Raw genomic sequence first — 115,343 nt, 5'->3', positions numbered from 1 at the left:
CCCAGTCTCGTGGCGAAGTCGGCCTCGACCCGGCCGTCGGAGGGGGTCATGTCGAGCCCGAACCGCGGGGACTTGACCTCGTTCGTCTTCGTGAGGGCCTTGTTCACGACCTCCGGGCCGGACACTCCGGCGAACGGCCCGGTCTCCTTCGGGGAGTCCGTGCCGCAGGCGGCGAGACCGAACAGGGGCATCGCGCAGACGGTGTTGACGGATATACGGGTGATGAGACGCATGGGTGAAGCTCCGGAAGGAGAGGCGCGCGACGCCGGACGGTGAGGAGAGGAAAGCGCCCCCTCGGCAGGGTCGGGTCAATAACAACAGAGGTTGCACAACCCGGGGTCGCCCGGTCGGTGGAGGTGTATACGCTCACCCCACACGTCCGACATCCGCGTCCCAGGAGCAGCACATGCACGGCTACGGCCCGACGCCGCAGCAGCAGACGACACCCCGGCCGTCCCCGGGGACGCTCACGACGGTGCGCGTGATCCTCGTGACGGTGACCGTGCTGAGCTGCGGCCTGCTGGGCTGGGTGGCGATGCTGCGGCTGGCGTTCGTCACCCGCAGGCCGCGCGACTGGGTGCTGCTCGCGGTCGTGATCGCCCTCAACGCCGCGCTGTTCGGCTTCATCATGGACACACCCGACAACCCCGAGGACATGTCGGACGCGGCGGCGCTGTTCATGATGGTCTGGATCGTCGCCCTGCTGGCCGGGGTGATCACCTATTACCTGTACGTGGAGATCCGCCACTACAGCGCCCTCGGCTCCCCGGCCCCGTACACCGCTCCCGGGCACCCCGCGCCACTCCCGTACCAGCAGCACCAGCAGCACCAGCACCAGCGCCGGCAGCAGGGTCAGCACCCGCCGCACCAGCAGCAGAGCCCGCAGCCCAACCCGTACACCGTGCGGACCCCGCCGCCCACGCCCGCCCCCGCGCCCCAGCGCCTCGACCAGGTCCGTGCCGAGCTGGACGAGCTGAGCGACTACCTCCGCAAGGAGGGCGAGGGCCGGTGAGCGGGCGGATCATCGCCGACCGGTACGAACTGGCCACCATCCTCGGCCAGGGCGGCATGGGCCAGGTCTGGACGGCCTACGACCGGCGCCTGGACCGCCGCGTCGCCGTGAAGCTGCTGCGCCCCGACCGGGTCGCCGGGCCCACCGGCAGCGACGCCGCCGACGAGCTGCGCCGCCGGTTCGTCCGCGAGTGCCGGGTCACCGCGCAGGTCGACCACCCCGGCCTGGTCACCGTCCACGACGCGGGCAGCGACGACGACGACCTCTACCTCGTCATGCAGTACGTCGAGGGCTCCGACCTCGCCGACCATCTGGCCGAGAGCAGCCCCTACCCCTGGCCGTGGGCCGTCGCGGTCGCCGCCCAGCTCTGCGCGGTCCTCTGCGCGGTGCACGCGGTGCCGATCGTCCACCGCGACCTCAAGCCCCGGAACGTGATGGTCCGGCCCGACGGCACCGTCACCGTGCTCGACCTCGGCGTCGCCTCCGTGCTCGACACGGACACCACCCGCCTCACGCACACCGGCTCACCCATCGGCTCCCCGGCCTACATGGCCCCCGAGCAGGCGATGGGCGGCGCGGTCGGCCCGTACACCGACCTGTACGCCCTCGGGGTGCTCCTGCACGAACTCCTCAGCGGTGACGTGCCGTTCGCCGGGTCCACCGCGCTCGGCGTCCTGCACCGCCACCTCTACGAGCCCCCGCTCCCGGTCCGCAGGACCCGCCCCGAGGTCCCCGCCGCGCTGGAGGCCCTCGTGCTGAGGCTCCTCGCCAAGGACCCCCAGGGCCGGCCCGCCTCCGCCCAGGAGGTGTACGAGGACCTCGCCCCGCTCCTCCCGAAGCACGGGACCCCTGCCGGCCCGCTCGACCCGACGCGCCCGTTCCTGCGGCCGCACGCCCCCTGGCCGGACCGGGTCGCGACCCCGGCCTCCGTGCCCGCGCCCGCCGCCTTCGCCGCGCCGCCGCCCTCCCTCGGCGCCCCGCCCTCCTTCACCCCGCCCCCGGCGGTCGCACCGGCCCCCGCGCGCCCCGCCCACCTGCCCCGGCAGAGCACCCCGCCGCCCGCCCGGCCGGACGTCGCGCGGGCCGTGGACGAGGTCAAGAAGCTGCTCGGCGAGGGCCGGATCACCCAGGCCGTGGACGTCCTCGGCGCCACGCTCCCGGCCGCCGCCGCCGAGCACGGCGAGCACTCACCGGTCGTCCGCATCCTGCGCAAGCAGTACGCCGCGACCCTCATGGACGACGGGCAGTACCGCCGCGCCCTGCCCGAGCTGCGACGCCTCGCCGAGGACCGCACCGCCGAAGCGGGCCGGGCCGACGCGCAGGCCCTCCAGTTCCGCTACGACGCCGCCCAGTGCCTCGAACAGCTCGGTGAGGCCGGGGCCGCGCTGGTCGAGTACCGCGCGGTCCTCCCGTACTACGAGAACGCCTACGGGCCGATCGCCTCCGACCCCGGCCGCGCCCTCGACATCCGGCACCGCATCGGGCAACTGCTCCTGGCGGTCGGCGACCACACCGCTGGCCGGGCGCAGCTCCAGGCCCTGCTGTACGACGCCGAGCGCACCTACGGGCCGCACCACCCGCTGCCGATGGACCTGCGACGCCTGCTCAGCCACCAGCGGGACGTCCGCGGGGGCTGACGGCGCCCCCGTACCGACCCCACCGCGGCACGTTCCGGAGCACGTTCCGGACCGCTTTCCCGACCGCCTTCGCGACCAATTTGCCGGCCACATCCCCAACTCCTCCCGAATCGTTGGTCGAATCAGTGGCACCGGCCACCTCCACTGCCTAACATCGATCACCGCAAGGCTTTGTGCACTGATGCACAAACTCTCCCCGGGAGGCTCCTTTGCACCGCCGTCGTCGCACCGCGCTCGCCGTCCTCGCCGCGACACTCGTCGCCGCGCCGCTCCTCACGGCCTGCGGCAACCAGTCCCACCCCGGCGCCGCGGCCGTCGTGGGCGGCGAGCGGATCGACGTGTCGACGGTCCAGGACCGCGCCGCCGACGTCCGCAGCGCCCAGGAGAGCTCCCCGGAGGCCGCCCAGCTGGTGAACAAGTCGGGCCAGCTCAACCGCGCCAAGCTGCACGGGCTGATCTTCGGCCGGATCCTCGACCGCGCCGCGGCGGACGCGGGGGTCACGGTCACCCGCAAGGAGATCCAGGAGATGCGGAAGGCCAGCGGCGCCCAGCAGGGCGGCGAGGAGCGGTTCGAGGCGATGATGCTCCAGCAGCGCTGGGTCGCCCCGGACCAGATCGACGCCGACATGCGCCAGGAGGTCCAGCTCCCGAAGCTCGCCGAGGCGCTCGGCGCGGACCTCGGCACACCGGCCGGCCAGCAGGTCGTCGGCGAGGCCCTGACCAAGGCGTCGAAGGCCCTCGACATCGACGTCAACCCGCGCTTCGGCACCTGGGACGACCAGAAGATGCAGCTCGGCAACTACAGCGCGCCCTGGATCACCCAGGTCACCGAGTTCGCACCGAAGGACTCCCCGGCGGGCGCCTGAACGGGCAGGCGCCGGAACCGGCGGGCGCCCGAACCTGCCGGCGCCGGAACCGGCGGGCGCCGGAACCGGCGGGCGCCGGAACCGGCGGGCGCCGGAACCTGCGGGCGCCTGAACGGGCAGGCGCCGGAACCTGCGGGCGCCTGAACGGGCAGGCGCCGGAACCGGCGGGCGCCCGAACCGGCGGGCGCCCGAACCGCCGGACCGGAGGCCCGGGGCCGGAGGTAGGTTCGCAGGGTGAACGCCGAAACCCCCGACGCCTCCGCCCGGACCTCCGCCGACCCCGGCCGCGTCGTCCTGCTCACCGCCAGCCACCGGGTCGCGCCCGGCCTGCTGTCCTGGCCGGCCTGGCAGACGCTGCACGCGGCCGACCGGGTCCTCGTCGCCGGCCCGGACCACCCGCAGCTCCCCTATCTCCGCGAGGCGGGCGTACACGTCGAGCACGCCACGCCCTCGGCCGACGAGCTGGTCGCCGACTGCGCGGGCGGCCGGACCGTCGTCGTCCTGGTCGGAGGTGAGGGCGACACCCGCCTGACGGACGGCCTGGCCCGGCTCGGCGGCTCGGGCCGGGTGGCCATGCCGGACCTGGAACTGCTCCCCGGCTCCTACGACCTGCCCGGGGCCCGCCTGCTGGACCTGGTCCAGGTCATGGACCGCATCCGCCGCGAGTGCCCCTGGACCTCGCGGAAGACGCACCGGGGCCTCGCCAAGTACGCCATCGAGGAGGCGTACGAGCTGGTCGAGGCGATCGAGGACGGCGACCGGGACGAACTGCGCGAGGAACTCGGCGACGTCCTGCTCCAGGTCGTCTTCCACGCGCGGATCGCCGAGGAGGGCCGCCCGGAGGACGGGGAGGAGCCGTTCGCCATCGACGACGTCGCGGGCGGCCTCGTCGAGAAGCTGATCCACCGCCACCCGCACGTCTTCGGCGACGCGAGCGCCGAGACCCCCGAGGACGTCCACGCGCACTGGCTGCGCACCAAGGCGATCGAGAAGCAGCGCACCTCGGTCACCGAAGGCGTTCCCCTCGGCCAGCCCGGCCTGGCCCTCGCCGCGAAGCTCGCGAGCCGCGTCCGTACGGCGGGCCTCGGCGTCCCCCTCCCCACGGGCGACACCATCGGCTACGAGCTCCTGGCCCTCGCCGTCGCCGCCGAGGCGGACGGCACCGACCCGGAGGCCGCCCTGCGCGCCGCCGCCCGCGCCTACCGCGACGCGATCCTGGCGGCGGAGGGCGGGGCGGACGCCGCCGGGAAGCCGCGGGAGGACGCCGGTCCGCCGACCGATACCGTCGAGGAGTGAACGACAGCCCCGCCCCACGCACCCCCGAGCCCTCCGCCTGCCCCCACAGCGCCGCCCCGGGCGAGGCCGTCCCGGCGGCCCCCGCCCCCGAACTCTTCACGTGGGAGTTCGCCACCGACCCCTACCCGGCCTACGCCTGGCTCCGTGAGCACCGCCCGGTGCACCGCACCTCGCTGCCCAGCGGGGTCGAGGCCTGGCTGGTGACGCGGTACGGGGACGCCAAGGAAGCGCTCGCCGACGCGCGGCTCTCCAAGAACCCGGCCAACCACGCCGAGTCGCCGCACGCCAAGGGGAAGACGGGGATCCCGGGGGAGCGCAAGGCGGAGCTGATGACGCATCTGCTCAACATCGACCCGCCGGACCACACCCGGCTGCGCCGGCTCGTGTCCAAGGCGTTCACCCCGCGCCGGGTCGCGGAGTTCGCGCCCCGCGTGCAGGAGCTGACGGACCGGCTCATCGACGACTTCGTGGAGAAGGGGAGCGCCGACCTCATCCACGACTTCGCCTTCCCGCTCCCCATCTACGCCATCTGCGACCTGCTCGGCGTTCCCGAGGAGGACCAGGACGACTTCCGGGACTGGGCGGGCATGATGATCCGGCACGGCGGCGGGCCGCGCGGCGGGGTCGCCCGGTCGGTGAAGAAGATGCGCGGCTACCTGGCCGAACTCATCCACCGCAAGAGGGAGAACCCGGGCGACGACCTGATCTCCGGGCTGATCCGGGCCAGCGACCACGGCGAGCACCTCACGGAGAACGAGGCGGCGGCCATGGCGTTCATCCTGCTGTTCGCCGGGTTCGAGACGACGGTCAACCTCATCGGCAACGGGACCTACGCGCTCCTGCGCCACCCCGAGCAGCGCGCCGGGCTGGAGGCCTCCCTGGCGGCGGGGGAGGACGCGCTGCTCGCCACCGGCATCGAGGAACTGCTCCGGTTCGACGGGCCGGTCGAGATGGCGACCTGGCGGTACGCCACCGAGGCGCTGAACCTGGGCGGCGAGGAGATCGCCGCCGGGGACCCCGTACTGGTGGTGCTGGCGGCGGCCGACCGCGACCCGGAGCGGTTCACGGATCCGGACACCCTGGACCTTGCGCGGCGTGACAATCAGCACCTCGGATACGGGCACGGCATCCACTACTGCCTGGGAGCACCGCTGGCCAGGCTGGAGGGGCAGACCGCGCTGGCAACGCTGTTGAGACGCCTTCCTGACCTGCGACTTGCAGGAGAACCTGGCGATTTGCGCTGGCGTGGCGGGCTCATCATGCGTGGACTGCGCACCCTTCCGGTCGCGTTCGAACCGGGCAGCCGATCCGAAAAAAGTGACGCAGTGTCAACTCTGTGACTTTCACGTGATCTCCGCTGCATCGACTTGTGACACACGTTCGAGTCCCGCTAGGTTCACCGTTCGACGCGTCGGTCGCACCTTGCCCACGCGTCACCTGTGCACCGCGGCAGGCATGGAGTCCGGCACGGAATCCGCTGCGCGCGGCGCTCAGGCCACTCGCTTGTCAGTCGCACGGAAGGCATACCCATGGGCTCCGCGAACGGCAGACACCGCCGCCCTCGTCAGGCACCCGCCATCATCGTCGCCGCAGGCGTGACGGGATCGGCCATCGCCATCCCGCTGCTCGGCGCGGGCGGCGCGCAGGCCGCCGAGGCCACCACCTGGGACCGGGTCGCCGAGTGCGAGAGCGGCGGCATGTGGAGCGCCGATCTCGGCAACGGCTACTACGGAGGGCTCCAGTTCTCGCAGGAGACCTGGTCGGCGTACGGCGGCACGGCGTTCGCGCCCCGCGCCGACCTCGCCAGCCGCTCGCAGCAGATCTCGGTGGCCGAGAAGGTGCTGGACGACCAGGGCCCGAAGGCGTGGCCCAGCTGCGCGGTCATCTCCGGCCTCGCGCTGGACGGCGCCCTGCCGGGCGTCGACCCGGGCACCTCGCCGTCCGCGGACCCGTCCGCCGATCCTTCGGCGGACCCGTCGACCACCCCGACCGACGAAGCGGATGCATCCGGCGAAAAGGGTGAATCCGGCAAGTCCGGAGAAGCCGATGGGTCCGGCACGGGTGAGAAGCGTGACGAGGCGGACAAGGGTGGCGGTGGCGGTGCGGAGAAGAGGGGGGAGCGCCCCGACCCCTCGGTGACGCCGTCCGCCCCCGACGCCTCGGACCCCTCCACGGCCCCCGACGCCCCGGCGGGCGAGGACGGCACGGCGGGCAAGCACCGGGGTGCCCCCGCCCCCGAGGAGGCCGACGCGGGCCGGGCGGACGGCCCCCGCGAATCCGGCCGGCACGCCTCACGCGGTGACGGTGACGCGCGGGGCGGCGGCGCGGCGACCGCCGACGGGTACACGGTGCGGCCCGGCGACAACCTCTGGGCGATCGCCGACGCGCAGGAGATCCCCGGCGGCTGGACCGGCCTGTACGAGGCGAACAAGGGCCTCCTCGGCTCCGACCCGGACCTGATCCTGCCCGGCCAGAACCTGGACCTCGGCCTGGACCGGGATGCGGGCGAGGGCGCGGACAAGGCCGCGCCGGAGGGTGCCGAGACGCCCGCCGAGGCTCCCGCCGCCAACTGATCGAATTCGGGAAAACCCCCCGAAAGTCGAGGCAGTTAAGAGACCTATGTCCACTTTTGCGTAAGTGAGACATGGGTCTCTTTGCTTCAACTGGCGCTTTCCGTCCGGCCGGTCCGGGCGTATCGCCCCCCACCTGCGGAAACGCCCCGTTGACCGCCGCGAGTTCGGGCTGATTGCCCCCTATGTCCATCTTTGAATGTCGGGGTTGCCTGTGTTTACGGTCGGAACCGCTCGCACCGCGGGCCCCGTCGACCGTCACGCCGAATCCTGCCGTCGGTCGAAGGGAACAGACGCGTAAGCGCCGTAGGCAGGAGCGGGGGACCCAGGTAAGCCGCCGGGTCCGGACGCCTCGTCGAACCGACGGGGACGTACGGGACCGGCTCGGGGTGAAGTCGCGAGCAGTACCGCGCGACCGGGCAACTCATCAGCCCGAACCCGACAGCTCACCTCGTAGGCGTCGGTGAGGAGATTCGTTCCATGCTGCTGAACAGCAAGGGCAAGCACCGCCGCCCGTCCAAGGCCACCCGCATCGCCACCCTCGCGGGTGTCACCGGTGCCGCCATCGCCGTCCCGCTGATGGGCGCGACCAACGCTTCCGCCGCCTCCGTCGAGACCTGGGACGCCGTCGCCCAGTGCGAGTCCGGCGGCAACTGGTCCATCAACACCGGCAACGGCTACTACGGCGGACTGCAGTTCTCGCAGTCCAGCTGGGCCGCCGCCGGCGGTACGCAGTACGCCTCCCGCGCCGACCTGGCCTCCAAGGACCAGCAGATCGCCACCGCCGAGAAGCTTCTCGACATGCAGGGCCCGGGCGCCTGGGCCTGCGCCGGCGCCGGCGGCCTCACCAACGACGGTGTGGACCCGGGCGTGAACACCGGCTCCGGCTCCGGCGAGAGCAAGCCCGAGCAGGCGCAGCCCGAGCGCCAGGCCGAGCAGCCCACCACGCGCTCCGAGCAGCGCACCGCTCCGCAGGCCGAGAAGAAGGCCGAGAGCAAGAAGACCGTCACCACCCCGACCGGCGAGAAGGTCCAGAAGGGCGACGGCGAGTACAAGGTCGAGGCCGGCGACACCCTGAGCACCATCGCCAAGGCCGAGGGCGTCAAGGGCGGCTGGAGCAAGCTCTTCGACCTCAACGACGACATCGTCAAGGACGCGGACCTGATCTTCCCGGGTCAGCAGCTCCACCTGAAGTAACCGCCGTCTCTCCTCCCCGGAGGAGAAGCGTCCGGCGGCACTTCTCCTCGCACGGCTTCCCGGCCCGGCGCGCTCATCCCCCCAGCGCGCCGGGCCGGGTTCTTCGTGGGGGCGGAGGCCGGTGGACCCGTATGCGTTCACCTCTTGTTGTTACCGCTCAGTAGATTTCTAGAGTTTTGTCCCGTGATGCAGGCCCTTGGGTCCTTTTTCGTCCCAGGAGGCGGGCGGTCGGCTGGCCGACGCGGCCGGGCCCGATAGGCTCGTGCCGCAAGGCCACAGTGACCCTGCACAACCAGTGTCAGATCCCAGAAGGAGATGCCTCGTGCCGTCCATCGACGTCGTCGTAGCCAGGGAAATCCTCGACTCCCGCGGCAACCCCACGGTCGAGGTCGAGGTTGGCCTCGACGACGGCAGCACGGGTCGTGCTGCCGTTCCGTCCGGCGCCTCCACCGGTGCGTTCGAGGCCATTGAGCTTCGCGACGGTGACCCCAACCGCTACATGGGCAAGGGCGTCGAGAAGGCCGTCCTCGCCGTCATCGAGCAGATCGGCCCGGAGCTCGTCGGGTACGACGCCACCGAGCAGCGCCTCATCGACCAGGCGATGTTCGACCTGGACGCCACCGAGAACAAGGCCTCGCTCGGCGCGAACGCCATCCTCGGCGTCTCGCTCGCCGTCGCGCACGCCGCCTCCGAGGCGTCCGACCTGCCGCTCTTCCGCTACCTCGGCGGCCCGAACGCGCACCTGCTGCCCGTTCCGATGATGAACATCCTGAACGGCGGCTCGCACGCCGACTCCAACGTGGACGTCCAGGAGTTCATGATCGCCCCGATCGGCGCGGAGTCCTTCTCCGAGGCCCTGCGCTGGGGCGCGGAGGTCTACCACACGCTGAAGAAGGTCCTCAAGACCAAGGGCCTGTCCACCGGACTCGGCGACGAGGGCGGCTTCGCCCCGAACCTGGAGTCCAACCGCGCCGCCCTGGACCTCATCGTCGAGGCCATCAAGGAGGCCGGTTACGTCCCGGGCCGCGACATCGCGCTCGCGCTCGACGTCGCCGCGTCCGAGTTCTACAAGGACGGCGTCTACGAGTTCGAGGGCAAGTCCCGCTCGGCCGCCGAGATGACCGAGTACTACGAGGAGCTCGTCTCCGCGTACCCGCTGGTCTCCATCGAGGACCCGCTGTACGAGGACGACTGGGCCGGCTGGAAGGTCATCACCGACCGCATCGGCGCCAAGGTGCAGATCGTCGGCGACGACCTCTTCGTCACCAACCCCGAGCGCCTGGCCCGCGGCATCGAGGAGGGCTCCGCCAACGCCCTGCTCGTGAAGGTCAACCAGATCGGTTCGCTGACCGAGACCCTGGACGCCGTCGAGCTGGCCCAGCGCAACGGCTTCAAGTGCATGATGTCGCACCGCTCCGGCGAGACCGAGGACGTCACCATCGCCGACCTCGCCGTCGCCGTGAACTGCGGCCAGATCAAGACCGGCGCCCCGGCCCGTTCGGACCGCGTCGCCAAGTACAACCAGCTGCTGCGCATCGAGGAGATCCTCGACGACGCCGCGGTGTACGCGGGCCGTTCCGCCTTCCCGCGCTTCAAGGGCTGACCCGTAGCCTCAGGACGGTAGCCTCCGCCCGTCCCCGCACCCGGTCCCGTACCGTGTGCGGGGACGGACGTGTGTAACGGGGAGGCGGGAGACATGGCGGGCAAGGACCGGTTCTCCACCGCGACCAGGCTGCGCCTGCTCGGCGAGCAGACCGCGGCCCGCGTGTACCGGTCCCAGAACCGCCGGCAGGCCCGCCGCTCCCGGCTCACCGGCCGGGCCGCGTTCCTGGCGCTGGTGGTCTGCTCCCTCGTGGTGGCGCTCGCCTACCCGATGCGGCAGTACGTCTCCCAGCGCGACGAGATCGCCGAGCAGGAGCGGCTCTCGCAGCAGGCGGAGCGGCGCACCGAGGAGCTGCGGGACGAGAAGGCGCGGCTCCAGGACGACGCGTACATCATGCGGCTGGCCCGCCAGCACCTCCATTACGTCCTCCCCGGGGAGACCGGCTACACCGTGACCGACCCCGACGCGGCCCAGGACCGTCGCGGCGAGTCGGGCGCGAGCGACCGGCCGTGGCACTCGAACCTCTGGGACGGCGTGGACAGCGCCGACCGGGCCGACCGCGACTGACCGACCCGCACCCACCGCTACGAGACATCCACCCCCACGAGCTTGTGACCTCCACGAGCTTGTGACCTCCACGAGCTTCCGAGCAGAACCAAGGCAGGCATGGAAACGCCCCCTCCGCAGACCGAGTCCACCAAGCCCACCGACGCGGACATCGCCGCGTTCGAGCAGCAGCTCGGCCGCCCGCCGCGCGGTCTGCGCGCCATCGCGCACCGCTGCCCGTGCGGCAACCCGGACGTGGTGGAGACCCAGCCCCGTCTGGAGGACGGCACGCCGTTCCCGACGACGTACTACCTGACCTGCCCCCGGGCGGCCTCGGCGATCGGCACGCTGGAGGCCAACGGGGTCATGAAGGAGATGACGGCCCGTCTGGAGACCGACGCGGAGCTGGCCGACGCCTACCGGGCCGCGCACGAGGACTACATCGCCCGCCGCGACGCCATCGAGGTCCTGGAGGGCTTCCCGAGCGCGGGCGGCATGCCGGACCGGGTGAAGTGCCTGCACGTCCTGGTCGGCCACTCGCTGGCCGCGGGCCCCGGGGTGAACCCGCTGGGCGACGAGGCCATCGCCATGCTGCCCGAGTGGTGGGCCAAGGGCCCCTGCGTCACGCCCTGCGCGCCGCAGGGCGACGGCTGGACGGTGGACGAGGGCGACGGCGGCCACTTCGCCTTCCGCCCCCTGGACGGCCCCGCCGAGGGGCAGGGCGCATGACCCGGGTGGCCGCCGTCGACTGCGGCACGAACTCCATCCGGCTCCTGGTCGCCGACGTGGACCCCGCCACCGGCTCCTTCACCGAGCTGGACCGGCGCATGACGATCGTCCGCCTCGGCCAGGGCGTCGACAGGACCGGCCGGCTCGCCCCCGAGGCGCTGGAGCGGACGTTCGCGGCCTGCCGTGAGTACGCCGCCGCGATCGAGGAACTGGGCGCGGAGCGGATCCGCTTCGTCGCCACCTCCGCCTCCCGCGACGCCGAGAACAGCGCCGACTTCGTGGCCGGGGTCCGGGACATCCTCGGCGTCGAGCCCGAGGTGATCACCGGCGACCAGGAGGCGCAGCTCTCCTTCGACGGGGCCACCAAGGAACTGGCGGGCAGCGACCACCTGGCGAAGCCGTATCTGGTCGTCGACATCGGCGGCGGCTCCACCGAGTTCGTCCTCGGCTCGGACCGGGTGGAGGCGGCCCGGTCCGTGGACATCGGCTGCGTACGGATGACGGAGCGTCATCTGGTCGTGGACGGGACCGTCATGGACCCGCCCAGCCATGAGCGGGCCGCCGCGATCCGCGCCGACGTCGACGCCGCCCTCGACCTCGTCGAGCCGACGGTGCCGCTCCAGGGCGCCGGCACGCTCGTGGGCCTGGCGGGCACCGTCACCACGCTCGCCGGAATCGCGCTGGAACTGCCGGAGTACGACTCCGCGGCCATCCACCACTCCCGGGTCACCCGCGGCCAGGTCCGCGCGATCACCGAGCACCTGCTCCGCTCCACCCACGAGGAGCGCGCCGCGATCCCCGTGATGCACCCGGGCCGGGTCGACGTGATCGGCGCGGGGGCGCTCGTCCTGCTCGCCGTGATGGAGCGGACGGGAGCCCACGAGGTCGTCGTCAGCGAGCACGACATCCTCGACGGCATCGCCTGGAGCGCCGCGTAGCCGGGCGGGCAGCCCTCCGGCTGCCCGCTCAGTCGCATCGCCACCTGCACTGTTGAGCCCCGATCCAGTCCCTCCGGGCCGTTCGGGGGACCCTGCCGGAGACACGCCGCGAGAAACTTCGTGAACTTCTTCACAAGGAATGGGGTCCTGTTGGTCGCAGTTGGGGCCCATCAGGCCGGAACTGGTCGCCCCGGAGGGTGTGCGCGGGGGCCGCGCGCGCGTTCCGGGAGCGTTGCGTCCGTATGAAGAGGACGGGTGGTCCACCCGGTCCGAAGGGTCAAGGGCCAGCTCACAAGCGGTGAACAACGTTTCCCGCGGTGTCGTGGTTCCCTTTCGTGCCCATGACCTGGGTCACGTGGGCGGCGAAGTGTAGCAGAGGGTCGGTCAATCCTTGTGAAGGGGCTCACGAGCACCCCCCTGGGGAGGGGTGGATACTCGATGGCATGAGCACCACGGAGCGTCCCAGGATCCTCGTTGTAGGCGGTGGGTACGTAGGCCTGTACGCAGCTCGTCGCATTCTGAAGAAGATGCGATACGGAGAGGCGACCGTCACGGTCGTCGACCCGCGGTCGTACATGACGTACCAGCCCTTCCTCCCCGAAGCTGCCGCAGGCAGCATCTCGCCTCGGCATGTCGTCGTCCCGCTGCGACGCGTGCTGCCCAAGGCTGAGGTTCTCACCGGTCGGGTCACGACCATCGATCAGGACCGCAAGGTCGCCACGGTCGCGCCGCTCGTCGGCGAGGCCTACGAGCTGCCCTTCGACTACCTGGTCATCGCGATGGGCGCGGTCTCCCGTACCTTCCCGATCCCCGGCCTCGCCGAGCAGGGCATCGGCATGAAGGGCATCGAGGAGTCGATCGGCCTGCGCAACCACGTCCTGGAGCAGCTGGACAAGGCCGACTCCACGACCGACGAGGACGTCCGCCGCAAGGCGCTGACGTTCGTCTTCGTGGGCGGCGGTTTCGCCGGTGCGGAGACCATCGGCGAGGTCGAGGACATGGCCCGCGACGCGGCGAAGTACTACACGAACGTGAAGCGCGAGGACATGCGCTTCATCCTCGTCGACGCCGCCGACAAGATCCTTCCCGAGGTCGGCCCGAAGCTGGGCGCCTACGGCAAGGAGCACCTGGAGAGCCGCGGTGTGGAGATCTACCTCTCCACCTCGATGGACTCCTGTGTCGACGGCCACGTGGTCCTGAAGAACGGCCTGGAGGTCGACTCCAGCACCATCGTGTGGACCGCCGGTGTGAAGCCGAACCCGGCGCTGGCGCGCTTCGGCCTGCCGCTCGGACCCCGCGGTCACGTGGACACCTCGGAGAAGCTCCAGGTGCAGGGCACCGACTACATCTGGGCCGCGGGCGACAACGCCCAGGTGCCGGACATGGTCGGCCGCCGCGCCGGCAACCCGAACGCCTGGTGCCCGCCCAACGCCCAGCACGCGCTGCGTCAGGCGAAGGTCCTCGGCGACAACGTGATCTCCGGTATGCGGGGCTTCCCGCAGAAGGAGTACAGCCACGCCAACAAGGGTGCGGTCGCCGGTCTCGGCCTGCACAAGGGCGTCGCGATGATCGTCATGGGCAAGGTGAAGATCAAGCTCAAGGGCCGTCTCGCCTGGTACATGCACCGCGGCTACCACGGCATGGCCATGCCGACCTGGAACCGCAAGATCCGGATCTTCGCCGACTGGACGCTGGCGATGTTCCTCAAGCGCGAGGTCGTCTCGCTCGGCGCCATGGAGACGCCGCGCGAGGAGTTCTACGAGGCCGCCAAGCCGGCCCCGGCTCCGGCCGCCGCCAAGCCCGAGGGCGAGAAGGCCAAGGCCTCCTGACCGCTCGGTGAAGCGCTCCGCGGGGAGCGCACCGTACGACGCCCGAAGGGGCCGTCCGCCATCCGTGGTGCGGACGGCCCCTTCGGCGTATCCGGACGGGGCCGCGGTCCGGGGCCCCGTGGCGGGGCATGGCCAGATCCCGCCCACATGGGTGGCGCATACACGCGCTTTGCCGATTCGTTGCCCGGTAGCGGGATGACGGAGTGTGCGAGGACAGTTGACGCAGGTGTACCTCGCCACGGCGCCCGGGGCGTCGCGACGGGGTTACGGGCATGTCTGTTCGCTTGGTGATTGTTGTGCTTGTCGGGGAAACACCACGGAGGTGTGCGCCATGGCAGACGCCGCGTCGCGGCTGACCGCTCTTGCCGAAGAGTTGCTCTCGGAACCCCTGCCGGTCCGGATCCGGGCCTGGGACGGCAGCGAATCGGGGCCGCCCGGCGCCCCGGTCCTCGTGATCCGCCACCGCCGCGCCCTGCGCCGGCTCCTGTGGAAGCCCGGCGAACTGGGCCTGGCCCGCGCCTGGGTGGCCGGGGAGATCGACATCGAGGGCGACCTGTACGAAACGCTCGGTCATCTGGCCGGGCTGCTCTGGGACCGCGGCGCCGACGCCAAGGACTCCGTCCACCCGGTCCGCGACCCCAAGGTCCGCGCCTTCGCCCGCGGGCTCCTCGACCTCGCGGGCCCCTGGCCGCCGCCGGCCCCGCCCGCGGAGGAGGTGCGCCGCCGCACCGGACCGCTGCACACCAGACGTCGCGACAAGGAGGCCATCAGCCACCACTACGACGTCGGAAACGACTTCTACGCCCTGGTGCTCGGCCCCTCCATGGTCTACTCCTGCGCCTACTGGCAGGACGGAGGGACCCTGGAGGAGGCCCAGCGCGACAAGCTCGACCTGGTCTGCCGCAAGCTCGGCCTGAAGGAGGGCGACCGGCTGCTGGACGTCGGCTGCGGCTGGGGCGCCATGGCCATCCACGCCGCCCGTGAGTACGGGGCGCAGGTCACCGGCATCACTCTCTCCCAGGAGCAGGCCGCCCACGCCCGCAAGCGCATCGCGGAGGAGGGCCTGACCGACCGCATCGAGATCCGGGTGCAGGACTACCGGGACGTCCTTCCCCGAACTCCCGGTCCCGCTCGAACAGGGGAGACCCCACCCGGCCCGTACGACGCGATCTCCTCGATCGGCATGGCCGAGCACGTCGGATCGGTCCGCTACCGGGAGTACGCGGACGACCTCTACGCCCTCCTGAAGCCCGGCGGCCGCCTCCTGAACCACCAGATCGCCCGCCGCCCCGAGAAGGACGAGGACGCCTACCGCATCGACGCGTTCATCGACGCCTACGTCTTCCCCGACGGCGAACTGGCCCCGCTCGGCCGCACCCTGGCCACCCTGGAGGAGGCCGGCTTCGAGGCCCGGGACGTCGAGACGCTGCGCGAGCACTACGCGCTGACCCTGCGCCGGTGGGTGGCCAACCTGGAGCAGCACTGGGAGCGGGCGGTACGCGCCACCTCCCCGGGCCGGGCCAGGGTCTGGCGGCTGTACATGGCCGCCTCGGCGCTGTCCTTCGAGCGCAACAAGATCGGCGTCAACCAGATCCTCGCGGTGCGCCCGCTGGAGGAAGGCGGCTCCCGGATGCCGCTGCGCGCCCGCACCTGGACGGAGCCCGTCGAGGGCCAGGGCGCCTGACCCGTACGCGTACGGCGACGGGCGAGGGGCCGGCGCCCCGCTTTCCAGCGGGGCGCCGGCCCCTCGTCGTCCCCACGGCCCCCGGGCCCGGACTACTCGGTCTTGATCGCCGTCAGCATGTTGAGCCTCGCGGCGCTGCGGGCGGGCCACAGCGAGGCGAGGACGCCCACCAGGGCGGCGAGGAGCAGGAAGACGCCGAGCCGGTCCCACGGGATGACCAGGGCGTAGCCGGGGATGTCGGCGGACAGGGTCTGGCCGATCGCCCAGCCGAGGAAGACCCCGAGGCCGACCCCGATCACCGCGCCGAAGAGCGAGATGACGACGGCCTCCAGACGGATCATCCGCTTGACGCGGCCCCGGTCGAGGCCGATCGCACGGAGCATGCCGATCTCCTGCTGCCGCTCGAACACCGACATCGCGAGGGTGTTGACGACACCGAGGACCGCGATCAGCAGGGCCATGGCGAGCAGCCCGTACATGATGTTCAGGGCGGTGTTGATGAAGCCGCCGAACATGTCACGGATGTCCTGCCGGTCCATGACGCTCATCGCCGGGTTGTCGCCGAGCGCGTCCACGACCGACTGCTCGTTCGCCTTGCTCGCGCCGCCGTCCGCCTTGATCCAGATCTCCCGGATCTCCGGGCGGGTGGAGGTGCTGTGCTCGTCCGCCAGCTTCTTCGGGATCACGAAGGGTGAGAGGAACTCGTTCTCCTTGTAGAGCGCCCCGACCGTCACCTCGCCCTTCTTGTCGTCCTCGAACTTCACCGGGAGCGTGTCGCCGGTCTTCCAGCCGTTCGACTCGGCGGTCTTGGAACCGACCGCGACCTGGCCGTCCTTGAGCGAGCCGAGCGAGCCGGAGACGGTCGTCAGGGAGAAGACCTTCTCCACGTCGCCGGGGGTGACGGCGGAGGCCGAGTGGTACTCGCCGTCGACCTCGAACCAGGCCGCCTGCTGCGGGGAGAGCGCGGCGACGCCGTCCGCCTTCGACAGGGCCGTCAGCGCGGACTCGTCGAGCGAGTCGCCGCTGGCCATCGAGACCAGGTAGTCGGCCTTGATGTTGTCCGTGGTCATCTTGTCGATGGCCTGGCCGAGCGTGACGCCCAGCACCGAGATGCCGGTGACCAGGGTCAGCCCGATGGCGAGCGCGGAGGCGGTGGCTCCGGTACGCCGCGGGTTGCGGACCGCGTTCTGCGAGGCCAGCTTCCCGGAGACGCCGAACAGCTTCTCCAGCAGCGGCCGGACCAGCGCGATGACCGGGCGCGACAGCAGCGGGATCAGGATGATGACACCGATCAGGGCGAAGAACGCGCCGCCCGCGACCAGCTGCCGGCCGGACGTGCCGCCCGCTCCCGCACCGCCGACGATGCCCGCGGCGCCGATCAGGGCGATCACGCCGCCGATGGAGTTCCGCAGAACCAGGGACTTGGTGGAAGCGGTGGCGTGCACGCTGCTCATCGCGGCCACCGGGGCGATCTTCGCGGCCCGGCGGGCGGGCAGCCAGGCGGCCAGCACGGTGATCAGAACACCCACCGCGAAGGCGGAGAGGACGGCGGTCGGCGAGACGATCAGCGGGCCGGCGGGGATCTTGCCGCCCAGGAGGCCCATCGCGGAGCGCAGACCGGTGGCGAGGCCGAGGCCGAGCGCGAAGCCGATGACGGAGGCGAGCGTCCCGACGACCGCCGCTTCGAGCAGCACCGAGCGCTTGACCTGACGGCGGGTGGCCCCGATGGCCCGCATCAGGGCCAGCTCACGGGTCCGCTGGGCGATCAGCATGGTGAAGGTGTTGGCGATGAGGAAGATGCCGACGAACAGCGCGATGCCCGCGAACGCCAGCAGCATGGTGTTGAGGCTGGACAGTCCGCTCTCGATGTCCTTCGCCTGCTGGTCCGCCAGCGCCTTGCCGGTCTGCGCGGTGGCGTCCTTCGGCAGCAGGGGCTCGATCGCGTCCAGCAGCTTCCGGTCGGAGACGCCGCCCGCGGCGGAGACGGTGGCGTTCTGGAAGACGCCGGGCTTCAGGTAGAGCTTCTGGGCGGTCGCGGTGTCGAACAGCACGAGGCTGCCGCCCGCGTTGACCGCGCCGTCCTCGGTGGTGAAGATCCCCGAGAGGGTGTACTCCTTCACCGGGCCGTTGGTCGCGACCCGCACCGGGTCGCCGACGCGGTACTTGCCCTTGCTCGCGGTGTCCTTGTCGAGTGCGACCGAGCCGTTCTCCGCCGGGCCCGAGCCGTCGGTGAAGACGTAGCTCGCGTCCTTGCCGTCCTTGCCGGGGGCGAAGTTGGCACCGGTGTTGGACCAGCCGTTGCCGATCAGCTTGCCGTCCGGGTCGGCGACCCCGGCGAAGCCGTTGACCCGGCCGGTGGCGGAGGCCACGCCGTCCAGGCCCCGGATCTTCTCCAGGGTGGCGTCGTCGATGCCGGCGGTCTTCTCGTCGTCGCCGGCGAACGTCTCGATGGAGACGGCGACGTTGTCGTAGCTCTTGGCGGACTGCTTGCTGAAGGCGTTGCCGAGGGTGTCGGTGAAGACCAGGGTGCCGGAGACGAACGCTACGCCGAGCATGACGGCGAGCACGGTCATCAGCAGCCTGGCCTTGTGCGCGAGCACATTGCGCAGGGCGGTACGGAACATGTCTGTGTCCTGGGATGGGTTCCGGAAGGGGGGCGGGGACGCGCGATGCCGGCGGCCGGGGTGCGGCGGGGCGCCCGTGTCGGCCGGTGCGGCGGCCGGGCCGGCCGGCCCGGCCGACGGCGTCAGCTCGTGCGGCCCTTCGCGTCGAACGCCTTCATCCGGTCGAGGACCCCGTCGGCGGTCGGGTGCATCATCTGGTCGACGACCGCGCCGTCCGCGAGGAAGATGACCCGGTCCGCGTAGGAGGCGGCGACCGGGTCGTGCGTCACCATCACCACGGTCTGGCCCAGCTCGCGCACCGAGTTGCGCAGGAAGCCGAGGACCTCGGCGCCGGAGCGGGAGTCCAGGTTCCCGGTCGGCTCGTCACCGAAGATGATCTCGGGCTGCGAGGCCAGGGCGCGGGCCACGGCGACGCGCTGCTGCTGACCGCCGGAGAGCTCGGTCGGGCGGTGCTTCAGCCGCTCCGAGAGCCCCACCATGTCGATCACCTTCTGGAGCCACGCGGCGTCCGGCTTACGGCCGGCGATGTCCATCGGCAGGGTGATGTTCTCCAGCGCGGTGAGCGTCGGCAGCAGGTTGAACGCCTGGAAGATGAAGCCGATCTTGTCCCGGCGCAACTGCGTGAGCTGCTTGTCCTTCAGCGTGGACAGCTCGGTCTCGCCGATGCGCACCGAACCGCTGCTGAAGCTGTCGAGCCCGGCGACGCAGTGCATCAGCGTCGACTTGCCGGAGCCCGAGGGGCCCATGATCGCGGTGAACTCGCCCTGCGGGAAGTCCACGGTCACCCGGTCCAGGGCGACGACCTGCGTCTCGCCCTCGCCGTAGACCTTCGACAGCTCCGTGGCGCGGGCAGCCACCGCGGTGGCGCGGTGAACGGTGGGGGTGGTGGTCACAGGGACGCTCCTGGTTCGGGTGATGCGGACGCATGGGCCGTGCTGAGGCGGGCGCTGACGCCATGCCTCGGGGACTTACTCCATCGTTACGTCCCGATCGGCCCCGGTCGTCACTCCCGATGCCCGTTCCCGTGGCCGCCTTGAGTCGCATCGGGGGAGTGGATCCGTCCTCCTCGGGTATGACATCGACCCTGACCGAGCCGAGGCCACCGCTTCACGGTCACCCACGGTGAGCACGCGGTGGGCGGCCGGGGAGCTGCCCCGGCGGTGGGCGCGCCCCGACGGACCGGCGCCGGACCCGGGGCCGGACCCGGGCCGGAGCGGCGCCGGACCCGAGGGTGGCGGATGCCCTGGCGAAGCCTGGCGCGGACCTGGCGCGTTGGGCCGTACGAGTGCGGCGACTTTCCGTCATTCCCGTCCGGGGCGCGGACCGCCCATGATCGGCCGCGGGCGTGCGGTCAGCCCGGCCAGATGTCCTGACGGACCCTCAAGCGGTCAATAAAATAAGACAACATCGCGCCACTGTTCCGCTGATCGAGGGACGCCCCCGGATAGGGTCGGTAGCCAGACGCGGAGCCGCGCGGCACGCCCGGATGGTGGAACGTAGACACGGCGAGCTTAAACCTCGCTGCCCCTCGGGGGCGTGCCGGTTCGAGTCCGGCTCCGGGCACCACGCGCCGCACTGTGCGTGACCCGGACGGCCCAGACCGTGACCGCCTCCCGCTCCTGTGAGCCCGACCACCTGTGTGCCCCATGATCCCCGGCCCGTACGTGATTCCTCCCGGGCCCCGGGGAGCCTCGGCGCACACCGGCGCAAAGATCCTCCCCTGGCACTAGGGTGATTCTTTTGCCTACCCATTACTCTTGTGGCAAGGCCACGCAGTGTGGCCATGGAGGAGTGAGATGAGGAGCAGCAACCCGGTCTTCTCGCGACGGGGGTTCAGCCGCGACAACGGCCACGCGGGCTTCAACGCGACGCCGCAGGCCGGGGCCCCCGCGACGGGCAACCCGTACGCGCAGGGCACCGCCGCCAACCCGTACGCCACCAACCCCTACGCGCAGACGGACATCCAGGGCGCCCCGCAGGCGCCCGCCCGTCCCGACGTGATGACCATCGACGACGTGGTGACGCGTACGGCGATGACGCTCGGCACCGTGATCGTCGCCGCGACCGCCGCCTGGTGGACGCTGCCGGTCGACAAGGAGAACGTCGGCACGGCGATCGGCGTCGCCATCGGCGCCGCGATCATCGGCTTCGTGCTGTCGCTGGTGAACTCGTTCAAGCGCCGGCCCTCGCCGCCGCTGATCCTGACGTACGCGGCGTTCGAGGGTGTCTTCCTCGGCGTCATCAGCAACATCGTCAGTGTCTACTGGGCTCCCGGCGCCGCGATGCAGGCGGTGATCGGCACCATGGCGGTCTTCGCCGGTGTGCTGATCGCCTACCGCACCGGACTGATCCGGGTCACGCGCCGCTTCTACGGCTTCGTGATGGCGGCAGCCATCGGCTTCTCGCTGCTGATGATGGTCAACCTCCTGTTCGCCGTGTTCGGCGGCGGTGACGGCCTCGGCTTCCGCAGCGGTGCGCTCGGCATCATCTTCGGCATCGTGGCCATCGTCATCGGCGCGTGCATCCTCGCCCTGAACTTCAAGCAGGTCGAGGACGGCATCGCGTACGGCGCTCCGCGCGAGGAGTCCTGGCTGGCGGCCTTCGGCCTCACCGTGACCCTGGTGTGGATCTACATCGAGATGCTGCGCCTGGTCGCGATCCTCAGCGGCGACGACTGACCGGCCGCCGAGCACCCGTGACACCCGCGGTACCCGTGACACCGGAACGGCCCGCAGGCATCGTGCCTGCGGGCCGTTCCGCGTTCCGTGCCCCCGCCCGGCGCTGGCAGCCGGGCGGGAGGGCCGCGTAGGGTCGGCCGGGTGCTCGATACGACGCCCCTGATCCTGACCGTGGACCGTTTCGCCGACCGGCTGCGCTCGGCCCCGCAGAGCCGCCTCCAGCGCGGTGCGGCCGCCGAGGCGCTGGCCGCGGCCCGCGAACTCGCCGCCCGGGCCCAGCGTCTGGAGGACCCGGACGCCGAGCCGCGTGAACTGCCGGACGCCGGGATGTTCGCCGTGGGCGACCAGCTCGCCGTCGCCGGGCGGGACCTGGCGGTGGCACTGGAAACGGCCCCGTCCCAGGAGTTGGACGAGGCCGTGCGGTATGTCGGGGAAGCGGCGGCGCGGGCTTTCGCGTGACGCGTGTGAGCGACGCGTGTGAGGGCCCGCGCCCGGGACCGGGGCGGCCCGGGGTGAATCCCGGTCAGAACGAGGCGATGACGCGGTCGGCGAGGATGTACACGTTGTCCTCGCCGCAGGAGAAGGTCAGCGCGTAGGCGCCCGAGACGCCCGAGCCGCCCAGCAGCACCGGCTGCCGGCCCGCCCGCAGGGCGTCGGCGAGGCGCTCGGCGGTCTCGCGGTGACCGGGGGTCATGCAGAGCGTGGTGCCGTCGGCGAAGACGTACACGTCGAGCGTGCCCAGCGGGCCGGGCCGCACGTCGGTCAGCTCGGTCGCGGTGTCGGCCAGCTCCTCCAGCCGGTTCACGGTGCGCTCGTGGTCGGTGACCACGTGAGTCTGTACGGGGATGAAGTCCGGGTGCGAGGGGTGGCGGCGGCGGGCGGCGGCCAGCTCGGGGGAGTCCTCGGGGAACTCCGCGATCTCCGGGAGGTCGGTCGGCTCGCCGCTCTCGTGCTCCGCGAGAGTCCGCTCGGTCAGCTCCGCGAGTTCCTCCATCGCCTCGGCCGCTTCGAGGTCCATCGACTCCAGACCGGCGAAGTCGGCCTGCCGGGGCAGGTAGTACGGGGCGTCGTCGCCGAGACCGGACAGGCCGCCCAGCAGGGACGGGGCGTCGGCGGCGTCACGGGCTTCCTGGGCGGCCCAGAAGGCGCGCGCCTCGGCCAGCTCGCGCTCGCGCTCCTCGGCGAGCGCTTCGGCGACGGCCGTGCGTATCTCCTCGGCGGGAGTGGCCGTACTGCGGCTCTGCGGCGGCACGGAAGCACTGAGGGCGCGGCCGGCGGCCAGCTCCGTGCGCAGCGCGGCCACCTGCCTGCGCAGCCCGTGAGCGGCGTGCAGTGCGGCGGCGCCGACGGCCGTGGCAGCGGCGGTGGTCAGCAACAGGGCAAATGACATGGCGCTCACTGACATACTCCCGGTTTCTATCGATACCCCCGACTTCCTACATCAGCTTGACCTGTACCGGTACGGGCTGTCAGTGCATTACGTCACGAAATGGACAGGTCTTTCGGTCCGATGTTTAGCCCCAAATTGGCCCTGACCTGCGGAAACGACTCTCCCCCGGGACGCAGATCACATCCTGGGGGAGATTCGGTCACGGTCGGAGCTCGGTGAGGTTGGCTCAGCCGCTCGCGCTGGTGGTCGCGCTGGGCTTCGCCTCCGCTGCGGGCAGGTGCCGCACTCGTACCTCGCGCGCCCCCTACCCTCCGCTGCGGCTCAGCTCAGCCGCTCGATCACCATCGCCATGCCCTGGCCGCCGCCCACGCACATCGTCTCCAGGCCCCACTGCTTGTCGTGGAACTGGAGGCTGTTGATCAGCGTGCCGGTGATGCGGGCGCCGGTCATGCCGAAGGGGTGGCCGACGGCGATCGCGCCGCCGTTGACGTTGACCTTGTCCAGCGGCAGGCCGAGGTCCCGGTAGGAGGGGATGACCTGGGCGGCGAACGCCTCGTTGATCTCGGCGAGGTCGATGTCGCCGACGGTCAGGCCGGCCCGCTTCAGCGCCTGCTTGCTGGCCTCGACCGGCCCGTACCCCATGATCTCGGGGGAGAGGCCGGAGACGCCGGTGGAGACGATCCGGGCCAGCGGGGTCAGGCCCAGCTCGCGCGCCTTGGTGTCGGACATGATCACCAGGGCCGCGGCGCCGTCGTTCAGCGGGCAGCAGTTGGCCGCGGTGACCAGGCCGTCGGGGCGGAAGACCGGCTTCAGGCCCTGCACGCCCTCCAGGGTGACGCCCGCGCGCGGGCCGTCGTCCTTGGCGACCACGGTGCCGTCCGGGGTGGTGACCGGGGTGATCTCCCGCTCCCAGAAGCCGTTCTTCAGGGCTTCCTCGGCGAGGTTCTGCGACCGTACGCCGAACTCGTCCATCTCCTGGCGGGTGACGCCCTTGGTCCGGGCCAGGTTCTCCGCCGTCTGACCCATCGAGATGTACGCGTCCGGCACGAGGCCGTCCTCGCGCGGGTCGTGCCAGCTCGCGCCGGACTCCTCGGCGCGGGCGGCAGTGCGGGCCTCGGCGTCGGCGAACAGCGGGTTGTGCGTGTCCGGCAGGCTGTCGGAGTTGCCCTTGGCGAAGCGGGACACCATCTCGACACCGGCCGAGATGAAGACGTCGCCCTCGCCCGCCTTGATCGCGTGCAGCGCCATCCGGCTGGTCTGCAGCGAGGAGGAGCAGTAGCGGGTGACCGTACAGCCGGGAAGGTGGTCCATCCCCATCTGCACGGCGATGATGCGGCCCAGGTTGTTGCCCTGCTCGCCGCCGGGCAGACCGCAGCCCAGCATCAGGTCGTCGATGTCCTTCGGGTCCAGCTCGGGGACCTTGGCCAGGGCGGTCTGGATGATCGTGGCGGTCAGGTCGTCCGCGCGCAGGTCCTTCAGGGACCCCTTGAAGGCGCGGCCGATCGGCGAACGGGCGGCAGAGACGATCACGGCTTCGGGCATCACGCGGCTCCAAGGGGGCTGGAAGGCTGTGTGGACGGACGGAACTCCTCTGGAAGTTACCCGGACGTATCGCCGTGGTCACCCGGCAGGCCGTGTGATGCGGGACTCTTTTCTAAGCGCTTGCTCAGGGTGTCCCGCCGGTGTCCTGCCGGGTGGTGACGGCTCCTACGCGTGCTCCTACGCGTGCCCGTGGGCGGCGTCCGGGTGCGGGTGCGGGGTGGGTTCCGTCGAGGCGGGCAGACGCCGCCGCCGGCGGTGCTTGAGGAGGGCCCAGGGAGCGCGCGCGCCCGTGACCTCCGTACCGGCCTCCCGGGCCGCCTGGGACGCGGCCTTCGCCACCGGGAGGATGTCCTCGCGGCGTGCGCCGTCCAGCCGGTCGGTCTCCGGCCACAGGCCCAGCACCGCGCACAGCGTGGGCAGCACCGCCATGGCCGCCGTGGCGTAGCCCTCGGCGGAGGGGTGGTAGTTGTCCGGGCCGAACAGCTCGCGCGGGTTCGCCGCGAACTCCGGGCCCAGCAGATCGCCCAGCGACACCGTGCGCCCGCCCTGCTCCACCACCCCGATGGTCTGCGCGGCCGCCAGCTGCCGGCTCACCCGCCGGGCCAGCCAGCGCAGCGGCTGGTAGACCGGCTCGATCGTGCCCAGGTCCGGGCAGGTCCCGACGACCACCTCCGCCCCCGCCGTCCGCAGCCTGCGCACCGCCGTCGTCAGACAGCGCACCGACTGGGTCGCGGGCATCCGGTGGGTGACGTCGTTCGCCCCGATCATGATCACGCAGACGTCCGGGACGCGCGCCGGATCCGCCAGCAGCAGCGACACCTGCCGCTCCAGATCGTCCGACCTGGCCCCCGGCAGGGCCACGTTCCGCAGGTCCACCGGCCGCTCGGCCACCGCCGCGAGCCCCGAGGCCAGCAGCGCACCCGGAGTGTGCCCGGCCCGCCGCACCCCCTGGCCCGCGGCCGTCGAGTCGCCGAGCATCCCGAGCCGCATCGCGTCGTTCGGCCCGGCGAACGCCACTCCGTACCGCCCGTCCGCGCTCGGCGGGACCGGGGCCGTCCCCCCGCCCACCTGCCTCTTCGCGAGCTGGACCTCCGCCAGGAACACGCCCACGGCCGCCGCACCGATCAACCCGATGCTGCCACCGCCGTAGGCCGCGCCCGCCGCGATCCGCCGTGCCACCCTTGCTCTCGACACAGTCCGGTCCACCTCCTCCTCGCCGTACAGCCGTACACGTACCTACTTGCCCCGCTCGGGGCTCGGTGTACTCCTACCCGTACGCAGAGAGCGTCCTGTACGCATACTCTGGGCCGGACCATCTCGGAGATCCCGGAGTACACGGTGCAATTCCACGATTCGATGATCAGTCTTGTCGGCAACACCCCGCTGGTGAGGCTGCGCAACGTCACGGCAGGCATCCAGGCGACGGTCCTGGCCAAGGTCGAGTACTTCAACCCCGGCGGGTCGGTGAAGGACCGCATCGCGCTGCGCATGATCGAGGCGGCCGAGCAGAGCGGGGAGCTGAAGCCCGGCGGCACGATCGTCGAGCCGACCAGTGGCAACACGGGCGTCGGGCTCGCCATCGTCGCCCAGCAGAAGGGCTACAAGTGCATCTTCGTCTGCCCGGACAAGGTGTCCACGGACAAGATCAACGTGCTGCGCGCGTACGGCGCGGAGGTCGTCGTCTGCCCCACCGCCGTTGACCCCGAGCACCCGGACTCGTACTACAACGTCTCCGACCGGCTGGTCACCGAGACGCCCGGTGCCTGGAAGCCCGACCAGTACTCCAACCCGAACAACCCGCGCTCGCACTACGAGACCACCGGCCCCGAACTGTGGGAGCAGACGGAGGGGAAGATCACCCACTTCGTCGCGGGCGTCGGCACCGGCGGCACGATCAGCGGCACCGGGCGCTACCTCAAGGAGATCAGCGAGGGCGCGGTCCAGGTCATCGGCGCGGACCCGGAGGGCTCGGTCTACTCCGGCGGCTCCGGGCGGCCGTATCTGGTCGAGGGCGTCGGCGAGGACTTCTGGCCCAGCGCCTACGACCGGAACGTCACCGACGAGATCGTCGCGGTGTCCGACAAGGACTCCTTCCAGATGACGCGGCGGCTCGCCAAGGAGGAGGGGCTGCTCGTCGGCGGCTCCTGCGGCATGGCGGTCGTCGGTGCCCTGGAGGTCGCCAGGCGGCTCGGCCCCGAGGACGTCGTCGTGGTGCTGCTGCCCGACAGCGGGCGCGGCTACCTGAGCAAGATCTTCAACGACGAGTGGATGGCCGACTACGGCTTCCTGGAGAACACCGGCACCTCCGCCAACGTCGGCGCGGTCCTGGACTTCAAGGAGGGCCCGATGCCCTCCCTCGTCCACATGCACCCGGAGGAGACGGTCGGCGACGCCATCGATGTGCTCCGCGAGTACGGCGTCTCCCAGATGCCGATCGTGAAGCCGGGCGCCGGTCACCCGGACGTGATGGCCGCCGAGGTCATCGGATCGGTCGTGGAGCGGCAGCTGCTGGACGCGCTGTTCACCCAGCGCGCCTCGCTGACCGACCCGCTGGAGAAGCACATGTCGGCCCCGCTGCCGCAGGTCGGCTCCGGCGAACCGGTCGAGGACCTGATGGCCGTGCTCAGCGGCACGGACGGCGCCGACGCGGCGATCGTGCTCGTCGAGGGCAAGCCCAAGGGTGTCGTGAGCCGGCAGGACCTGCTGGCGTTCCTCGCCAAGGACGCGGGCACGGCGAAGTCCTGACGCGTCGGTGGAGGGTCCGCTCCGGCCCCTGACGGGCCGGAAGCGGGCCCCGGCCCGGGCGCCTGACGGGCCGGAAGCAGGGCCCCGACGAGGCGCCTGGCGGGCCGGGCGCAGGGCCTGGACGCGAGGCGCCCGACGGGCCGGAAGCAGCCCCGTCGCGGTGCCCGGCGGCCCGGCGGCGGGTCTTCGCGAAAACGGTACGAGCGCGTCACGTCCGCGCAGCACCCGCTTAACACGGCTCCGGCACATTGGTGGGTGTCGGCAGGGAAACCCGCCGGCACCCAGAACGGCGACACCGGACTACGGAGCGGCTCCCGGACCTCCACCGTCGCCCGGACGCGGGCAACCGGCCCTGACCCGGACCGCGTCCCTCGCGGGGACCGCCGTCGTCCCGCCCCCCGGGCGACCGGGGGTGCGGCGGTTCCCGCGACATACCTCGTGCGGGGCCCGGCCCCGATGGTCCCCGGCCCCGATGATCGGGCGGCGCTCAGTCCCGCCAGTCGCTCGGCGCGCGCTCCTCCCGGCGGCGGAACAGGCCGCCGCCCCGCGCCGCCTGGAACGCGTTGACGCCGACGATGCCGAGCCAGGCCACGACCAGACCCTCGATCCCGGCGTTCACGACACCGATCGCGGACAGCGGGACGGCCAGAATCAGCGAGACGATCCCCAGACCGTGCCGCTCCCCGAAGCCGCTCCCCGGCTCCGTCGGACGCACCCCCCGGGCGGCGGACATCTGCTGCTCGGCGAGCTGACGGCGGACCCGGCGGTCGAGCGTGGTGTCGAGGCGCTGCTCGACCTTCTCCAGGAACGAGTCGATGAGCGCGCTCTCGTACTCCGCGCCCAGCTCGCCGCGTGCCTGGAGGGTGGCGGCGAGCTCCTTCTTGAGCTCGTGGTCACGGGCTTCCATGCCGACCACGGTACGGAGCCGGACCACCCCTGCCAGTGGGGCTAGCCCCCCAGTTCCGTGGGGTTAACCCCCCTCCGTCGGCCGCTCCACCCTCGGCCCGCCCCGGCTCCCGCCCCCCTGCATATGGACATACAGCGACCTTCCTGGCTGAATAGAACGGTCGGTGCCGGTCGGGGCGCGACGGATCCAGCAAGGGGACAGGGATGACTGGGAGCAGCCCCGCCGCACGGTTGCAGCGGCTCTTCGAGGGGCACCGGCTCACGCCCACCCAGCGGCGCATCGCGCACTGCATGGTCCGCCGGGCGGCCGACGCGCCGTTCCTCTCCAGCGTCGAGCTGGCCGAGCTGGCCGGGGTCAGCCAGCCCTCCGTCACCCGCTTCGCCGTCGCCCTCGGCTTCGACGGCTATCCGGCGCTGCGCAGGCACCTGCGCGAGGTCGCGCCCGCCGACGCGGAGCAGGAGGAGACGGGGGAGACGTACAACGAGTACCAGCAGGCCGTCCGCGCCGAGATCGAGAACCTCCAGCACCTCTCCGACGTGCTCGCCGACCCCGCGCCCGTCGAACGGGCCGGCCGGCTGCTCGCCGAATCCCGTCCGCTGCCGGTGCTCGGGCTGCGCGCCGCCTCCTCGCAGGCCCGCGGCTTCGGCTACTTCGCCGCCAAGGTGCACCCCGACGTCCGGGTCCTCGACGAGGGCGGCAGCATGCTGCCCGACCGGATCGACTCCGCCCGCCGCGCCGGGGCCACCGCCCTGATGTGCTTCGCGCTGCCGCGCCACCCCAGGGAGAGCGTGGACGCGCTCGCGTACGCCCGGGACCAGGGGCTGACCGTGGTGACGGTCGCCGACTCCGCCTTCGCGCCCGTCGCCAAGCACAGCGACCTGCTGCTCCCGGCGGCGATCGGCTCCGGGCTCTCCTTCGACACCGTCTGCGCGCCGATGCTGCTCGGCCGGGTGCTGCTGGAGGCGATGTGCGACGGACTCCCCGACGCCCAGGCCCGGTTGGAGGAGTTCGACGCCCGGGCGGCGGCGCGCGGCCTGTTCGTGGAGTGAGGGCCCGCCCCCGGCCCTCCGCGGATTCTCAGGCATCGCTCATCTGCGACCGTTAACCTCCGCGCCCAGAAGCGCCGCGACACCGCGGCGCCGCGGAGCGAGAGGGGTACGGACGTGGGGCGCGGAGGGCAGTCGCTGGCGAGGGTGGCCGTGACCGTACGGGCCGGGGCGGCGCCGCTGTGGTGGGCGGGCCTGGTGGCGGCCGCGGCGGGGGCGTTCGCTCCGGGCCTGACCGGGCGTCGGATCGGGCTGCTCGCCGGGGCGGCGCTCTTCCTCGTCACCGCCGCCGTCGTGGCCCTGGCGCGCGGGAAGCGGTACGCGGAACTGTCCCGGAGCGCCTCCCGCGTCGGGCGCGGCGACTTCCTCCAGGACCGGGCCGTGACCGTACGGGTGTGGCGGCGCGGGCGCAGGTGGTGGCTGCTGGGGGCGTTCGTCGTCGCGGTGGCGTCGTCGTTCGCGCTGCCGGGGACCGGTGGGCTGCTGCTCGCCGGCGCGGGTGCGGGGCTGTGGCTGAAGGCCGTGCGCATCGGGCAGCGGGAGCGCCGGGAGGACGTCCTGTACTGGGTGCGCACCGACTGGACCGGGCGCGGAGGCCCGGCGGGCAAGCGGGTCGGGGCGTACCGGACGACTGGTCCGGAGGCGGGGGACGCCGCGCCGGGCGGGGCGCGGCGTCGCCGCCGGTGAGGTCGGACCCGACCCGAGGTCGGACGTGACGCGAGGCCGGTCCTGGCGCGAGGTCCGACCCGGCGTGGTCGGACGTGGCTTCAGGTCGGACCTGGCGCGGTCGGACGTGGCTTGAGGTCGGACCTGCCCTGGCCGGACCAGATCAAAGGTCGGACCTGACTGGAGGCCGGACCGTACCGGGGCCGGACCGTGCCGGGGTCAGATCTAGATCTCCAGTCCCGCCTCGATCTTCTTCAGCTGATGGCGGGCCATCGCCAGGTTCGCCCGGCTCGCGTCCAGCACCAGGTACAGGAACAGGCCGTTGTTGCCACGGGTCTTGAGGAGCCGGATCAGGTGGTACTGGGTGCCGAGCGTGATCAGGATGTCCTCGATCTCGTCCTTGATGCCCAGGTGCTCCATGGTGCGGAGCTTGGCGCGGACCACGTCGGTGTTGCCCGCGGCGGCGACCTCCAGGTTGAAGTCCTTGCCGCCGCCGAGCGTGCCCAGGGCCATCCCGCTCGTGTAGTCGACGAGGGCGACGCCCGTGGCGCCCTCGATCGAGCTCATCGCTTCCTTCAGTGTCGCTTCGGTGTTCGCCATGGAGGCTCGTTTCCTTTCCCTGGCCGGTCGCGGTGACCGGGTCCGTTTCTGTGGTGGCTTCCGTTCGGGCCGGTGCGCGGGCTTCTGCGTGATGGCGTGAGTCCCGGTGGTGGTGACGGTGCGGGTGGGGGGATCGGGCCGCCTACGTGGGGCGTTGCGGCAGGGTGCGGCCGGGCGCGGTGGCGGGGCGCGGGGGTGCGGCGGTGGCGGGGCGCTCCGTGCGTCGCAGCGCGGCGTCGACGAGCTCGCCGATACGGGCGCCCGCGCGGCGGCCCTCCAGATGGAGGCGGCCGACGTTGATGCGGTCCTCGGCCAGCAGGGTCAGGACGGCGGAGGAGCCCGCGGCGTAGGTGGCGACGTAGCCGTTGCCGCCGCGGACCAGCAGTTCGCGGAAGCCGCCCCGGCCGGTGGCGTCGGTCATCCGGACGGAGACGCCGAGTGCTGCCGCGGTGAGGGCGGCGACGCCCTCCGCCTCGACGCCCGGGGTGTCGTGGGCCAGGACCAGCCCGTCGGTGGAGGCGGCGAGCGCCCCGGAGAGCAGCGGGACCCGGGCGCGTAACCGCTGGAGCTCGACGAGGACATCCCGCACTTCGGCCTCGGGCACCATCTGCTGTCTCCTCCCGGCACGCTGTCTGAGCGCGCGTATCACAGGGCCTCCAATGCGTCTCGGAGCCGGCGCAGCAGGGCGATGTCGGGGTCGGCCGTCACCTCGGGGAGCGTGATCCGGCCGGACGCCGACGAGGCCGGCAGGGGCTGGGCGCGGACCGCCTCCACCAGGCCGGCCGCCGCCAGCCGCCGCAGGTCGACCAGGATGTGGAACGCCGAACGGCCCAGCGCCTGCGCGATGTCCGAGGCCGTACGGACCCCGTCGGCCAGCTCCAAGAGCCGGCGCTGCCGGGCCGGGACCGGGGCGTCGGACGGATGCGCCGACGTCCGCAGCAGTGGCGCGCCGTCGCAGGCGGGGTCGGGCCAGATCCGGTCCAGGAACTCCCGTCTGCGCAGCGTCTCGCGCTCCACGGCGGCCACCGGGACCGGCCGCACCGGACCGATCCAGTGCGCCACCCCGTAGCGGAAACGGGCGGGCGTCCCGGTCGGGGCGAGCGCGAAGAACGCGGCGTCGTACAGTGCGCCGAGATGGCACAACTCCAGTGCGCCGCCCGGCACATGACCGCCGTCGACGAGATAGCGGCCGACCCGGCGGTGCGCCCCGGCCTGCGCCACGGCGTCCCACCAGCCCTCGTGCCGCAGGGTGCCGCCCGCGGTGAGCAGGACGTCGATGCCGGGGGTGGCGGGGCTCTCGGCGTGCACCACCTGGCCGTCGGCGAGGTAGAGCGTGCCCCGGTCGCGCATCAGGGCGCCGGTGGCGCGCTCGGCGGCGAGGCGCTGGAGCATCGGGGAGAGCACCGGGAGCCGGTCCGTGCCGGGGGCGTCGGGGTCGGCGGCTATCGCGCTCATGCCAGCACCAGGCGCTCGGCCAGCTCGCCGAGCCGCATCCGGGCGAGCGCGAGATTGCCCTCGGCGCGGTCCAGCCACAGATGCAGGAAGACGCTGCTGTCGAAGTCCGTCTCGACGAACCGGAGCATGTGGTATCCGTCGAGGGTGGTGACGATGACGTCCTCGACGGGGGTGCTCGGCGCCTGTCCGGGATGCTGTGCGCCGCCGTCCGGGGCGAGGTGGGCGAAGGCCGGCTGCTCGGCGGTCATCCGGGCGACCTCCGCCGTCTCGGCGGCGGTCGCCTCGTGGTCGCCGTTGGGGGATTCCCCGATGGTGCCGAGGGCGAGACCGCTCGTCCAGTCGACCACCGAGGCCCCCCGGGCACCGGGCAGCCTCATGACTTCGAGCAGGCACTCGTCGATTCCGGGCATGCGGATCTCCCCTCCCGACGTGGCGTACGGCTGTAACGCAGAGGCTACGCATCGTGCTCACGGCAGGTGGAGGTTCCGGCATTTTCCTTTGGTACATGCGGCCCGCGGTGTAAAGGAGCGGCCGGAACCCGGCGGCGGGCCCCGGGCGCCGACCCGTCAGGCGCCCTGGGCGCCCGACTTCTCGCGGGCCGTCATCACCGCCTTGTTGACCACCCACAGCCCGATCCCGATCAGCAGCAGGACCCCGGCCCGGACGTACACGTCGGAGCCCCGGTCGGCGAGCGGGCTCGCCAGGATCAGCGAGGTGATCGCGCCGAGCACCGGAAGCGCCGTGGGCGTACGGAAGTGGCGGTGGTCCACCCGGTCCTTGCGGAGCACCAGCACGGCGATGTTGACGACGGCGAACACGCAGAGCAGCAGGAACGAGGTGGTGTCGCCGAGCCCCTCGATCTCGCCGGTGGAGACCAGGCCGATGGCCAGGAGGGAGACGAAGACGATCCCGACCCAGGGGGTGCGGCGGCCGGCCAGCACCTTGCCCATCGCGGGCGGCAGGATGCGCTCGTTGGCCATGCCGTAACAGAGCCGCGAGGCCATCATGATGTTGATCAGCGCCGAGTTGGTGACGGCGAACAGGGCGATCAGCGCGAAGAGTTTCGGCGGGAAATCGACGCCCCCGGCCTTCACCACCTCCAGCAGCGGGCCGCTGGAGCCCGCCAGGGTGCGGGAGTCGACCAAGAGCGAGGAGACCAGGGCGACCAGGACGTAGACGGTGCCGGTGATGCCCACCCCGATGAAGATCGCGCGGGGGAAGGCGCGGCCGGGGTTCTTGGTCTCCTCGGCCATGTTCACCGAGTCCTCGAAGCCGACGAAGGCGAAGAAGCCCAGCGCGGTGGCGCCGAGCACCCCGGTGACCAGGGCGTACCCGGTGCCGCCGGTCTCGATCTGGGTCAGCCGGGAGGGGGCGCCGTCGCCGCTGAACACTGCGTACGCGCCGATCGCGAGGATCACCGCGAGTCCGCTGACCTCCACGAGGGTCAGGACGACGTTCGCCTTCACCGACTCGGCGACCCCGCGGAGGTTGATCGCGGCGAGGGCGAGCACGAACAGGATCGCGATCAGGGTCGGCGGCACCGCGTCGGTGAACTCCCCCAGATAGTCGCCGCTGAACGCCCGCGCCGCCGCGCCGGCCGAGGAGAGGCCCGAGCACATGACCATGAAGGCGACGACGAAGGTCAGGAACGGGATCTTGAACGCCTTCTGGGTGTAGAGCGCGGCCCCGGCCGCCTTCGGGTACTTGCCGACGAGTTCCACGTACGAGGCCGCCGTCAGCAGGGCGACGGCGAAACCGATCGCGAACGGCAGCCACAGCGCGCCGCCGACCTTGCCCGCCACGTTCCCGGTGGTCGCGTAGATGCCGGTGCCCAGGATGTCGCCGACGACGAAGAGGATCAGCAGCTTGGTGCCGAGGGCGCGCTTGAGCGGCGGCGATCCTCCGGGATTCTCCTGGGCGCCGTGGCCCCCGGGTTCCGTCGGCGCGGGTGTGCCGGCCGTGCTCATGAATGCCTCCGGTTCGTCCTGCGCGTGGCTGCGGGGCGTCCTGGCAGAACCTGTTCCCGGCCGCGGTGCGAACCGCACCTGTTGACTACGACTATTCAGAGCATCAGGATGTGAATAGATTTTCACCGTCGCGAGGAGGCACCGCCATGTCAGGACCCCGCCCCGTACGGGCACCGCGCGGCAGCGCACTGACCGCCCTGGGATGGCAGCAGGAAGCCGCCCTGCGGATGCTGCAGAACAACCTCGATCCCGAGGTCGCCGAGCACCCCGACAAGCTCGTCGTCTACGGCGGCACCGGGAAGGCCGCCCGCGACTGGCGCTCGTTCGACGCGATGGTCCGCACCCTGCAGACGCTCAAGCAGGACGAGACGATGCTCGTCCAGTCCGGGCGGCCGGTCGGCGTCATGCAGACCCACGAGTGGGCGCCGCGCGTGCTCATCGCCAACTCCAACCTGGTCGGTGACTGGGCCAACTGGGAGGAGTTCCGCCGCCTGGAGGCGCTCGGACTCACCATGTACGGCCAGATGACCGCCGGGTCCTGGATCTACATCGGCACCCAGGGCATCCTCCAGGGCACCTACGAGACCTTCGCCGCCGTCGCCGCGAAGAAGTTCGGCGGGACGCTGGCCGGGACGATCACCCTGACCGCCGGACTCGGCGGCATGGGCGGCGCCCAGCCGCTCGCCGTGACCATGAACGACGGCGTCGCCATCTGTATCGACTGCGACCCGCGCGCCATCGAGCGCCGGATCGAGCACCGCTTCCTGGACGTGCGGGCCGACAACCTGGAGCACGCCCTCCAGCTCGCCGTCGAGGCCCGTGACGCCCGCCGCCCGCTCTCCATCGGCCTCCTCGGCAACGCCGCCGAACTGCTGCCCCGGATGCTCGCCGAGAGCGCGCCCATCGACATCGTCACCGACCAGACCAGCGCCCACGACCCGCTGGCCTACCTGCCGCTCGGCGTCGACTTCGACGACATGGCCGACCTCGCCGCCGACAAGCCCGCCGACTTCACCCGGCGCGCCCGCGAGTCGATGGCCCGCCACGTCGAGGCCATGGTCGGCTTCATGGACGCCGGTGCCGAGGTCTTCGACTACGGCAACTCCATCCGCGGCGAGGCCCAGCTCGCCGGGTACGACCGCGCCTTCGACTTCCCCGGCTTCGTCCCCGCCTACATCCGCCCCCTCTTCTGCGAGGGCAAGGGCCCCTTCCGCTGGGCCGCGCTCTCCGGCGAGGCGTCCGACATCCACAAGACCGACCAGGCGATGCTGGAGCTGTTCCCGGAGAACGAGTCGCTGCACCGCTGGATCAGGATGGCCGGCGAGCGCGTCCACTTCCAGGGCCTGCCCGCCCGCATCTGCTGGCTCGGCTACGGCGAGCGCGACAAGGCCGGCGAGCGCTTCAACGACATGGTCGCGAGCGGCGAACTGGCCGCCCCGCTGGCCATCGGCCGCGACCACCTGGACTGCGGCTCGGTCGCCTCCCCGTACCGCGAGACCGAGGCCATGCTCGACGGCTCCGACGCCATCGCCGACTGGCCGCTGCTCAACGCCATGGTCAACGTCGCCTCCGGCGCCTCCTGGGTCTCCCTCCACCACGGCGGCGGCGTCGGCATGGGCCGCTCCATCCACGCGGGCCAGGTCTCCGTCGCGGACGGCACGAAGCTCGCGGGCGAGAAGATCCGCCGCGTGCTGACGAACGACCCGGGCATGGGCGTCATCCGCCACGTGGACGCCGGCTACGACATCGCCGAGAACGTCGCCGCCGACCAGGGCGTACGCGTCCCCATGACGGAGGGCAACTGATGCCGTCCGGCACACCCGGGACCACCCCCGGCAGGTCCGGGACCACTCCCGGTACGCCCGGGACCACCCCCGGCAGGCCCGGGGGCGAGCCCGTCGCCTCTCCCGGCGCCCGGGAGCGGTGGCGCGCGGGCGACTCCTTCCTCTCGATGTGGCGGGAGCTGGCCCCCGTCGGGCGCCACGCCGACAGCGGCGGCTACCGGCGCTACGCCTGGTCACCGGCGGACCTCGACTGCCGGGCCTGGTTCCGCGCACAGGCCGAGGCGCGCGGTCTCGCGTACGAGACCGACCGGAACGGCAACCAGTGGGCCTGGCTCGGCGACCCCCTGGCCGGGGACGCCGTCGTCACCGGGTCCCACCTGGACTCCGTCCCGGACGGCGGCGCCTTCGACGGCCCGCTCGGCGTGGTGTCCTCCTTCGCCGCGCTCGATGAACTCCACCGCAGGGGAGTGGAGTTCACCCGGCCGCTGGCGATCACCAACTTCGGTGACGAGGAGGGCGCCCGCTTCGGCCTGGCCTGCGTCGGGTCCCGGCTCGCCGCCGGACAGCTCGCCGTCGCCGACGCCCACCGGCTGCGCGACGGGGACGGGACCACCCTGCCCGCCGCCATGGAAGCCGCCGGATACGACCCCGGGACCATCGGACCCGATCCGGAACGCCTCGCCCGGATCGGCGCGTTCGTCGAACTCCACGTCGAGCAGGGCCGCGCCCTCGACCTGACCGGCGACCCCGTCGGCATCGCCTCCGCCATCTGGCCGCACGGCCGCTGGCGGTTCGACTTCCGGGGCGAGGCCAACCACGCGGGCACCACCCGCCTCGCCGACCGCCGCGACCCGATGCTCACGTACGCCGAGACCGTCCTCGCAGCCCGCCGCGAAGCCGAACTGACCGGCGCGCTCGCCACCTTCGGCAAGATCGCGGTCGAGCCCAACGGCGTCAACGCCATCCCCTCCCTCGTCCGCGGCTGGCTCGACTCCCGCGCCGCCGACCAGGCCACCCTGGACGCCGTCGTCACCGGAATCGAGCGGGCCGCCAGGGAGTACGCCGAGCGGGCCGGGATCGACCTCGACGTCGTCCGCGAGTCGTTCACGCCCGTCGTCGCGTTCGAGCACGCCCTGCGCGACGAGCTCGGCAAGATCCTGGAGACGAGCGGCGACACGGGGCGTCCCCTGCCCGTCCTCGGCACCGGCGCGGGCCACGATGCGGGTATTTTGTCCGCCTCGGCGCCCACCGCCATGCTCTTCGTACGCAACCCCACCGGCATCTCGCACTCACCCGCCGAGCACGCCACCGAGGACGACTGCACGGCCGGGGTCGGGGCGCTCGCCGACGTACTGGAAGGTCTCGCGTGCAGCTGACACAGCGGACGACGGGCGCACCCGTCACCGCGACCTACTGGATGGACCACGCCTGGCTCGGCACCCACGTCGAGCCGGGCGTCACCCTGGACGTCGCGGACGGCCGCGTCGCCGGAATCAGGACCGGGGTCGAGACACCGCCTCCCGGCGCGACAGCGCTGCGCGGTCTGACCGTCCCCGGCCTCGCCAACACCCACTCCCACGCCTTCCACCGGGCCCTGCGCGCCACCGTCCAGGTCGGCTCGGGCACCTTCTGGACCTGGCGCGAGCTGATGTACCGGACGGCCTCCCGGCTCACCCCGGACACCTACTTCGACTTGGCCCGCGCCACGTACGCCGAGATGGCCCTGGCCGGGATCACCGCCGTCGGCGAATTCCACTATCTCCACCACGCCCCCGGCGGCACCCCGTACGCCAACCCGAACGCCATGGGCGAAGCGCTGATCGCGGCCGCCGCCGAGGCCGGGATCCGGATCACCCTGCTGGACACCGCCTATCTCGCCGCCGGATTCGGCGAGAAGCCCACCCGGCACCAGCTGCGCTTCTCCGACACCACCGCCGAGGCCTGGGCGGAGCGCGCCTCCCTCCTCAAGGGCGACGACCACACCCTCATCGGCGCGGCCGTCCACTCCGTCCGGGCGGTCCCGGCCGGACAGCTGGCCACCGTCGCGCGGTGGGCGGAGGAGCGGAACGCCCCGCTCCACGTCCACCTCTCCGAGCAGACCGCGGAGAACGACGCCTGCCAGGCCGCCCACGGCCGCACCCCCACCCGGCTGCTGGCCGACCACGGGGTCCTCGGCCCGCGCACCACCGGCATCCACAACACGCACCTGACCGAGGCGGACATCGAGCTGCTCGGCTCCTCGGCCACCGGCACCTGCATGTGCCCCACCACCGAACGCGACCTGGCCGACGGCATCGGCCCCGCCGCCGCCCTCCAGAAGGAGGGCTCGCCGCTCTCGCTGGGCAGCGACAGCCACGCCGTGATCGACCTCTTCGAGGAGGCGCGCGCGATGGAGCTCAACGAGCGGCTGCGCACCCACATCCGGGGCCACTGGACGGCCGCCGCCCTGCTCCGGGCCGCCTCCGCCGACGGGCACGCCGCACTCGGCCGCCCCGACGCGGGCGTGCTGGAGCCGGGAGCGCCCGCCGATCTGACCACCGTCGCCCTGGACTCCGTCAGGACGGCCGGACCGGTGCCCCGACTGGCAGCGGAGACCGCCGTATTCGCCGCCTCCGCCGCTGATGTGCGGCACACGGTCGTGGCAGGCCGGCACATCGTCCGGGACGGCCGTCACACCCGGATCGAGGACGTGCCCCGGGCGCTCGCCGAGGCCGTGGCCGCCCTGCACCACTGACCCCGGACCCGCCCGAGCTCCCGGACAAACCCGAGACCCCGGACCGGATCCCGCCCGAAGCCACGGACCGGACCCCGCCCGCAGAACCGGACCCCCCGGAACGCAAGGAGAACACTCTCCAGATGACGACCACCGCCGTCACCCACATCGCCAGCCTGGTCACCAATGACCCCTCCCTCGGCAACGGGACCCCCCTGGGCCTGATCCAGGACGCGGCCGTCGTCATCGACGGCGACCGCATCGTCTGGACCGGTGAATCCAGCAAAGCACCCGCCACTGACAACGTCCTCGACGCGGCCGGCCGCGCGGTGATCCCGGGCTTCGTCGACTCCCACTCCCACCTGGTCTTCGCGGGCGACCGCACCCAGGAGTTCAACGCCCGCATGTCCGGGCAGCCCTACCGCGCCGGCGGCATCCGCACCACCGTCGCCGCCACCCGTGCCGCCTCCGACGAGGAGCTCTCCGCCAACGTCGCCCGCTACCTCGCCGAGGCCCTGCGCCAGGGCACCACCACCTTCGAGACCAAGTCCGGCTACGGTCTCACCGTCGAGGACGAGGCCCGCGCCCTGCGCGTCGCGGCCCGCCACACCGACGAGGTCACCTACCTCGGCGCCCACATCGTGTCCCCCGACTACGCCGACGACCCCGCCGGGTACGTCGACCTGGTCACCGGGCCGATGCTGGAGGCCTGCGCCCCGCACGCCCGCTGGATCGACGTGTTCTGCGAGCAGGGCGCCTTCGACGGCGACCAGGCCCGCGCCATCCTCACGGCGGGCCGCGCCAAGGGCCTGCACCCCCGGATCCACGCCAACCAGCTGACGTACGGCCCCGGCGTCCAGCTCGCCGTCGAGCTCGACGCGGCCTCGGCCGACCACTGCACCCACCTCACCGACGCGGACGTCGACGCCCTCGGCCAGGGCGACACGGTGGCCACGCTGCTCCCGGGTGCGGAGTTCTCCACCCGCGCCACCTGGCCCGACGCCCGCCGCCTCCTCGACGCGGGGGCCACCGTCGCGCTCTCCACGGACTGCAACCCCGGCTCGTCGTTCACCTCGTCCGTGCCGTTCTGCGTCGCGCTGGCCGTGCGCGACATGGGGATGACCCCGGACGAGGCGATCTGGTCGGCCACCGCGGGCGGGGCCGCCGCTCTGCGCCGTACGGACATCGGACGGATCACCCCCGGCGCCCGCGCCGACCTGGTCCTCCTCGACGCCCCGAGCCACGTCCACCTCGCCTACCGCCCGGGCGTCCCGCTGGTCAGCGCGGTCTGGCGGAGCGGGCAGCGGGTGGTGTGACGGGCGGGTCAGCGGGTCGGAGCCGGGGCCCAGTCGGCCTCCGCCCATTCGTACTCGTCGAAGCCGTCGGGGAGTTTCCCGCACCCCGCGTAGGCGCTGACGACGTACGTTTCCGTCTCCCGGGACCAGTGCCCGTCCACGAGGTCCTCGTTGTCCGGGTTCCGGAAGCGGAAGCCGGGCCTGTCGACGTGGGTCTCGACGCGGGTCCAGCCCTCGCGTTCCAGCCGTGTGCGCGTACGGTGCAGGCCGGACCGGGCCACGTCCTCCGGGACCCCCGTCACCCGCCAGTCGAGGTCGAAACTCCCGACGTCGGGGCGGCCCCGGTCGATATGGGCCACGCTCCGCAGTCCTCGGTAGGAGCAGGCGCCCGTCTCCACGCGGACGGCACCCACCTCGGGTCTGCCGGGCAACGCGGCCTCGTCGTAAGCGCGTTGGGCCAGACCCTTGAGCCGGACGGCGACGCGGTCGGGGTCGGTCCTCGGATACGGCGTCCCGTTCCACAGCCAGGCGAGGGCAGTGACCACCACCACCGCGACGAGCGCCGCGCGGAGGGCGACGAGGGCGCGGGCGGCGCGGGGCCCGGGAGGCAGCGGACGGCGGAGGAGACGCCTACGGGGGGCCGTGCGGTACCAGGGGCGGGGCCGGGGACGGAGCCGGGGCCGGGGCGCGTTCATGATCGAACGCTATGAGCCGACGGTCACCGGACGCCTCCGGTGGCGTACTCAGAGTGGATGAGTAGCCGATCCGGCGCCGGCGCACCCCCCACACGCGGAAGGACCCGCTCCCGGCATCCGGGGCGGGTCCTTCCGCGGTGCAGCTCGAACGTCCCGTGGAGCCCCGTGGCGGGACCCGGTGAGCCCCGTAGCGGGGGCCCGTGGAGTCCCTTGGCGGGACAGTGGGCCGCGTCGGGGTCACTCCTCCAGGGTCAGACCCTTGCGGAGCTTGGCCAGCGTCCTGGAGAGCAGCCGGGACACGTGCATCTGCGAGATGTTCAGCTCCTCGCCGATCTCCGACTGCGTCATGTTGCTGACGAAGCGGAGCGAGAGGATCATCCGGTCCCTGGACGGCAGCGCGGCGATCAGCGGCTTCAGCGACTCCACGTACTCGATGCCTTCGAGACCGTGGTCCTCGTAGCCGATGCGGTCCGCGAGGGCGCCCTCGCTGTCGTCCTCCTCGGGCTTGGCGTCCAGCGAGCTCGCGGTGTACGCGTTGCTCGCGGACATGCCCTCGACGACCTCTTCCGGGGTGATGCCGAGGCGCTCGGCCAGCTCCGCCACGGTGGGCGCGCGGTCCAGCTGCTGGGACAGCTCGTCGCCGGCCTTCGCCAGGTCGAGCCGCAGCTCCTGGAGCCGGCGCGGCACGCGCACGGACCAGCTGGTGTCACGGAAGAAGCGCTTGATCTCGCCGACGATCGTCGGCATCGCGAACGTGGGGAACTCCACGCCGCGGCTCAGCTCGAACCGGTCGATCGCCTTGATCAGGCCGATGGTGCCGACCTGGACGATGTCCTCCATCGGCTCGCTGCGGGAGCGGAACCGGGAGGCGGCGAACTTGACGAGCGCGAGGTTGAGCTCGACGAGGGTGTTGCGGACGTAGCTGTACTCGCGGGTGCCCTCTTCGAGGCACTCCAGCCGCTCGAAGAGCGTCTTCGACAGGGCCCTGGCGTCCAGAGCGCCCACTTCGGCGTAGGGCGGGATCTCGGGAAGTCCTTCGAGTCCCTCGCCGGCCGCGCCGGAGAAGTCTGAGGTGGTGCTGGTGATGCTGGTGCGCGGGCCGGGAACGGCGCTCGCGGCGGGGGAGTCGGAATCGGTCGGTCCCTGAGGACATGCCGACGGCGCGTTGTGGGTACGCGCTTCGTCGAGCCGGGGTGACATGGGGTCTCCTCCATCGTTCTCGGCATATGGCTGCCGATGCCCATACGTGTTCCTGCGGTGAAGCGGCGCCTCCAAAGCCGGTCGTGTTTCGGGTGTTCCTCTACCCATACCCGGTCCTGGCCAGCAGTGACAAGCGCCAATTGCTGCCATATGTCCGGTTTGTTGAGGTCTCCGGCTACCGCGTGGCGAACGAAACGCGTATGTTTAGGCACGTCGGCGGTAGCTATGCATACAGCCGCACAGGCAGTGACGCGCACAGTGACGAACGGCGAAGAGGGACAGGCATGGACCGCGGGACGGTCGGCAGTGCTAACCGGGGTCGACTTCAGGTCGAGGCCCGGACCGAGGGGCGCAGCGAGGTCGTGACGCCGGTGGGTGAGCTCGATCATCACACCGCCGATCTACTGCGCGAGCCCCTGGAGAGCGCGGTCGAGCAGGGGCGGTCACGCCTGGTGGTCGACTGCTCTCGGCTGGATTTCTGCGATTCCACCGGGCTGAACGTCCTGCTCGGCGCCCGCCTCAAGGCGGAGGCGGTCGGCGGAGGGGTTCATCTCGCCGGAATGCTGCCCGTCGTGGCGAGGGTGTTCGAGATCACCGGCGCGGAGGCGGTCTTCACCGTCCACGCCACGCTCGAAGAGGCTCTGGCCACCTGAACCGGCGCGAGCGTGCGACCGTGGACATCCCCGATGTCGGCCGCGTCACGCGATCGTGTGCCTCAAGTGGGTGTTGTTGCGGCACGGCAGGGCAGGAGACACCCCGGCGGCGCCCCGCAAGGGCTCCGGCACATTCGGTAACTGATCATTATCTGTTGAACGGCGACATGGCGACATGGCGAATCGGTGAGGTGAAGCGCTGATGAGCACCACCCGGCAGCATCCGCCGGGCGACCTCGGTCGCGAGCCGGACGGAGCGGGCGCAGCCTCGACCGTCCCGGCCGAGCGGCAGTGGCGCACGCTCTCACTCGGACAGGCCAGCGGCATTGTTCCGACGGCTCGTGATTTCGCCAGGCAGGCGCTGCACGAGTGGGGCTGGCTCCCCGCGTCCACCGCGGACCGCAGGGCCGCCGCCGAGGACGTCCTGCTGGTCGTCTCCGAGCTGGTGACCAACGCCTGCCTGCACGCGGAGGGCCCCGAAGAGCTTCGGATCGGACACACGCCCAAGGTGCTGAGGGTGGAGGTCGTCGACCGGGGGGCCGGTCAGCCCGCACCCCGTACGCCGCACCGCGCCGGCCGGCCCGGTGGGCACGGCATGTTCATCGTGCAGCGCCTCTGCCTGGACTGGGGCGTCCTGCGCACTCCGGACGCGCCCGGCAAGACCGTCTGGGCGGAGCTGGCCGCACCCGCTTAGGGCGTGTCGCGCCGCGCCCCGCCCGCACTCCTCACCCGTACACCCCACCGGTATGCCTCGGGCATGCCTCTTGCCCGCGCCGACCAGGGCGCGTCACCAGCACCGACACGAGTGCGTCACCCGCACCGACAAGAGCGCGCCGGATCGGCGCGCTCTTTGTCTTCCCTCCATCAGGCCCCGGGCGTACCTTGAGCGCCAAATCTGATGTGCCGTCAGTAATGCGCGCCCGTAGGCATCGTGGCGCGCGGCGGCGTCCGGCATGAGGGGAGCACGAGGTGTCGAACCAGAAGCGGACAACTCTCGCGCTGGCGGCTGCGCTGGCGGGCTCGATCGTGGTGGCGGGCGCGCCCGCCGCGCACGCCGAGGTCGTGGACGTCAACTACCAGTGCGTGACGCCCATCGGGCCCAAAGGGGCGGTCTCGCCCATCGACATCAAGGGCGTCAAGAGCGGCGCCGGCTACAAGCTCACCATGTCCTTCCAGAAGGGCGTCTCCTCCAGCCCGGTCGAGCTGGGCAAAGGGGCCATGAACCCGAGCGCCGTGATCGAACTGGGCGGCGCGGAGCAGGGGAAGGTCCAGGTCACCGGACCGGCGAACAGCGAGGCGATTCCGGCCAACACCCCGATCAGGATCAGCGACCTGTCGGGGACGTACACCCCGAAGAAGAGCGGCAAGGTCACCTTCACGGCCGGGGTCCTCACCATCAAGGCCCTCGGTACGACCACCACGTGTACGCCGAAGAACAGCCCCGGTCCCTCCCTCGAACTCGACGTCCAGGGGGCGGGCGGTACATCGGACGGCGGCTCCTCCGACGGCGGTTCCACGGGCGGCGCGTCCACCGGCGGTTCGACCGGCGGCGCCTCGGGAGGCGGTGAGCTGCCGCGTACCGGCCCGCTGGACTCGGCGGCGGCCCTCGGCACGCTCGGCGGCACCGTGCTGCTGAGCGGGGCGGCCGGAGTGCTCTGGCTGACCCGGCGTGGACAGCGCGCCACGGGCTGAGACCGGCACAGCTCGGCGCAGCGACGCCGCCGGAAGGCAGAGGAGCCGCCCATGTCGCCATCCACCCCGCGCCTCCGCCGGGCGCTGCTCGACCTCACGGCGGTGCTCGCCGCGCTGCTGTGCGCGCTCACCCCGCTCCCGGCCGCCGCGGACGGCCCGGCCGACACCGCCGCCCCGGCCGCCGCGGACGGCCCGGCCGACACCGCCGCCCCGGCCGCCGCGAACGGCCCGGCGGGCTGGACGGCCCGGCCCGCCGGCTCGGGCGCCGACCGGGACGCCCGGCCGTACGTCTATCTGGAGGGCACCCCCGGCACGGCGCTCCAGGACCGTCTCGCGGTGACCAACTCCGGCCGAGCCCCGCTGACCGTACGGCTACGGGGCGACGGCCGGGCCGGGGCCTGGATCGGGTTCGCCGCGGACACCGTCACCGTCCCGGCCCGGACCCGCGCCGAGGTGCCGCTCGCCCTCACGGTGCCGCCCGACGCGGTGCCCGGCGACGCTTCCGGAGAGGTCGTGGCCGACGACGGGGACGAGGAGGTCCGCGTCCCGGTCCGGGTCCGGATCGGCGGCCCGACGCTGGCGGCGCTCACCGTCGAGGACGTCGGGATATCCGGCGGGACCATTCGGTACGCCCTGGTCAACCGGGGCAACGCGATGCTGGAGCCCCGGCTCGCGGTGCGCGCCGACGGGATGTTCGGCACGCTGCTGGACCGCCCGGAACGGCCCCTGCCGCTGGAGCTGGCCCCCGGCCGGCGGGTGGAGCGGACCGAACCCTGGCCCGACGCCCCGGCCCTGGACGCGGTCACCGTACGGCTGCGGGTCACCGCCGCGGGGGGCGCCCGGGACGAGGCCGCGGCCTCGGCGACGTACGTGCCGGTGACCCCGGCCGTCGGCGGCGGGCTGCTGCTCCTGGGCGGCCTGGCCCTGCTCGGCTCCGGCGCGTACCGGCGGCGGCGCACGCGGCGGGGCGACCCGGAACCGCCGGGCGCGGAGTCGGCGGACGACAGGCAATCGACCACAGAGAGGAGGCCCTGGGTGAAGGCGGGACTCCTGGTGAAAGCAGGACCCCTGGCGAGGAAGGGGCCCCTGGTGAAGGCGGGATCCCGGGTGACGACGGGACCCTTGGCGGAGACGGGAGCGGAATCGTGAAGCGGCAGACCGGCCTCCGAGCCTCCCGGCGCACCGCGTCGCCCGCCCCCCTCCCGTCGCCCGCCACCCTCCCGTTGCTGGCCGTCCTCCTGGCCTTCCTGGTCCTCCTGCCCGCCCTGTCCGTTCTGACCGCGCCGGGCGCACGTGCGGCCGAGGGCGATCCCACCGTCAGCCTGTCCAAGAAGGAGGCGGGCAAGGGCGGAGAGATCACCGTCAGCGGCAGCGGCTGGCGCGCGGAGGCGTTGCTGATGCTGCTGATCTGCGGTCAGTCCACGCCGGAGCGGGGCGTGATCGGCGGCACCAACGCCTGCGCCAACGCCGACGGCCGCGCCGTCACGACCGACAAGAAGGGCGCCTTCAGCAAGAAGCTGCCGGTCACCGAACCGCCGAAGCCGTGCCCCTGCGTGGTGCACGTCGCCACGGTGACCGGCGAACAGGCGCTGGCCAACGCGGTGTTCACGGTGGCGGGGCATCCCGTCGAGGAGCTGCCGAAGCAGACCGGCGGCGGAAAGCTCGCGGTGCTCGCCACCACACGGCTGGAGGGCGACAGCTCCCTGCTCACCTGGTTCGGGGCCCCGCCCGCCCGCCGGCTCGTCTTCACCGTGGGCAATCTCGGGTCCGCGCCGGTCGAGGACCCGGTCTTCGAGATCGGCACCGCGCACGGCGTCTACGCCCCGCAGTGGGAGGAGCGCCAGTGGCGCGGCACGGTCGCCCCCGGCGCCAAGGCGCAGATCGAACTGCCGGTCGAACTGTCGGCGGGCGCGCACGGCGACTACCAGGTGTCCCTGCGGTACGGGAAGAAGGTGCTGGCCGAACAGCCGTGGGGGGTCGGCCGCCCCTGGGGCGTCACGCTCTTCTGGGTCCTGCTCTGCCTGGTCGTCCCGGCGGCCGTCTTCCGTATCGGCATGGCGGTCGTGGACAGGATCCGGCCGCGCCCCGCCGGCTCGCACCGTACGCCGGCCACGCGACGGAGGCCCCGGCGGCGCCGGCGCGCGGGCACGAGCGCCGGCCAGGACGCGACCACGGCCACGGGCGCGACGACCGGATCGGCCAGGAACGCGACCACGAACGCGGCGACGAACGAGGCCGCGACCACCAGCGCGACCACGGCCGTGCTGCCGTGGTTCACCCCGGATTCCGCACCGTCAGAGAACCGACCCCGACCCACGACGAAGGGACAAGCGTGAGCACGCAACGGAGGATGAGCGCGGCCGGAGTCGCGCTGATGCTCGGCGGCGCGGGCATCCTGATGGCCGCGAGTCCGGCCCAGGCCGCCGAGGTCAGTTACGCGACGGAGTGCGTTCCGCCGCCGATCTCGGGACTGCCCGCGGTGCAGGGCACCACGAAGGTGGAGCTGACCGCACCGGCCGAGGCGAAGGTGGGCGACGAGATCGAGGTCGTCTGGAAGACGGTCGCGGCCGCGTCCAAGAACCCGGACGTGCTGGACCTGGGAGCGGACACGGTCAAGCCGACCGGGACCATCACCCTGGGCGGTGCGGCGAGCGGCGAGCTGAAGCTGGAGGGCCCGCGGCAGAATCCGCCGATCCCCAAGAACAGTCCCATGGTGCTGCCCGACATGAAGGGCACGCTGAAGCTGGAGGCCGCGGGGGAGATCACCCTGACGCCGGGCGCGTACAACATCAACGTGTCCAAGCCGATCTCCACGGACACCAAGTGCGCGCCGAAGGAGGAGGTGGAGGCGGGCGCCACGATCAAGGTCACCGCGGGCGGCGGCTCCACCACGGGCGGCACGACCTCCGGCGGCGCCGACGCCGGAGGCACCACGTCCGGAGGCACCACGTCCGGAGGCACCACGTCCGGCGGGACCACCTCCGGAGGAACCACCTCCGGCGGCACGGACTCCGGCGGCACGACGTCGGGCGGCACGGACACCGGGGGCGCCGCGTCCGGCGGCAGTACCGGCGGCGGGGGCGGGGAGACCGACTTCCCCGGCAAGGAGGTGTCCGTCGCCTACGCCTGCAAGACCCCGATCGGGGACAAGGACGCCACCTCGCCGGTCAGGATCAGCGCCAGGAAGAGCGGCGGCGACTACGACCTGACGGTGGAGTTCAGCAAGCCCGTGATGGACAGCCCGATCGACATCCCGGCGGGCCAGGTGAAGCCGTCCATGGACGTCAGGCTCGGCGGGGCGGACAAGGGCACGGTCAAGGTCGAGGGGCCGGTGAACAAGGAGGTCATCAAGACCGGCGCCCCGATCGAGATCCCCGATCTCACCGGCACGTACAAGCCCGGCGCGAGCGGCAGGACCACGCTCAGCCCCGGCGTCCTGACGGTGATGGCCGCCGGTACGACGACCACCTGCACCCCGCCCGCGGGTGTGGCCGTCTCCCTGGAGCTGGACACCTCCGCCCAGCCGGGCGGTGCGTCCGGAGGCAGCGGGAGCGGCGGTTCGGCGGACTCCGGCGGAGCCGCGGCCTCCGGAGGCGGCACGGACTCCGGCGGCGGCACGGACTCCGGCGGCGGCCTGGCCGCGACCGGGGCCGAGGACGACGGTGCGCTGAGGGCGCTCGGCCTGGTCGCCGGCACGGCGATCCTGCTGGGCGGCGCGGTGTTCACGTTCACCCCGTGGCGGAGGCTGCGCGGCACCCGCTGAGCCGCTCCCTGCACGGAGCGCCGAGGTCGGGACCGGGCAGCCGTCGGGACCACGCAGCCGTCCCGACCGCCGAACCGAACGACAGCGGGTCCGCACGAGGTGATCGTGCGGACCCGCTGTCGTGTGCCGGGCGTGATCGGGGCAGCTACTTGACGTTGCCCATGAGAGCGCGGATCTTGCGACCCGCCACGATGAAGGAGATGCCCGCCGCGACGGCCACGACCGCCTGCAACGTGTAGTACGCGGCATCGCCCAGTGGGGCGTTGAGCTTCGTGGTCCAGCCGTTCAGCGCGTTGCCCGTCGACGTGGCCAGGAACCACAGGCCCATGATCTGGCCCATGAACATCTTCGGCGCCAGCTTCGTGGACAGCGACAGCCCGACCGGGGAGAGGCACATCTCACCCATGGTCTGCGCCAGGTAGACGGCGAGCAGCCAGAAGACGGTGACCTTGCCGGTCTCGCTGTTCGCCGCGGCCGCGCCCGCCAGGCCCATGATGCCGAAGGAGCCGCCTATGAGGAGCATCGCCAGCGCGAACTTCATCGGGGTGCTGGGCTCACGGTTGCGCGTGGCCAGCTTGACCCAGACCGCGGCGAAGATCGGGGCCAGGATGATGACCAGCGCGGGGTTGACCGACTGCAGCCAGGAGGCGGGGAACTCCCAGCCGCCGATGAAACGGTCCGTCTTGTTGTCGGCGAAGATCGTCAGCAGCGAGCCGGACTGGTCGTAGATCATCCAGAAGAGCACGGCCGTGATGAAGAACCACACGTACGCCTTGATCTTCGGCCGGTCCTCCTTGGTGAGCGCCGGGTCCCGGAAGATCGTGACGAAGTAGACGATCGGCACGACGACGCCCAGCACGGCCAGGACGTTGACGATGTGCTCGATGTCGTACGTGCCCAGCGCCAGGTCGATCAGCAGCGCGGCGACGGCGACGCCGGACCAGAGGCCCACCTTGCGCAGCATCCGCGTCCGCTCCTCGGGGGAGGCGGGCTTCGCGGGCAGCTTGCCGATGTCGCCGAGGTGCTTGGAGCCGAGCGCGTACTGGATGACCGCGAAGGTCATGCCGACACCGGCGACACCGAAGCCGAGGTGCCAGCTGATGTTCTCGCCGAGGTAGCCGACCAGCAGCGGAGCGGCGAAGCCACCGAGGTTGATCGCCATGTAGAAGAGGGTGAAACCGGCGTCCCTGCGGGCGCTGGACTGGTCCTCGTAGAGCGCGCCCACCATCGCCGAGATGTTCGGCTTCAGCAGACCCGTACCGACCGCGATCAGCGCGAGGCCGAAGAAGAACGTGATGTCGCTCGGCAGCGCGAGCGCGAAGTGGCCGAGCGCGATGATGATCCCGCCGACCAGCACGGCCTTGCGGGCGCCCCAGAGGCGGTCGGCGACCCAGCCGCCGGGCATCGCGGCCATGTAGACGACGGCGTTGTAGACACCGTAGATGGAGGCGGCGAGCGCCTCCCGGCCCTCCAGGGGGCCGTCGAGCACGGCGGCCACCAAGTACAGGGTGAGGATGGCGCGCATCCCGTAGAAGGAGAAGCGTTCCCACATCTCCGTCATGAACAGGGTGGCCATACCGCGGGGGTGGCCGAAGAAGGTCTTCTCGCCGGAACTGGGCGAGTCCTTCGTCAGGCTGGACGCCATGGTCGATCCTTGCTGGTCGGGACGCGACGCCTCGTGGGCTGTACGCGCCCGGTGGGGGGCAGCCGGCACCGGCGCGGCGTACCCCGTCCCCACACCTGAGGGGGGACGTGCTCCGTGCGGCCGGGCTCCTGACGGAGACCCGGCGGCGGAGCGGGGAAGAACCGCGTCGGGATCCACACCCGTCGCACGTCATCGCGCTCCGGGCCCGGCTCACAGGTCATTCACTCGAAGAGCCGGCGGGAACCGGCCCCGCACACAGAAGGGACCCTTGGCGCTCGTGGCTGCCCAAAGGTCCTTGAGTGGTGCAACAGGCGTTGGGACACCATACGACACGACACAGCGGGATATGAAAGGACTTGAGACATGGATCACAGGTCCTGGTGGAACCACGCTCCCACATTCAAAGGTCCTGGTCCGTTTTGTGGCGCTGACCCGCAGGTGGCGTCGTGGGCCTCACTCCGGGCGTCCTGACCGGACTACCATCAGTCCATGACCCGTGTACTGCTCGCCGAGGACGACGCATCCATCTCGGAGCCACTGGCCCGCGCACTGCGTCGGGAGGGTTACGAGGTCGAGGTCCGCCAGGACGGTCCGACCGCGCTGGACGCCGGACTCCAGGGCGGCATCGACCTGGTCGTCCTCGACCTGGGGCTGCCCGGGATGGACGGTCTCGAAGTCGCCCGCAGGCTCCGGGCCGGCGGGCACACCATCCCGATCCTGGTGCTGACGGCCCGCGCCGACGAGGTCGACACGGTGGTCGGTCTGGACGCGGGCGCCGACGACTACGTCACCAAGCCGTTCCGGCTCGCCGAGCTGCTCGCCCGGGTCCGCGCGCTGCTGCGCCGCGGAGCCTCCGAGCCCGTCGCGCAGCCCGCCACCCACGGGGTCAGGATCGACGTCGAGTCGCACCGGGCCTGGATGGGCGAGGAGGAACTCCAGCTCACGGCAAAGGAGTTCGACCTGCTGCGGGTCCTGGTCAGGGACGCCGGCCGGGTCGTCACCCGCGACCAGCTGATGCGTGAGGTCTGGGACACCACCTGGTGGTCCTCCACCAAGACCCTCGACATGCACATCTCCTGGCTGCGCAAGAAGCTCGGCGACGACGCCGCCAATCCGCGGTACATCGCCACCGTGCGGGGCGTCGGCTTCCGGTTCGAGAAGAGCTGACGTACGAAACCCCCATGCATCCTGAAGACCGCTCCGGTGACCGCTCCGGTGACCGCCCCGCCGCGGGCCGCCACCACCGTCCCGTCGACGTGACGAGGCGGGCATGCGCCGTCGGCTGATCAACTCCACGCTCGCCGTGGTGCTCGTCGTCATCGCCGTCTTCGGCGTCTCGCTGGTGATCGTCGAGACGCGGACCATCAGCGCCAGCGCCCAGGAGAGCGTCGAGTCCGAGGCGCTCCGGCTGATCAGCGTGGTCGACAGCCGCCTGCTGGGCGCGGAGCGGATCAACCCCGGGGTGCTGGCCGAGCAGATCGACCCCAAGCGGTACGCGCTGGTCGAGATCCCCGGCCGCGAGCCCATCGCCGTCGGCGAACGCCCCGTCGGCAGCGTCCTGCGCGCCGTCGAGACCGGGGACCAGGGCGAGAAGGTCACCGTCGAGGAGTCCCGCTCGGCCGTCACCCGCGAGGTCGGGCGCACCCTCCTGATCATCGGCGCTGTGGCGCTGCTGGCGATCGTCTCGGCCGTGCTGCTCGCCGTACGCCAGGCGAACCGGCTCACCTCGCCGCTCACCGACCTCGCCGAGACCGCCGAACGCCTCGGCTCCGGGGACCCCCGCCCGCGCCACAAGCGGTACGGGGTGCCCGAGCTGGACCGGGTCGCCGACGTCCTGGACTCCTCGGCCGAGCGGATCGCCCGGATGCTGACCGCCGAACGCCGGCTCGCCGCCGACGCCTCGCACCAGCTGCGGACCCCGCTGACCGCGCTCTCCATGCGGATCGAGGAGATCTCCGTCACCGACGACCCCGAGACGGTGAAGGAGGAGGCGAACATCGCCCTCACCCAGGTCGAGCGCCTCACCGACGTCGTCCAGCGGCTCCTGACGAACTCCCGCGACCCGCGCACCGGCTCCGCCGTCGTCTTCGACCTCGACGAGATCGTCAAGCAGCAGATCGAGGAGTGGCGCCCCGCCTACCGCAGCGCCGGCCGCGCACTGGTCTGCTCCGGCAAGCACGGGCTGAAGGCCGTCGGCACCCCGGGCGCGGTCGCCCAGGTCCTGGCGGCGCTGATCGAGAACTCCCTCATGCACGGCGGCGGCACCGTCGCCCTGCGCACCCGGGTCACCGGCAACCAGGCGGTCATCGAGGTCACCGACGAGGGCCCCGGCGTCCCCGCCGAACTGGGCGCGCGGATCTTCGAGCGGACCATCAGCGGCCGCAACTCCACCGGCATCGGCCTGGCCGTCGCCCGCGATCTCGCGGAGGCGGACGGCGGCCGGCTGGAGCTGCTCCAGCAGCATCCGGCGGTCTTCGCGCTCTTCCTCAGTCGGGTCCCGCTCGACCGCAAGGCTCCTGAGCGCCCGGTGCGCTGAACAACGACGGGCGCGGCGGGGCGGTTCCCGTACGGGTGTCGCGGACCGGTCGCGGTACGGGTGTCGCCGACCGGTTCCCGTACGGGCGTGGCGGATCAGCTCCGCACGGGTGCCGCGGGCAGTTCCGTACGGGCGTGCCGGATCAGTTCCGTACGGGGTCGGGCGCTACCCGCTCTTCCGGCGTCGGCCCCCGCTGCTCCAGAAACCGTTCCGCGCTCAGCACGGCCTCCTTGGCGGGCAGGGTCTTGAAGACCCAGGTCCGGTAGGACCAGAAGCGGAACAGGGTGGCGACCCCGATGCCGACGATCTTGAAGACATTGCTCTGGACCGGGGTGTTCCAGCCGAAGCCGTACGTCGCCAGGTACAGCACGCCCGTCTCGATCACCGCGCCCGCCGCGCTGAACAGCAGGAAGAGGGCCAGCTCACGGGTCCGGCCGGTCTTGTCGCGGTCCCGGTAGGTCCAGTAGCGGAAGCCCACGTAGTTGAAGAGGATCGCGACGAACGTCGCCACCACGCTCGCCCGGACCACCTGGAGGTCCGTCGTGTGCCGCAGGAGGTTGAAGACCGCGATGTTGACCAGCAGGCCGAAAGCGCCGACCGCGCCGAACTTGGCGACCTCCCGGGCCAGCAGCTCAAGCCGGGTCCGCAGTGCGCCCCGTTCGCTCATGGTGATCGCTGGTCCCGTCCGTCGGAAGGCGTCTGGAAGACGTGTCGACGCAAGCACGTCAACTCCGCCATGCTAACCAGCCCACCCGTGTGACGCCCGTGAGTCCGCAGGGGTCGTGGCCGCACGGCATCCGTAAGGCCGTCCGGGAAGCACCGGCGTGGCGGATATCCTGGAGACGTGACGTTCCCGGTAGTCGGCATGGTCGGCGGCGGTCAGCTCGCCCGCATGACCCACGAGGCGGGTATCCCCCTCGGCCTGAAATTCAAGCTGCTCAGTGACACTCCCCAGGACTCGGCGGCCCAGGTGGTGAGCGAGGTCGTCATCGGCGACTATCGCGACCTGGACACGCTGCGCGCCTTCGCGCGCGGCTGCGACGTGATCACCTTCGATCACGAGCACGTGCCGACCGAGCATCTGCGGGCCCTGGAGGCGGACGGCATCCCCGTGCGCCCCGGCCCCGACGCCCTGGTGCACGCCCAGGACAAGGGGGTGATGCGTGCCAAGCTCCTGGAGATCGGCGCACCCTGCCCCCGCCACCGCATCGTCAGCGACCCGGCCGACGCCGCCGCGTTCGCCGAGGAGGCCGGGGGCTTCCCCGTCATCCTCAAGACCGTGCGCGGCGGCTACGACGGCAAGGGCGTGTGGGTGGTCCGCTCCGAGGCGGACGCCGCCGACCCGTTCCGCGCCGGGGTCCCGGTCCTCGCCGAGGAGAAGGTCGACTTCGTACGGGAGCTGGCGGCGAACATCGTCCGCTCGCCGCACGGCCAGGCCGTCGCCTACCCGGTCGTCGAGTCCATCCAGGTGGACGGCGTCTGCGACACGGTGATCGCCCCCGCCCCCGAGCTGGACGAGACGCTGGCCGGCGAGGCCCAGCGGCTCGCGCTGCGCATCGCCGACGAGCTGGGCGTCGTCGGACACCTCGCGGTGGAGCTGTTCGAGACCCGCGGACCCGACGGGAAGCCCGGCATCCTGGTCAACGAGCTGGCGATGCGCCCGCACAACTCGGGCCACTGGACCATGGACGGCGCGATCACCTCCCAGTTCGCCAACCACGTGCGGGCGGTCCTCGACCTCCCGCTCGGCGACCCGCGCCCGCGCGCGCCCTGGACGGTCATGTGCAACGTCCTGGGCGGCGACTACCCGGACATGTACCAGGCGTATCTGCACTGCATGGCCCGCGACCCGCAGCTCAAGATCCACATGTACGGCAAGGACGTGAAGCCGGGCCGCAAGGTCGGACACGTCAACACCTACGGCGATGACCTGGCGGACGTGCGGGAGCGCGCCCGGCACGCGGCCGACTACCTGCGAGGAACGATCACCGAATGACTTCCCCCGGCACCGGATCCCCCGCCGCCCCTCTCGTCGGCATCGTCATGGGCTCGGACTCCGACTGGCCCGTCATGGAGGCCGCCGCCAAGGCGCTCGACGAGTTCGAGATCCCCTACGAGGTCGACGTCGTCTCCGCCCACCGCATGGCGCGCGAGATGATCGCCTACGGCGACGCGGCCGCGGGCCGGGGCCTCAAGGTGATCGTCGCGGGCGCGGGCGGCGCCGCCGCACTGCCCGGCATGCTGGCCTCGGTCACCCCGCTGCCGGTCATCGGCGTGCCGGTGCCGCTGAAGTACCTGGACGGCATGGACAGCCTGCTCTCCATCGTCCAGATGCCGGCCGGGGTCCCCGTCGCCACCGTCTCGGTCGGCGGCGCGCGCAACGCGGGCCTGCTGGCCGCGCGGATCCTCGCCGCCTCCGACCCCGCGCTCCAGGAGCGGATGCAGGAGTTCCTGCAGGAGCTGAACGACCAGGCCACCGAGAAGGGCAAACGTCTGCGCGCCAAGGTCCAGGGCGCGGACTCCTTCGGCTTCGGAAAGTAGGGACCCGTGGACCACCTCGCCCGTGCGCACGAGCTCCTCGCCGTCCACCCCGTCGTCGACGGCCACAACGACCTCCCCTGGGCCCTGCGCGAACAGGTCGGCTACGACCTCGACGCCCGGGACATCGCCGCCGACCAGCGCGGCCTGCTCCACACCGACCTGAACCGGCTGCGGGCCGGCGGGGTCGGCGGCCAGTTCTGGTCGGTGTACGTCCGCACCGACCTGACCGGCGACGCGGCCGTCAGCGCCACCCTGGAACAGATCGACGTCGTCGGAGAGCTGATCGCCCGCTATCCGACGCACCTGCGCCGCGCGCTCACCGCCGACGACCTGGAGAAGGCCCGCGCCGAGGGGCGTATCGCCTCCCTGATGGGCGCCGAGGGCGGCCACTCCATCAACAACTCGCTGGGCACCCTGCGCGCCCTGTACGACCTGGGCGTCCGCTACATGACGCTCACCCACAACGACAACGTCGACTGGGCCGACAGCGCGACGGACCTGCCGCGCCTCGGCGGCCTCTCCGCCTTCGGCCACGAGGTCGTCCGCGAGATGAACCGCGTCGGCATGCTGGTCGACCTCAGCCACGTCGCGGACGGCGTCATGCGCGACGCGCTCGCCACCAGCACCGCGCCGGTGATCTTCTCGCACTCCTCGGCCCGCGCCGTCTGCGACCACCCGCGCAACATCCCCGACGACGTGCTCGCGGCCCTCCCGGCCAACGGCGGCGTCGCGATGGCGACCTTCGTCCCGAAGTTCGTGCTGCCCGAGGCCGTCGCCTGGACCCTGGCCGCCGACCGCAACATGCGCGAGCACGGCCTGCACCACCTCGACACCACCCCGACCGCGATGCGCATCCACGAGGACTTCGAGGCGGCCAACCCGCGCCCCGAGGCCACCGTCCCGACCATCGCGGACCACCTCGACCACATGCGCGCGGTCGCGGGCGTCGACCACATCGGCATCGGCGGCGACTACGACGGCACCGCGTTCACCCCGCGCGGGCTGGAGGATGTCTCCGGCTATCCGAACCTCATCGCCGAACTGCTGCGGCGCGGCTGGTCCGAGGGCGACCTCGCCAAGCTGACCTGGCAGAACTCCGTACGGGTGCTGCGCGACGCGGAAGCCGTGGCCCGCGACGAGCAGAGCGGGCGGGGGCCGTCCCACGCGACGATCACGGAGCTGGACGGCCCGCTCGGCTGAGGCCGGGGGCCGTCTCCGCACCCACCGCCGCGAACGGTCCGCCAGGACCGGGCGAGCGCCCCGAGGTGCTCGCCCGCGGCGACGGGCGCCGGCCCTCAGGCCTTCGGGCGGCCCATCGCCCGGTACGTCCACCCGGCCCCGCGCCACACCGCGCTGTCCAGGGCGTTGCGGCCGTCCAGGATGATCCGGCGGGCGGCCACCTCGCCCAGCTCCGCCGGGTCCAGCTCGCGGAACTCGCGCCACTCCGTCAGGTGCAGCACCACGTCGGCCCCGCGCACCGCCTCCAGCGCGGAGTCCGCGTAGCCGAGCGTCGGGAACAGCCGCCGGGCGTTGTCCATCCCCTTCGGGTCGAACACGGTCACCTGGCCGCCCTGGAGGTGGATCTGCCCGGCGACGTTGAGCGCGGGGGAGTCGCGTACGTCGTCGGAGTCGGGCTTGAACGCGGCGCCCAGCACCGCCACCCGCTTGCCGAGGAACGAGTCGCCGCCCACCGCCTCCCGGGCCAGCTCCACCATGTGGCCGCGCCGGCGCATGTTGATGGAGTCCACCTCGCGGAGGAAGGTGAGCGCCTGGTCCGCGCCCAGCTCGCCGGCGCGCGCCATGAAGGCGCGGATGTCCTTGGGCAGGCAGCCGCCGCCGAAGCCGATCCCGGCCCGCAGGAACTTCTTCCCGATGCGGTCGTCGTGCCCGATGGCCTCCGCGAGCTTCACGACGTCCCCGTCGGCGGCCTCGCACACCTCGGCCATCGCGTTGATGAAGGAGATCTTGGTGGCCAGGAAGGAGTTGGCGGAGGTCTTCACCAACTCGGCGGTCGGGAAGTCGGTCACCACGAACGGCGAGCCCTCCGCGACCGGCACGGCGTACACCTCGCGCAGCAGCTTCTCGGCGGTCTCGCTCGTGACGCCGACGACGATCCGGTCCGGATGCAGGGTGTCCTTCACGGCGAAGCCCTCGCGGAGGAACTCCGGGTTCCAGGCCAGCTCGGCGGCGGCCCCCGCCGGAGCCAGCTCCGCGAGCCGGTCCGCGAGCCGGGCGGCGGAGCCCACCGGGACGGTCGACTTGCCGACGACCAGGGCGGGCCGCGTCAGGTGCGGGGCCAGCGCGTCGAAGGCGCTGTCGACATAGCTCATGTCGCAGGCGTACTCGCCGTGCTTCTGCGGGGTGTTCACACAGACGAAGTGGACGTCGCCGAACTCCGCGACCTCCTCCCAGGAGGTGGTGAAGCGCAGCCGCCCGGTGGATCCCTCGATCCCGGCGACGTGCCGCTGGAGCATCTCCTCCAGGCCCGGCTCGTACATCGGCACGCGGCCGGTGGAGAGCAGTTCGATCTTCTCCGGGACGATATCGAGCCCCAGGACCTCGAAGCCCAGCTCGGCCATGGCCGCGGCATGGGTGGCGCCGAGATAGCCGGTGCCGATCACAGTGATCCTGAGGGCCATGGAGTGCTCCTGGGAGGTACGGACGGGCGTGCGGACCGAGCATAGTCGGGCAGCGGAAGGCCGGAATTCACCGCTCGATCTGTCCGCCGTATCGGATATGTCCCACCCCTGTCGGGAAGCTCACGTACGCGACACGTATGCCGGTCGGCGGTCGGCGCACTAAAATTGAGTTACTTAACGGTAGTTAGCATCTGGGGAGTGAGCGTCTTGGCGGGTTCGACCGATTTCGACCTGTACCGTCCGGCCGAGGAGCACGACATGCTCCGCGAGACCATCCGCGCGCTCGCGGAGACGAAGATCGCCCCCTTCGCCGCCGCGGTCGACGAGGAGAGCCGCTTCCCGCAGGAGGCGCTGGACGCCCTGGTCGCGTCGGACCTGCACGCCGTCCACGTCCCGGAGGAGTACGGCGGCGCCGGCGCCGACGCGCTCGCCACGGTCATCGTGATCGAGGAGGTGGCCCGCGCCTGCGCCTCCTCCTCCCTGATCCCGGCCGTCAACAAGCTCGGCTCGCTCCCGGTGATCCTCTCCGGCTCCGAGGAGCTGAAGCGCAAGTACCTGGCCCCGCTCGCCAAGGGCGACGCGATGTTCTCGTACGCCCTCTCCGAGCCGGACGCCGGCTCCGACGCGGCGGGCATGAAGACGAAGGCCGTGCGCGACGGCGACTTCTGGGTCCTCAACGGCGTGAAGCGCTGGATCACCAACGCGGGCGTCTCCGAGTACTACACGGTGATGGCCGTCACCGACCCGACCAAGCGCTCCAAGGGCATCTCCGCGTTCGTCGTCGAGAAGTCCGACGAGGGCGTCTCCTTCGGCGCCCCGGAGAAGAAGCTCGGCATCAAGGGCTCCCCGACGCGCGAGGTCTACTTCGACAACGTGCGCATCCCCGCCGACCGGATGATCGGCGAGGAGGGCACCGGCTTCGCCACCGCGATGAAGACCCTGGACCACACCCGCATCACCATCGCGGCCCAGGCCCTCGGCATCGCCCAGGGCGCGCTGGACTACGCCAAGGGATACGTCCAGGAGCGCAAGCAGTTCGGCAAGCCGATCGCGGACTTCCAGGGCATCCAGTTCATGCTCGCCGACATGGCGATGAAGCTGGAGGCGGCCCGCCAGCTCACCTACTCGGCCGCCGCCAAGTCCCAGCGCGTCGACGGCGACCTCACGTTCTTCGGCGCCGCGGCCAAGTGCTTCGCCTCCGACGTCGCCATGGAGGTCACCACGGACGCCGTCCAGCTGCTCGGCGGCTACGGCTACACGCGGGACTACCCGGTCGAGCGCATGATGCGCGACGCCAAGATCACCCAGATTTATGAGGGTACGAATCAGGTTCAGCGGATCGTCATGGCGAGGAACCTGCCGTAGCAGGGTTTTCGCAGGTCAGGAGCCTTCTGGAGTGCTCCTGAAGCGCTGATCGGCTTCCGGTCCGTTCGGGCCCTTCCCGGGCCCTTCCTGAGCGTCATGCTGGGGAAATCCTGGGCGGACGCTGGACTGGAAACGGGTGCTGACCTGCATAAATGACAAGGCCCCCGGCGATGCCGGGGGCCTTTCGTGTGGGCTGGGTCAGGCGGCTTCGGCCCGCTCGGTAGGGTCGTCTGCGTCGGGGGTCAACATGGTTGCGATAGCTGCACGTCCGCGCTGCTCGGCCCCTTCGAAGATGTAGTGGTAGTGCTCGCGGAGCACGTCCGTGCTGCTGTGCCCCATCCAGTCGGCCACATCGTTCTCAGGGACGCCCGCGTAGAGCAACCGGGACCCGTAGTAGTGCCGCATGGAGTGAGGCTTGCAGTAGGTCACCCCGCCCTTCGTCAGGGCCGCCAACCAGATCTGCCGGTAGAAGTACGACGCGTACACGTACCCGGTCCGGGTGACATTCGGGAACAGCAGCCTCTCCGGTCCCCACACGCCGTGGTTCTTGATGTGCCTGCGCAGCTCGAAGGCCACATTCGGAGGAAGAGGCACGACTCGCCCCGGCTCCTCCTCGTCGCGGGCCTTGATGTGCCGCCGCTGGAGCGCACTGTTCTTGCCTGACTCGGATTCGCCGTCCTCCGCAATCTGGAAATCGACGCGCAGGACCTCGGTCTGGAAGTCGATCTGATCGCGCGAGACGGCCATGGCCTCACCGATGCGGAGCCCGCATCCCGCCATGAGCCACAGCATGGCTCGGTACCGGGGCGGGGCCCCATCCAGCACGGCCAAAACCTCGCGGGTCGTCAGCCGCCGTGCGTTGCTCTTGTGTTCACGTATCTCCTTGGCACGGCTACCCGCGTGCCGGACCTTCTTGCACGGGTTGCGCCCGATGATCTCGTTGACCACGGCCCAATCCATCATTCCGGAGAAGAACGAGAACCGCTGCCGTCGTGTCCGGGCCGACAGCTTCCGGTCCTGCTCCATCCACAACAGCCATTGTTCGATGTCCGCGACCTTCAAGGACACGATGGAGCGAGCCTTGAAGAACGGTTCCAGGGTTGTTTTCTGAATTGAGCGGTACTGCTTCTTGGTGCTGTTCTCCAGCTTCCTTTGATTGGTCCACTGTTCCCAGACGGCTGTAACCGGCTGCTTGCCCAACTTGTCGTCCAGATAGGTCCCTGCGTCTAGCTCCTGCTCCTTCCGCTTCCTGTGGTCGTCGGCACGCTTCTTGGTCTCAAACGACTTCTGCCGCTGCTTCCCATCCGGGTCGTACCAGAACGTTGTCCACTTCTTCGCGTCGTCCGTGGAACGCGCCACCCATGCCCTTGCCACGTCTGAACTGCTCCTTCTCGTGTTGGGCCCGCCCAGGTGTGGCCAGCCCCCCCATGCCAGAATGCACATGGACCACCCAGAGTTGTCAACACGGGGTGGGCAACCCTGTGTGGTACCGTGAGAAGCATGAAGACAGACGAGAGCGGGTTTGAGATCACCCAGGAGCAGGGAGCCTGGGTGATCCGCATGTGGTGGCCTTCGGGCCCGGTGCATGGCGGGCCGCAGCGCATCACCATCGAGAGTGCGGCGGACGCGCCAGCCCGGGACGTGGCACGCGGCATCTCTACGACCGTTCTCCGGAGGCTTGACCTGCCTGGCGCGGTGAAGATGGCGGCCGAGATGGGCCAGAAGGGCCATAGGGCTCTGACGGAACTCACCGAGGCCATGCAGCAGGCCGGGGAAGCGGCTGGCGCGCTGCTCGAAAGCGAGGGTGTGTCTGAGACGTACTTGGCGGTCCTTGCTGCCGTCTACAAGCATGCTGCGGATGCTGGCGACCCGGCCCCTGTTCGGTGGCTGGCACGACGCATCAACCGAAGCCCTGAGACGGTCAAGGGGCATTTGAAGCAGGCTCGCAGGGACGGTCTCCTAACCACTATCGCGGGCAAGGCTGGTGGAGAGCTCACCGAAAAGGCTCAGGTCGTTCTTGACGCAAGGACAGGAACGGAGCGCTAGCAATCGGCGTAAAGATGCCGATCTTTCACTCGTACAGCCGCAGCCCCCGAGGCCCCTCGGGGGCTTCTATTTTTCCGGAGGTCGTATTGGTCAAGTTGATGACGGTTGCAGAGGTGGCCAACTTTCTGGACAAACCCCGAAGCTGGGTCTATGAAAATTGGCGTGGGGAAGAGATTCCCTTCCGTAAGGTGGGGCAGGCCCTCCGATGTCGTCCCGCTGACCTGGAGAAGTGGCTGGACGGCCAGAGCTGAAGAACCGCTAGATATGAACGCTCCCGGGGCATCTCGGGGGCCTTTTTATTTCCAGAACGAGGGTGGAATGGTAGCTGTAGCCGCGAAGTATGTTGAGTTGATTTGTGCCTGGTGTGGGGAGAGATGGGAGTTCCTCCGGCCGAAGGGGAAGCGGGGATCGAACCCGGCGACCAATCCTGACCATCCACAGTGCAAGGCCAAGCGGCAGAACCAGAATCGGGCCATCCGGCGACAGCAGGAGCGTCGGGGCATTGAGTACGAGGCGTGGAATATTCGTCCGGCGGACAAGGCTGAAAACCTGACGGTAGAGGAGGAGGTCGCTCGCAGGGACGCGGTCGATCGCCCTTGGTGGCATAGCCGCCGGGCGGTAGACCTCAATGAGGGGAATCACCTCTATCTCTGGGATGCGTGGCGGAGTGATGCCCTGACCGATGTGGAAAGCGTCGTCCAGTATTCGACCGATACAGACCGGGAGATAGTGGATCGCTGGTTTCTAGACAGCAGGGCGGCCAAGACCGGGGGCTACCTGGGCCAGACAGCTAGCCCTGGGCGGAGGTTGCCTGTTATTGGCTCCGCCCGCCCATGGGAGGAGGCGCAAAGGCCCGGCGCGCTTCTGTGCACGCGGGGCCTGGATGAACGCCTTTCACCCTTCGTCATGGGCGGCTGAGTTAAGTAGGGCGGGGCTCCGGCCTGGAGCCCTGTCCGATTATTTATAGGAGTGAGGGAGCTTTCCCTTGAGTCAAGGCCGCTGGGCGGCGGTCCTCTGACGCGGACGGGAGTCCGGGCCTGTTTGAAGTCCAGAGCATGTTGCGCAGATGCTCGAATGCAGCTCTGCGGATACCTGCCTGTGACACCACAGCGGCAACAACACAGAGTCAAGTCCCCATGCCTCGTGAAGTAAATGAACGGGGGTAGGGGACCTGTCTTCTCTTACGTTGTCCTGTTGTGATGGTTAGAGGGCCGCCCTAAGAGTGGCCCTGTTGCTGATGACTCTTATTTCTGTTGATTAGATGAGGAGGTGTCGCCATGAGCGACCCACAGACAGATTCCGATTCTCCGGAGCCCGCGCCGGCCGATGAGGTCGACACAGTCAGGGCCGAGGTGCAGCGGGAATATTCGGCCAGGCTGGCACGAGCCGAAATCAGGGTTCATGCAGCCCAGGCGGGTGTGAGTCTTCCCGATGGTTTCGTTGAATATCTGGATGCTTCGAAGTTGCTCGGCGCGGACGGTAATCCTTCAGTCGTGGCTATGGATAGGGCCCTGGCCTCGTTCAAGCTCAGCCCGCCATCTTTCCCACAGCTTGAGGGTGTGGGGCACAACCGCAGTGGTGGCCCGTTCTCTGAGCGTCGCACCGTTTCTCTCGATGTCCGTAACCGCTGACCCAGGAGTATCTATATGACCTTTACCTACCAGAACCCCGCTACCCATTCGTTCGTTCCGGAACTCTGGGATTCCGATCTTCTGACCCAGTTTGATCCGCTGCTGGTATGGGCTTCCAAGCTCGTGGCCAACAACAAGTACGCGGGTGAGATCCGGAAGAAGGGCGATGTGGTTCACATCAACAGTCTTCTCCGGCCCACGGTCGGGGACTACGCGCTCCCTGACGGTATGAGCTCTCAGCGTCCGGAAACTGTTGACCAGAAGCTGAATATCACCGAGGCGAAATACCTACAGGTGTTGGTCGAAGACGTGGAACGGGTGCAACTCGCCGGGGGCCTTGACTCTCCGATCAACCAGCAGATGATCCGCTCCCTCGCCCGCGCGGCGGACACCTTCATGGGCGGCATCATCGCCAAGGGAGCCACGGCTCTACCGACCGTCAAGCCGACCACTGGGAGCATCCCCCAGGCGCTCTACAGCGCCGTTCTGGACATGATGCTGGCCCTGGACGACAACGACATCCCCGCAGGCCGTTACGTTGTCGTCTCGCCCCGTGTGAAGCGGTATCTGGTTGAACATCCGGCCATTGCCAATGCCGCCGCCTACGGGGACAGCGGCGTGACGGCGAACGGTGTGGTGGCCCGTCCGGCAGGTTTCACCGTTCTGTCCACCACGGCTATGCCCACCGGTGTGGACATCGTGGCGGGTCATTCGGAGTTTGCTACCTACGCTTCTCAGTTCACCGGCTTCCGTGAGGGCCAGTCCGAGAAGTACCGGGCCGATTATATCGACACTCTCCACCTTTACGGCGGGAAGATTGTGCGCTATCCGGAGCTGGACACCAAGAAGCCCGACAATACTTTTGATGAGGCGAGTCCGACCAAGGGGATTGTGAAGGCATCTGTTGAGTGGGCCACCGCGGCCTGATCATTAACCGTTTCGGGGCCCCTGCTGTCACAGCGGGGGCCCTCTTTTTGTTGGTTTCCCTCACGCTGGGCTGAGAGCCGGCGGAGCGGGCCGTAACCGAAATCAACAGGATGATTTTTGGAGGTTAGTTATGCCCAAGACACGTAACCCTGATTCTCCACACTCCCGATACAAGGGCCTGGATGTACTTCCGTACGACCATGGCCTCCCTGTTCCTGATCTGCCCCTGGCAAGGGAATGGGCAGATTCTGAAGTCGAACAGTGGAAGCAGTGGTGGAACAGTCCCCAGGCGTCGCGCTGGGATGAGTCGTATGTGCCGACTGTGGCCGTGATGCTGGCCTATTACGGGAAGATCCTGGACGGCACAGCTACGCGGGAGCATCTGACGGAGTACGGGCAGTTGGCAACGTCCCTGGGTCTCACCGCTGACGGTATGAAGCGCTTGGGATGGGCCTTTGAGGGGGACGTACAGTGAGCGCCCGGCGAGCAGCCAAAGCCGGGGCCGCCGGACGTCACAGCGGTACACATCGCCCCGGTTATGAATGCCCGTGGAGTGAACCCCAGTGCTCCGGTTGCTTCCTGGAGTTCGCAATCCACACAGGATGGGAACTGATGAAGAAGGATCGGCCATGGGGCGACGATCTGAAGCATCAGCCGAAGAAGTGTCATGTGTGCCGCCAGATGTGACCTGCTGACCATGGGGATCTGATTGGCAAACATTATGGAAGGATGGCACCCCCGGTGGGTCCTATTTCTTTTTAATTGGGCATTACCCCACCATTCAATTCATATTGAGTAATGCTTCAGTTATCTGTTAGTTATCACCCTGTGATACGGGTCGTGGAGAATAGGGGTTAAGCGGGAGAGTCGTTAGAGCAGTGCTCCGGTGTCCCGCTGACACTTTCTCTCTACCCAAGGAACGTGGCGTTATGAGGACTACGGTTCTGGTCCCCGTTGAAAAGGTTCTCTGTGATGCGCACATTGCGCGTGACGGGAGCGAGGAAGAGGCGACAGAAACGCTGACGCTGGGAGTGCGTGCGTGGGATCTCTGTGTTGAGCACAACGCCACCTTTGCTCGCTACCTTGTTGACGCCCTGGGAGCCGGGGTGCACGACACTTCCGCTGAACCTGTCCCCGTCCCCGTCCCCGTCCCGGAGCCGGAGCCGGAGCCGGAGGAGCCTGCCACTGCCCCCGTTCCGTCCGTGATGATCGCGGGGGAAGTGCCCGGATATGACTGGGAGACCGCGCGCGAAGCGGTCCGTAACCTGGGGTATCAGGTGGTGGGCCGTGCCGATGAGTCCACTGTGCTGCTGATCCTGGGTGAGGGTGGCGAGCGGAGCGGGTCCAAGCTCCGGGACGCTGCGGAACGGGGCATCGGGTGCATGGACGTACGGGAACCCGGACGGTTCAAGTCCGCAGTCTGTGCCGGTGAGTTGGTTGGTGGTGACCCGCTCCCTGAGCCTGCCAAGGTGGGCCCGAAAGAGATGAGCGAGCGGGAGCGCAACCGGGCCGTGCGGGCGTGGGCCCGGACCAACGGATACGACATACCCACCAAGGGGCGCATCCCCATGCACGTGCGGCACGCCTTTGATATGTCGCACAGGGACGCTTCGGAGGGAAAAGCGGCAGCGGCCTGAGTGCCGCGCCTACGGTGACGGCCGCTGAGTGCGGCCGTCACCCCGGGCCCCGTGACCTGAGCGTGTGGAAGAGCGCCAAGGGGTACGGGGCAGGCTCCAAACCGTCCAAGGGCAAGTGCACACCGGGGTCATGGGTCACCTGGATGACTCCCCGGGGCAAGGACCGCACGGGCATCGTGAGTGACGACCTCCTGACGGTCGCCTCTGTCGCACGGCGCATCCCCACGGGCAAGGCAGTGCGATGTATCGCCGTGATCATTCCGGCGGACGGGGGCGACCTGCTCCCCCTGCTGCGCAGGACAGCGAAGGAACCTCACCACCAGACCAAGGACGGGGGCCGGTGGCGGTCCGTCGTCCCCCTCAACCGCACCAACTCCCAGGAAAAGGCAGCAGCATGAACACCCCTGTTCTCCACGGCCCCATCGGCCGTGCGGTCCATGAGATTTCCCCCTCCCTCGAAACGGACGAACTGGGGGTGTACGTGGCTTCCCTGTCGATGTGGTCCGCTGCCATCGGCGGAACCGTCAGGGTTAGTTCGCGGGGCAACACCCGCCCCGTGCTCCTGTGGTCCGCCCTGGTCGCAGGAACAGGCCGGGGCAAGGGCTCGGCACTCCGAGCTGCGCAACACGTCCTGGACAGGCCGGTTGGCCGCTTCCTGGCCACCCACTCCACATCCGGCATCACGTCCGGGGCAAGTCTGGTCAACCACCTGTGGAACCAGCAGGAAGCCACCGCAGAGACAGAGGCCGGGCGCGACGTGCGCACCCTGGTGGTGGAAGAGGAATGGTCGGAAGTGCTCCGCAGGGTCAAGCGCGACCCCTCCTTCACCACCAAGCTCCGCGCGGCGTGGGACGGGGCGACGCTCCGCAACACCACCAAGGAAGAGGCGCAGGAAATACGCGACCCCGCCATGGTCCTGCACTGCCACGTCACCCCGTCCGACTGGACCAAGTACGTAGGCGAATCAGAAGCAGCGGGCGGCTCCTACAACCGCATTCTGCCCTTCCTCCTCCGGTCCGTCCCGATGCTGGACGACGACCGCGTCAGCCTCCCCGACATCGACAGCCGCGAACTCGCCGACGCCTACACCTGGGCCACCGCACGCCCCCGCGTCATCACCCTCGCCGAGGACGCCCGCCCGCTGTGGAGGATCGTCCGCCGCTACGCCCGCATCCTGGGTGAGACTCTGCCGGAGGGGCAGGCGGTGTTCATCGAGCGGACCGCAGAGCAGACACTCAGGGTTGCTGCCTGTCTGGCCGCTTCCGAGTGCTCCGAGTCCATCACGGAAGAGATCCTGTCGGCCGCTTTCAGCCTGGTCCGACGCTCCGTCCAGGACACCGTGCGGATCACCAAGGGAGCCACATCCCCGAAGACGAACCGACAGCCCCTCAGCCTCACCGACAAAGTCCGGGCCCGCATCGAACTGCACGGAGGACGGGCCACGTCCTCACAGGTACTCCCGTACGTGGGAGCCACCGCCAGTGAGGTCAAGGCACTCACCGGAATCAGGGTGACCGTGGAACGGTCGGGCAAGACAGGCCGACCCGCCACCGTCTTCACACTCCGCGATGACAGTTCCGCTCACGCTGTGCCCCAGCCGGCCAGCGCGGACCGTAGGCAGAATCGGAGCGACGATTCCCATAGCCCTCTGTCGCGGCCGGCTGACCCAGAGCGTGACGTGAAGCGCGCCACGGTCGTACAGATCGACACCTACAGAACAGCACCGAAGCAGTCACCGGAGCCCGTGCCAGTGAAGCGGCCGGAACCGGCCAGAGGTTCCAACCCCTTCCACGCTCTCCTCTGATCACCCGAACAAACCAAATGAACGCCCCTGCCATTCGTGGCAGGGGCGTCCTCCGTTGATCAGTGGCCGCCGATGTGCGCGGTCAGCGCGCCAGCGCGCGTACGAGCATCGTGCCCAGGGTCCTGCCCTGCGGCGGATCGATCAGTGACGCTGACACCGCCGCGAATCCGTGGCTTGCGAGCAGGTGTTCCCACGCATCGAGACTGTGGTTGTGACGCAACCCTGCCCCGCCTGGTTTCACGTCTTGACTTCCGGCGGGAAGGTGGGAGAACGCGAGAGTGCCACCCGAAGCCATACGGGATCGAATCAGCGGTAGCAGGGTGTGCGGATCGACGAACCACACGGCACCAAAGATGGAGAGCACGACGTCAAAGGTCTTGTCCGTCTCGCTCAGGAATGCCGTCGCCTCTGCCGTGCGGAACTCAATACCTGCCAGACCGGCCCAGCGTTCCTTTGCGACCGTTTCCCGGGCTGGTGCAACGTCCACTCCCAGGCCCGTCGCGCCGAGCGTGACCAGGTGTGCCAGGTTGCTCCCGCTGCCTGAGCCGAGTTCCAGCACCCGACGTCCGGCGACGGCTCCTAGAACGCTCTCGTTCGGTCCGTGATCGGCGTACTGAGTCCAGTTCAGCCACGTCGTCTCGCCCGTGGCGTTCACTGCCCTGCGCGGCTTGCTTCCGACCGCGTATTTGTCCCAGGACTCGGCCAATGACATGCGGTGATCCTTTCCAGCAGAAGGGGCCTACTCCCAACGTACGGGGTAGGCCCCAACTCAACGGCTATGCGGCTCTACTTGGGTGAGTCGTGGCACCCGGCGTGGCACTGGTTGCAGTCGGCTGCACTCTCCATGCCCCACAGGTCGGGGTCGATCTCGAACCCGGCCGCCTTGATGGCCTTGATCGTCTGCTCCAGGACCAGCGGGCCGCCGGTCCTGGAGTCGTGCCCCTCCCGCGTCGCCTCGTCGTCGCTGAGGCATTGGACCCCGGCCGTCGTTCCCTGAAGCTCGGGAACGTGGTGGATGTACCGGCCGAAGTGCCGGTTGGTGAAGTGGTGATAGGGGATCGAGTCGAGCATGAACGAGTGCCACGCCTCGTCCACCTGTACGGACGGACCCATGAGAAGGTCCGCGTTCTCGCCGCACGTGACCAGGTAGGCGATGGCCTGCCCGAACTTGGCTTCCGCCAGTTCTCGGGTGTTGTCCGGGTTCCGGAGGAGAAGGGTTACCTCCCGCTCCCACACGTCCGGCGTGACGTACGTCTTCGGGTCGCGGATCACTACTGCCGTATTCATGCTGGCTTGCCTCCACGTAGTTGGATGTCCGACGTGCTCCGTTCATGCCGTCCGCCTCTGCACCTGGGGCACAGGCACGGGGGCATCAGACCAGTCGCTAGGGGCTCCCCGCCCTCACCCTCGTACAGGGTTCGTGGCTCGGTCTGCGTACCGTTGGCTCTCACCTTGTAGGCGCTGATGCGGATGGACATGTCGACCATGTTCCGGATTAGCCTCGACCATCGCGGCGACGTTCGAGACGACCATGAGGCGTCATCTCGACGTCACTCCTAGGGCGTCAAACCGGTGTCATTCGAGGTGCTGCGTCGCTAGCCTCGGACCATGACGACTACGGCCGAGCGTGAGCGAGTTCCCAACGACGTACTGACCTCCGTACGCAAGTCGATGAACCTCAGCCAAGACGAGTTCGCCCAGGGATTACGTGGGGCGGGGGAAGAACTGGGCGAACCGAACGATGCTTCCAAGCGACTGGTGCAGCGTTGGGAGTCCGGGATGACCAAGACGTGCCGCCCGCTGTACGCGCGAGCACTCAAACAGTTCACTGGCCGCGCCCCCGAGTCACTAGGGTTTGCGATCCCTATGACACGCGTCCACTCAGACGGCGCAGGAGGCCACGATATGGAAGCTGGGGAAGTCGGCACGACCAATGCCGTCACAAGCCCGGAGCCGGAGACGCAAGGCGAGTACGCAGGTATCTGGTTGTCTCGTTACGAGTTCTACTCGTCCAGCCGTGACGAGACTTTCGACTGCAAGCACCATGTCGTCATCGTCCAGCACGGCAACAGGCTGACTGCCCAGAGCCTGCCAGGAGCGTCGACCAACCCCGACAGCCCCCTGTCTCTGGATCTGACCGTGGACCGGAACATCATCACAGGCACGTGGACGGAACAGACAGCGGTGAACGGCTATTACCACGGTGCCCGGTACCACGGTGCCGTCCAGCTACTGATCGAGCCGACGGGCCGCCGTATGGCGGGCAAGTGGGTCGGGTTCGGAAAGGACTTCGACGTGAACAGTGGGCCCTGGGAGTTGCGCCTACTCGACCGCTCCACGGGACGGGCCAGCGTCGAAAGGTACTCGGCTTCCCCAGAGTAAGCGGCAGGTAGTCACGCGCCCAGTGCGTGAGAGCATTGCTTCTGGACTGATCCTGGGGGAATCCTGGGGGACCCCCTCACTTGCAGTGTGTTTTCGCAGGTCAGGCGCAGGTATGCCGTAGAGCACCCAGATCTACGAGGGCACCAACCAGGTCCAGCGCATCGTGATGGCGCGCAACCTGCCGTAACGCCTTCCGTCGAACGGCCCCCGGTGCGGAACGCCGGGGGCCGTTCCCAAAGGCTCCGCCCACAGCGGAGTGGCGGACGCTACCGCGGGGTCACGGCCGCCATCTCGCCCCGTGCGGCCGTCCCGTCCGGCCAGGTCCAGCCGGCGACGAGACTCCCCGGCGCCCCCTGCTCGGCTTCCGTCGCCCGCAGTACGCGGTTGATCCGGACGTCGACCCCCTGGCCGGCACCGGCCCCGTGCACGATGACGGTCGGGTCGGGGGCGTCGCTCACGTTCTGCTGCTGCGGCTTCGCCTCGCCGCGGAGAAGGGCGCGCAACCGCGCCCGTACCACCGGGTCGTGGGCGCCGTCGTAGATCCACCGGGTGCCGAGCACCCCGTGGTCGGAAGTGCCGATCAGCGCCTCGCCGGGGACGCCCTCCAGCGCCGCACCGCGGTAGCCCAGCGGCACCAGATACGCCACCGGATCCTGCCCGGCCGTGTCCGCCACGACCATGAACTCGATCCCGACCTCTCCCTCCGGATCGTCCAGACGGAACCCGCCGGCCTTGACCAGCTCCGGCGTCTCCCCTGAGCCCGCGTACCAGCTCTGCCTCGGCAGCCAGCCGGTGAGGAGCTCCAGCTTGCTGGGCGTCAAGGTGGTGTCGTGGATGGTTGCCATGCGGGCTCCCTGATACGTAGTCCGGTCCGTCCTCACGACGAGTGTGTCCGAACCTACGGGGAAGGGCCGAGCCGGACCCGGAGCGCTCGGCCGCGCCTAAGGGCTGTCCCGTAATCCCTGGCGGGCGCGCGACGACAGCTACGGCGCCTCGCCGCGTTGTCGGAACGTCCTCATACATCCAGTATGCGGATGTCCCTCCGCCTTGCGATGCACCGCATCCGACGCCGCACGCTGATCCACCAGGGATTACGGGACAGTCCTTAGGGTGGAGCGATGATCATCTGGCTGAACGGAACTTTCGGCGCGGGCAAGACCACCACCGCGAAGGAGGTGACCTCGCTTCTCCCGGAGTCCCGGCTGTTCGACACCGAGAAGGTCGGCGAGATGCTCTGGCACGTGCTCGGTGTGCCGGAGAGGGACTTCCAGGACTTCCCGCCCTGGCGGGGCCTGGTGGTGGAGACCGCGCGGCAGGTGCTCGACCACGTGGGCGGAACGCTGGTGGTCACCCAGACGGTCCTGGTCGAGTCGTACTGGCAGGAGATCCACGACGGTCTGACGCGGGCCGGTATCCCCGTGCACCACGTCCTGCTGCACACGGACCGGGACACGCTCGTCGAACGCATCGAGACCGACAGCGAGCCCGAGAGCGCCGGCGCCCGGCAGTGGCGCCTGGACCATCTGTCCGACTACGAACGGGCCCTGCCGTGGCTCCGTCGCGAGGCCCGGGTGGTCGACACGACGGGTGTCGTGTCCGCCGAGGTGGCGGAGGCCGTCCTGCGAGGGGTGCGCGCGGGCTGACCGGCCGGGCGGGGGCGGGGGCGCCGGTCCGGCCGCATCCGGGGAGTCGCCCCTTCCGGGCGCGTCAGCGGACGACCTCGAAGACGTTCTTCTGGATGCCGTTGGCGTACGCCTCGTGCTCGACGAGCCTCAGCTTCCGGGCGTCCTTGTCCGTGTCGCTGAACAGGCGCTTGCCGGCGCCCAGCAGGAGCGGGAAGACGAGCAGGTGGTACCGGTCGATCAGATCGGCGTCCGCGAGGTTCCGGTTCAGTTCGGTGCTGCCGTGGACGATGATCGGGCCGCCCTCGGTCTCCTTCAGGGCGGCGACCTCGTCGAGCGACCGCAGGATCGTGGTCTCGCCCCAGTCGGCCACCAGGTCGCCCTCGGTCAGCTTGGTGGAGACGACGTACTTCGGCATCGCCTTGTACCCCGTGAACTCCTCCATGCCCGGCCACACCGGGCTGAACGCCTCGTAGCTCGCCCGGCCCAGCAGCAGGGCGGTGGCCTCCTCCTGTTCCTGGCTCTTGATGGCGTACGCCTCCGGCAGGAACTCCACGTCCTTGAACGTCCACCCCGAATTCCGGTAGCCGGGCTCGCCGCCCGGGGCCTCCATGACGCCGTCGAGCGAAACGAAGGCGGTGCTGATCAGGGTGCGCATCAGGTCTCCTGGCTGTGTCGTGGCGGTGTCCCGGTTCGGTGCCCGGTGCGGCTCTCACTGTTACGGATGTAATGACCGGGTATCCCGTGCAAACTCATCGGTCCCCGCGCGCCCATCCGTCCGGCTCCGCCCGGTGCCCCCGGCGTCAACCCGGATACGGCCGGTAGCCTCCCTCCTCATGACCGAACTCGACAGGCTGACCGCCCTCTTCAGCGCTCTGGGGGCGGATGCCGACGCCCACGACTGGGCCGAGTCCGAGGCAGAGGAAGGGCTGCCGCAGCTCGCCCGCTACCGCCTCCTGCGGACGGTGTGGCAGTACGTCGACGCCTGGGGCACGGCCGCCCCGCGGTGGGTCGACGCCTACCGCACCGACGGGGCGGCCGCCGACGCCGTCGACCGGGCCCTCGCGGCCGGGCTCACCCCCGAGGACCTCGGCGCGCTGGCCCGCGAGGTCGCCAGGGAGACCGCGTTCGGGGTGCTGCACGCCCTGGCGGACCCGGCGGACGGGTCGCTCCCGGCCGAGGTCGAGGCGCAGTTGCCGGGCTGGCGGCTGGCGGAGCTGACCCCGGCCGGCGTACCGACCGGCCGCCATCTCGACGCCCTCCACGAGGACTTCGCCGAGCTCGAACCGAAGGGAGCTGTGTCATGACCGCCTCCTCGGTGCCACGGGAAGCGGGAGCGGTGGCCGTCTCCCAGGTGCCACGGGCAACGGGCGCGGTGGCCGTCTCCCCGGGTGCGGAAGCGGAGCGTTCCCCGACCCCCTTCGACCAGGCCGAGCGCCGCATCTGGTCCGGCAAGGCCGAGGCGTACGCCCGCACCTACGCCCGGCTCTGCGCCCACCCGGCGGCGGCCCTCCTCGACGCCGCCGGGGCCGGGCCCGGCAGCCGCGTCCTCGACGTGGGCTGCGGCAGCGGCACCATCAGCGCCCTCGCCGCCGGGCGCGGTGCGACGGTCCACGCCGTCGACGCCGAGCCCGGCATGGTGGAGGCGACCCGCAGGGCGGTCCCGGAAGCCGAGGCGCGTACGGCACGGCTGCCCGAACTTCCCTACGCGGACGACACGTTCGACGCGGTCGTCGGCAACTTCGTGCTCAACCACGTGGGCCGCCCGCGCGAGGCGCTGGCCGAGCTGCGCCGGATCACCCGCCCCGGCGGCCGGGTCGCGGTCACCGTCTGGAGGTCGCCCGGAGCCCCCGGCCAGGCCCTGATCGGCCGCGCCGTACAGGCGGCCGGGCTCACCCGCCCCGACTGGCTCCCCGCACTCGCGCCCGACGACGACTTCCCCCGTACGCCCGAAGGGCTCGCCGCCCTCCTCGACGGGGCCGGGCTCCTCGGCGCGGAGTGCTCCGAGGTGGTGTGGGCGCACCGCTGTGACCCCGAGACCTGGTGGGCGGGGGCGGAACGGGGGATCGGCGCGATCGGCCAGGTCCTCAACAGCGGGGGCGCGGAGGGGGTGGCGGCGGCCAGGCGCGTGTACGACGAGCTGTGCGCCGAATTCCGTTCTGCGGACGGGCTGTTGACGCTGCCGCATGCCGCGTTGCTGGCACGTGGGAGAGCGTAGAGGGGCGGGACGTCCGGGGGCCTGACGGGTGTCCGACGGGTGCCTGAACGATACGGACGCCGTGTGGATGCCGGAGCAGACGCTGATGACCGCATGCCGATGAGCGGATCGGACCCGTTCCTCTCGGCTCCGGGTTCACCGGCTGGGCGCGTCCCGACATGGCCCACGTCACCCTGCCTGCCGGCTGCGCCGCCCGTAGGGGCTCGACCGCTCCGTACATCGCGGCGTCGCTGAAGGTGCCTTCGCAGGACGAGGAGCGCTCGGCCTCGCGGAAGGAGAAGCCGGGCCTCGTCGACCCCGGCACCGCGCGGCGCGACAACGCGACCGTGATGCGGATCGCCGAACGGGCCGGCGTAGGCGTCGGCACGATCTACCGGAACTTCCCGACGCGGGCCGACCTCGTCACCGCCGTCTACCGGCACCAGATCGACACCTGCACCGCACTCGCGCCCCGGCTCCTGGAGGAATCGGCCTCCCCGTTCACCGCCCTGACCCGCTGGGCGGAGGCGTTCGTCGAGTTCCTGGTGACGAAGCACGGCCTCGGCGCCGCCCTGGGGTCCGGCGAACCGGGGTTGGAGAACCTCCACGCCCTCATGCTCGACACCCTGGTCCCGGCCTGCGCGACGCTGCTCGACGCCTGCGTCGCCGCCGACGAGGTCGGCCCGGACATCACCGCGTACACGCTCATGCGTGCCATCGGGAACCTCTGCGTCACCGGGCCCGACTACGACCGGGCGGACGCCGCGCGCATGGTCGCGGCCCTCCTCGCCGGATGCCGTCGCCGGCCGTAGCGGCAGGACCCGGCCGCGCGCCCGGGGCGTGACGGCCGGCACGCGTCACGGTTGCTTCTTCGCCGGAGGGTTCACCTGATGGAAGGTGCGCGCCGGAGTCACCTGCCGCAGATGGACGAGGACGTCGAACCACTCGCCCGGGGAACCGCCCGTCATGTGGTGATCGGTGTCGCGTCGAGGGTCGTGGCGTGGTCCGATGAGCCGGGACTCGGCGGTCCGGGTGAGCCAGTCGGCGACCTCGCGAGGGGCCTCCGCGCGGAGGTCCAGCAGGTAGTCGCCCGTGGCCTCGTCGTCCAGCACCGATTCCATCAACGGTGGCACGGGGCCGGGCACCCGGAAGGCCGGGGCGGCGGTGTAGGTGGCCAGTTCACCCGCGCCGAAGGTGAGGCCGATCGACAGATACCGGGTGCCGAGGTGTGCGCGCAGGTGGCTTCCCGCGTTACGGGACGGAGAGGCCGGGTCCGGCGGAAAGCTGACGACCCTGGTGCGCGCGTCGGCGGTGTGGGAGCTGGAGGACCAGAACAGCGTCCTGTGGCCGGTGTGCCGTTGCCACCACAGGACGTTCTCGGCGAAGAAGCGCTCGTAGCAGGCCATGTTGTGCGGGTCCAGCGGATCGTCGTCGTGGTCGTGGAGCTCGTAGTACTGGACGATCAGCCGCGCGTTGTGGAGTGCCCACGCGTATCCGTCATGGATCGGCGCTCCCGCCACCAGGTCGTGCGCCGCCTGTGCGCGGTCGCGCCGGGACCGCCTGTCGGACAGCGCCCGGAATCGGCTTGTGTGCGCGGACACGTCATCCGCGGGGCGGAGGTCCGCGTAGTACCGCGCCAGTTCGTCCACCAGCCCGGGTTCGGCCGCGCGCACGTAGTCGGCCACCGTGTCGTACGTCGACGCCCCCGTCTCATGGGGGCTGACCCCGATCAGGCGGACCGGATCACCCGGGTGCGTCTCGTTGAAGGCGCGCATCCACCGGAGGAGGGCGAGGATCTCCTCGGTGCGGCAGAACGGCTCGGCCGCCTCCAGCAGTGCCACGGGGTCCCCGGCCCCGGTGCGGATGTGGGTGTCGAGCCGGGCGACGAGCGTCCAGTCCTGGTCGAGGGCGATTGTTCGGAAGCCCGCCTCGCCGACCAGCAGACGGGCCATGCGCGTCTGGAGGGCGGCAACCTGGTGTGCGCCGCGCGTCCCGGCGCCGTAGCCCACCACGACCGTCCGCTCGGGGACCATGCCGAGCAGCGGCCGTAGGTCGTCCAGTGGCTCCGACGCGTCCACGGTGGTCAGGGAGTGCGCCGTCTCCCTGATCCAGTTCCGGACCGCCGCGCGCTGTTCCGTCGAGATCGTCATGGCGTCACCTTCGAGCCTCGACTCCGGTTGAGGTCAAGCCCGTCCGCGGGTCGCTATGCCTCGCCACGTCTCGCTAGGCCGCCTCCCAGTGCTGGGCCCGGCAGTCGCGGCAGTGGCCCGGGGCCGGGGAGCGGAAGGCGCGGTCACAGCCCTCGCAGGTCTGGAAGGGGGTGACGGGCGTCCGGCGGACCGGGGCCAGCTCCTGGGCTCCGGGGAGCGGTGGCGGCAGGAGCGCGGTGAGGCGGTGTCTGACGATCTTCGCCGGGTACTTGGGCGGCTGCGGGAGCTCGGTCGTCAGAGCGCGGCGGATGGCGTCGGGGTGCGCGCCGCGCTCCAGCCAGGCAGCGGCGCCGGGCACCAGCTCCTCGACGTCGCCCTCGGAGAGCACCAGCTCCGGCGCGTGGCGCCGAAGGTCGGCGAGGAGCGCGGAGGCGGCCCGGTGCAGTTCCGGGCTCGGCTCGCGGGGCTGGGGGAGCGGCCGTCGCGGAGACGTGGGCGCGATGCGCGACGGTACGCGGAACGGCGGGTGCGCTTCCTCCGGTACGGGGGTGGGTTCGGGTGCGGGTGGGAGCGCGGGCGCAGATGCGGGCACAGGCCTGGGGACCACCGGCGTCACCACCGCCGTAGGCGTCACCGGTACCACCGCCACCGGCATCACCGCCCCGCCCCGCAGTAACGCCGCAGGCTGGTCGCAGAACACCGTGCGGGTGATCATCCGGCCGTTCGGCAGCCTCTCGCGGGTCCGGTGCAGGTAGTCGTGGGCCTCCAGCTCGCGCAAGGCGGCGGCGATCGTCGTCTCGCCCTCGGCGAAGCGCGCCGCGAGCGCCTTGATGCCGACCTTGGACCCGGCGGGCAGCGACTGGATGTGTACGCCGATCCCGATCGCGGTGAGGGAGAGCTCGGCGTGCTGCGCGAGGTGGTTGCCGACGATCGTGAAGCGGCTCGTGTGCGGTACGGCGATGTGGATCACGCCGGAGGGCGGCAGTGGTCCGGGAATCTCTGCGAGGGCGCGGGTGAGGGCGATATCGTGCTGGGTATCCATGGGGAAGCGTCTTCTTCCTTGGTGGTCAGGTCCTCGCTCGGGATTGCCGTCCCGGCGGGGGCCGTCTCATGTCTGGGGTTGTGTGTCAGCGCGAGCATATGCCTGCGAACCCGGCTGAAATCCACACCAGTTGGTGAATCTCACCCATGTGGGTGACCGGCCCTTCCCGCGGTTGACCACCGGGATCGGGTGGGGTGGGGTTGGGAAGTTTCTCTTGGTTCTTTGAGTAGTTGACGTCGTGGCCCACCGGGTCGCGGTGGGCCACGATCCGGTCGGCCTCCTCCGGGTCGTGGCGCGCCACGACCCGGTGCGAGCAGCGCGGAGTGCTGGAAGGGAGCGGCCCCTCGGCGGGCGGCGGAACGCCACCTCGTCGGCGTGAACTCCGGTCGGCAGAAGCCCTTTACGGCGGAAAACCCTGACACCGACACGCCCCTTCGGCACACTGAGTACATGGATGCTCACCCGGAGAAATCGCCGGATCACCTCACGATCAACGTCACCCGCCGCGACGACCCGGTCTCCGAGGTCACCGAGGCGGACGCGTTCGCCTCGGTCCGCAAGTACCCGAACATCGTGGTCCGGGGGCCCCTGTTCGGGCTTGCCGAGCAGCGGCGCGGCGACCGGCCGCGCTGGCGGCTGCTGGGTGAACTGGACTGCGGCTTCCCGCAGATGGCCCGGGACGAGCTCAACTCGCTCCTGTGGTTCAGGGCGAGGGACGACACCGAGGACCCGGCGGTGCGGAGGTCGCTGCTCGACGCCGTGGCGCGGCTGGAGGTCGAGCCGACCGACGAGGTGTCGGCGGACGGCGTCCGCTACCGGGTCGTGCGCGCCGACGAGTTCGCCCGGATCGGCGGCGACCGCCTGGAGCCGCCCCGGGCCACCGACCCGGACGACGACAGCTGGGACCTGGACGCGCCGGACCTCTGCCGGACCGAGGGTTTCGTGGTCGACCACGCGGCCGCCGTCGGGCTGACCGAGGGGATCGACCGGGCCGGGCTGCTGGGGCTCTCCTACACCGCCGCCCGCTTCCCCGAGGACGTACGGGCCGACTCCCGGCGGGCGTTGACCACCCACCCCGGGGTCGTGCTCCTCCCGACGACGTTCCGGGTGGTGGAGCGGAAGGAGATGACCTGGTCGATGGTGACCGGGCAGTACTCGACCCCGCAGGGCGCCCGCCGCGCCCTCGTCCACCACCTCACCCGGCCCGTGCCCCAGCTGCCGGATCTGCCGGACATGCCGGAGCTGCCCGCCTGGATGAAGGTGGACGAGAAGGAGGCGGCCCTCCGCGCGCGGGCCGCGAAGAAGTTCACCGCGCGCCGGAGGCCCAACGAACTCGTGCTGCGGGGGCGCCGGTTCGAGGTGGTCCGGGTCGAGCGTGTGATGCGGATCGGGCCCGACGGGCCGGAGAAGTCACGCCCGTCGGACGTGGACGACTACGGCCCCTCCCGGATCCACCCCCTCATGGACGAGAAGGGGAACATCACCTACGGCAGCTGAGGGCCGGGCCGTCCCGGGCAGGCGGAGGGGCGCCGGGCAACAGCCCGGCGCCCCTCGACGTGTCCGCCCGCGGGCTCAGTTGCCCTTGACCGTGACCTTCTCGTCGTTGTTGAGCTGCTCCACCAACTGCTTCACCTTGGCCTTGTCCCAGACCAGGTTGCCGTTGACGCTGCCCGAGATCGGGATGTTCATCGACGTGCCCTCGCCGCCCGTGACGCCCTTCATCGCGAAGAACATGTTGCCCAGCGCCCAGAGCGACATGTCCTTGTCCACGATCAGCGTGTCCAGGCCCGCGCCCATCGTCGGGTACAGCTTGAACGGGTTGATGATCGTGGACGGGGTCGCCGTCTGACTCGCCAGCGCCGCGAGGAACTTCTGCTGGTTCTTCGTGCGGTCCAGGTCGCTGCCCGGCAGCGCGTAGCGGGTCCGGACGAAGGCCAGGGACTGCTCGCCGTTCAGCGTCTGCTTGCCGGCCTGGAAGTCGGCGCCGGACTTCTTGTCCTTGAAGGCCTTCGGGATGTCCAGCTCGACCCCGCCGATCGCGTCCACGATCTTCGCGAAGCCGCCGAAGCCGATCTCGACGTAGTGGTCGATGTGCAGCCCGGTGTTGAACTCGACCGTGCGGACGAGGAGTTCGGGGCCGTCCTCGGCGTAGGCGGCGTTCAGCTTCACCTGCCGGCCGGTGCCCTGGAACTTCTTCCCGGACTCGGACCCCACGAAGGACGGGATCTCGACGTTGGAGTCGCGCGGCAGCGAGATCAGCGTCGGGCCGGCCGAGCCGTCGTGCAGGATCATCATCGAGTCGGTTCGCTTGCCCTCGGCGGAACCGGTGCGCAGCCGCTTCTTCTCCTCGGCCGACATGCCCTCGCGGCTGTCCGACCCGACGATCAGGTAGTTCGTGCCGTCGCCGGACTCCGGGCGCTCGATGACCTTGGCGAGGTCGACCTCGCGCTTCAGCTTCGAGTCGGCCCAGAAGTACGTCGAGATCGAGACCGCGAGCAGCACGACCACCAGGGTCAGCGCGCCGATCTTGATCCGGCGGCGCCAGTCCGGGCGGCCGTGGACGTAACCCCCGTCACCGCCGCCGCGACGACCGCCTCCGCCGCCGCCCCGGCCGTTCGATCCGCCGCCCGAGCCGTAGACCTGGCCCGTGTTGTAGCCGCTGTCGTACCCGGGGTCGGGGCTGTTGCCGTGGCCGCCGTCCTGGTAGCGGTCGTCGTATCCCTGGCCCTGCTGCGGCACGTGCGGCCGCTGCGGCGGGGACTGCGGCCTCTGCGGCGGGGCCGGGCGGCGCTGGATGTGGGGCATCGCCCGCGCGCTCTCGGGTCGGGCGCTGTCGCTGCCCCGCCCGTAGCGCTCGCTGCGGTCGCCGGTCCGTCGATCGGGCCAATCGTTCATTCGCTCAGTGTGCCGCGCCGCCCTACAGCCTTTACAGGGTGTACGGGGATTTGGGCCACGGCTGTTGCGAAGCTGATGCATTCTGCGGGATCCGGTCCCCCGCATAAGGTGGACTGTATGACAGATCAGGCCACCGGCGTAACAGATCAGGCCAACCGCTCGGAAAGTGATATTCCGGGCAAGCCGACCGCGGCGTCCCGGACCACCCTCAGCCACATCATGACCGGCAGCGACACCAACCTCCTCGGCACGGTGCACGGTGGCGTGATCATGAAACTGGTCGACGACGCCGCGGGCGCCGTGGCCGGCCGGCACTCCGGCGGGCCCGCGGTGACCGCCTCGATGGACGAGATGGTCTTCCTGGAGCCGGTCAGGGTCGGTGACCTCGTTCACGTACGCGCCCAGGTCAACTGGACCGGCCGCTCCTCGATGGAGGTCGGCGTCCGGGTGATGGCCGAGCGCTGGAACGAGTCGACCCCCGCCCAGCAGGTCGGCAGCGCCTATCTGGTCTTCGCCGCGGTGGACGGGGACGGCAAGCCGCGCCGCGTCCCGCCGGTGATCCCCGAGACCGAGCGCGACAACCGGCGCTACCAGGAGGCGCAGATCCGGCGCACCCACCGGCTCGCCCGCCGCCGCGCGATCAAGGAACTCCGCGAGAAGCGCGCCGCCGACGGCATCGACGACTGAGCCGCCCGTACGGCTACCGGCGACGGCCGGACCACCCACCCGTACGGCCACCGGCGACGACCGAGCCACCCCGTGAGGTCACCGGCGACGGCCGGATCCCGTACGGCCACCGGGGCTACGGGCAGACCACCTCGTCGCCGCGCACCGTGGAGAACTCGCCCGTCTGCCGGATCTCCGCCTTCACCCGCTGCACCTTCGTGAAGTCCGAGCCCACCGTCACCTTCATCTGCGGGCCCTGGCCCTTCACCGCCTTCAGCTCGCTCCCGGGCAGGGCCGTGGCCAGGGACTTCGCCGACCGGTCCCAGCGCGGGTCGTACTCCACGAGCGTCCGCTTCAGCTCCCGCACCTCCCCGTTGAGCGGGGTCTCGGTGGTGGCGAAGCCGGTCGCCCGCAGCGCCTCGTCCACCGTCCGGCCGAGACCGTCCTTCGGGGTCCCGTTGTAGACCTGCACCCGGACCTGCTTCGGCGCGATGTCCACGAGCGTGGCCGGAGGCTTCTCCGGACCGGCCGCGGGCTTCGGCTTCGCCGGGGCCAGCGGCTTGTCCTCCCGCAGGGCCCGGAACAGCTTCTCCGCCTTCTCCGCGTCCCACCGCACCGTCGAGCCGATGCCCTTGACCGGGAAACTGGGGTTGCCGACGGGCACGGAGGCGAACTCCGACGAGGCGGGCCCGAAGTCCTTCATCGCCTTGCCGAGCGCCAGCATCTGCTCCGTACCGAAGCCCTCGTCGGCCCGGACCGACCCGAGCGCCGAGGCGGAGACCTGCTGGAACTTCACCGGGTTCAACAGCACCCCGCTGCTCGTCGCCTGCTTGATCAGCGCCGCCATGAACTTCTGCTGGCGTTCCATCCGGCCCAGGTCGGAGCCCATGTCCACATGGCGCGAGCGCACGTACTGGAGCGCCTGGCCGCCGTCCAGCTCATGGGTGCCCGCGGGGAGGTTCAGCCCGGTGTACGAGTCCTTCATCCGCCGCGCCGTGCAGATCTTCACCCCGCCCACCGCGTCGACCGTCTTCATGAAGCTGGTGAAGTCGACCTCCAGATAGTGGTCGATCTTGACCTTGGTCATGTTCTCGACGGTCCGCACGGTCAGCGTGGGCCCGCCCTCCGCGTACGCGGCGTTCAGCTTCACCGGGTGGCTCTCGTGGTGCTTGCCGGTGGTGCGGTCGGTGTGGGCGGGCATCTCGGCGTAGCTGTCCCGGGGGAGGCTCACGACGCTCGCCCGCTGCCGGTCGGCCGACAGGTGGACCAGCATGATCGTGTCGGTGCAGTGGCAGGGGGCGCCGCCGAGCCGGTACTTCTTCTTCTCGGCCTTCGTGATCGTGTCGCGGCCGTCCGTGCCGACGAGCAGCAGATTCGTGCCGTGGCCCCCCTGCGGGCGGTTCTTCATGTCCTTGAACGGATCGACCCGGCCGATCCCGCCCTCCAGGCTGGTCACCACGGCGTGCCCGATCCCGCCGGCCCCCAGCACCAGCACCGACAGTCCCGTGGCCACCCGCATGCCCCAGCGCGGCCGTTCGTCCTGCTTGCGGCTGCGGACCGGCCGGGTGCCCTGGGGCGGGCGGCGGCGCGGGGGAGTGGAGCGGGGATGCGGCGGGCGCTGCGGTCGCTGCGGTGCGGGCACGGGGGAGACACCTCCGGGGTGCAAGGGAGACACCTCTGCGGTGCAAGGGGACCATCGCACGGTAGGCCCATACGATCTCCGTCCCGGCCCACGACCCGGCGGCGCGCAACGGTGTCCCCCATTCGCGGTAACGTGGCGGCCGAATAACGCCACCTCCCGGGGCGCCCGCCTCCCGCGGTGCGGCACCCCCGGCGCCCCCGAGGACCACCCGAGGACCACATGTCTGCCGCGCAGTACCCCGCCGTCTCCGTGATCATGCCGGTACTCAACGAGGAACGTCATCTCAGGAACTCGGTCCGGCACATCCTGGAGCAGGAGTACCCCGGTGAGATGGAGGTCGTGATCGCGCTCGGCCCCTCCGCCGACCGTACGGACGAGATCGCCGCCGAGCTGGTCGCCGAGGACCCCCGGGTCCACACCGTGCCCAACCCCACCGGCCGCACCCCCGCCGCCCTCAACGCGGCGATCAAGGCCTCCCGCCACCCCGTCGTCGTACGGGTCGACGGCCACGGCATGCTCTCGCCGAACTACATCGCGACCGCCGTCCGCCTCCTGGAGGAGACCGGCGCGCAGAACGTCGGCGGCATCATGCACGCCGAGGGCGAGAACGCCTGGGAGGACGCCGTCGCCGCCGCGATGACCTCCAGGATCGGCGTCGGCAACGCCGCCTTCCACACCGGCGGCCAGGCCGGTCCGGCCGAGACCGTCTACCTGGGCGTCTTCCGCCGCGAGGCCCTGGAGCGGGCCGAGGGCTACAACGTCGAGTTCATCCGCGCCCAGGACTGGGAGCTGAACTTCCGCATCCGCGAGGCCGGCGGGCTGATCTGGTTCTCGCCCGAGCTGAAGGTCCAGTACCGTCCGCGCCCCACGGTGAAGGCCCTCGCCAAGCAGTACAAGGACTACGGCCGCTGGCGCCACGTCGTCGCCCGCTACCACTCCGGCTCGATCAACCTCCGCTACCTGGCCCCGCCGACCGCCGTCGTCGCCATCGCGGCCGGCCTGGTCCTGGGCGCGGCCGTCACCCCGTGGGCCCTGATCGTCCCCGGCGGTTACGTGGCCGCGATCGTCGCCGGGTCGCTGCCCGCGGGCAAGGGGCTCTCGCTGAAGGCGCGCGCACAGATCCCGGTGGCCCTCGCGACGATGCACATGTGCTGGGGCTTCGGCTTCCTCACCAGCCCCCGGTCCCTGGCCAAGCGGGTCATCGCGAGCCGCCGCCCGGCGATGAACGGCAGCAGCGAGACCGTCTGACCCCGGGCTCCCGACGCGCGCGAAGGGCCCCACCGCCCGGCGGTGGGGCCCTTCGCGTACCCGTGTCGTCACGGCGTCACCAGGTGTAGTTCGGATTCACCTTCATGCAGGCCTTCTCGTCGTCGCCGTTGAGGGCGCCCGCCGAATCCGGGGTCTTCTCCTTGCCCTTGGAGACCGGGTAGGCCCCGTCCTCGCGCCAGTCCGCGCCGACGGCGAGCGAGATCCCCGAGACGTCGGTGGACCTCTTCACCTGCGACAGCGGAACCCCGAGCGCCTTGGCGACGGCCTGCGCGTCGCCCTCCAGATCCGCGCTCGGATACAGGATCGCCGTCCGCGCCGCCCCGGTCACGTTCCCCGGGTCGACGGTGGCTTTCGCGAAGCCCGCGTCCTTCAGCTCCTCCATCACGTCACCGGCGCGCCCCGAGGCAGGTCCGAGCGCGTCCGTGGCGGTCCCGTTGCGCACGGCGACCGCGATCTCGCCGACCGGCGCCGACGGGTCCTTCGTGACCTCAGGCTTCTTCCGCTTGGAGGCCTTGCCGTCCAGCGGGACGTCGTCGCGGACCATCCGGAACAGCTGCTCCGCGTCGCCCGCCTTCGGGTAGACCCGGCCGTTGTTCGTGCCGGTGCCGTACACGTTGGGCATGGTCGACATCGTGATGCGCTTCGTGGGGACCTTCTTGAACTCCTCGGCCAGGTCGTAGAGCTTCTTGACCGTGTCGAGGCCCTTGTCGACCGTCAGCGCCTCGGTGGCCGCCTCGGCGAGGTTCATCAGCTTCGCCGGGTCGGTGAGCTTGGTGCCCTTACGCAGCTGACGCACCATCGAGTTCATGTACATGTGCTGGGCCTTGGCCCGCCCCAGGTCGGTGTTGTCCTCGAAGCCGTACCGGGTGCGCAGCCACTGGAGGGCCTGCTCGCCCTGGACGTCGGTGGTGCCCTTCTCCAGCTTCAGCCCGGAGCCCTTGCCGTCCCGGCCGCGGGAGTTGATGTTGGCGTCGACGCAGACCGGGACGCCGCCGATCGCGTCGGCCATCGAGACCACCCCGGCGAAGTCGATCATCATGAAGTGGTCGATCCGGATGCCGGTCAGCTCGTACCAGGTGGCCACCGTGCACCCCGGACCACCGCGGCCCAGGCTCTGGTTGGTCTGCACCTCCGTGGTGCTGGCCGGGAAGACCTCGCCGTCCGGGGCCGTGCACTTGGGCATCTTCAGCATGGTGTCGCGCGGCATGCTGATCACGGAGAGGTTGCTGCGGTCCGCGGAGATGTGGAGCAGCATCTGCACGTCGGCCAGCGGCGTTGCGCCGAAGGTCTCCTTCGCCCCGCCCAGTTTCTGGTTGGCCTTGGAGTCCCGGGCGTCGGAACCGATGAGCAGGATGTTGAGCGGGGTCTGCCCGGCGGCGTTGGCCTTGTGATCGGCCATCTGCTTGTCGCCGAGGGTCAGATCCTCTTTCTTGATGTTGCCGTTGAGGTGCTCGTAGTAGAGATAACCGGCGCCGCCGGTGCCGAGTATCAGCACGGCGAGTACGCAGGCGCTCCAGCGCAGCACGTGCCGCTTGGCGCTCTTGGGCGCACGGCGGCTGCTGCGCGCCCGGGCGCTGCCCCTGCCCCCGCTGCCGCCCCGGCCGTGCGCCGCCCGACGGACGCCCTCCGGCGTCTCGGGGCCCCCCGGCCCGTCGCCGTCCCCCGGCCCGTCGCCCCCGCTCCGTCCGCTGCCGTCACCGTGCGGGCTCTCGTCCCGGCCGAGTTGATCGGTACGGCGGCCGCGTGATCGCGTCCTCGCCCCGGGCGTGCTGCTCCGTCCCACCGGACCCCCCATGCTGTTCAGATTTCCGCTGTGGCGCGGTGACCCGGTGTCACTGGGCGCATACCGCCTTGTCGGCGCTGGCCTTCTCGATGTCCTTCGGCGGCTTCGTCGGTCCGGTGATGAGCTGGCCCGCCCCCTTGAAGTCCGACCCCAGCGTGAGCACCATCGCCTCGAGCCCCTCGGCGTCGGCGGTGCCCGGCTTCATGGCCGTTGCGGGAAGCCCCATCATCTCGGCGAGCGCCCGGGCCTGATCGGCCTGGTTGGGCGCGTACTCCAGCGTCGTCTTCTTGATCTTCTCGGATGCGTTGGCCTTGTTGGTGGACTTCAGCACCCCCTGCTCGTTCTGGAGCCAGGTGACGGTCGAGCCCGCCGCGCCGGCGATCTCACCACCGTTGAGGACGTCCACGCGTACGTCGGCGGCCGCGGCCTTCGGGCCCTTGAGCAGGGCCGCCTGCTTGCCCTTGGCGGCCTTCTCCTTCTGCTTCACCTCGGTCAGCGAGGTGTCGGAGCGCATCATCGCGAAGAGCTGCTCGCCCTTGACCGGGTCCACGACCACGGTGACGGGCTTCGGCTCGGCCGGGTTGTCTATGACCGGCATCGTGAGGAAGCTGATGTTCTTCGTGTCGACCTTGCCGATCTCCTCGGCGAGCGTCATCAGCTTCTGCGCGTCGCCGATGGCCGTGTCGACGGTCAGCGCCTGGGTGGCCGAGTCGGCCAGCTTGTACAGCTTCTTCGGGTTGGTCAGGGTGTCGCTCGACTTCATCTCCCGGATCATGGAGCCGAGGAACTGCTGCTGCACCTTGATCCGGTCGAGGTCGCTCCGGTTGCCGAAGCTGTCCCGGGTGCGCAGCAGGGCCAGCGCCTGCTCGCCCTGCACCTTCGACTCGCCCTCGGGCAGCTTCAGATGCGACTTCGGGTCGTCGATCGGCTTGGCCATGCAGACCTTGACACCGCCGACCGCCGAGGTCAGGGACTTGACCGCGTTGAAGTCGACCATCATGAAGTGGTGGGGCTTGACCCCGGTGATGTTCTCGACCGTCTTCATGGTGCAGCCGGGGTTACGGCCGTTCTGGCCGAGGCTGGTGTTGAAGCGTGCGTTCGGGGTGCCGGGGATGACCGTGGAGGTGCCGTCCGCGTTCTTCGACTCGCACTCGGGGACCTCGGTCATCAGGTCGCGCGGGATGCTCATCGCCGTCGCGTTGGTCCGGTCCTCGGAGACGTGGAACAGGATGGTGGTGTCGGCGTGGCCCTCGCTGCCCTTGTCGCCGTACCCCTCGTTGCCCTTGCCGGTGCGCTTGTCGGTGCCGATGATCAGGATGTTCATCGGGCCGTCGGTGACGACGTTCTTGCTGCCCGCGTCGCCCACGTCGATGGCGTCGATGTTCCCGTTGAGCTTCTGGTACAGCGCGTACGCACCGGCCGAGCCGACGATCACGACGAACGCCATGACCCCGCCCGTCCACAGCAGCGCCTTCTTCTTGCGCGACTTCTGGGGCTTGCGCTTCCGCCGCCCGGCCGCGGGCGGCTCGGCGGCCCCGCGTCCCCCTTGGGAGCTGCGGCGGCTGCGCTGGCCCGGTACCTGGCGCGGCCCGTCCGGGGCGCCCTCCCGCTCACGCGAACCGGACCCGCGGCGTCCTGAGCCCTCGCGCGACGAACCCTCGCGCGACGAACCGGTCCGGGAGCCCCCCCGGCGACTGCTTCCCTCGGCCGTAGCCGTACGCGAGGGACTGCTCGACTCCCCAGTGGAGTGATCCAGTCGCAATTCGTAATTGCCGGTGTGCGGGTTGAGTACCCACTGGTCGGCGGGGTCGATATCGTCCGCCCGTCCACGGCTATGCGCGTCCACGGTTGCCTGCGTCCTCCGTCGGTGCCACGCGAGGCGCCCTCCCCCGGCAAGGCGCTCGTTCCTTCGCTCCAGCAGTGCACGACCTGACGGCCGGAAGCACCGGATCGCGTCACACTATCCGGCCGATTCCGCGTCGAGCGACGTGCGTGACACATTCCACGCCCCTTACAACCGGGCATTCTTCCCATTAGCCGTCGATTGTGTTCCGTGTCTTGGTAATTGCTTTACTGCTTGCACAGGTCGTCTGCCGCACTCGACCCCGAATAGGTGGGTGTGGGCGTCGGACTCTCGGACCCCGCGTCGTCCGGTTTCCCGTCCTGCTTCTTCCCCTGGTCCTCCTGCGCTTCCTTGAGTTCGTCGGCCGGGACCACGGCGACGGGCCGGTCCTCACGGAGTTGCTTGAACAGGTCGCCCGCGTCCGGTTCGACGAGTTCGTCCCGGTTCGCGTTGTTGCGGTACGGCTGCCGGGGCACCGTCAGGAACTGCACCTGCTCGGTCGGTACGTTGCGCATCCCGCGCACCAGGTCGTACAGGTCGCGCAGCGAGTCCAGCCCCGGGTCCGTGGTCAGCGACTTGGTCGCCGCGTCCAGCACCGGGTAGAGCCGCGTCGGGTTGAGCAGGACGCCGTTGCTCTGCATCTTGTTCACCAGGGCGCCCAGGAACTGCTGCTGGCGCTCCATGCGTTCGGTGTCGCTGCCGTCGCCGAGGGTCTTGCGCGCCCGTACGTAGCCGAGGGCCTCCTCGCCGTTCAGCGTCTGCCGGCCGGCCGGGAGCTCCAGGTGCGCGTCCTTGTCGTTGATCGGCTCCTTGAGGCAGATCTCGACCCCGTCGACGGCGTCGACCATGTCCTTGAAGCCGTTGAAGTCGACGACCATGTGGTGATCGACGCGGATGCCGGTCATCCGCTCCACGGTGCGGATGGTGCAGGCGGTGCCACCGAGCTCGAACGCGGTGTTGAACTGGGTGAACTGCTTCCGCGTCTCCTTGTCGTCCCCGGTGCGGCAGCTGGGGATCTCCACCATCAGGTCACGGGGCAGGGACACGGCCGTCGCGCTCTTACGGTCCGCCGCGAGGTGCAGCAGGATCGTGGTGTCGGAGCGCTGGCTGCCGCCGTCGTCCCGGCCGTACTTCCGGTTGTCCCCGGCCCGGCTGTCGGATCCGATGAGCAGGATGTTCTGGGCGTCCATGACCACCGGGGTCGGCCGCTCCTTCTCGTACGCCTTGAGTTCGGCGGCGGCGCTCGTGTCGGTGGTGATGTTCCCGTCGAGCTTCTGGTACATCCACCAGCCCACGCCCGCGGCGATCAGCACGAGGAACGAGGCGCCGAGCGCGGTCCAGCGCAGCCAGCGGCGCTTGCGGGCCGCGACGACGCCGTCCTTGGGCCGGTCGGCCCAGGTCTGCACGTCGGCGCCGCCCCCGGCCGTCGCGGAATCCGGCCCGGGGGCCCGCGACGGATCGGCTCCCGTCCCGGGCTCGGGCTCGGGCTCGGGCTCGGGATCGGCTCCCGTCTCGGGCTCGGGCTCCGCGGCGGCCGGGGTTTCCTCCCCGGCCGCCGGTGCCCCGTCCTCGGGGGTCCCGTCCCCGGGTGGCCCGCCCCCGGGGTTCACACCCTCGGGTCCGGGATCTTCCTGCGACCTGCCCTGCGGCTTGTCCCCGGCCGAGTGGTCCGGGTCGGACGGCGGGCCAGCACTGTCGGTCACGTCTGCGTCCATCCTTCACGTTCGGCGGCGCGAGGGGCCGCCGGTCGCAGGAGTAGACGGCTGAAACTCACGCTTGGTTGTGCACGGCCAGGAGAGTGGTCTGTACCGCCCGATCATCTACCCGCTCCGGAGCCGATTACCGAGGACTCGGCCCGCTGTGGGCCGGACGAGTGCACCTCAGCGCGCTTGTCATACCGCGGTGTTGGTGACCCGCTCGCTCTCGGTCCGCTTGGCCAGTCCGTCCCCGCCGAGCTGCCCGAGGTGGCGGCAGAGCACCACGGAGCCGCCGGCCGCCAGTGGCGCGAAGAGTCCGGCGCTCAGCCCTTCCCAGGTGTCGTACGTACGCCCGGTGAGCAGCCGGGACCCCGGTGCGAGTCCGAGGGTGCCGGCGTCCTCGCGGGCCCGGGCGACGAGCTGCGCGCCCGTCAGCTCGATCCCGCCGACGGCCAGCGCGGGCGCGTCCGGGTCCACCGGGGCGAAGGGCGCGAAGCGGTCGCCCTGGCTCGGCACCTCCACCGCGTAGTCCATGAATCCCTCGGGCGTCTGCGGGAACCGCCCGCCCAGGGGCCGCAGCGCGAGGGCGACGCGCTCGCCCCGGCAGGCCCGCGCCCGCTCCAGGGTGTCCGGGCCGGTCACGACGAGGTCGGCGGCGGCCGGGTCGCCCTGGACCTCGGCGACGACTCCGACGGAGGAGCAGGCGAGCAGCCAGACCGCGGACTGCCAGTGCGCGGGGAGCAGCAGGGCGAGCCGGTCGCCCGGCTCCGCGGCGAGGTCGCCCTGGAGCAGGTTGGCGGTCTTGGCCACCCAATTGGCGAAGGTGGCCACCGACAGTTCGACGCGTTCTCCGGTGGCGTCGTCGTAGAAAGTGACCAGAGGTCGGGTCGGGTCCGCGGCGAGCGCGGATCGCAGCAGGTCGGCGGGGGTGCGGTCGCTGGAGTTCACCCGCGCAAGCGTACGCGCGGGCGCTGTGCGGGGCGGGCTGAACGGGTGTCACGTACACCGGTTCGGCAGACGGTGCGTCACGGAGAGGCCGATGCCCGGGTAGCCGGACTCATGACTGTATGGCCAGGATCTTGCGTATGCGTACCCTTTTGGTCACCTCAGTCGGCGTCACCTGCGCGGCGGCCCTCACCCTGCCGCTCGCCGCCCCCGCCCTGTCCGCCCCGGCCGCGCACTCCGCCTCGGCCCGGCCTCCTTCCCTGTCCCCCGAGTCACCCGGATCCGGCCCGCCGTCGGCCCGGACCGAAGCCGCCCCGCCGCCCACCGGCACGACCCGCGCGCCCGCGGGCTCGACGCAGTCCCTGCCCCTGGAACCCCTGGCCGCCCCGTCCGACCGGTCCGTGGGTCCGGCGGCGCCCGGTCAGGGCCTGGACCGGCGGACGGCCCGGCCCTTCTCCCTCGTGGGCGTCGTCTGGGACGACGCCGAGGCCGAACTCCACGGCACGGTCCAGGTCCGCACCCGGGCGACCGGCGGCACGAGCTGGTCGGACTGGCAGGACGTCGAGACCCACAACGCCGAGCACGCCGCCGACCTGGGCAGCGCCGAGCGGGCGTCCGGCGCCGTGCGCGGAGCGACCGCCCCGCTCTGGGTCGGCGACTCGGACGGCGTGGAGGTGCGCGTACGCCCGGAAGCAGCCGATCCGCGGCACCGGTCCGCCGCCGTGCCCCTCCCCGAAGGGCTGCGCCTCGAACTCGTCGACCCCGGCGAGGACCCCGCGCCCGAACCCGCCCCCGACGCCCCCGCCGGCCGGACCGCCACCCAGGCGATGTTCGTCGGCAACCCGGTGCCGCCGACGACGACGGGGCTCGTGCCGGAGGTGCTCACCGCCGAGTCCGCCGCCACCTCGGCCGTCAACGCGGACCTCGCGCCGCTCGGCGCGGCCGTCATCCCCGCGCTGACCAAGGCGGAGACGGCGGAGGAGGCGGCGATCGTCGCGGCCGGCGCGAAGCCGTACATCGGCCCCCGCCCGAGGATCGTCACCCGCAAGGGCTGGGGCGCGGACGAGAAGCTCCGCGAGCGCGACTTCGCGTACACCAAGTCCGTCAAGGCGGCCTTCGTGCACCACAGCGCGACCGGCAACAACTACACCTGCAAGCAGGCCCCTTCGGTGCTCCGCAGCATCTACCGCTACCACGTCACGAGCAGCGGCTGGCGCGACTTCGGCTACAACTTCGCCGTCGACAAGTGCGGAAACATCTACGAGGGCCGGGCCGGAGGCGTCTCCAAGGCCGTCCTGGGCGCCCACACCCTGGGCTTCAACACGAACACCATGGGGATCGCCGTGCTCGGCACGTACTCCACCACCAACCCGCCCGCCGCCGCGGTGACCGCCGTCTCCAAGCTCACCGCCTGGAAGCTCGGGCTGTTCGGAGCCAACCCCAAGGGCAAGGTCACCCTCGTCTCCGGCGGAAGCGGAAAGTACAAGAAGGGCAAAAAGGTCAAAATGAAGGTCATCTCGGGTCATCGGAACGCCTTCGCAACCGAATGCCCCGGAGAGCGTCTCTACAAGAAGCTCGGCAAGGCCCGGACCAGCTCCGCCAAACTGCAGGGCCGCTGACCGGGGAGTTACCGACCGGTCTGCTTAGACTGGCCAGCCACATCCAGGCCAGGCCCCAGCAGGAAGCAGAGACGGTGCTGTGACAGAGGCAAAAGAAGCGATTCTCCTGGTCGGTGGCAAGGGCACCCGGCTGCGCCCGCTCACGGTGCACACCCCGAAGCCGATGGTTCCGGCGGCCGGGGTCCCCTTCCTCACCCACCAGCTCGCGCGGGCCAGGGCGGCCGGGGTGGAGCACATCGTGCTCGCCACGTCCTACCTGGCGGAGGTCTTCGAGCCGTACTTCGGCGACGGCTCCTCGCTCGGCCTGCACATCGAGTACGTCACCGAGCAGGAGCCGCTCGGCACCGGCGGAGCCATCCGCAACGTCGCGCCGAAGCTGACCTCGGGGCCGGACGCACCGGTCCTCATCTTCAACGGCGACATCCTGACCGGGCTCGACATCCGGGCCCTGGTCACCTCGCACACCGTCTCCGGGGCGGATGTCTCCCTCCACCTGACCCGGGTCGAGGACCCGCGCGCCTTCGGCCTCGTGCCGACCGACACGACGGGCCGGGTCACGGCCTTCCTGGAGAAGCCGCAGACGCCGGAAGAGATCGTCACCGACCAGATCAACGCCGGGGCGTACATCTTCCGGCGCTCGGTCATCGACTCCATCCCGGCGGGCCGCCCGGTCTCCGTCGAGCGCGAGACCTTCCCCGGACTGCTCGCCTCCGGCGCCCACCTCCAGGGCATGGTCGACTCCACGTACTGGCTGGACCTCGGCACCCCGGGCGCCTTCGTCCGCGGCTCCGCCGACCTCGTCCTCGGCCGCGCCCCGTCCCCGGCGGTCCCCGGCCGCTGCGGCGACCGCCTGGTCCTGCCGACCGCCTCCGTGGCCCCGGACGCCAAGCTCACCGGCGGCACGGTGGTCGGCGCCGGCGCGGTGATCGGCGCGGGCGCGAGAATAGACGGCTCGACGATCCTGGACGGCGCGGTCGTCGAAGCGGGCGCGGTCATCACGGACTCCCTGGTCGGGGCCGGTGCCAGGATCGGCGACAGTACGGTGCTGGCGGGCGCGGTCATCGGCGACGGGGCACAGGTCGGCGCGGACAACGAACTGCGCGACGGGATCAGGATCTGGTGCGGCGCGGTCCTGCCGGACGGCTCGGTCCGCTTCTCCTCGGACCAGTAGACCCGCACCCGTACCCGTACCCTCAAAAGGACGCCCCCTCCGAACCGAGAACTCCGAGAACTCCGAGACTCCGAGAACACCGAGGCCACCCGTGGCAGGACGATTCGCCCCCCGCACCGCGCGAGCGGCGCTGCCGCATCAGGCTGTCGCCCCGGCGCGTCGGACGGCCCCGCCCTCGCACGACGGCCCGCCGCTGACCCGTGAGTGGACCCCGACGGGCCCGCTGGACCTCCGCCTCGTCCTCGGCCCCCTGCGCCGGGGCCCGGCGGACCCCACGTTCCGGATGGTCCCGGACGGCACGTTCTGGCGGGCCACCCGCACGCCCGAGGGCCCCGGCACCCTGCGCGTCGCGGCGCGCGGCGACCGGATCGCGGCGGCGGCGTGGGGCCCCGGCGCGGACTGGCTGCTGGCGGGCCTCCCCGCCCTCCTGGGCGCGGACGACGACCCGGACGCCTTCGTCCCCCGCCACCGCCTGCTGGCCCTGACCCGCCACCGCCGCCCGGGCCTGCGACTGCTCCGCACGGGCCTGGTCATGGAGTCGCTGATCCCCTCGATCCTGGAGCAGAAGGTCACCACGGACGAGGCGTACCGCGCCTGGCGCCACCTGGTCCGCCGCTTCGGCACCCCCGCTCCCGGCCCCACCGCGGACCTGGGCCTGCACGTCATGCCGGACCCGCGGGGCTGGGCGATGATCCCGTCCTGGGAATGGCACAGGGCGAACGTCGACGCCAAGCGGTCATCGACGATCCTGCGCGCGGTACGGGTGGCCCGCCGGCTGGAGGAGGCGGCCACGATGAACCTCCCCGAGGCCCGGACCCGCCTGGAACTGATCCCCGGCATCGGCCCCTGGACCTCGGCCGAGACCCTCCAGCGCTCGAACGGCGCACCGGACGCGGTCACGGTGGGCGACCTGCACCTCCCGGGCATCGTGGGCCACGCCCTGGCGGACAACCGCGACGCGGACGACGAGGAGATGCTGACCCTGCTGACCCCGTACGAGGGCCAGCGCCACCGGGCGACCCGCCTGATCCTGCTCTCGGGCAACACCCCGAAACGCCGGGCCCCGAGGATGACCCCGGGCAACATCACCCACCTGTAGCCCTCCCGAAAACACCTACCTGTGGCCGCCCGCGTCTTCCAGCTCCTCCGGAGCTGTCTCCAGCCCCTCCGGCGTTCGAGGAGCGGGGCCGGGGGCGGAGCCCGAATCCAGCCCGTCCGGCGCTTGAGGACAAGGGGGCCCGGGGCGGAGCCCCGGTTTCGGGAAGGGGCGGGTAGGGGGACAAGGCCCCGCGCAGCGGCACCCAGCGCCACCCACCACCGCGCCCCGCACCACCGCCCCACCCCGCCTCACCTCACCGCACGGTGAGAAACGCCTCCACATCCCGAACGCCCCGCTCCCGAGGCACCCCCGCCGCATGCCCCACAGCCACCGCGCCCAACGGATCCCAGGACGACGGCAGCGACAACACCTCCCGCACCACGGACCGGCAGAACATCGTCGAGGACACCCACGCCGACCCCAGCCGCTCACCCGCCAGCGCCACCAGGAAGTTCTGCACGCCCGCGCCCGCCGCGACCACGAACATCTCGCGCTCCGCGGTGTCGCGCCGCTCGTCCCCGTACGTGTGCGAGCCGTCCATCACCAGGCACGGCACCGCCAGATACGGCGCGTTGCGCAGCACATCCCCGCGCCGCACCCGCTTGGCGATCGACTCCTCGTCCTTGCCGTCGCGCCGCAGGTCCTCGATCCACGCGTCCCGCATCGCGTCGAGCAGCCGGGTCCGCGACGCGGCGGACTCCAGCAGCACGAACCGCCACGGCGTCGTGTGATGAGGGGCAGGCGCGGTCACCGCCGCCGCCACCGCCCGCCGCACGGCTCCCGGATCCACCGGCTCGTCGGTGAACTCGCGCACGGTACGCCGCAGCGTCACCGCTTCACGGACCGCCTCCGACGTCCCGAGCCGGAACATGTCGTCGGCCGCACTCCGTACGAGCGCCCGAGCACCGGCGGAGTCCTCGTCACCGGACGCCACCACGTGCCGCAGCCCCCGCACCACGGCGACGGGCAGTCCCTCCGCCTTGCCCTTGACCAGGTCCCCGGCCGCGGCCAGCTCGTCCGCCGTGGCCACGACGGTGGCGCTGAGCGGATTGCCGTACGCGTCCGTCCCGCCGCGCAGATCGTCCAGCACCCGCACTCCGGCCGCACCGATCGCGACATCGGTCAGCCCGTTGCGCCAGGGCCGCCCGAAGGTGTCCGTGACGACGACGCCGACCTCCACACCGAGGGCGTCCCGCAGCCCGTCCCGGATGGCCCGGGCGGAGACGTCGGGGTCCTCGGGCAGCAGCAGGACGGTCCCGGCCGGCGTGTTCGAGGCGTCGACCCCGGCGGCGGCCATGACCAGACCCTGCCGGTTCTCCACGATCCGCAGCGGCCCGCGCCGGGCGACCACCCGCACGGTCTCGGCGTCTATGGCGGCCTCGCGGTCGGCGGCCTCGACGATCCGCCCCTCGGCCTTGGAAACGATCTTCGAGGTGACGAGCAGGATGTCCCCGTCGACCAGCGCCGGCTCGGCCGCGGCGATCAGCTTGGCGAGATCATCACCGGCCCGCACCTCGGGCATCCCGCCCAGCGCCCAGACCCGAAAGGAAGGCGCACCGGAAGCCGCGGCACCATCGGCAGCCCCGGGACCACCAGCCCCAGGACCACCGTCACCTGCCCCGGGACCACCAGCCCCGGGACCACCGTCACCGACGCCAGGAGAACCGCTCACGCCCGAACCTCCTCGGCCAGATCCAGCGCCTGCCGGGCCATCTCGGCGGTCGCGTCCACGTCCGTCATCATCAGCGGCACCGCCCGGCAGCGGATGCCCGCCGCCTCGACCTCGCCGACCGCACCCGCGTCCACCGTGTCCACCAGCCAGCCGTCCAGCAGCCCGGAACCGTAGTGCTGGGCCACCGCCGCCGCGGTCGATTCGACGCCCACCGCGGCGAGCACCTTGTCCGCCATCCCGCGCACGGGCGCGTCCCCGACGATGGGGGAGAGGCCGACGACCGGCACCCCGGCCTCGGCGATGGCCTCCCGGATCCCGGGCACCGCGAGGATCGTGCCGATGGACACCACCGGATTCGACGGCGGGAAGACGATGACGTCGGCCGAACCGATGGCCTCCAGCACTCCCGGAGCCGGCTTGGCCTGCTCCGCGCCGACCGGCACGATCGCCTGCGCCTCCACGGAGGCGCGCAGCTTCACCCAGTACTCCTGGAAGTGGATCGCCTTGCTCTCGCCGTCCGTCTCGACGGCGACATGCGTCTCGACCCGGTCGTCGGACATGGGGAGCAGCCGCACGCCCGGCTGCCACCGGGCGCAGAGCGCCTCGGTGACCGCGCTCAGCGGATAGCCCGCGCCCAGCATCTGCGTACGGACGATATGGGTCGCGAAATCGCGGTCGCCCAGCCCGAACCACCCGGGGCCCACGCCGTACGCCGCGAGCTCCTCCTTGACCTGGAAGGTCTCGTCGGTCCGCCCCCAGCCCTGCTCCTCGTTGATGCCACCGCCGAGGGTGTACATCACGGTGTCGAGGTCGGGGCAGACCTTCAGCCCGAACAGATGGATGTCATCACCCGTGTTGCCGATCACCGTGATGTCCGCGTCGGGCGCGGCCTGCTTGAGGCCGCGAAGGAAGCGGGCACCGCCGATGCCACCGGCCAGAACAACAATGCGCATGCGGAGCAGTTTGTCAGGCGGGTACGGCGTCCACGGCGGTCGGGGCGCTTTGCGTGGCGTGCATCGGCATCTCGGTCAGACCCGGGTAGTAGATGTGCAGGCTCACCGCCGGTTCGAGCGAGTCGTTGACCACTTCGTGGACGTACCCCGGGGCGAAGGCGCGCTGCGCGCCCGCGCCGAGCGACCGTGCCCCGCTCTCGGTGCGCTCGGTCAACTCGCCTTCCAGGACCGTCAGTACGCCGGCGGAGAGGCCGTGGTCGTGCCGCCCGCTGCCCTGTCCGGGCACCCAGCTGAGCAGCCACACCTCGTAGCCGGGGCCCTGGTGCAGGCGGTGGTACCAGCGGGAGGCGGAGTCGTACTGGACGATTCCGGCCCACTGCGCGCGGTCGGCCGCGATGGAGCGGGCGAGGCCAACGAACTCGGAGACGGTGGAGGGGTGCTCGCGGGCGGGCTGCAGGAGGTGCTGGACCTCAAGGATGTCGCCGGCGATCTGAAGGTCGCTGTCGCTGTTCATGGCTGCGGTGGTTCCTCGGCATGGGGGGTTCACGTGCGGGGAGTCGCGGTGAGCGTCGGCAGCTCGGAAGGAGCCGCGGGAAGTGCGAGGTGCGGGGGGAGGAGCGGGAGGAGACGAAGAAAGACGCTCGACCGGAGAGGCTGGATCAGAGCTGGAGCACTACGGCATCAACAGCTGTGACAGCTGGAACAGCAACAGCGGGCCTGGACAGCACTACGGAACCCACGGACGTGGGTGACGTGCATGGCTGCGGTCGCTGGCATGGAACCAAGGAGACCGGCTCGGGCCGCCCGCTGTCAACCCAATGCCCGATATGGGGGCAATGTTTCACCCCTTTCGGTTGTCGGGTTTGGAGAAAGGTTTATGCACCTCTGGGCGGGGACATGTGGCGCATCATCCGCGCCCTCAAACGCGGCTGACGCTCCGTGACCTGACTGTGATCTTGGTCGCTTCGGTGATCGAATCGCAACACAAGGGCGGCTTCACTCGTCTCTCACGGGGAAGGGTGTGGAGCTGTGGGCCCGTGGCATATGTCAGGTTTTTGCTGATTTGAACACTTTCCGCGTACGCTTGGTTCCGCAGAGTGAATCCCTGGGCCAATAGCAGATCCTCGCTTGACTGGCTCGGAGCTACACACTTGTAATTTCACTCGTGTCGTTCAGCCGCAAACGGCTGCATCACGGGACGCAAGAGACAGACGAGGGGCGCACATGACCGAGCTGTTCCAGCAACTGCTGGTCGAGGACGCGGACGAGGAACTCGGCTGGCAGGAGCGCGCACTGTGCGCCCAGACCGATCCCGAGTCCTTCTTTCCCGAGAAGGGCGGATCCACCCGCGAGGCCAAGAAGGTCTGCCTCGCCTGTGAGGTGCGTTCGGAGTGCCTTGAGTACGCCCTCTCCAACGACGAACGCTTCGGCATCTGGGGCGGGCTCTCCGAGCGGGAGCGACGGCGCCTCAAGAAGGCCGCCATCTGACCGCCCGGTCCGTTCGGCCCCGGTGCGTTCGGGCTCGGCCACGTCACCGCACCGGGCCACGTCACCGCTCCTGGGGCACGTCACCGCCCGGCCCCACCACCGGACGCGTCGATCCACCGGACGCGTCGACCACCGGCCGCCGTACCCCGCACGACGCACCACCACGGCCCCGGGGGCGCGGACCCCGGAGCACCCCGCACCCCACACCTCCCCGCACACCCCCTCTCCCCGCGCTCCGGCCGAAGCCGGCCCCCCTCTCAGCGGGCAGGCTCCCCGGACCGGATTCCCCACCCCCGACGGCCCGCCCGCCGACCCCTTCCCCGGGGCCCGGAAGGCGGGCCGCCGGCACGTCCGGGCCCGGCCCCTTCACCCGCTCGGACCCCCGCCACCTGTCCGTACCGTTAGTGTGGGGCCCCGTCCGAGACGCGCCAACGCCCCGACGGCGCGCGCGTGTACACCGATGCAGCCCCCGGGGACGCCCCCGGACCCGGCCGGAGGGCCCGTACCTCGATGTCCGTGCACAGCCACTCGGCGGCGCCGAACGCGGCCGCCGCCGCCCCAGAGTTCCCCCGGCACGTCGTCACCGCCGTGCTCGTCTCCCACGACGGCGCCCGCTGGCTGCCCGACGTGCTGGCCGGGCTGCTCGGGCAGGAACGCCCCGTACAGAACGTCGTCGCCGCCGACACCGGCAGCGCCGACGACTCGGCCCGGCTGGTCACCGAGGCGCTCGGCGACGAACGCGTCCTGCACCTCGCACGCCGCACGAGCTTCGGCACCGCCGTCGACGAGGCCGCCCGCACCGCCGGAGTGCTGACCCCGGACGACCTGCCCTACCTCAAGCGCCCCAGCGGCTGGGACCCGGCCGGCCGGACCTGGGTCGACGAGAACTACGACCTCCCCGAACTGCCGCACGGCGAACCGGTCCAGTGGCTCTGGCTGCTGCACGACGACTGCGCACCCGAGCCGGACGCGCTCGCCGAGATGCTGCGCGTCGTCGACACCGACCAGCACGCCACGATCGTCGGACCCAAACTGCGCGGCTGGTACGACCGCAAGCAGCTCCTCGAAGTCGGCGTCTCCATCGCCAACAGCGGACGCCGCTGGACGGGCCTGGACCGCCGCGAGCAGGACCAGGGCCAGCACGACCAGGTCCGTACCGTCCTGTCCGTCTCCTCCGCCGGCATGCTCATCCGCCGCGACGTCTACGAGGAGCTCGGCGGCTTCGACCGCAGGCTCCCCCTGATGCGCGACGACGTGGACCTGTGCTGGCGCGCCCACCTGGCGGGCCACCGGGTCCTCGTCGCCCCGGACGCCGTCCTGCGGCACGCCGAGGCCTCCGCCCGCGAACGCCGCCCGATCGACTGCGCCGGCCGCTCGGTCGCCAGCCCGCACCGCGTCGACAAGGCGGGCGCGGTCTACACGATGCTCGTCAACGCCCGCGGCAAGGCCCTGCCCTGGGTCCTGCTCCGGCTCGTCGTCGGCACCCTGCTCCGTACCCTCGCCTACCTCGTCGGCAAGGTGCCCGGCCAGGCCCTCGACGAGGTCACCGGCCTGCTCGGCACCCTGCTGCGCCCCGGCCGGATCCTCGCCGCCCGCCGCGACCGCGGCAAGGGCGCCGTCGACGCCGCCGAACTGCGCGCACTGTTCCCGCCGCCGGGCGCGACCGTCCGGGCCACCGTCGAGCAGGTCGCGGGCAACTTCGGCGGCCGCAGCGACGCCGACGCGGGCGGTTCACGGCACGGTGCCGTCGAATCCGGGCCGGGCGGCGACGACGCCGACTTCCTCGAAGTCGACCAGTTCGCCCGTCTCAAGCGCATCGGCCGCAAACCGGGGCCCATCCTCTTCGCGCTGCTCCTGATCGTCTCCCTCGTCGCCTGCCGCAACCTCCTCAGCGGCGGCGCACTGGCGGGCGGCGCGCTGCTGCCCGCCCCCGCCGAGATCGGCGCTCTCTGGGGGCAGTACGCGGACGCCTGGCACACCGTCGGCACCGGCGGCACCCAGACCGCACCGCCCTACCTCGCCCTGCTCGCCGCCCTGTCGACCCTCTTCCTCGGCTCGACCGGCCTCGCCGTCAGCGTGCTGCTGGTCTGCTCGATCCCGCTGGCCGGGCTCACCGCCTACTTCGCCTCCCGCCCGCTGCTCCCCTCCCGGCTGCTGCGGGCCTGGGCGAGCGTCGCGTACGCCTTCCTGCCCGCCGCGACCGGAGCCCTGGCCACCGGCCGCCTCGGCACCGCCGTCCTCCTCGTCCTGCTCCCGCTGACCGCCCGCGCGGGCGTCGCCGCCCACGGGCTGCGCGCCGACAGCGCGGCGGGGGAGCGCGGCAGCTGGCGCGCCACCTGGGCGTACACGCTGCTGCTGACCGTCATGATGGCGTTCACCCCGATCGTCTGGCCGCTCGCCGTGGTCCTCGGCATCGGCGTCCTCGTGCTGCGGCGCGGCGACATCACGGCGTACGGACTCCGCTTCGTCGCCGCCGTCGGCACCCCGGTCCTGGTCCTCGCCCCCTGGTCGCTCACCCTCCTGACGAACCCGTCCGCGCTCCTGACCGAAGCGGGCCTGGACATCGGTACGGGAACGGCATCGGGCCTCGACCTGCTCGGCATCAGCCCCGGCGGCCCCGGGGCGACGGGCGGCATCCTGCTCCTCGGCATCGTGCTGGCGGCGCTCGCCGCCCTGCTGCGCGAGGAACGCCAGTTCGCCGTCCGCACCGCCTGGGCGGTCGCCCTCGTCGGTTTCCTCTTCGCCGCCGTCGCCAACGGGTCCACCTGGGCCGGGCCCGCCACCCTCGTCTACGGCACCGCCCTGATCGCCGCCGCCCTGGTGGGCGCGGACGGGGCCCGCATCCGGGTCGCCGAGCAGAGCTTCGGCTGGCGCCAGCCCCTCGCCGTGCTGATCGCGCTGGCGGCCGGCCTGGCCCCGGTCCTGGCCGCGTTCGGCTGGATGATCGGTGGCGCGGACGGTCCCCTGGAGCGGCGCGACCCCGTCCAGGTGCCCGCCTTCGTGGCGGAGGAGAGCACCACCCGCGACCAGCCCCGCACCCTCGTCCTCGGCGGCAGCTCGCCCGACTCCGTGACGTACAGCCTGGTCCGCGGCTCGGGCGCCCGCCTCGGCGACGGCGAACTCACCGAGGCGGGCGGCAGCAACAGCCACCTCGACAAGGTCGTCGCCAACCTCGTCGCCGGCTCCGGCGCCGACCAGGGCGGCCAGCTCAGCGGCTTCGCGATCCGCTACGTCCTCGTCCGGGACGGAGCACCGCGCCAGATGAGCCAGGTCCTCGACTCGACGCCCGGCCTCAGCCGCCTCAGCCAGATCGACGGCAGCGCGCTGTGGCGGGTGGACCGCCAGGTCGCCCGCGTGATGATCACCCCGGCTTCCGGCGAGGGCGAGCACCTTCCGGTCGGCTCGGCCGCCGTCGAGGCCCACTCCGACATCCCGTCCGGCGGGCCGGGCCGCGTGCTGCGGATCGCGGACGCCACCGACCCGGGCTGGACGGCGACCCTGGACGGCAAGCCGCTGACCCGCAAGACGGTCGACGGCTGGGCCCAGGGCTTCGAACTGCCCGCGGACGGCGGCCGTCTGGACCTCACCTACGACGCCCCGATCACGCACACCGCGTGGATCTGGGCGCAGGCCGGGCTCCTCCTGGTCCTGGTGGTCATGGCGCTGCCGGGCCGCCGCCGGGAGATCGACGACGACCTGCCGGAGGAGACGGCGCCCGCCGTCGCCGCCGAGCCGGTCGACGGAGAGGGCCGCCGCGCCCGCAGGCTGCGCGCCGCCGCCCAGGCCGAAGCGGCGGCCGCCGCCGAGGAGACCGGGGACGGCACCTATCCCGACGACCGCGATCCGTCGCGAGCGGCTGACCGGGCACCGGACCCGGCAGGGGCCCCGGCGCCGGTCCCGACCGCTGTCCCGACCGCGGTCCCGGGGGAGTTCATCCCCGCGCAGCAGTCCGCCGACCCGTACGCCGCGAATCCCCCGGCGCACGACCCGCAGGAGGCCACCGGCGACCATGCGGCGCTCCCGCGGCAGCAGTACGGCGAGTACGCGCAGTGGGACGGGCAGCAGCAGCCGGGCGCCGACTACTACGCGACATACCAGCCGGACCCGTACGCCCAGCAGCAACAGCAACAGCAACAGCAGAGCACCGGTTACCAGGGATACGACGCCCAGGACCCCTACACACAGCAGTACGACGCCCAGGGCGCGTACAACGAGCAGGGCGCGTACGGCGGCCAGGGCACGTACGACGCGCAGGGCACGTACGACGCGCAGGGCACGTACGACGCGCAGGGCACGTACGACCAGGGCACGTACAACGACCAGGGGTACAACGCCCAGGGCGCGTACGACGAGTACGGCCGGTACGCCGACGGGCAGTACCAGCAGCAGCCCTACACCGACCCCGCCCAGCAGCCCCGGCCCGACCAGCACACCGCCGACAACGGCGAACACACCGACACCCCGGCCCCGGGCCAGGCCCCGTGGCAGACCGGTAACGCATCGCGAGGCGAGTCCGAGTGAAGTCCACCCACCTGTCCCTGATCGCGGGCGCCGCCGTCCTGGCCGCCATCACCGGCTTCGCCACGGTCACCGCGCCCGGCGCCCCGGCGGACACCGTGGCGAAGTCCGCCGCGCTGCTGCCGGTCGAGCGTTCCAGCCTGGTCTGCCCGGCGCCCAGCAGCTCCGAACTCGCGGAGACGCAGTACACCTCGTTCACCCCGGCGGGCGAGGGCGGCGACGCCAAGGGCACCGCCGAGCTGAAGCCCGCCCTGCCGGTCGTGGACGACGAGGACGAGACCGACCCGAAGAAGGTCAAGAAGGCCGAGGAAGCGGCGAAGAAGGCGAAGGAGAAGGCCGACAAGCCGGTCCTCGCCGTGAAGGAGCCCGGAAAGCCGGTCGTCGCCGAGTCGGACGGCTCCGACGCCCCGGCCCTCGTCGGCACGGCCACCGGCAGGCTGGCCCCCGGCTGGGCCGCCCAGCAGACCACCGAGGTCACCGTGGGCGGCGCACGCGGGCTCCTCGGAGTCACCTGCACCGCTCCCGACACGGACTTCTGGTTCCCGGGCGCGAGCACCGGGAAGTCCCGCCAGGACTACCTCCACCTCACCAACCCCGAGGGCTCCGCCGCCGTCGCCGACATCGGGCTGTACGGTCCCGAGGGCGCGCTCAAGTCCGAAGTCGGCGACGGCATCACCGTGCCGGCCCGCTCCAGCGTCGCCGTTCTCCTGTCCACCCTCACCGCCGAGGCCGTCGACCACCTGACCGCCCACGTCACCACCCGCTCGGGCCGGGTCGGCGCGGTCGTCCTGAGCGCCGACGACAAGGCGGGCAGCGACTGGATCACCGCGTCCGAGGACCCCACCGGCACGCTCGTGCTGCCCGGCATCCCGGCCGACGCCACCTCCGTACAGCTGGTGGCGTTCGCGCCCGGCGAGGACGACGCCGACGTGAAGGTCCAGCTGATGGGGAAGAACGCGGCGTTCTCCCCGGCGGGGAACGCCACCCTGCACATCAAGTCCTCGATGACGGCGGCCGTCGACCTCAAGGACGTCACCCGCGGCGAGCCGGGCTCCCTGCGCCTGAGCCCCGTCGAGAAGGACCGGGCGACCCCGATCGTGGCCGCACTGCGCGTGGTCCGCGGCAAGGGCGACAAGCAGGAGGTCGCCTACATCCCGGCCACCGGACCCGTCGGCGCACGGGCGAGCGTCCCGGACAACCGGGCCGAGGGCTCGACGCTGTCCCTGACCGCGCCGGGCGCCACGGCCAAGGTGAAGGTCACCGCGTCGGCGGGCAGCGAAGGCGGCGAACCGGCCGTGGAGACGTACACGGTCAAGGCCGGCACGACCCTCGCCGTCACCCCGAAGGCCCCGGACGGCCTCAAGGGCGTCTACGCACTGACCGTCGAGACGACCTCCGGCGGCCCGGTCCACGCGTCACGCTCCCTGGCGCGCACGGAGGGCGGCGTCCAGATGTTCACCGTGCAGACGCTCCCCGACGACAGGGGCACGGTCGAGGTCCCGTCGGCCGTCCAGGACCTCTCGGTCCTGGACGACTGAGGGGCAGGCCGAGCGGGCGCGGCAGGCCCGCCGGGTCCAACAGGCCGGGGGCGCGGCAGGCCTGCCGGGTCTGCCCGGCCTGACCCAGCCGGAAGACCTCGGCCGACCTCAGTCGACCTCAGTCCTGCCCGTACCGGGGGTCGACCGACTCGGGAGCCAGCCCCAGCAGCTCGGCGACCTGCTCGACGACGACCTCGTGCACGAGCAGGGCGCGCTCGTCACGGCTCTTGGTGCGCAGCTCGACGGGCCGCCGGTAGACGACGATCTGCGCGGGCCTCCCCTTGCCCGCGGACACCGAACTGCCGAGCGGAACGATCTCCTCCGGAGTGCCGGGGACATCGAGGACGACGAAGTCGACCTCGGCCAGCTGGGGCCAGCGCCGCTCCAGCCGCTCCACCGAGTCCTGGACCAGATCACGGAATGTCTCGCCCCGGCTGGCCGACAGCGGCACCTGCGGTGGCGCGACCGGCCCGCGCATACCGCGGCCATGACGGTCACGGCGCCGGGGCCGCGGCTCGAACGGGTGGGGAGGTACGGAGCTGTCCATCACCGACGCAGCGTAACGCTCCGGGGACCGGCGTGATCGGCGAGCCGACGCGGCCGACCGGGCCTTTCGGACGGGGACTCGTCCCGCTTCCAGATGTCCGCAGTTGAACATTTCGGCCAAGGTTGAGCCCTTTCCGGCCCGTGATCCGATCATTCACGCTGTGCGCGACGCCGTGATCGGCCTCCGCCCACGAACGGGCAAGGCCACCGCGCGATCCCCAGCCCCGGCCCCGGCGCAGGTCAGGACAGCCGCCTGGAACACGGCCGTGCCGCAGGCCACAGGGCGACACGGTGGGGTGACCCGAGGGGGGAGTCGTCGCAGCCCGCTCAAGAGTGCGGTACCGTCCAACATCGTGAGCCCTGTACGTCGCTGTTCGCGCACCGCGTGCGGCCGCCCTGCCGTCGCGACACTGACGTACGTCTATGCCGATTCGACTGCGGTCCTCGGCCCGCTCGCCACCTACGCCGAGCCCCACTGTTACGACCTCTGCGCCGAACACAGTGAGCGGCTTACCGCGCCACGGGGCTGGGAAGTGGTGCGGCTCTCCGACGGCTCCGCACCGGCACACCCCAGCGGCGACGACCTCGAAGCACTGGCCAACGCGGTCCGCGAAGCGGCACGCCCGCACGACCGGGGCCGGGACGGCGGGGGCCGGGGACCGCGCGCCGCCGACCCGGTGGAAGTGGCCCGCCGAGGTCACCTGAGAGTGCTGCGCTCACCGGAGTCCTGAAGCCGACGCCCGGGGCCCATCCTGAGGCCCCATCCTGAGGTACGGCCCGGCCGGGTAGTTTGGGCGGTCCGCAAAGACCCCAGGAGGACCGGCCGTGGTTGCTGATCTGTCGCAGCTCGTGAAGGCGTACGACGTGCGCGGAGTAGTGCCCGACCAGTGGGACGAATCGCTGGCCGAACTCTTCGGAGCCGCGTTCGTCCAGGTCACGGCCGCCGACGCCATCGTGATCGGCCACGACATGCGCCCCACGTCGCCCGGTCTCGCCGGCGCGTTCGCCCGGGGCGCGGCGGCCCGGGGCGCGGACGTCACGCTCATCGGCCTCTGCTCGACGGACCAGCTGTACTACGCGTCGGGGGCCCTCGGCCTCCCCGGGGCGATGTTCACGGCCTCGCACAACCCGGCGCAGTACAACGGCATCAAGATGTGCCGGGCGGGCGCCGCCCCGGTCGGCCAGGACACCGGCCTCGCCGAGATCCGCACCCTGGTCGAGCAGTGGTCGGAAGGCGCCCCCCGGCCGGCGGCCGCCACCACCCCCGGCACGATCACCGAGCGGGACACCCTCACCGACTACGCGGCCCACCTCCTCGGCCTGGTCGACCTCAAGGCGGTCCGCCCCCTCAAGGTCGTGGTGGACGCGGGCAACGGCATGGGCGGCCACACGGTCCCCACGGTCTTCGAGGGCCTCCCGCTCGACCTCGTACCGATGTACTTCGAGCTGGACGGCACCTTCCCCAACCACGAGGCCAACCCCCTCGACCCCAAGAACATCGTCGACCTCCAGGCCCGCGTCCTCGCCGAGGGCGCCGACCTCGGCCTCGCCTTCGACGGCGACGCGGACCGCTGCTTCGTGGTCGACGAGCGGGGCGCGGGCGTCTCCCCCTCCGCGATCACGGCCCTCGTCGCCGCCCGCGAGCTGGCCCGCAACGGCGGCGAGGGCATCGTCATCCACAACCTGATCACCTCCTTGTCCGTCCCCGAGGTGGTCCGCGAGAACGGCGGCACCCCGGTCCGCACCCGCGTCGGCCACTCCTTCATCAAGACGGAGATGGCGGAGCACGGCGCGATCTTCGGCGGCGAGCACTCGGCGCACTACTACTTCCGCGACTTCTGGAACGCCGATACGGGCATGCTCGCCGCCCTCCACGTACTCGCCGCACTCGGCGGCCAGCGGAAGCCGCTCTCCGAACTGGTCGCGGAGTACGACCGCTACAGCGGCTCCGGCGAGATCAACTCCACCGTCGCCGACCAGTCCGCCAGCCTGGCCACGGTCAGGAAGGTCTACGGCGCCCGCGACGGCGTCACCTTCGACGACCTGGACGGCCTCACGGTCACGGCCGCCGACTGGTGGTTCAACCTCCGCGCCTCGAACACGGAACCGCTCCTGCGCCTGAACGTCGAGGCGAGGGACGAGCAGACGATGGCGACGGTACGCGACGAGGTCCTCGGCCTGATCCGCGAAGCCTGAACCACCCGACGGCCGCTCGGACGCCACTAGGGCGTGTTTCGAAAGTCCCGCCTGCTCGGCGACGCCTGGCACGCACGCTCGCCGCGTTGTCAGGATCACCCCGATACATCCAGTATCGGGGCGACCCTCCGCCTTGCGATCGCACGCACCAGACGCCGCCGAGCCCGCCCTCCGGGCGGACGGCGCTACTTTCGAAACACGCCCTAGGCACCTCCGACGTCCGCTCCCCACCTCACCCATCCCACCTTGATCCCCGCGCATTCAGCCCCTCCGGCGTCTGCACCCCGTCCCTTCCTGGCCCCGTGCTTCCAGCCCCTCCGGCGTCTGCACCCCGCTCCTTCTTGGCTCCGTGCTTCCAGCCCCTCCGGCGTTTGAGGAGCGGGGTCCGGGGCGGAGCCCCGGTTACGGGAAGGGGCGGGGCGGGGAGAAGCACGCCGCAGGCGCCCACCTTCGCCACCCGCACCCGCGCCCCGCCCCGCCCCGCACGGCAGCCCCCCACCGCCCCCCCCCAACCCGCATCGTCCGTTTCGTCCCCCCGGCCAGGCCGCGCCCCCTCCACCCCAGCGGTAGGCTGACGAGGCCTGATCCACGCGGATCGGAACTCGCATGCTCGAAGGGACTCACCCCATGGCGCTCGAAGCCGGCCTCCTGGAGATCCTGGCCTGCCCTGCCTGCCACTCCCCGCTCGACGACCGTTCGACGGCAGACAGCCCCGAGCTGGTCTGCTCGGGCGACGCCTGCGGCCTGGCCTACCCGGTCCGGGACGGCATCCCGGTCCTTCTCGTCGACGAGGCGCGCCGCCCCGCCTGACCGCGAGCGACACGCGTACGGGCAGGATGCGCCGGACGACGCGGAACGGCCCCCGGCAGCGCACGACGGCCGGGCCCGACCACAGGTGGGGGCCACTGTTCGGCACCGTGCGCGTCCCGGCGGCCACGCCACCGCACCCGTATCCGCAGCCCGCACCCCGCCCGGTGATCGGAGGCCCACCGCCATGCTCGACGAGTCCCTGCTCGACGCCCCGGAAGCCCTGGCCCGAGCCGACCGCCGCGATCTGCTGCGCGGCGCCGCCGAGGCCGGCGCCCGGGTCCGCACCGCCGCCCGGCACGCCGCCGAAGCCGGCATCGGCGGCCTGAACCCGGAGGGCCGGCCCCGGGCCGTCCTCGTGGCGGGCCCCGGCACCGCCGCCTCCGGGGTCGCCGACCTGATCGGCGCGCTGGCGGGCGCGGCCGCCCCCGTCGTACGCATCCACCCCACGGGTGTGGCCCCCGCACCCGGCGCCCTCCGCTGGGCCCTGCCCGGCTGGGCCGGCTCCGTGGACCTGCTCCTCATCGCGACCGCCGACGGTTCCGAACCGGGCCTCGCCCTGCTCGCCGAACAGGCCTACCGCCGCGGCTGCACCGTCGTCGCCGTCGCCCCCACCCGCTCACCGCTGCGCGAGGCGGTCGACGGGGTGCATGGCCTGGTCGTCCCGATGGCAGCCGCCCCGCACGGCGAGTACGACGCGGAGACCTCCGCCGCCGGCCCCGGCACCCTGTGGGCGCTGCTCACCCCCCTGCTGGCGCTCCTGGACCGGGTCGGACTGGTGACCGCGCCGCCCGAGGACCTGCAGAAGGTCGCGGACCGCCTGGACCGCACCGCGGAACGCTGCGGCCCGGCCATCGCCACGTACAGCAACCCGGCCAAGACGCTCGCGGCCGAGCTCGCCGACAGCCTGCCGCTGCTGTGGACGGAGGGCGACGCCGCAGGCCCGGTGGGACGCCGCTTCGCCGCCGTACTGTCCGAGCTCGCCGGCCGCCCCGCCCTGGCCGCGGAACTGCCCGAGGCACTGCCCTCGCACGGCACGCTCCTCGCCGGGGACTTCGCGGCCGGCGCGGACCCCGACGACTTCTTCCGCGACCGGGTCGACGAGGGCGAGACGCTGAGGGCCCGCGTCGTCCTGCTCCGGGACCGCCCGACAGGAGGCCTCAGCGCCTACCCGGCGGCACGGGAGCTGGCGCTCGGCCACGACACCCCCGTGAGCGAGCTGGAGCCGGAGGAGGGCAGCGAGCTGGAGGCCGTGGCCGAGCTGCTCGCGATCACCGACTTCGCAGCCGTCTACCTGTCACTGGCCTCGGCCCCCCAGCCCTGACGCAGTCCTGACAGAAGCACCTGACCACCTCACAGGCCCCACGCCCACAGGCCCCACGCCCACGGGAAGCCCTCACGGGCAACACCCCACCGGGCACACCCCACAAGCAACACCCCACAGAGAGCATCACGCGAGGGAAAGCCCAGGGACCGCGCCGCGTCACCCTCCGGCCACCCCCACGACCCCAGAACCTCACGCACCACTGATACCCCTGGTGCCACACCAACCCGCCCCGCCCCACCCGAGGACGACTCCATGGACCGGCTGTCCAACACCGTGCGCCCCTACGCCTGGGGGTCCACCACGGCCATCCCCGCCCTGCTCGGCATCGCGCCCACCGGCGAACCCCAGGCCGAGATGTGGATGGGAGCCCACCCCGGAGCGCCCTCGCGTATCACCCGCACCACCGCGGCCGGTGAGACGGAGCTGGCGCTCACCGAGGCCATCGACGCCGACCCGGAGGGGGAGCTGGGCGAGCCCACGGTCGCCCGGTTCGGCCCCCGCCTCCCCTTCCTCCTGAAACTCCTCGCCGCCGGCGCCCCCCTCTCCGTCCAGGTCCACCCGAACCTGGAACAGGCCCGTGAGGGCTACGCCGACGAAGAGTCCCGGGGCGTCCCGATCGACGCACCACACCGCACGTACAAGGACGCGAACCACAAGCCCGAACTCATCTGCGCCCTCACCCCCTTCGACGGACTGTGCGGCTTCCGCAACCCCACCGCCGCGGCGGACGCGATGGAGGCGCTGGGGGTCGACTCCCTCAAGCCGTACGTGGACCTCCTCCGCGCCCACCCCGAGGAGGCGGCACTCCGCGAGGTGCTCACGGCGATCCTCGGCGCGGAACCGGCGGAGATGGCCGAGACCGTGGCGGAGGCGGCCGCTGCCGCCGAGCGCCTCGGCGGCGTCCACGCCCCGTACGCCCGTATCGCCCACCACTTCCCCGGCGATCCCGGCGTCCTGGCCGCGATGCTGCTGAACTACGTTCAACTCCAGCCCGGAGAAGCCCTGTTCCTCGGCGCGGGCGTCCCGCACGCCTATCTCGACGGCCTCGGCGTCGAGATCATGGCCAACTCGGACAACGTGCTGCGCTGCGGCCTGACCCCCAAGCACATCGACGTCCCCGAACTCCTGCGGATCGTACGGTTCGAGGCCACCGAGCCCGGCGTGCTGCGCCCGGAGGCGGCACCGTCGGGCGAGGAGCTCTACGAGACCCCCGCCGACGAGTTCGCCCTGTCCCGGTTCACCCTCGCCCCGGGAGCGGCCCCCACCGAACTGACCGCCGCCACGCCCCAGATCCTGCTCTGCACGGCGGGCTCGGTCACCGTCGGCGAACTCACCCTCGAACCGGGGGAGTCCGCTTACGTTCCGGCCGGCGAGACCGCCGAGGCGGCGGGACGGGGAACCCTCTTCCGGGCCACCGTGGCAGCCTGACCCACGGACCGTCCCGACGGCTGCAACAATGTGCCGCCTCACCGCGGCGGCACCTGCCGCGCACCGACGAAGGGACACCACGCACTCATGAGCGCGTCAGGCGGAACCAAGGCGATCGTGGCGGCACTCGTAGCCAACCTCTCGATCGCCGTGGCCAAATTCGTAGCGTTCCTCTTCAGTGGTTCGTCGTCGATGCTCGCGGAGAGCGTCCACTCGCTCGCCGACTCGGGCAACCAGGGGCTCCTGCTGCTCGGCGGCAAGAAGGCGAAACGCGAAGCCACCCCCCAGCACCCCTTCGGCTACGGGCGCGAGCGCTACATCTACGCGTTCCTCGTCTCCATCGTCCTCTTCTCGGTCGGCGGCATGTTCGCGGTCTACGAGGGCTACGAGAAGATCAAGCACCCGCACGAGATCGAGGCCTGGTACTGGCCGGTCGGGGTCCTGGTCTTCGCGATCATCGCGGAGATCTTCTCCTTCCGTACGGCGATCAAGGAGTCCAACCAGACCCGCGGCGACCGCTCCTGGACCGAATTCGTCCGCCGCTCCAAGGCGCCCGAACTCCCGGTCGTCCTCCTGGAGGACCTCGGCGCGCTCGTCGGCCTGATCCTGGCGCTCGCCGGCGTCGGCCTCGCCCTCGGCACGGGCAACGGAGTCTGGGACGGCATCGGCACCCTCTGCATCGGCATCCTGCTGATCCTCATCGCGATCGTCCTGGCCGTCGAGACGAAGTCCCTCCTGCTCGGCGAGTCCGCCGGCATCGAGGACGTCGAGAACATCAAGGCGGCCGTGGTCGACGGCGAGACCGTCACCCGCATCATCCACATGCGCACCCTCCACCTCGGCCCCGAGGAACTGCTGGTCGCCGCCAAGATCGCCGTCCGGCACGACGAGACCGCGACCGAGGTGGCCGAGGCCATCAACGCCGCCGAGCACCGCATCCGCGCGGCGTGCCCGATCGCCCGGGTCATCTACCTGGAGCCGGACATCTACAACGCGGAGGCCGCAGCGACCGGAAACAACCCGGGCTCCGACACGGAAGACGGCCCGGCTTCGAAGAATTCTGGCCACTGACCCACCGCACATCAGCCCCGATCGGCCCGGTGACCCCTCACACACACCCCTCTCCACGAAGGGGCTGGGGCTCACTGGGCCGTTCGGTGTAGATTCGGATACGGATAACAGACGTCGCTGCTGATGGCGGTCGACCGGCTGGCGCGAGCCAGCCGGGCGAGGGACAGAGGGCCTCCGACGGACTGCACTGCGAACGCCCGGGCATTCGTGTGCCCGCCGTGCCGCAGAGTCAGCCCAGACAGCCCACCCTCGACCCATCACGAGGAGCAGCCCGTTATGACGACGGCCACCAACCGCCAGGACTTCAAGGTCGCCGACCTCTCCCTCGCCGCCTTCGGGCGCAAGGAGATCACGCTCGCCGAGCACGAGATGCCCGGCCTGATGTCGATCCGCAAGGAGTTCGCCGCCGCTCAGCCGCTGGCCGGCGCCCGGATCACCGGCTCGCTGCACATGACCGTGCAGACCGCCGTGCTCATCGAGACCCTCGTCGCCCTGGGCGCCGAGGTCCGCTGGGCCTCCTGCAACATCTTCTCCACCCAGGACCACGCCGCCGCGGCCATCGCGGTCGGCCCGAACGGCACTCCGGAAGCCCCCGCGGGCGTCCCCGTCTTCGCCTGGAAGGGCGAGACGCTGGAGGAGTACTGGTGGTGCACGGAGCAGGCGCTGACCTGGCCGAACACCCCCACCGGCGGTCCGAACATGATCCTGGACGACGGTGGCGACGCCACCCTCCTCGTCCACAAGGGCGTCGAGTTCGAGAAGGCCGGCGCGGCCCCGGACCCGTCGACCGCGGACAGCGAGGAGTTCGCCCACATCCTCACCCTGCTGAACCGCACCCTCGGCGAATCGCCGCAGAAGTGGACCCAGCTGGCGTCCGAGATCCGCGGTGTCACCGAGGAGACGACGACGGGTGTGCACCGTCTGTACGAGATGCACCGTGACGGTTCCCTCCTGTTCCCCGCGATCAACGTGAACGACGCGGTGACCAAGTCGAAGTTCGACAACAAGTACGGCTGCCGCCACTCCCTCATCGACGGCATCAACCGCGCCACCGACGTCCTGATCGGCGGCAAGACTGCCGTCGTCTTCGGCTACGGCGACGTGGGCAAGGGCTGCGCGGAGTCCCTGCGCGGCCAGGGCGCCCGGGTGATCATCACGGAGATCGACCCGATCTGCGCGCTGCAGGCGGCGATGGACGGCTACCAGGTGGCCACGCTGGACGACGTCGTGGAGCAGGCGGACATCTTCGTCACCACGACGGGCAACAAGGACATCATCATGGCCAAGGACATGGCCCGGATGAAGCACCAGGCGATCGTCGGGAACATCGGCCACTTCGACAACGAGATCGACATGGCCGGACTCGCGAAGATCGACGGCATCGTCAAGGACGAGGTCAAGCCCCAGGTCCACACCTGGAAGTTCCCCGACGGCAAGGTCCTCATCGTCCTGTCCGAGGGCCGCCTCCTCAACCTGGGCAACGCGACCGGGCACCCGTCCTTCGTGATGTCCAACAGCTTCGCGGACCAGACCCTCGCGCAGATCGAGCTGTTCACGAAGCCCGAGGAGTACCCGACCGACGTGTACGTGCTGCCCAAGCACCTGGACGAGAAGGTCGCCCGACTCCACCTCGACGCCCTGGGCGTCAAGCTCACGACGCTGCGCCCCGAGCAGGCCGCGTACATCGGTGTCGAGGTGGAGGGCCCGTACAAGCCCGACCACTACCGCTACTGATCCACCCCTAGGCCACTGATCCACCCTCGGCGTTCGGAAGGCCGGCCTCCCGAACGCCGAGCGGCGTCACAGCCCGCGGCAGCAGATCCGAGCGCAGGCCCCCGCACCCCCGTGCCGGGGGCCTGCTCCCGTTACCGCCCCCGCACGACCCGAGGAACCCGAAGGACCCCATGCCCCGCGGCAGGTATTCGCTCCACGACCTTCACGATCACACCCCCCTCGGTGAAGAACACTTCCACTGCGCCCCCGGCCCCTCCGGCTGGCGCTACGTCTCCCAGACCACGTCCCCCACCGGAGACCACCTCGGCTCCGTCGACCTCGCCCTGGACGAGCTGGGCAGGCCTATCCGCCTCGAACTCCATGCCGTGAGCTGGCAGGTGCGAGGAGCGGCGCTGGAAGGGGTCACCTGGGTCCGGACCGACCCGACCGGCAGCCACGCCACCGAAGGCAATGTCCGCGCCCACGCCTTCGCCGGCACGTCCCCCGCGTTCCTCATCGCCATGACCCGTCTCCTGCGTCTCACCCCCGCTTCCCCCACGACCCGCGTCCGCGTGGTCACCTTCACGGACCCGGTCCTCGCGCCCAGGACCGTCGACCAGTCCTGGGCGCTGGTGAACAGTGAAGCGCACACCACTGACAACGGCCCCCTGGTCGTGGACGAATACCAGGTCAGCGCCCTGGACACCGGGGAACAGCACACCATCCACATCGCCGGTGACGTGGTTCTCGCGGCCCCCGGCATCGAGCTCGAACACCTGGAGACGCCACCCTCACCCCGCGCCTCCGGCACCCGGGCCGACCACGACCTGTCGCCGCCCGCGCCCGGGCCGGACACCGTCTAGCCGGGCGGAGCGAACCCGCCCGAGGGCGCACTCCCACGGTGCCGCCCGTGATCACCGACGGCCCCGCGCCCCGCCCCGGAACCGCCCCCGTCGGCCACTCCACCGACAGCACGGCCTTCACCACCGGACTCCACAGCCCCACGGAAACCACCGACCCCAGCGGCTACGGGGCTCCCGGGAGCCCCGGTGTACCCCCCGGCCGCGGCAGGCGCCGAACCCCCGGAGCGCCCGTCCGATCCGCCCGCACCACCAGGCACGCCGGGCATGACGACCCCGGACGGTACGGAGGCCCCCTCGGCGAGAGGTCCGGCGAACACGCGCCGCGCATCCCGCGACTGCCGCTCATGCACCACCGCGGCCAGGAACGCGGCGGCGGGAACGCCCTGCGGCGCGGCGGCTCCCGTCCGTGCGACCAGTTCACCGGCCAGCCGTTCCGCGATCGAACGGCCCACGCCGGGATCCAGCTGCTGCATCCGCGTCAGGTACTGCCGTATCGCGAGCCAGAGTTCTTCGGGCACGGCAGACAGATCCAGTTGCGCGAACCGGCCGACCAGCCAGGGCGGGGGAGGTGGCACGGCGACGGACCGGCCCGTGGCCGCGACCCGTTCCCGGATCACCAGTGTCCCGGCGAACACGTCACCGATCCGGCGACCCCGCGCCGACACCAGGGACGCGACCGAGGCCACGGCGCCGAAGGTCATGAGGATCTCGACCAGCCCCATCGCCCCGCGCACGAGCGCGTGCCGGAACCGGATCGGCCCACCGTCGTCCCGTACCACCCGCAGCCCGCAGGCCAGCTTTCCCAGTGAGCGGCCATGACTCAGCGTCTCCACCGCGACCGGCCCACCGATCAGCACCAGCAGGAAGGAGGCGACTCCGATCGCCGCGACCGCGGCCTCGTCCAACGAGACGGAAGCGACGCCCAGCACGACCGACACCAGGATGAAGACGACGAACGTCACTGCCAGGTCGATCGCCGAGGCCAGCGCCCGGCTCGGCAGCCGCGCGGGCCTCAACCCCAGAACGACCGCGTCCCCGGTCACCAGATCACTCATCGGGCCCCACCCTTCGCCGACCTTCTCTGCCCCAGCCGGGCACAGTCTGCCAAGCTGACCGCCAGCGCGCCGCAGCAGTACATACCTGTACGCACCCTTGCCTGGAGCAACAGACGCCCATGGACCTCGACGTCTTCGTCACCGCCCACCGCACGGAGTGGGACCGCCTCGAACACCTCCTCCGCCGGGGGCGCCGCCTCACGGGCGAGGAAGCGGACGAACTCGTCGTCCTCTACCAGCGGACGGCGACCCACCTCTCCCTGGTCCAGTCGGGCAGCCCCGATCCTCTCCTCACCGGACGCCTCACCCAGCTCGTGGCCCGCGCCCGGTCGACGGTGACCGGCACCCGCAAGGCCTCCTGGCGGGACGCGGCCCGGTTCCTCACCGCGGGGTTCCCCGCGGCGGTCTACCGCTCGCGCCACTGGTGGATTCCCACCGCGGTGCTCTCGACAGCCCTGGCGGCACTGCTGGGCTGGTGGATCGGTACGCACCCCGAGGTGCAGGCCGCGATCGCCGCGCCGGAGGACCTCCGTGCGATGACCCGGCCGGGCGGGGAGTACGAGACCTATTACTCCAGCCACCCGGCGGCGTCGTTCGCGGCCCAGGTGTGGACGAACAACGCGCAGGCCGCGGCCCTGTGCCTGGTCCTGGGGGCGTTCCTCTGCATACCGGTGATCTGGATCCTCTTCCTCAACATGCTCAACCTCGGCGTCGGCATAGGCCTCATGTCCTCCGCGGGCCGTCTCGACGTCTTCCTCGGCCTGGTCCTTCCCCATGGTCTGCTCGAACTGACCGCGGTGTTCGTCGCCGCCGGCACAGGGCTCCGCCTCGGCTGGACCGTGATCGACCCGGGCCCCCTGTCCCGCAGGGCCGCCCTGGCTCAGCAGGGCCGCGCCGCCCTGGGCATGGCGATAGGTCTGGCACTGGTCCTGTTCGTCTCCGGACTCATCGAGGGCTTCGTGACCCCGTCGGGCCTCCCGACCTGGGCCCGGATCACCATCGGCATCGCCGCTGAGCTGGCCTTTCTCGCATACGTCTACATCCTGGGCGGCCGTGCGGCCCGCGCCGGCGACACAGGCGACCTCACAGCGGTCGAACGCAGCGCCGAACTTCCCACCGCAGCCTGACGGCCGATGTGCTTTCACCTCTGCTGACCTGCTAGTGTCCTCCTCGCCCACAAAAACCGTTGACACGGCGGATGTGGGGAGGTAGATTTGAACGGTTGCCTCGGACTGTACAAGTTCGAGTTGAGCGCGTAACATCTATCCCGCTCGTGCAGGAGAGTTCGTTAACTCCGCCGGGCCGAATGATTCTCCTTTCCTGAGCCCCATCGAGCTGTTCGTTTAGCTCAGTGAGTTCTGGTAAAGTCGGATCCGCCGAAAGGCAAGGCCGCTCCGCAGGCCATCGGAAATCGAATTCGGACCGGAAACGGAACGAAAAAGAGTCTGGTAAAGTCGGACTCGCCGGAAAGGGAAAACGCGAAAGCGAAGGACCTGGAAGGCGGGATGAGAGACCCGCTTCGACCGGGAATCGGACACGAAAGAGTCTGATAGAGTCGGAAACGCAAGACAGCGAGACAAAAGAAGTAAACGAAGGGAAGCGCCCGGAGGGCCCCGGTGATACGGGACCGAAGGAAGCGTCCGTTCCTTGAGAACTCAACAGCGTGCCAAAAGTCAACGCCAGATATGTTGATACCCCGGCCTGCTTCGGCAGGTTGGTGGTTCCTTTGAAAGTCCTGCGGGTCCACTTCGGTGGCTAGGCAGGCAATTACACAGCGAGGACGCTGTGAACAACGGGTCTTATTCCGACCGGTTGTTCCGCTCTCGTGATGTGTGCACCCGATTACGGGTAAACATTCACGGAGAGTTTGATCCTGGCTCAGGACGAACGCTGGCGGCGTGCTTAACACATGCAAGTCGAACGATGAAGCCTTTCGGGGTGGATTAGTGGCGAACGGGTGAGTAACACGTGGGCAATCTGCCCTTCACTCTGGGACAAGCCCTGGAAACGGGGTCTAATACCGGATAACACTCTGTCCCGCATGGGACGGGGT

At 71.0% G+C, this 115,343-nt stretch carries 99 protein-coding genes, 1 tRNA gene, 1 rRNA gene and 1 riboswitch (2 of these 102 cut by a window edge); of the genes, 66 read left to right on the top strand and 35 right to left on the bottom strand.

All coding sequences use genetic code 11. The features are described 5' to 3' along the window. On the bottom strand, window positions 1–233 hold the beginning of the coding sequence (locus OG245_RS14150) for a hypothetical protein (RefSeq protein WP_371623871.1). Its footprint begins 496 nt before the window's first position; 233 of the gene's 729 nt are visible here — the first part of the coding sequence; it begins with the start codon at window positions 231–233; its stop codon lies off the left edge, out of view. Between the two features lie 173 nt (window positions 234–406). Here OG245_RS14150 and OG245_RS14145 point away from each other — a divergent pair, with 173 nt between their 5' ends. The 13 genes from OG245_RS14145 (at window position 407) to OG245_RS14085 (ending at window position 15,907) form a co-directional block, all read left to right on the top strand. Then, on the top strand, window positions 407–1,012 hold the full coding sequence (locus OG245_RS14145) for a hypothetical protein (RefSeq protein ID WP_371623870.1): 606 nt from the start codon (window positions 407–409) through the stop codon (window positions 1,010–1,012). Next, window positions 1,009–2,649 carry a protein kinase gene (locus tag OG245_RS14140; protein WP_371623869.1) on the top strand — a complete coding sequence of 547 codons (1,641 nt, stop codon included), beginning with the start codon at window positions 1,009–1,011 and terminating at the stop codon, window positions 2,647–2,649. The genes OG245_RS14145 and OG245_RS14140 overlap by 4 nt, the downstream gene beginning before the upstream one ends. Window positions 2,650–2,858: 209 nt before the next feature. Beyond that, a complete protein-coding gene (locus OG245_RS14135; RefSeq protein WP_371623868.1) occupies window positions 2,859–3,515 on the top strand; it encodes a SurA N-terminal domain-containing protein in 657 nt (218 codons plus the stop codon). Between the two features lie 234 nt (window positions 3,516–3,749). Next, complete coding sequence (locus OG245_RS14130; protein ID WP_371623867.1) at window positions 3,750–4,811, top strand: nucleoside triphosphate pyrophosphohydrolase; 1,062 nt, start codon at window positions 3,750–3,752, stop codon at window positions 4,809–4,811. Beyond that, a complete protein-coding gene (locus OG245_RS14125) occupies window positions 4,808–6,151 on the top strand; it encodes a cytochrome P450 (RefSeq protein ID WP_371623866.1) in 1,344 nt (447 codons plus the stop codon). Before OG245_RS14130 ends, OG245_RS14125 begins: the two co-directional genes overlap by 4 nt. Window positions 6,152–6,340: 189 nt before the next feature. Next, complete coding sequence (locus tag OG245_RS14120) at window positions 6,341–7,384, top strand: transglycosylase family protein (protein ID WP_371623865.1); 1,044 nt, start codon at window positions 6,341–6,343, stop codon at window positions 7,382–7,384. Window positions 7,385–7,673: 289 nt separating this feature from the next. Next, window positions 7,674–7,856: riboswitch (cyclic di-AMP (ydaO/yuaA leader) on the top strand. 5 nt (window positions 7,857–7,861) lie between these two features. Next, window positions 7,862–8,578, top strand: a complete 717-nt coding sequence (locus OG245_RS14115) for a transglycosylase family protein (protein ID WP_371623864.1) — start codon at window positions 7,862–7,864, stop codon at window positions 8,576–8,578. A 322-nt stretch (window positions 8,579–8,900) separates the two neighbouring features. Next, window positions 8,901–10,181: a phosphopyruvate hydratase gene (eno, locus tag OG245_RS14110; protein ID WP_007456034.1), complete on the top strand. Its 1,281-nt coding sequence runs from the start codon at window positions 8,901–8,903 to the stop codon at window positions 10,179–10,181. A gap of 93 nt (window positions 10,182–10,274) precedes the next feature. Then, window positions 10,275–10,748: a septum formation initiator family protein gene (locus OG245_RS14105; protein WP_371623863.1), complete on the top strand. Its 474-nt coding sequence runs from the start codon at window positions 10,275–10,277 to the stop codon at window positions 10,746–10,748. Window positions 10,749–10,847: 99 nt separating this feature from the next. Then, window positions 10,848–11,456 carry a DUF501 domain-containing protein gene (locus tag OG245_RS14100; protein WP_371623862.1) on the top strand — a complete coding sequence of 203 codons (609 nt, stop codon included), beginning with the start codon at window positions 10,848–10,850 and terminating at the stop codon, window positions 11,454–11,456. Beyond that, a complete protein-coding gene (locus tag OG245_RS14095) occupies window positions 11,453–12,394 on the top strand; it encodes an exopolyphosphatase (RefSeq protein ID WP_371623861.1) in 942 nt (313 codons plus the stop codon). Before OG245_RS14100 ends, OG245_RS14095 begins: the two co-directional genes overlap by 4 nt. Window positions 12,395–12,837: 443 nt before the next feature. Continuing rightward, window positions 12,838–14,223 carry an NAD(P)/FAD-dependent oxidoreductase gene (locus OG245_RS14090; protein WP_030730565.1) on the top strand — a complete coding sequence of 462 codons (1,386 nt, stop codon included), beginning with the start codon at window positions 12,838–12,840 and terminating at the stop codon, window positions 14,221–14,223. Window positions 14,224–14,554: 331 nt separating this feature from the next. Then, complete coding sequence (locus OG245_RS14085; protein ID WP_371623860.1) at window positions 14,555–15,907, top strand: class I SAM-dependent methyltransferase; 1,353 nt, start codon at window positions 14,555–14,557, stop codon at window positions 15,905–15,907. A gap of 92 nt (window positions 15,908–15,999) precedes the next feature. On the opposite strand, the gene OG245_RS14080 is transcribed toward OG245_RS14085, so the two are convergent. Then, window positions 16,000–18,531: an ABC transporter permease gene (locus OG245_RS14080; protein ID WP_371623859.1), complete on the bottom strand. Its 2,532-nt coding sequence runs from the start codon at window positions 18,529–18,531 to the stop codon at window positions 16,000–16,002. A gap of 122 nt (window positions 18,532–18,653) precedes the next feature. Next, window positions 18,654–19,424 (bottom strand): ABC transporter ATP-binding protein, encoded by a 771-nt coding sequence (locus tag OG245_RS14075; protein ID WP_215107609.1) that lies wholly within the window; start codon window positions 19,422–19,424, stop codon window positions 18,654–18,656. Window positions 19,425–20,011: 587 nt separating this feature from the next. Between OG245_RS14075 and OG245_RS14070 the strand changes: the two genes are divergently transcribed. The 3 genes from OG245_RS14070 (at window position 20,012) to OG245_RS14060 (ending at window position 21,668) form a co-directional block, all read left to right on the top strand. Continuing rightward, window positions 20,012–20,097, top strand: a tRNA-Leu gene (locus OG245_RS14070). 230 nt (window positions 20,098–20,327) lie between these two features. Then, window positions 20,328–21,209, top strand: coding sequence for a Bax inhibitor-1/YccA family protein (locus OG245_RS14065; protein WP_359684773.1), 882 nt, complete (start codon window positions 20,328–20,330; stop codon window positions 21,207–21,209). A gap of 141 nt (window positions 21,210–21,350) precedes the next feature. Then, the gene (locus OG245_RS14060) at window positions 21,351–21,668 is read left to right on the top strand and encodes a hypothetical protein (protein WP_371623858.1); all 318 of its coding nucleotides are present in this window, start codon (window positions 21,351–21,353) and stop codon (window positions 21,666–21,668) included. 64 nt (window positions 21,669–21,732) lie between these two features. Here OG245_RS14060 and OG245_RS14055 read toward each other — a convergent pair whose 3' ends face one another. The 3 genes from OG245_RS14055 to OG245_RS14045 form a co-directional block, all read right to left on the bottom strand. After that, window positions 21,733–22,599: a hypothetical protein gene (locus OG245_RS14055; protein ID WP_371623857.1), complete on the bottom strand. Its 867-nt coding sequence runs from the start codon at window positions 22,597–22,599 to the stop codon at window positions 21,733–21,735. Between the two features lie 321 nt (window positions 22,600–22,920). Further along, window positions 22,921–24,141, bottom strand: coding sequence for an acetyl-CoA C-acetyltransferase (locus OG245_RS14050; RefSeq protein WP_371623856.1), 1,221 nt, complete (start codon window positions 24,139–24,141; stop codon window positions 22,921–22,923). A 177-nt stretch (window positions 24,142–24,318) separates the two neighbouring features. Further along, window positions 24,319–25,320, bottom strand: a complete 1,002-nt coding sequence (locus tag OG245_RS14045) for an SGNH/GDSL hydrolase family protein (protein ID WP_371627883.1) — start codon at window positions 25,318–25,320, stop codon at window positions 24,319–24,321. 159 nt (window positions 25,321–25,479) lie between these two features. On the opposite strand from OG245_RS14045, the gene OG245_RS14040 reads away from it, so the two are divergent. After that, entirely contained in the window at window positions 25,480–26,886 is a 1,407-nt protein-coding gene (locus tag OG245_RS14040) for a cystathionine beta-synthase (protein ID WP_371623855.1), read from the top strand. 487 nt (window positions 26,887–27,373) lie between these two features. On the opposite strand, the gene OG245_RS14035 is transcribed toward OG245_RS14040, so the two are convergent. After that, entirely contained in the window at window positions 27,374–27,793 is a 420-nt protein-coding gene (locus OG245_RS14035) for a hypothetical protein (RefSeq protein WP_371623854.1), read from the bottom strand. Window positions 27,794–27,996: 203 nt separating this feature from the next. Here OG245_RS14035 and OG245_RS14030 point away from each other — a divergent pair, with 203 nt between their 5' ends. Both OG245_RS14030 and OG245_RS14025 read left to right on the top strand, forming a co-directional pair. Further along, the gene (locus OG245_RS14030; RefSeq protein ID WP_371623853.1) at window positions 27,997–28,842 is read left to right on the top strand and encodes a MurR/RpiR family transcriptional regulator; all 846 of its coding nucleotides are present in this window, start codon (window positions 27,997–27,999) and stop codon (window positions 28,840–28,842) included. A gap of 144 nt (window positions 28,843–28,986) precedes the next feature. Beyond that, a complete protein-coding gene (locus tag OG245_RS14025; protein ID WP_371627882.1) occupies window positions 28,987–29,526 on the top strand; it encodes a hypothetical protein in 540 nt (179 codons plus the stop codon). 204 nt (window positions 29,527–29,730) lie between these two features. On the opposite strand, the gene OG245_RS14020 is transcribed toward OG245_RS14025, so the two are convergent. The 5 genes from OG245_RS14020 to OG245_RS14000 form a co-directional block, all read right to left on the bottom strand. Beyond that, the gene (locus OG245_RS14020) at window positions 29,731–30,105 is read right to left on the bottom strand and encodes a hypothetical protein (RefSeq protein ID WP_351045807.1); all 375 of its coding nucleotides are present in this window, start codon (window positions 30,103–30,105) and stop codon (window positions 29,731–29,733) included. A 142-nt stretch (window positions 30,106–30,247) separates the two neighbouring features. Beyond that, entirely contained in the window at window positions 30,248–30,712 is a 465-nt protein-coding gene (locus OG245_RS14015) for a roadblock/LC7 domain-containing protein (RefSeq protein ID WP_371623852.1), read from the bottom strand. Window positions 30,713–30,750: 38 nt separating this feature from the next. Then, window positions 30,751–31,560, bottom strand: a complete 810-nt coding sequence (locus tag OG245_RS14010) for a winged helix-turn-helix domain-containing protein (RefSeq protein WP_371623851.1) — start codon at window positions 31,558–31,560, stop codon at window positions 30,751–30,753. Further along, window positions 31,557–31,970: a hypothetical protein gene (locus OG245_RS14005; RefSeq protein WP_371623850.1), complete on the bottom strand. Its 414-nt coding sequence runs from the start codon at window positions 31,968–31,970 to the stop codon at window positions 31,557–31,559. Before OG245_RS14005 ends, OG245_RS14010 begins: the two co-directional genes overlap by 4 nt. Before the next feature lie 156 nt (window positions 31,971–32,126). Next, entirely contained in the window at window positions 32,127–33,527 is a 1,401-nt protein-coding gene (locus OG245_RS14000) for an APC family permease (RefSeq protein ID WP_371623849.1), read from the bottom strand. Window positions 33,528–33,673: 146 nt separating this feature from the next. On the opposite strand from OG245_RS14000, the gene hutU reads away from it, so the two are divergent. From hutU to hutI, 4 genes are all read left to right on the top strand, one after another. Then, a complete protein-coding gene (hutU, locus tag OG245_RS13995) occupies window positions 33,674–35,332 on the top strand; it encodes a urocanate hydratase (protein ID WP_371623848.1) in 1,659 nt (552 codons plus the stop codon). Further along, window positions 35,332–36,687 carry an allantoate amidohydrolase gene (locus tag OG245_RS13990; RefSeq protein WP_371623847.1) on the top strand — a complete coding sequence of 452 codons (1,356 nt, stop codon included), beginning with the start codon at window positions 35,332–35,334 and terminating at the stop codon, window positions 36,685–36,687. Before hutU ends, OG245_RS13990 begins: the two co-directional genes overlap by 1 nt. Next, window positions 36,678–38,045, top strand: coding sequence for a formimidoylglutamate deiminase (locus OG245_RS13985; RefSeq protein ID WP_371623846.1), 1,368 nt, complete (start codon window positions 36,678–36,680; stop codon window positions 38,043–38,045). The genes OG245_RS13990 and OG245_RS13985 overlap by 10 nt, the downstream gene beginning before the upstream one ends. Before the next feature lie 122 nt (window positions 38,046–38,167). Further along, window positions 38,168–39,340 carry an imidazolonepropionase gene (hutI, locus tag OG245_RS13980; RefSeq protein ID WP_371623845.1) on the top strand — a complete coding sequence of 391 codons (1,173 nt, stop codon included), beginning with the start codon at window positions 38,168–38,170 and terminating at the stop codon, window positions 39,338–39,340. 8 nt (window positions 39,341–39,348) lie between these two features. Here hutI and OG245_RS13975 read toward each other — a convergent pair whose 3' ends face one another. Both OG245_RS13975 and OG245_RS13970 read right to left on the bottom strand, forming a co-directional pair. Further along, the gene (locus OG245_RS13975) at window positions 39,349–40,014 is read right to left on the bottom strand and encodes a hypothetical protein (protein WP_371623844.1); all 666 of its coding nucleotides are present in this window, start codon (window positions 40,012–40,014) and stop codon (window positions 39,349–39,351) included. 237 nt (window positions 40,015–40,251) lie between these two features. Next, window positions 40,252–41,214, bottom strand: a complete 963-nt coding sequence (locus OG245_RS13970; protein ID WP_371623843.1) for an RNA polymerase sigma factor SigF — start codon at window positions 41,212–41,214, stop codon at window positions 40,252–40,254. Between the two features lie 284 nt (window positions 41,215–41,498). Between OG245_RS13970 and OG245_RS13965 the strand changes: the two genes are divergently transcribed. From OG245_RS13965 to OG245_RS13940, 6 genes are all read left to right on the top strand, one after another. Next, window positions 41,499–41,867 (top strand): STAS domain-containing protein, encoded by a 369-nt coding sequence (locus OG245_RS13965; RefSeq protein WP_003968692.1) that lies wholly within the window; start codon window positions 41,499–41,501, stop codon window positions 41,865–41,867. Between the two features lie 202 nt (window positions 41,868–42,069). Then, on the top strand, window positions 42,070–42,561 hold the full coding sequence (locus OG245_RS13960) for an ATP-binding protein (protein ID WP_371623842.1): 492 nt from the start codon (window positions 42,070–42,072) through the stop codon (window positions 42,559–42,561). A gap of 275 nt (window positions 42,562–42,836) precedes the next feature. Then, the gene (locus OG245_RS13955; RefSeq protein ID WP_371623841.1) at window positions 42,837–43,559 is read left to right on the top strand and encodes a peptidase; all 723 of its coding nucleotides are present in this window, start codon (window positions 42,837–42,839) and stop codon (window positions 43,557–43,559) included. Window positions 43,560–43,610: 51 nt separating this feature from the next. Beyond that, complete coding sequence (locus OG245_RS13950; protein WP_371623840.1) at window positions 43,611–44,708, top strand: hypothetical protein; 1,098 nt, start codon at window positions 43,611–43,613, stop codon at window positions 44,706–44,708. Further along, entirely contained in the window at window positions 44,705–45,895 is a 1,191-nt protein-coding gene (locus OG245_RS13945; protein WP_371623839.1) for a hypothetical protein, read from the top strand. The genes OG245_RS13950 and OG245_RS13945 overlap by 4 nt, the downstream gene beginning before the upstream one ends. A gap of 14 nt (window positions 45,896–45,909) precedes the next feature. After that, window positions 45,910–47,322, top strand: a complete 1,413-nt coding sequence (locus OG245_RS13940; protein WP_371627881.1) for a hypothetical protein — start codon at window positions 45,910–45,912, stop codon at window positions 47,320–47,322. A 145-nt stretch (window positions 47,323–47,467) separates the two neighbouring features. Here OG245_RS13940 and OG245_RS13935 read toward each other — a convergent pair whose 3' ends face one another. Next, complete coding sequence (locus OG245_RS13935) at window positions 47,468–48,967, bottom strand: peptide MFS transporter (RefSeq protein ID WP_371623838.1); 1,500 nt, start codon at window positions 48,965–48,967, stop codon at window positions 47,468–47,470. Window positions 48,968–49,456: 489 nt separating this feature from the next. On the opposite strand from OG245_RS13935, the gene OG245_RS13930 reads away from it, so the two are divergent. After that, a complete protein-coding gene (locus tag OG245_RS13930; RefSeq protein ID WP_012380631.1) occupies window positions 49,457–50,134 on the top strand; it encodes a response regulator transcription factor in 678 nt (225 codons plus the stop codon). Between the two features lie 103 nt (window positions 50,135–50,237). Then, window positions 50,238–51,503 (top strand): ATP-binding protein, encoded by a 1,266-nt coding sequence (locus tag OG245_RS13925; RefSeq protein ID WP_371623837.1) that lies wholly within the window; start codon window positions 50,238–50,240, stop codon window positions 51,501–51,503. Between the two features lie 142 nt (window positions 51,504–51,645). Here OG245_RS13925 and OG245_RS13920 read toward each other — a convergent pair whose 3' ends face one another. Further along, window positions 51,646–52,170 carry a GtrA family protein gene (locus tag OG245_RS13920; protein WP_371623836.1) on the bottom strand — a complete coding sequence of 175 codons (525 nt, stop codon included), beginning with the start codon at window positions 52,168–52,170 and terminating at the stop codon, window positions 51,646–51,648. A gap of 177 nt (window positions 52,171–52,347) precedes the next feature. Between OG245_RS13920 and OG245_RS13915 the strand changes: the two genes are divergently transcribed. The 3 genes from OG245_RS13915 to OG245_RS13905 are packed head-to-tail and all read left to right on the top strand — an operon-like array spanning window position 52,348 to window position 55,244. Further along, window positions 52,348–53,499 (top strand): 5-(carboxyamino)imidazole ribonucleotide synthase, encoded by a 1,152-nt coding sequence (locus OG245_RS13915; RefSeq protein ID WP_371623835.1) that lies wholly within the window; start codon window positions 52,348–52,350, stop codon window positions 53,497–53,499. Next, window positions 53,496–54,044 carry a 5-(carboxyamino)imidazole ribonucleotide mutase gene (gene purE / locus OG245_RS13910; RefSeq protein ID WP_371623834.1) on the top strand — a complete coding sequence of 183 codons (549 nt, stop codon included), beginning with the start codon at window positions 53,496–53,498 and terminating at the stop codon, window positions 54,042–54,044. Before OG245_RS13915 ends, purE begins: the two co-directional genes overlap by 4 nt. 6 nt (window positions 54,045–54,050) lie before the next feature. Then, window positions 54,051–55,244, top strand: coding sequence for a dipeptidase (locus tag OG245_RS13905; RefSeq protein WP_371623833.1), 1,194 nt, complete (start codon window positions 54,051–54,053; stop codon window positions 55,242–55,244). Between the two features lie 95 nt (window positions 55,245–55,339). On the opposite strand, the gene OG245_RS13900 is transcribed toward OG245_RS13905, so the two are convergent. Next, window positions 55,340–56,683, bottom strand: coding sequence for a UDP-glucose/GDP-mannose dehydrogenase family protein (locus tag OG245_RS13900; RefSeq protein WP_371623832.1), 1,344 nt, complete (start codon window positions 56,681–56,683; stop codon window positions 55,340–55,342). Window positions 56,684–56,890: 207 nt separating this feature from the next. On the opposite strand from OG245_RS13900, the gene OG245_RS13895 reads away from it, so the two are divergent. After that, window positions 56,891–58,048, top strand: coding sequence for an acyl-CoA dehydrogenase (locus OG245_RS13895; RefSeq protein ID WP_371627880.1), 1,158 nt, complete (start codon window positions 56,891–56,893; stop codon window positions 58,046–58,048). A gap of 198 nt (window positions 58,049–58,246) precedes the next feature. On the opposite strand, the gene OG245_RS13890 is transcribed toward OG245_RS13895, so the two are convergent. Then, a complete protein-coding gene (locus OG245_RS13890) occupies window positions 58,247–59,422 on the bottom strand; it encodes a tyrosine-type recombinase/integrase (RefSeq protein ID WP_371623831.1) in 1,176 nt (391 codons plus the stop codon). 126 nt (window positions 59,423–59,548) lie between these two features. On the opposite strand from OG245_RS13890, the gene OG245_RS13885 reads away from it, so the two are divergent. From OG245_RS13885 to OG245_RS13855, 7 genes are all read left to right on the top strand, one after another. Continuing rightward, window positions 59,549–60,094 carry a hypothetical protein gene (locus OG245_RS13885; protein WP_371623830.1) on the top strand — a complete coding sequence of 182 codons (546 nt, stop codon included), beginning with the start codon at window positions 59,549–59,551 and terminating at the stop codon, window positions 60,092–60,094. Window positions 60,095–60,108: 14 nt separating this feature from the next. Then, on the top strand, window positions 60,109–60,345 hold the full coding sequence (locus OG245_RS13880; protein WP_371623829.1) for a helix-turn-helix domain-containing protein: 237 nt from the start codon (window positions 60,109–60,111) through the stop codon (window positions 60,343–60,345). A 1,026-nt stretch (window positions 60,346–61,371) separates the two neighbouring features. After that, complete coding sequence (locus tag OG245_RS13875; protein WP_371623828.1) at window positions 61,372–61,725, top strand: hypothetical protein; 354 nt, start codon at window positions 61,372–61,374, stop codon at window positions 61,723–61,725. A 15-nt stretch (window positions 61,726–61,740) separates the two neighbouring features. Beyond that, on the top strand, window positions 61,741–62,652 hold the full coding sequence (locus tag OG245_RS13870) for a hypothetical protein (RefSeq protein ID WP_371623827.1): 912 nt from the start codon (window positions 61,741–61,743) through the stop codon (window positions 62,650–62,652). Window positions 62,653–63,581: 929 nt separating this feature from the next. Beyond that, window positions 63,582–64,289 (top strand): histone-like nucleoid-structuring protein Lsr2, encoded by a 708-nt coding sequence (locus tag OG245_RS13865; RefSeq protein ID WP_371623826.1) that lies wholly within the window; start codon window positions 63,582–63,584, stop codon window positions 64,287–64,289. A gap of 251 nt (window positions 64,290–64,540) precedes the next feature. Then, entirely contained in the window at window positions 64,541–64,687 is a 147-nt protein-coding gene (locus tag OG245_RS13860; protein ID WP_371623825.1) for a hypothetical protein, read from the top strand. After that, window positions 64,684–66,093 (top strand): DUF3987 domain-containing protein, encoded by a 1,410-nt coding sequence (locus OG245_RS13855; RefSeq protein ID WP_371623824.1) that lies wholly within the window; start codon window positions 64,684–64,686, stop codon window positions 66,091–66,093. The genes OG245_RS13860 and OG245_RS13855 overlap by 4 nt, the downstream gene beginning before the upstream one ends. Before the next feature lie 82 nt (window positions 66,094–66,175). On the opposite strand, the gene OG245_RS13850 is transcribed toward OG245_RS13855, so the two are convergent. Then, window positions 66,176–66,805, bottom strand: coding sequence for a class I SAM-dependent methyltransferase (locus tag OG245_RS13850; protein WP_371623823.1), 630 nt, complete (start codon window positions 66,803–66,805; stop codon window positions 66,176–66,178). Between the two features lie 74 nt (window positions 66,806–66,879). Further along, window positions 66,880–67,380 carry a hypothetical protein gene (locus OG245_RS13845; RefSeq protein WP_371623822.1) on the bottom strand — a complete coding sequence of 167 codons (501 nt, stop codon included), beginning with the start codon at window positions 67,378–67,380 and terminating at the stop codon, window positions 66,880–66,882. Between the two features lie 321 nt (window positions 67,381–67,701). Here OG245_RS13845 and OG245_RS13840 point away from each other — a divergent pair, with 321 nt between their 5' ends. Continuing rightward, window positions 67,702–68,475, top strand: coding sequence for an XRE family transcriptional regulator (locus tag OG245_RS13840; protein WP_371623821.1), 774 nt, complete (start codon window positions 67,702–67,704; stop codon window positions 68,473–68,475). Between the two features lie 266 nt (window positions 68,476–68,741). On the opposite strand, the gene OG245_RS13835 is transcribed toward OG245_RS13840, so the two are convergent. Then, window positions 68,742–69,320, bottom strand: coding sequence for a 1,4-alpha-glucan branching protein (locus tag OG245_RS13835; protein ID WP_371623820.1), 579 nt, complete (start codon window positions 69,318–69,320; stop codon window positions 68,742–68,744). A gap of 273 nt (window positions 69,321–69,593) precedes the next feature. Between OG245_RS13835 and OG245_RS13830 the strand changes: the two genes are divergently transcribed. Continuing rightward, complete coding sequence (locus OG245_RS13830; protein WP_371623819.1) at window positions 69,594–70,118, top strand: AAA family ATPase; 525 nt, start codon at window positions 69,594–69,596, stop codon at window positions 70,116–70,118. Between the two features lie 64 nt (window positions 70,119–70,182). Here OG245_RS13830 and OG245_RS13825 read toward each other — a convergent pair whose 3' ends face one another. Next, complete coding sequence (locus tag OG245_RS13825) at window positions 70,183–70,755, bottom strand: dihydrofolate reductase family protein (RefSeq protein WP_371623818.1); 573 nt, start codon at window positions 70,753–70,755, stop codon at window positions 70,183–70,185. A 178-nt stretch (window positions 70,756–70,933) separates the two neighbouring features. Between OG245_RS13825 and OG245_RS13820 the strand changes: the two genes are divergently transcribed. From OG245_RS13820 to OG245_RS13810, 3 genes are all read left to right on the top strand, one after another. Further along, window positions 70,934–71,404 carry a hypothetical protein gene (locus tag OG245_RS13820; protein ID WP_371623817.1) on the top strand — a complete coding sequence of 157 codons (471 nt, stop codon included), beginning with the start codon at window positions 70,934–70,936 and terminating at the stop codon, window positions 71,402–71,404. After that, entirely contained in the window at window positions 71,401–72,315 is a 915-nt protein-coding gene (locus OG245_RS13815; RefSeq protein ID WP_371623816.1) for a class I SAM-dependent methyltransferase, read from the top strand. Before OG245_RS13820 ends, OG245_RS13815 begins: the two co-directional genes overlap by 4 nt. A 158-nt stretch (window positions 72,316–72,473) precedes the next feature. Then, window positions 72,474–73,106: a TetR/AcrR family transcriptional regulator gene (locus tag OG245_RS13810; protein WP_371623815.1), complete on the top strand. Its 633-nt coding sequence runs from the start codon at window positions 72,474–72,476 to the stop codon at window positions 73,104–73,106. A gap of 45 nt (window positions 73,107–73,151) precedes the next feature. Here OG245_RS13810 and OG245_RS13805 read toward each other — a convergent pair whose 3' ends face one another. Together OG245_RS13805 and OG245_RS13800 are read right to left on the bottom strand one after the other, a co-directional pair. Next, window positions 73,152–74,444: an erythromycin esterase family protein gene (locus OG245_RS13805; protein WP_371623814.1), complete on the bottom strand. Its 1,293-nt coding sequence runs from the start codon at window positions 74,442–74,444 to the stop codon at window positions 73,152–73,154. Between the two features lie 73 nt (window positions 74,445–74,517). Next, the gene (locus OG245_RS13800) at window positions 74,518–75,486 is read right to left on the bottom strand and encodes a hypothetical protein (protein WP_371623813.1); all 969 of its coding nucleotides are present in this window, start codon (window positions 75,484–75,486) and stop codon (window positions 74,518–74,520) included. Between the two features lie 450 nt (window positions 75,487–75,936). On the opposite strand from OG245_RS13800, the gene OG245_RS13795 reads away from it, so the two are divergent. After that, window positions 75,937–76,983 (top strand): DUF5954 family protein, encoded by a 1,047-nt coding sequence (locus tag OG245_RS13795; RefSeq protein WP_371623812.1) that lies wholly within the window; start codon window positions 75,937–75,939, stop codon window positions 76,981–76,983. A 75-nt stretch (window positions 76,984–77,058) separates the two neighbouring features. Here the strand turns inward: OG245_RS13795 and OG245_RS13790 are convergent, their stop codons facing one another. Beyond that, window positions 77,059–78,381: an LCP family protein gene (locus OG245_RS13790; protein WP_371623811.1), complete on the bottom strand. Its 1,323-nt coding sequence runs from the start codon at window positions 78,379–78,381 to the stop codon at window positions 77,059–77,061. A gap of 117 nt (window positions 78,382–78,498) precedes the next feature. Between OG245_RS13790 and OG245_RS13785 the strand changes: the two genes are divergently transcribed. Next, window positions 78,499–79,068 carry an acyl-CoA thioesterase gene (locus tag OG245_RS13785; RefSeq protein WP_371623810.1) on the top strand — a complete coding sequence of 190 codons (570 nt, stop codon included), beginning with the start codon at window positions 78,499–78,501 and terminating at the stop codon, window positions 79,066–79,068. Between the two features lie 115 nt (window positions 79,069–79,183). Here OG245_RS13785 and OG245_RS13780 read toward each other — a convergent pair whose 3' ends face one another. Beyond that, on the bottom strand, window positions 79,184–80,566 hold the full coding sequence (locus OG245_RS13780) for an LCP family protein (protein ID WP_371627879.1): 1,383 nt from the start codon (window positions 80,564–80,566) through the stop codon (window positions 79,184–79,186). A gap of 342 nt (window positions 80,567–80,908) precedes the next feature. On the opposite strand from OG245_RS13780, the gene OG245_RS13775 reads away from it, so the two are divergent. Beyond that, window positions 80,909–81,937, top strand: coding sequence for a glycosyltransferase family 2 protein (locus tag OG245_RS13775; RefSeq protein ID WP_371623809.1), 1,029 nt, complete (start codon window positions 80,909–80,911; stop codon window positions 81,935–81,937). A gap of 76 nt (window positions 81,938–82,013) precedes the next feature. On the opposite strand, the gene OG245_RS13770 is transcribed toward OG245_RS13775, so the two are convergent. From OG245_RS13770 to OG245_RS13755, 4 genes are all read right to left on the bottom strand, one after another. Next, window positions 82,014–83,753, bottom strand: coding sequence for an LCP family protein (locus OG245_RS13770; RefSeq protein ID WP_371623808.1), 1,740 nt, complete (start codon window positions 83,751–83,753; stop codon window positions 82,014–82,016). A gap of 37 nt (window positions 83,754–83,790) precedes the next feature. After that, window positions 83,791–85,587 (bottom strand): LCP family protein, encoded by a 1,797-nt coding sequence (locus OG245_RS13765; RefSeq protein ID WP_371623807.1) that lies wholly within the window; start codon window positions 85,585–85,587, stop codon window positions 83,791–83,793. Window positions 85,588–85,811: 224 nt separating this feature from the next. After that, complete coding sequence (locus OG245_RS13760) at window positions 85,812–87,299, bottom strand: LCP family protein (protein ID WP_371623806.1); 1,488 nt, start codon at window positions 87,297–87,299, stop codon at window positions 85,812–85,814. Window positions 87,300–87,476: 177 nt separating this feature from the next. Continuing rightward, a complete protein-coding gene (locus OG245_RS13755; RefSeq protein ID WP_371623805.1) occupies window positions 87,477–88,229 on the bottom strand; it encodes a TIGR03089 family protein in 753 nt (250 codons plus the stop codon). A 137-nt stretch (window positions 88,230–88,366) separates the two neighbouring features. Here OG245_RS13755 and OG245_RS13750 point away from each other — a divergent pair, with 137 nt between their 5' ends. The 3 genes from OG245_RS13750 to OG245_RS13740 all read left to right on the top strand — a co-directional run bounded on the left by OG245_RS13750 (window position 88,367) and on the right by OG245_RS13740 (window position 92,115). Continuing rightward, window positions 88,367–89,845 carry an N-acetylmuramoyl-L-alanine amidase gene (locus OG245_RS13750; RefSeq protein WP_371623804.1) on the top strand — a complete coding sequence of 493 codons (1,479 nt, stop codon included), beginning with the start codon at window positions 88,367–88,369 and terminating at the stop codon, window positions 89,843–89,845. 79 nt (window positions 89,846–89,924) lie between these two features. Next, window positions 89,925–91,016, top strand: a complete 1,092-nt coding sequence (locus OG245_RS13745) for a sugar phosphate nucleotidyltransferase (protein ID WP_371623803.1) — start codon at window positions 89,925–89,927, stop codon at window positions 91,014–91,016. Between the two features lie 91 nt (window positions 91,017–91,107). Further along, window positions 91,108–92,115 carry a DNA-3-methyladenine glycosylase gene (locus OG245_RS13740; protein ID WP_371623802.1) on the top strand — a complete coding sequence of 336 codons (1,008 nt, stop codon included), beginning with the start codon at window positions 91,108–91,110 and terminating at the stop codon, window positions 92,113–92,115. 253 nt (window positions 92,116–92,368) lie between these two features. Here OG245_RS13740 and OG245_RS13735 read toward each other — a convergent pair whose 3' ends face one another. Genes OG245_RS13735 through OG245_RS13725 form a run of 3 tightly spaced genes read right to left on the bottom strand, consistent with a single transcriptional unit; the run spans window position 92,369 to window position 95,254 of the window. Beyond that, on the bottom strand, window positions 92,369–93,787 hold the full coding sequence (locus OG245_RS13735) for a coenzyme F420-0:L-glutamate ligase (protein ID WP_371623801.1): 1,419 nt from the start codon (window positions 93,785–93,787) through the stop codon (window positions 92,369–92,371). Next, complete coding sequence (cofD, locus tag OG245_RS13730) at window positions 93,784–94,740, bottom strand: 2-phospho-L-lactate transferase (RefSeq protein ID WP_371623800.1); 957 nt, start codon at window positions 94,738–94,740, stop codon at window positions 93,784–93,786. Before cofD ends, OG245_RS13735 begins: the two co-directional genes overlap by 4 nt. Before the next feature lie 13 nt (window positions 94,741–94,753). Continuing rightward, complete coding sequence (locus OG245_RS13725) at window positions 94,754–95,254, bottom strand: cysteine dioxygenase family protein (RefSeq protein WP_371623799.1); 501 nt, start codon at window positions 95,252–95,254, stop codon at window positions 94,754–94,756. Between the two features lie 710 nt (window positions 95,255–95,964). Between OG245_RS13725 and OG245_RS13720 the strand changes: the two genes are divergently transcribed. The 3 genes from OG245_RS13720 to OG245_RS13710 all read left to right on the top strand — a co-directional run bounded on the left by OG245_RS13720 (window position 95,965) and on the right by OG245_RS13710 (window position 102,284). Continuing rightward, complete coding sequence (locus OG245_RS13720) at window positions 95,965–96,228, top strand: WhiB family transcriptional regulator (RefSeq protein WP_003968728.1); 264 nt, start codon at window positions 95,965–95,967, stop codon at window positions 96,226–96,228. 510 nt (window positions 96,229–96,738) lie between these two features. Next, window positions 96,739–100,749 (top strand): glycosyltransferase, encoded by a 4,011-nt coding sequence (locus OG245_RS13715; RefSeq protein WP_371623798.1) that lies wholly within the window; start codon window positions 96,739–96,741, stop codon window positions 100,747–100,749. Then, window positions 100,746–102,284, top strand: coding sequence for a DUF5719 family protein (locus tag OG245_RS13710; RefSeq protein ID WP_371623797.1), 1,539 nt, complete (start codon window positions 100,746–100,748; stop codon window positions 102,282–102,284). The genes OG245_RS13715 and OG245_RS13710 overlap by 4 nt, the downstream gene beginning before the upstream one ends. A gap of 118 nt (window positions 102,285–102,402) precedes the next feature. Here OG245_RS13710 and OG245_RS13705 read toward each other — a convergent pair whose 3' ends face one another. Continuing rightward, the gene (locus OG245_RS13705; RefSeq protein ID WP_371623796.1) at window positions 102,403–102,831 is read right to left on the bottom strand and encodes a metallopeptidase family protein; all 429 of its coding nucleotides are present in this window, start codon (window positions 102,829–102,831) and stop codon (window positions 102,403–102,405) included. Window positions 102,832–103,126: 295 nt separating this feature from the next. Here OG245_RS13705 and OG245_RS13700 point away from each other — a divergent pair, with 295 nt between their 5' ends. The 8 genes from OG245_RS13700 to OG245_RS13665 all read left to right on the top strand — a co-directional run bounded on the left by OG245_RS13700 (window position 103,127) and on the right by OG245_RS13665 (window position 112,235). Continuing rightward, window positions 103,127–103,561, top strand: coding sequence for a DUF3499 domain-containing protein (locus OG245_RS13700; protein ID WP_371623795.1), 435 nt, complete (start codon window positions 103,127–103,129; stop codon window positions 103,559–103,561). Window positions 103,562–103,655: 94 nt separating this feature from the next. Beyond that, window positions 103,656–105,026, top strand: a complete 1,371-nt coding sequence (locus OG245_RS13695; RefSeq protein WP_371623794.1) for a phosphomannomutase/phosphoglucomutase — start codon at window positions 103,656–103,658, stop codon at window positions 105,024–105,026. Window positions 105,027–105,653: 627 nt separating this feature from the next. Continuing rightward, window positions 105,654–105,836: a Trm112 family protein gene (locus tag OG245_RS13690; protein WP_371623793.1), complete on the top strand. Its 183-nt coding sequence runs from the start codon at window positions 105,654–105,656 to the stop codon at window positions 105,834–105,836. Window positions 105,837–106,020: 184 nt separating this feature from the next. Beyond that, window positions 106,021–107,157 carry an SIS domain-containing protein gene (locus tag OG245_RS13685; RefSeq protein WP_371623792.1) on the top strand — a complete coding sequence of 379 codons (1,137 nt, stop codon included), beginning with the start codon at window positions 106,021–106,023 and terminating at the stop codon, window positions 107,155–107,157. 255 nt (window positions 107,158–107,412) lie between these two features. Then, the gene (gene manA, locus OG245_RS13680) at window positions 107,413–108,588 is read left to right on the top strand and encodes a mannose-6-phosphate isomerase, class I (protein ID WP_371623791.1); all 1,176 of its coding nucleotides are present in this window, start codon (window positions 107,413–107,415) and stop codon (window positions 108,586–108,588) included. An 87-nt stretch (window positions 108,589–108,675) separates the two neighbouring features. Then, window positions 108,676–109,659: a cation diffusion facilitator family transporter gene (locus tag OG245_RS13675; protein ID WP_371623790.1), complete on the top strand. Its 984-nt coding sequence runs from the start codon at window positions 108,676–108,678 to the stop codon at window positions 109,657–109,659. Window positions 109,660–109,935: 276 nt separating this feature from the next. After that, window positions 109,936–111,393 carry an adenosylhomocysteinase gene (gene ahcY / locus OG245_RS13670; protein ID WP_371623789.1) on the top strand — a complete coding sequence of 486 codons (1,458 nt, stop codon included), beginning with the start codon at window positions 109,936–109,938 and terminating at the stop codon, window positions 111,391–111,393. A gap of 170 nt (window positions 111,394–111,563) precedes the next feature. Next, window positions 111,564–112,235, top strand: coding sequence for a hypothetical protein (locus OG245_RS13665; protein ID WP_371623788.1), 672 nt, complete (start codon window positions 111,564–111,566; stop codon window positions 112,233–112,235). On the opposite strand, the gene OG245_RS13660 is transcribed toward OG245_RS13665, so the two are convergent. After that, window positions 112,232–113,290 carry an RDD family protein gene (locus OG245_RS13660; protein WP_371623787.1) on the bottom strand — a complete coding sequence of 353 codons (1,059 nt, stop codon included), beginning with the start codon at window positions 113,288–113,290 and terminating at the stop codon, window positions 112,232–112,234. The genes OG245_RS13665 and OG245_RS13660 overlap by 4 nt on opposite strands. Window positions 113,291–113,409: 119 nt before the next feature. Here OG245_RS13660 and OG245_RS13655 point away from each other — a divergent pair, with 119 nt between their 5' ends. Together OG245_RS13655 and OG245_RS13650 are read left to right on the top strand one after the other, a co-directional pair. Continuing rightward, a complete protein-coding gene (locus OG245_RS13655; RefSeq protein WP_371623786.1) occupies window positions 113,410–114,417 on the top strand; it encodes a stage II sporulation protein M in 1,008 nt (335 codons plus the stop codon). A gap of 728 nt (window positions 114,418–115,145) precedes the next feature. Next, window positions 115,146–115,343, top strand: a 16S ribosomal RNA gene (locus OG245_RS13650) (it continues 1,328 nt past the right edge of the window).

The sequence above is a fragment of the Streptomyces sp. NBC_01116 genome (assembly GCF_041435495.1).
Taxonomy (GTDB): domain Bacteria; phylum Actinomycetota; class Actinomycetes; order Streptomycetales; family Streptomycetaceae; genus Streptomyces.
This window is presented reverse-complemented; position numbering and strand designations above follow the sequence as displayed.

Excerpts from the sequence above, each read along its gene's own strand:
- OG245_RS13870 (WP_371623827.1), top strand. The coding sequence starts at position 61,741 with ATGACCTTTACCTACCAGAACCCCGCTACCCATTCGTTCGTTCCGGAA.
- OG245_RS13825 (WP_371623818.1), bottom strand. The coding sequence starts at position 70,755 with ATGCGCACCCTGATCAGCACCGCCTTCGTTTCGCTCGACGGCGTCATG.
- OG245_RS13900 (WP_371623832.1), bottom strand. The coding sequence starts at position 56,683 with ATGGCCCTCAGGATCACTGTGATCGGCACCGGCTATCTCGGCGCCACC.
- OG245_RS14120 (WP_371623865.1), top strand. The coding sequence starts at position 6,341 with ATGGGCTCCGCGAACGGCAGACACCGCCGCCCTCGTCAGGCACCCGCC.
- OG245_RS13840 (WP_371623821.1), top strand. The coding sequence starts at position 67,702 with ATGACGACTACGGCCGAGCGTGAGCGAGTTCCCAACGACGTACTGACC.
- OG245_RS14145 (WP_371623870.1), top strand. The coding sequence starts at position 407 with ATGCACGGCTACGGCCCGACGCCGCAGCAGCAGACGACACCCCGGCCG.
- OG245_RS14105 (WP_371623863.1), top strand. The coding sequence starts at position 10,275 with ATGGCGGGCAAGGACCGGTTCTCCACCGCGACCAGGCTGCGCCTGCTC.
- OG245_RS13845 (WP_371623822.1), bottom strand. The coding sequence starts at position 67,380 with ATGAATACGGCAGTAGTGATCCGCGACCCGAAGACGTACGTCACGCCG.
- manA (WP_371623791.1), top strand. The coding sequence starts at position 107,413 with ATGGACCGGCTGTCCAACACCGTGCGCCCCTACGCCTGGGGGTCCACC.
- OG245_RS14000 (WP_371623849.1), bottom strand. The coding sequence starts at position 33,527 with ATGAGCACGGCCGGCACACCCGCGCCGACGGAACCCGGGGGCCACGGC.
- OG245_RS13875 (WP_371623828.1), top strand. The coding sequence starts at position 61,372 with ATGAGCGACCCACAGACAGATTCCGATTCTCCGGAGCCCGCGCCGGCC.
- OG245_RS13935 (WP_371623838.1), bottom strand. The coding sequence starts at position 48,967 with ATGGCGTCCAGCCTGACGAAGGACTCGCCCAGTTCCGGCGAGAAGACC.
- OG245_RS13880 (WP_371623829.1), top strand. The coding sequence starts at position 60,109 with ATGCCGATCTTTCACTCGTACAGCCGCAGCCCCCGAGGCCCCTCGGGG.
- hutU (WP_371623848.1), top strand. The coding sequence starts at position 33,674 with ATGTCAGGACCCCGCCCCGTACGGGCACCGCGCGGCAGCGCACTGACC.
- OG245_RS13865 (WP_371623826.1), top strand. The coding sequence starts at position 63,582 with ATGAGGACTACGGTTCTGGTCCCCGTTGAAAAGGTTCTCTGTGATGCG.
- OG245_RS13780 (WP_371627879.1), bottom strand. The coding sequence starts at position 80,566 with ATGCGGGTGGCCACGGGACTGTCGGTGCTGGTGCTGGGGGCCGGCGGG.
- OG245_RS13725 (WP_371623799.1), bottom strand. The coding sequence starts at position 95,254 with ATGAACAGCGACAGCGACCTTCAGATCGCCGGCGACATCCTTGAGGTC.
- OG245_RS13770 (WP_371623808.1), bottom strand. The coding sequence starts at position 83,753 with ATGGGGGGTCCGGTGGGACGGAGCAGCACGCCCGGGGCGAGGACGCGA.
- OG245_RS13810 (WP_371623815.1), top strand. The coding sequence starts at position 72,474 with ATGGCCCACGTCACCCTGCCTGCCGGCTGCGCCGCCCGTAGGGGCTCG.
- OG245_RS13820 (WP_371623817.1), top strand. The coding sequence starts at position 70,934 with ATGACCGAACTCGACAGGCTGACCGCCCTCTTCAGCGCTCTGGGGGCG.
- OG245_RS13675 (WP_371623790.1), top strand. The coding sequence starts at position 108,676 with ATGAGCGCGTCAGGCGGAACCAAGGCGATCGTGGCGGCACTCGTAGCC.
- OG245_RS13855 (WP_371623824.1), top strand. The coding sequence starts at position 64,684 with ATGAACACCCCTGTTCTCCACGGCCCCATCGGCCGTGCGGTCCATGAG.
- OG245_RS13690 (WP_371623793.1), top strand. The coding sequence starts at position 105,654 with ATGGCGCTCGAAGCCGGCCTCCTGGAGATCCTGGCCTGCCCTGCCTGC.
- OG245_RS13795 (WP_371623812.1), top strand. The coding sequence starts at position 75,937 with ATGGATGCTCACCCGGAGAAATCGCCGGATCACCTCACGATCAACGTC.
- OG245_RS14035 (WP_371623854.1), bottom strand. The coding sequence starts at position 27,793 with ATGGAAGCCCGTGACCACGAGCTCAAGAAGGAGCTCGCCGCCACCCTC.
- OG245_RS13800 (WP_371623813.1), bottom strand. The coding sequence starts at position 75,486 with ATGGATACCCAGCACGATATCGCCCTCACCCGCGCCCTCGCAGAGATT.
- OG245_RS13660 (WP_371623787.1), bottom strand. The coding sequence starts at position 113,290 with ATGAGTGATCTGGTGACCGGGGACGCGGTCGTTCTGGGGTTGAGGCCC.
- OG245_RS14015 (WP_371623852.1), bottom strand. The coding sequence starts at position 30,712 with ATGGTGCCCGAGGCCGAAGTGCGGGATGTCCTCGTCGAGCTCCAGCGG.
- OG245_RS14095 (WP_371623861.1), top strand. The coding sequence starts at position 11,453 with ATGACCCGGGTGGCCGCCGTCGACTGCGGCACGAACTCCATCCGGCTC.
- OG245_RS13790 (WP_371623811.1), bottom strand. The coding sequence starts at position 78,381 with ATGAACGATTGGCCCGATCGACGGACCGGCGACCGCAGCGAGCGCTAC.
- OG245_RS13655 (WP_371623786.1), top strand. The coding sequence starts at position 113,410 with ATGGACCTCGACGTCTTCGTCACCGCCCACCGCACGGAGTGGGACCGC.
- OG245_RS13850 (WP_371623823.1), bottom strand. The coding sequence starts at position 66,805 with ATGTCATTGGCCGAGTCCTGGGACAAATACGCGGTCGGAAGCAAGCCG.
- OG245_RS13960 (WP_371623842.1), top strand. The coding sequence starts at position 42,070 with ATGAGCACCACCCGGCAGCATCCGCCGGGCGACCTCGGTCGCGAGCCG.
- OG245_RS14005 (WP_371623850.1), bottom strand. The coding sequence starts at position 31,970 with ATGCCCGGAATCGACGAGTGCCTGCTCGAAGTCATGAGGCTGCCCGGT.
- OG245_RS14065 (WP_359684773.1), top strand. The coding sequence starts at position 20,328 with ATGAGGAGCAGCAACCCGGTCTTCTCGCGACGGGGGTTCAGCCGCGAC.
- OG245_RS14090 (WP_030730565.1), top strand. The coding sequence starts at position 12,838 with ATGAGCACCACGGAGCGTCCCAGGATCCTCGTTGTAGGCGGTGGGTAC.
- OG245_RS13805 (WP_371623814.1), bottom strand. The coding sequence starts at position 74,444 with ATGACGATCTCGACGGAACAGCGCGCGGCGGTCCGGAACTGGATCAGG.
- hutI (WP_371623845.1), top strand. The coding sequence starts at position 38,168 with ATGACGACCACCGCCGTCACCCACATCGCCAGCCTGGTCACCAATGAC.
- OG245_RS13815 (WP_371623816.1), top strand. The coding sequence starts at position 71,401 with ATGACCGCCTCCTCGGTGCCACGGGAAGCGGGAGCGGTGGCCGTCTCC.
- OG245_RS13970 (WP_371623843.1), bottom strand. The coding sequence starts at position 41,214 with ATGTCACCCCGGCTCGACGAAGCGCGTACCCACAACGCGCCGTCGGCA.
- OG245_RS13830 (WP_371623819.1), top strand. The coding sequence starts at position 69,594 with ATGATCATCTGGCTGAACGGAACTTTCGGCGCGGGCAAGACCACCACC.
- OG245_RS14030 (WP_371623853.1), top strand. The coding sequence starts at position 27,997 with ATGACTGGGAGCAGCCCCGCCGCACGGTTGCAGCGGCTCTTCGAGGGG.
- OG245_RS13925 (WP_371623837.1), top strand. The coding sequence starts at position 50,238 with ATGCGCCGTCGGCTGATCAACTCCACGCTCGCCGTGGTGCTCGTCGTC.
- OG245_RS14100 (WP_371623862.1), top strand. The coding sequence starts at position 10,848 with ATGGAAACGCCCCCTCCGCAGACCGAGTCCACCAAGCCCACCGACGCG.
- OG245_RS14050 (WP_371623856.1), bottom strand. The coding sequence starts at position 24,141 with ATGCCCGAAGCCGTGATCGTCTCTGCCGCCCGTTCGCCGATCGGCCGC.
- purE (WP_371623834.1), top strand. The coding sequence starts at position 53,496 with ATGACTTCCCCCGGCACCGGATCCCCCGCCGCCCCTCTCGTCGGCATC.
- OG245_RS13990 (WP_371623847.1), top strand. The coding sequence starts at position 35,332 with ATGCCGTCCGGCACACCCGGGACCACCCCCGGCAGGTCCGGGACCACT.
- OG245_RS13885 (WP_371623830.1), top strand. The coding sequence starts at position 59,549 with ATGAAGACAGACGAGAGCGGGTTTGAGATCACCCAGGAGCAGGGAGCC.
- OG245_RS13975 (WP_371623844.1), bottom strand. The coding sequence starts at position 40,014 with ATGAACGCGCCCCGGCCCCGGCTCCGTCCCCGGCCCCGCCCCTGGTAC.
- OG245_RS14020 (WP_351045807.1), bottom strand. The coding sequence starts at position 30,105 with ATGGCGAACACCGAAGCGACACTGAAGGAAGCGATGAGCTCGATCGAG.
- OG245_RS13715 (WP_371623798.1), top strand. The coding sequence starts at position 96,739 with ATGTCCGTGCACAGCCACTCGGCGGCGCCGAACGCGGCCGCCGCCGCC.
- OG245_RS13920 (WP_371623836.1), bottom strand. The coding sequence starts at position 52,170 with ATGAGCGAACGGGGCGCACTGCGGACCCGGCTTGAGCTGCTGGCCCGG.
- OG245_RS13760 (WP_371623806.1), bottom strand. The coding sequence starts at position 87,299 with ATGGACGCAGACGTGACCGACAGTGCTGGCCCGCCGTCCGACCCGGAC.
- OG245_RS13965 (WP_003968692.1), top strand. The coding sequence starts at position 41,499 with ATGGACCGCGGGACGGTCGGCAGTGCTAACCGGGGTCGACTTCAGGTC.
- OG245_RS13835 (WP_371623820.1), bottom strand. The coding sequence starts at position 69,320 with ATGGCAACCATCCACGACACCACCTTGACGCCCAGCAAGCTGGAGCTC.
- OG245_RS13775 (WP_371623809.1), top strand. The coding sequence starts at position 80,909 with ATGTCTGCCGCGCAGTACCCCGCCGTCTCCGTGATCATGCCGGTACTC.
- OG245_RS14055 (WP_371623857.1), bottom strand. The coding sequence starts at position 22,599 with ATGTCATTTGCCCTGTTGCTGACCACCGCCGCTGCCACGGCCGTCGGC.
- OG245_RS13705 (WP_371623796.1), bottom strand. The coding sequence starts at position 102,831 with ATGGACAGCTCCGTACCTCCCCACCCGTTCGAGCCGCGGCCCCGGCGC.
- OG245_RS13685 (WP_371623792.1), top strand. The coding sequence starts at position 106,021 with ATGCTCGACGAGTCCCTGCTCGACGCCCCGGAAGCCCTGGCCCGAGCC.
- OG245_RS13720 (WP_003968728.1), top strand. The coding sequence starts at position 95,965 with ATGACCGAGCTGTTCCAGCAACTGCTGGTCGAGGACGCGGACGAGGAA.
- OG245_RS13950 (WP_371623840.1), top strand. The coding sequence starts at position 43,611 with ATGTCGCCATCCACCCCGCGCCTCCGCCGGGCGCTGCTCGACCTCACG.
- OG245_RS13785 (WP_371623810.1), top strand. The coding sequence starts at position 78,499 with ATGACAGATCAGGCCACCGGCGTAACAGATCAGGCCAACCGCTCGGAA.
- cofD (WP_371623800.1), bottom strand. The coding sequence starts at position 94,740 with ATGCGCATTGTTGTTCTGGCCGGTGGCATCGGCGGTGCCCGCTTCCTT.
- OG245_RS14080 (WP_371623859.1), bottom strand. The coding sequence starts at position 18,531 with ATGTTCCGTACCGCCCTGCGCAATGTGCTCGCGCACAAGGCCAGGCTG.
- OG245_RS14085 (WP_371623860.1), top strand. The coding sequence starts at position 14,555 with ATGGCAGACGCCGCGTCGCGGCTGACCGCTCTTGCCGAAGAGTTGCTC.
- OG245_RS13940 (WP_371627881.1), top strand. The coding sequence starts at position 45,910 with ATGAGCGCGGCCGGAGTCGCGCTGATGCTCGGCGGCGCGGGCATCCTG.
- OG245_RS13930 (WP_012380631.1), top strand. The coding sequence starts at position 49,457 with ATGACCCGTGTACTGCTCGCCGAGGACGACGCATCCATCTCGGAGCCA.
- OG245_RS13665 (WP_371623788.1), top strand. The coding sequence starts at position 111,564 with ATGCCCCGCGGCAGGTATTCGCTCCACGACCTTCACGATCACACCCCC.
- OG245_RS13750 (WP_371623804.1), top strand. The coding sequence starts at position 88,367 with ATGCGTACCCTTTTGGTCACCTCAGTCGGCGTCACCTGCGCGGCGGCC.
- ahcY (WP_371623789.1), top strand. The coding sequence starts at position 109,936 with ATGACGACGGCCACCAACCGCCAGGACTTCAAGGTCGCCGACCTCTCC.
- OG245_RS14010 (WP_371623851.1), bottom strand. The coding sequence starts at position 31,560 with ATGAGCGCGATAGCCGCCGACCCCGACGCCCCCGGCACGGACCGGCTC.
- OG245_RS14115 (WP_371623864.1), top strand. The coding sequence starts at position 7,862 with ATGCTGCTGAACAGCAAGGGCAAGCACCGCCGCCCGTCCAAGGCCACC.